We start from the raw sequence: 115,343 nt of genomic DNA on the forward strand, positions 1-115,343 counted from the left end.
ATGTTCTGGAACGCCTCGTTGAGCATGGCGCCCCAGGTGGCGGAGTCGCCGCTGCCGACACCGAGGAATTCGAGGCCGGCCTGGAGGGCGATGGCGAGGCCGGACACGAGGGCGATCTGGATGATGACGGGGCCGCGGACGACGGTCAGGACGTGCCGGGCCACGATGCGGGTGTCGGAGAGACCGAAGACCCGTGCGGCGTCGACGTACAGCTCGCCGCGGACGTTCGCGACGATGCCCCGCACCAGGCGGAAGAAGCTGGGGGAGGACAGGAATCCGAGGACGACCATGAGGACCCGGACGTCGGGGCCGAGGATGGCGCGGGAGGCGAGGAGCACGACCATGGCGGGCAGTGCCATCACGAGGTTCACGAGCCAGTTGGCGACGGAGTCGAAGCGGCCTCCGTGGTAACCGGCGTACAGACCGGCGGGGACACCGAGCATGAGCGCGATGCCGAGGGCGATGACGGCGCCGCCGAGAGTGTTGCGCCCGCCGTACAGGATCCGCGAGAGGATGTCGCGTCCCGCCGAGTCCATGCCCAGCGGGTGGCCGGAGCTCGGACCGGCGAACGCGTCGGCGAGCGAGGCGGTCCCGGGGGCCTGGGGTGCGAGGAGCGGGGCGAGCAGCATCGCCGCGACCAGGAGCAGAAGGACAGCCAGGGCGACGGCGCCCAGCGGATTGCGGACGAGCTGCCGGAGGATGCCGCGGGAACGGTCGGCGTCCGCCGGTGTCTTCGCGATCGGTGCCGGATCGGCAGGGAGGTTCTCGCTCATGCGATCCTCGCCTTCGGGTTGAGCCAGCCGATCATGATGTCGACCAGGAGATTGATCAGGACGACGCCGATGACGGTGAGCATGACGAGCGCCATGATCACGGGGATGTCGCCGCGGGTGGTGTAGGTGACGGTCATGCTGCCGAGGCCGGGCAGGCCGAAGATCTGCTCGACGAGGACGGCGCCGCCGAGCAGGCCGACGAACTGCATGCCGAGGACGGACAGGGCGGGCGCGGAGGCGTTGCGCAGGACGTGCTTGAGCACGACGCGGGACGGGGGCAGTCCGCGGGCCCGCAGCGTGCGGACGTAGTCCTGGCGCAGGACGTCGATGACGGCGCCGCGCACCTGCTGGCAGACGCCCGCCACGGAGGCGACCGACAGCGAGATCACCGGCAGCGTGACGGTGGAGAGCCAGCCGCCCGGCGACTCGGTGAACGGGGTGTATCCGATGGCGGGGAACCAGTTCAGCCGGACCGCGAAGACCAGTACGAGGATCAGCGTCACCAGGAATCCGGGCAGCGCGTAGCCGAGGACGCCGAGGATCTGGACGCCGCGGTCGACGGCGCCGCCGCGGCGCACCCCGGCCCACGCGCCGAGCAGGAACGAGACGAGGGCGGTCACGAGCGTGACGCCGAGCATGAGACTCACGGTGACGGGCAGCCGGTTCGCGATGGCCCGGGAGACGTCCTCGCTGGAGAACCAGGACGTGCCGAGGTCCCCGCGCACGGCGTGGGAGAGCCAGTCCGTGTACTGCGCGAGGACCGGCCGGTCGAGTCCCAGCTGGGCGTTCTTGGCGTCGACGACGTGCTGCGACGCGCCCTCGCCGAGGAGTTGGCGTCCCACGTCCATGTCCGGGATCGACAGAAGCACGTAGGAGAGGAACGAGATGACGAGCAGGAGCACCGCTCCCGCGGCGATCCTGCGGGTGATGAAGGTCAGCATGTGTCTCGGTATTCGTGACCGCGGCCGAATCGGCCGGCGTGAACCGCGCCGGAAGTGGGGGCCCCGCACTGGGGCGGGGCCACGCGCGGCGCGTGGGACGTCCCGCGCCGCGTCGGCGGACGAGACCGTGAGGGGGACCCTACCTGCGGTTTTCACCGCCGAGCAGGTGTGCCGGGAGGAATTCAACCACCTGGTGAGTGAGTGAGGGACGGCCTGCGGACTCGGTGGCTGCTCGGGCCCGACGCGGTGCCGAGGGAAGCGCCGGCCCGCGGCCTCCTCGGCCGGTACGGCCTTCTCGTGACCGGCTCCGCCGAGGACCGGGTCACGGGCTGATCCTCGCGAGCACCTCGGCGGCCATGCTGCGGTGTCCCGCGGCGTTGGGGTGGAAGCCGGCGGCCTCCGGTGTCTCCTTCGGCTCGATCCAGCGCACCCCTTCGGCCTTGCAGGCGTCGTGCCCCACCGACGGGGTGTAGGTGTCGACGTAGGTCGCGCCGTGGGCGGAGGCCTGCTGGGAGAGCATGGAGTCGAGTTCCTTCTCCTTGTCGCGGAACCAGGCGAAGTCGCCCGCCGCGAAGGGAATGGCGTCCCGACACGCGGAACCGTCGTCGGGCATGATCACCGGATAGCCGACCAGGAGCACCTGCGCCTGGGGTGAGCGGGCGTGGATCTCCTGGAGGATCGCGTCGATCTTGGGAGCGGTGGCATCGATGCGCGAGCGGATCTCGTCGGTGCCGAGCAGGGTGTAACTCGTCTTGCAGGGGGACCCGTTCGGGTCGAGATACGCGACCAGGACACAGCGGGTACCGACCTCCTGGAGGCCCAGGTCGTTGCCGCCGATCCCCAGGGTGACCAGAGTCGTGTCCGGGCGCAGCGCGTCCAGCTGGGGAGGTGTCGAGTCCTGCGGCCCGGCCATGTCGCTCGTGTCGGCGCCGGCGCAGGTCACGTCGGTGACGCCGGCGGCGTGCAGGGACCCGGCGACCAGCGAGGGGTAATTGCTGCTGGAGCGGCCGCAGTTCGCGTCGACCTCGTCGGGAATGCCGAGCCCGGAGCTGTACGAGTCCCCCAGTGCCACGTAACGCACCGGGGCGGCTTCCTGCCTGGCGTGCGCAGGAGGCTGTTTCTCGCTCGGGCGGGCCGCCGCGGGCTGGACGAGGGACAGGCCCACCAGCCCGGCTGTGCCCAGGAAGACGGCGGCGCGGAGCAGAGGGCGCCGGCGAGCGCCTTCTGTGGACGAGTGCTCAGGGGAGGAACGGTGCGAACGGTGCAGCTGCACTGCTGTACCTCTTCTCATCTGCGGCATGGGCGCACGGGGCCTCACTCGGACGAGGACGGCCTAGCCCGAAAACCGTACGATGATCGGTTTCTAGTCGTCAAGACGTCTGCGCACGACAACTTGGGCACCCCCGCCCGACGCACCGCACCACTCGCCGGGACGCCCCACGCGGACCTTGACAGCAAAAACCGATCACCTTACGTTTTTGATCGGCTGAGTATCCAGCCGAGTCGACACATCTCACCGGGCAGGCCGCATGACCCACCAGCACCACTCCCCCGCACCCGCAGCGGGCGGCGAACTGTCGCTCGCCCAGAAGGCATCGCTGACCAGCGGCGCGGGTGACTTCGTCACTCAGGCGGCGGGGGACGTCCCGGCCGTGTCGATGTCCGACGGGCCGCACGGACTGCGGCTGCCCGAGGAGCGGGGCGACGGCGGCCAGGTCGACCTGCACAGCGCGGCGCCCGCCACCTGCTTCCCTCCCGCCGTCGCGCTCGGCAGCAGCTGGGATCCGCAGCTCGCGGGCCGGGTCGCCGCCGCCATCGCCGCCGAGGCACGGGCGCACGGCGTCCACGTCGTGCTCGGTCCCGGCATCAACATCAAGCGGTCACCGCTGTGCGGACGCAACTTCGAGTACTTCTCCGAAGACCCGCTCGTCACCGCCGAGTTGGGCGGCGCGATGGTGCGCGGGCTGCAGGAGGCGGGTGTGGGCGCCGCGCTGAAGCACTACGCGGCGAACAACCAGGAGACCGACCGCATGCGCGTCAGCGCCGACATCGACGAGCGGCCGCTCCGTGAGATCTACCTCCGCGCCTTCGAGCGCATCGTCCGCCGCGACCGCCCCTGGTCGGTGATGTCGGCCTACAACGCGGTCAACGGCGTACCCCTGAGCGAGAACCACCGCCTCCTGACCGACATCCTGCGCACCGAGTGGGGCTTCGACGGTGTCGTGATGTCCGACTGGGGAGCGGTGCGCGACCGGGTACCCGCGCTGCGCGCCGGGCTCGACCTGCAGATGCCGGGCACGGGCGGACGGACCGACGCCGAGGTCGTCGCGGCCGTCGAGAGCGGCGAGCTGGACGCCGGGACGCTCGAAGGGGCGGTCGCCAGGCTCGCGCTCTTCGCCCGTCGCGCCACCGCGGCCGACGGCTCCGGGACCGGCGAGGTGTCGTACGAGGCGCACCACGAGCTGGCCCGCACCGCCGCACAGCGGTGCGTCGTCCTGCTCAAGAACGACGGCGAACTGCTGCCCCTGGCCCCGGACTCCGGGACCGTCGCCGTGATCGGCGAGCTGGCCCGCACCCCGCGCTTCCAGGGCGCCGGCAGTTCACAGGTCACCCCGACCCGGCTGGACGTACCGCTGGACTGCCTGCGCGAGGCGGCGGACGGTGCCGACGTCACGTTCGCCGCCGGCTACGCCCTGCCGGGCGTGGACGCGGACGGAGCGGACGGTCTCGTCGACGAGGCCGAGCGGCTGGCCGCGGGCAGCGACACCGTGCTGCTCTTCCTCGGACTGCCCGCGCAGGACGAGTCGGAGGGCTTCGACCGCGACCACATCGACCTGCCCGAAGCGCAGGTGCGGCTCCTGGAGCGCGTCGTCGCCGTCAACCCGCGGGTCGTCGTGGTCCTGTCCAACGGCGGTGTGGTCCGCACCGCTCCCTGGCACGAGCGGGTGCCGGCGCTCGTCGAGGGCTGGCTCCTCGGCCAGGGCGGCGGCGCGGCGCTCGCCGGCGTCCTGTTCGGCTCGGTCAACCCGTCGGGCCGGCTCGCCGAGACGATCCCGCTGCGCCTGGAGGACTCCCCCTCGCATCTGTCCTTCCCGGGCGAGGAGGGCCATGTCCGCTACGGGGAAGGCGTGTTCGTCGGCTACCGCGGCTACGACGAGCGCCGCACCGAGGTCGCCTTCCCGTTCGGGCACGGACTGTCCTACACGACGTTCACGTACTCCGACCTGACCGTGCTGCCGGGGGCCGACGGTACGCGTCTGGATCTGCGCGTACGGGTGACCAACACCGGGCGGCGGGCCGGGCGCGAGGTCGTACAGATCTACAGCCGGGGACCGGCGGGCAGCCGAGTGGCGCGCCCGGAGCGCGAGTTGCGCGGGTTCGCGTCCGTGGAGCTGGCGCCGGGCGAGGAGGTGGAGGTGTGCGTGAGCGTGGACCGGGCCGACCTCGCCCACTACAGCGAGCGCGAGGCGAAGTGGTGTGTCGAGGGCGGTGTCCACCACTTCGAGGCGGCGGCCTCGTCCCGGGACATCAGGCTCACCGTTGCGGTGACGCTCGACGGAGGCCCGTCGCGCATTCTGCTGACGGGGCGCCACACCCTGGCGGAGTGGCTCGAACACCCTGTCGGCGGGCCGCTTCTCGCCGAGGCGTTCGCCCGCGGCCGCACGGACGAGAGCGCGGGCGCCATGGCCGATCCGGTGATGCGGCGCTTTCTGGCGGGAGTTCCGCTCGATGTCATCGCCGACTTCCCGCAGAGCAGTGTCGGCCCCGAGGACGTGATCACGCTGTCGGCCGAGGTGGCGGCACAGACGGCCGGAGGGGAACCCCCGACCGGCGACGACGAGTGAGGGCGCGGCGGTGACCGACGATGACGAGTGAGGGCGCCGCGGTGATCGAGGGCGAGGCCGCGGCCGGCTGGGAGCCGGTGCTCGACGCGTTCGCCGACGCCCAGGCACGGGACCCCGGTTCGGCACAGCTCTCGGTCTACCGGCGCGGGCGTCTCGTGGTCGACACCTGGACCGTCGCGGAAGGTGCGGGCGAGCGCCCCTTCGGGCCCGAGTCGGTGGGCCTGCTGATGTCGGTCACCAAAGGGCTGGCGGCCGTCTGCGTCCAGATGCTCAGCCAGAACGGCGAGCTCGACGTCACAGACCCGGTGTCCCGCTACTGGCCGGAGTACGCCCGCAACGGCAGGACCGCAACGACGGTCGCCGACCTCCTCACCCACAGCGCGGGGCTGCCCGCGTTCACCCGCGACCCGGCCGGTGCCGCCGCCGTCGACCTGCTCGACCGGGACGGATGCGTGGCCCGGCTCGCGGACGCGCGGCCGGTGTGGCGGCCCGGCAGCGCCTTCCGCTACCACCCGCTCACCTACGGCCACTTGGTCGGCGAGGTGGTGCGCAGGGTCACCGGCGCCACCGTCGGGTCGTTCTTCGCGGCCGAGGTCGCCGGTCCGCTGGGGCTCGACCTGTGGATCGGACTGCCCCCGCACGAAGAACACAGGTTCGTGCGGCAGCACCAGCCCGGGGCGGCGCCCACGCCCGAGGAGATCACCGCGGCACTGCACCGCGTCGGCCTCACACCGGACGACCGGCTCGCCCACTCGCTCCTGGCGTCCCTGGCCGAACTCGCCTCCGTCACCGGCGCGTTCCGCTCCCGGCAGGGCCGCGCCGCCGAGATTCCGACGGCGGGCGGCATCGGCAACGCCCGCAGTGTGGCCCGCCTCTACGCGGCTCTCATCGGCCACGTCGACGGCGTGCGGCTGCTGTCGCCGCTGACCGTGGAGCGGGCCCGGGCGCCCCGCACCAACCATCTGCCGGCGCCGGCGCCGCTGCGCCGCCCCGCGCACACGCACCCGGCCCGCTTCGGCCTCGGCTTCGAACTCCCGCGCCCCGGACTGCCGATGCTCGGCGAGGGCTCCTTCGGCCATGCCGGGGCGGGCGGCCGCCTGGGCATGGCGCACCCGGAGAGCGGCCTGGCCGTGGGCTACACCTGCACGGAGATGACGTGGGACGGGTCCCAGGGCCCCGACCCGCGCTGGATTCCGTGGACCCGGGCCATCCACCGGGCCGCGGGGCTGACCAACGGCTTGTGGTGAACGACCGGGTCCGCGCGGCACCGCGCAGAGGGCGGGACACACACCGGTGAGCAGAGCGCCGGCACGCAGCGGAACGCCGGCCCCGCGTCGGCACACAGAGGGGTCGGCACACAGAGGGGTCGACACACAGAGGGGTCGACACACAGAGGGGTCGACACACAGAGAGTCGGCACACAGAGGGCCGGCGGCGGTGTACGCCTCCAGCCCTCGTCACGTCCCTCGCGGCAGAACCGTCACTCCTCGTCCGGTTTCGCCGTCAGCAGGCTCATCACGTCCTCGATGGGCTGCTCCATGTCGGTGGACCGGTCGATCAGCCACTGCAGCTGGATTCCGTCGGCCAGGGCGATGAACAGGACCGCGAGCCGCTCCGGCGGGATGTCCGAGCGCAGCGTGCCCTCGTCCATCCGCCTGCGCAGATAGTCCGCCGTGCGCTCGCGCATCGTCGGATAGCGCTCGGCGAAGAGCGCGTGCGCCGGGTGACTCGGATCGCTCGCGGCCGCCGCCATGGACACGAACAGTTCCACGAGTCCGGGCGTGCCCGTGCCCTCCCGGATGAGTTCGCGATAGCTCTCCGGATCGGTCCGCTCCGCGTGCCGGATCCTGGCCGTCTCGTCACGCATCCGCAGGACCTGCGTCAGCAGGTCCTCCTTCGAGTCGAAGTAGTGCATGAGACCCGGAAGGCTCAGATTGCACTTGGCCGCCACCTTGCGCAGCGAGGTACCGCGGTATCCCTCACTCGCGAAGATCTCCAACGCCGCGTGGAGGATCTCGGCGCGCTTCGCCTCGCCCTTCTCGTACGGGCCCCGTTTCGCCATGTCAGCCAGCCTAGCGTGCGCTCAGAGCGCCGGCCGGGGCGTGCGGGATCCGGCCCGAGCGGGCGAGCGCGCCGAGCCGGCGGGCCGACTCCTTGGGGGTGCGCGCGAAGGTGTCCGGGTCGACGGCGATCAGCCCGAACGTCGGCCGGTAGGTGCCCCACTCGTAGTTGTCGAGGGCGCTCCAGTGGAGGTAGCCGCGTACGTCGATGCCGTCGGCCATGGCCGCCGCGAGGCTCTCCAGGGCGCGGGTGGTGTAGTCGATGCGGCGCTCGTCGTCGCCGGTCGCGATGCCGTTCTCCGTGACCATGACGGGTACGCCGGGGCCGACCACGTCGACGGTGTGCCGTACGGCCTCGCCCAGCGCCTCGGGGTAGTACTCCCAGCCGGTCAGCGTGGTCTCGGCGCCCTCGGGAACGGGCAGCGGCCCGTCCGCGCCGATGAGGTGGCGCGTGTAGGCCTGTACGCCGATCCAGTCGTCGCCCCGCGCGGCCTCGAGGAACACGTCCTCGCGCGACGCCGCGTACGCCGCCGCCACGTCCTCGGCGCCCGGTTCGGCCTGGTACACCTGGTTGGCGACCGTCCAGCCGACCTGGAGCCCCAGGCCGGCGCCCCGCAGGACCTCGGTCGCGGCGTGATGGGCGCGGATGAGGGCCTCGGTGACGTCCGCGGCCGGTTCGACGGAGGCGAAGCCCGCGGCGGCACCCACGTGGCCCGCGCCCTTCTCGGCGGCGCGGCGGTACAGGGCGGACATCAGGGCGACCATGTTGGGCTCGTTGATCGTGGCCACGTACGTCACCCCGGCCCGCAGGACCTCGAGCACCGTCCGGGTGTACTGCGCGAACACCTCGGCGGAGTCCGGCGCCGCCCAGCCTCCCCGGGCGTGGAACCACTGAGGACAGGTGAAGTGATGCAGGGTCACGACCGGCGTGAGACCGCGCTCGACCGCCCCGCGGACCATGTCCCGGTAGTGCGCGAGGGCGGCACGCGAGACGCGTCCCCGCACCGGCTCGACGCGGGCCCACTCGATGCTGAACCGGTAGGAGTTGAAGCCGAGTTCACGCAGCAGATCCATGTCCTCGGGCCAGCGGTGAAAACTGTCGGCGGCGTCCCCGCTCGGCTCGCTCACGAAGCTGTCCGGCCGGTTCTCGAAGGCCCACCAGTCGCTCCCGGTGTTGTTGCCCTCGACCTGGTGGGCCGAGGTGGCCGCACCCATCAGGAAGCCGTCCGGCAGGACGAGTTCGGACTGCGCTGAGGACGTCATACGGCCACCCCTGAAAAGCGTTCGTTGATCGGTTTTCGTGTTAGCGTACAGGTGGGGCCGGTCGGAGAGGAAGTGGCGCCGGGACGAACGCGCGGCCGGCCGGTCCGCCGGCCCGGGGCGCCGTAACGCCGTACCTGACGAACCGGTGACCGGACCCCCGGGCCTTCGGACCTGCCGGTGGAGGACTTCATGAACGCCGTCATCCCCAGCCCGGCCGGGCAAGCCGCTCAACACGGCGCCGGATCGCCTGCGGTCGCAGGGCCCTGGCGCGTCCGGGCCGACCACTCCTTGAGCGAGGTCGCCGACACCGTACGGGCGCTGCTGACACCGCACCTCGGCTCGCGGCTGCTGCCCGACGGCGCCCCGCGAGGACGCAGCAACGAGATCGTCCTGACCCTCGACGCGACCGGCGTCCCGCCCGCAAGGACCGTCGGAGTCGCGCCGGCCGGCACGGCGGAACCGGCCGACGAGGCCTATGCCCTCACCGTCGGGGCCGACAGGATCACCTGCCGGGCGCGCACGCCCGAAGGCGTCTTCCGCGCGGCGACGAGCGCCGCCCAACTGCTCCTGACGACACCGCCCGACGGCGCGATCGAGGCCCTGCAACTGCGGGACTCGCCCCACTACGCGTGGCGCGGCCTCCTGATCGACCCGGCGCGCAGCTTCGTCACGCCCGGCGAGGTGCGCCGGATCATCGACCTCGCCGCCCTCTACAAGCTGAACGTGCTGCATCTGCACCTCACCGACAACGAGGGCTGGCGCCTCGCGGTGCCGTCGCTCCCCGCGCTGACGGCCGGCCCTGACACGCCTCGGACAACGGCGGACGCGTCAGGAACACCGGACTTCTACTCGGCACAGGAGTACCGGGATCTCCAGGCGTACGCGGCGCGGCGCTTCGTCACGATCGTCCCCGAGATCGACCTCCCGGGTCACTGCGCGGCTCTGCGGGCCGCGCTCCCGGACCTCCCGCCCGCTCCCGCCCCCGAAGGGCTGGCGGACCGCTTCCCGTTCGTGCCCCCGCTCGACCTCGCCGACGCGGCCACGCACTCCGCGGTCTCCGCCGTCCTCGCCGACGTGTGCGCCCTCACGGACGGCCCGTTCGTGCACATCGGGTGCGACGAAGCCGTGGGCATCACGGCCGACGCCTTCAAGGTCGCGGTGCACGAACTGCGCGGTGTCACCCGGAAGTTCGGCAAGCGTCCGGTGGCGTGGCAGGAGTCGTCACGGGCCGGCTGCGGGCCCGAGGACATCGCGCAGTTCTGGGTCGACGTGCCGATGATGGATCTCCCGGACTCCGCCGAGGAACTCGCCGCCCGGCCCGAACTGGCCGCGTCCGGCATGACGATGGAGATCGCCTCGGCGCTCAGGACCTTCTTCGCCCCGTCCGACCACGACGTCGAGCGTGTCCTCGCGGGCGGCGGCCGGCTGCTGCTCTCCCCCCAGTCCCACCTGTACCTCGACCGGCGCTACTCGGCCGAGGTGACACCTGCCGCCCAGGCGGAGGCAGCGGCCCGCCTCGGCTTCCCCCACTACCTCCCGCGCGACGTCCGGCACACGGCGTCCTGGGACCCGGCCTCTCACGGCATCCCCGACGAGTCCGTCGCGGGCGTCGAGGCGACCCTGTTCGGCGAGACTCTGCGGGGCATCGACGACCTCACGACGCTGCTCCTGCCGCGGCTCGGCTCGGCCGCCGAGACGGCCTGGTCGGGCCGGCCTCCCCTATGGGCCGAGTACCGCGGGCGCATCGCGCGCCACGCGCCGCTCTGGCGCGAGCGCGGTCTCGTCCACTTCGCCGCCGAGGACGTTCCCTGGACATGACCGCACGAAAGAAAGAGAGGGGGCGCCTCCACCGCGGACCACGGTGGAGGCGCCCCCTTCTCGTCACTCGGTTCAGGACGTGGCGGGCGTGTAGTCGTAGATCGACGGCACGGCCATCCCGGACTGCGGCACGACCTTCACGTCCTTGCTCGACACCAACAGGAAGGACGCCCGGTAGAAGGGGGCGAACCACCCCTCCTCGACCAGGTGCCTGTTGAGCGCGCGCGACGCGTCGTCGCCCGCCTTGGTGCCACTGGCCGCCTGGACCTGCGGAAGCAGCTTCTTCACGGTCGGGTCGCTGGTGGCGAAGGGGTTGAACGCCCCCGGCACCACGAGGTCGTTCACGGTCACCCAGTCGACGGAGGACTGGCCGATGTTCATGACCATGCCGGAGTAGGCCTTCTCCTGGAAGATCTTCTGCAGGGCGGTGGCGCCGTCGAGCTGATCCCACTCGACCTTGACTCCCACGGCCTTGAAGTCGGCCTCGATCGACGAGGCCAGGGCGTCGTTGACGATGGCGGACATCCGCGGCAGCTTCAGCGTGAAGCCCTTCGCGTAACCGGCCTGCGCGAGCAGCTTCCTGGCCTTGGCCGGGTCGTGGGAGTAGTAGGTGTCCAGGCGCTTGTCGTACGCCTTCGTCTCGGGACCGAAGACCTGGTCCGTGATCTCGCCACGGCCGTCGCGGATCTTCTTGAGCATCGTCTCGCGGTCCAGCGCGTAGTTGAGGGCCTGTCGCACCCTCGCGTCCTTCAGCTGCGGTGTCCGCACGCCCCCGCGGTCGAAGAGCAGAAGCCCCTGGAAGTCGAAACTGTGCTCGGACTTGGTGAGATTCGTGTCGGGTTCGATGGACGCCTGCTGATTCGCGTCCTGGAGGACAGCACTGTCGAGCTGGCCCGTCTTGAGGCCGTTGACGACGGCCGTCTCGTTGTCGAAGACACTGATCGTCAGGGTCTTGTACGGGAGTTCCTCGCCCCAGTAGTCCTTCTTGCGGTCGAAGACGTACCTGGAGCCGATCGCCGTCTTGGCCTCGTCGAGAGTGTAGGGGCCGGTCCCCACCGGCTTCGTCTTGAGGGAGCCGCCGGCCAGCTTCTTCGGGCTCGCCATCAGGCCGGCCGCGTCGCTCAGATAGAAGAGCATCCCCGGGTCGGGACTCGCCAGCTCCAGCGTCACGTGCGTCGCGTCGGCCACCTCGACGCTCTTGAGCGCGGCGAGGTACTTCGCCCCGCCGCCTCCGCCGCCCTTGAAGTGCTCCAGGTTGGCCTTGACCGCCTGCGCGTCGAAGGCGGCCCCGTCGCTGAACCTCACCCCGTCCCGCAGGGTGAGGGAGAGCTTGGTCCGGCTCTTGTCGTAGGACCACTTGGTGGCGAGCATCGGCTTGTACGTGCCGTCGGGGGCCCTCTTGATGAGGGTGTCGTAGACCGCCTGGAAATACGGCAGGGCGCTGCCGAGCGCGGTCGCCGGGTCAAGGCTCTGGGCGTTCGTGAGGGTGGCGATGTCGAGTTCCGCCGAGCCGGCCGTGGCGGAACCGCCGCCCGTGCCACAGCCCGTGAGTACCAGGGACAGAGCCGTGGCACCAGCCGTCAATGCCCCTGTGCGGGCGGAAATCCTCATGCTGTTCTCTCCGTCTGGAGGGCCGGGCGGCAGACGTCTCCCGGCGAGGTGTCATGCGGCAGCCGGACGGCACGCTCCGCCGGCAGGCTCTTCCACGCCCGAAAACCATATTGTGATCGGTTTCTAGACGTCAATGCGCCAGCCGAAGAACGTCAATGCGCCAAGCGGCGGGGCGAACGCGAGCCCGCGGCCGCCCACGCAGGCCCCTTGCGCCCAAAAACCACTCACCGTATGGTTTTAACGATCGGGCGACGCGAAGGAGCACGGACCATGCCCCGCAAGCGGCCGAAGTTCGTCTTCTTCCTCCCCGACCAGCTGCGCGCCGGCCCTGGAACCGGCCGGCGTCGAGGCGCACCGCCACCTCCGGCCGCAGTCGCCTCCCCGTACGGCAAGCCTCGGCGTGTCATCACACCTACGCGCCCACCGAAAGCGGCTCGCCCGTCGAAGAGGAGCCGCAGAGGGAGAGCGCCGGTTTCCCCCACGTCTTGAAGGCCGTGCTCCAGCACGAGCGTCCCGGACTCGTGGACCGCGCCATCGCCGTACGGGACAAGGAGTGGGGCACGTGTGGCGCCTGCATGAACCGGCCGAGTTCTACGACGTTCTACGACCGCACCCCCGTATCCGGACGAGCGGGGCGGCCTCGCGGGCCGCCCGGAGCACACCGAGGTCGAACAGCGCATGAACCCGGGCGCTCCCCCGCCAGGCCGGACGACACCGCGGATGTCATCCCGCCCGGCGAGGACCCCCGCTGCCCCGGCGTCGGTCCAGGGCCTTTCGTCTGGATCAGGCCGGATCAGGGAGCGGGTGCCGGCGCCGGGCGTCGCACGGCGGAGGAAGGGTCCCAGACGGAACGTCGGCGACCGACGACAACGCCGCGCGGCGCGGTACCGGCACCCGCGAGCACGGCATGATCCGAACGACAGGCCCTGGCGGTCCCGGCCGGCGAACCGGACCTCGACGTGACGGCGAGGTGGAGACCGCCTCGCGCAGCCCGCCCGGGCGTTCGTGCGACGGCAGGAGTCGAGGCGCTGACCGGGCCACGGGCAACGCCTCGACTCCTGCAGGTTCCCTCTGCCTCACTCACACGCCGTGACGTGCGCGCCCTAGAACCAGTCGGACCCGTCTTTCCGGACCACGCACAGCGCCCAGATGACGAAACCCGAGATCGCGATCAGCACGACCGACCAGATCGGGTAGTACGGCAGGGAGAGGAAGTTGGCGATGATGACGAGCCCCGCGATGACCACGCCGCCGACGCGTGCCCACGTCGCGGTCCGGAGCAGCCCGAAACTGATGATCACCGCGATCACGCCCAGGACGAGGTGGACCCAGCCCCAGCCGGTCAGGTCGAACTGGAAGACGTAGTTGCGTGTGGTGACGAAGATGTCGTCCTTGGCGATCCCCATGATGCCCCGGCAGATACCGAGCACACCGACGAGCATGAGCATGATGCCGCCGAAGATCGTCAGGCCGCCCGCCCACGCCTGCTTCGTCGAGTCGGCCGGCTGCGAGTGTGTCGCGGTCATGGTGGTGCCTCATTTCGTGTTCGTCCGGCGCGCGCTCAGCGTCCGGAGCTTCAGGAACCGGAGGAGCCTTGGGAGCCGGAGGCGGTGTCGGTACCCGGGGCACCCGGGGATTCGTCCGGACCGTGGCCGGCCAGCACCAGTTGCTTCGCCTTGCTGAACTCCTCCTCCGTGATGTCGCCGCGCGCGCGGATCTCGGACAGCCTGGCCAGCTCGTCGACGCTGCTGGGCCGGTCCGTGGCGCCCGCGGTCTTCCTGATGTAGCTGTCGAAGGCCTTCTGCTGCTCACGGGCCTGCGCGATCTCCCTGCGGCCCATGTTCTTGCCGCGGGCGATCATGTAGACGAAGACGCCCAGGAAGGGCAGGAAGATGGTGAGCACCAGCCAGCCGGCCTTCCCCCAGCCGCTCATCTCGTCGTCGCGGAAGATGTCGCCGATGACGCGGAAGAGCAGGACGAACCACATGATCCACAGGAAGAACCAGAGCATGCTCCAGAAGACGCTCATCAGGGGATAGTCGTACGCCAGGTACGTCTGCGCGTTCATGTCTCTTCTCCGTCCCGGGCGCTCGCCCAGCCGCCTTTTCCTGCCGTCTTCAGCGTGGGCCGACGGGGACCGGGTCGCCTCACCCGACGGGGGTGAACCCGGTGGGTGGGGTGTCAGGCCGTCGGGGCCCGGCCGGACGAGCCCGTGACGCCCGCCTTCCGAAGCGCGGACCGCCAGGCGAGGGCGACCGCCGCCTCGGCCAGGCCGAGCAGGACGAGCCACAGGCCGAGCAGCCGGGTCAGGGCTTGTGCCGACTCGGCGGGCAGGGCCAGTACGACGATTCCCGCGACGATGCCGAGCACCGCGACGCCCACGAGCACGCCGCGGTGGGGCAGGTCCTTGGCGGCGATGGCGGTGTAGAGGGTGAGGACGCCGGACACGAGCCAGACGACGCCGACGATCAGCGAGAGCGCGGTGATGGTCTGCAGCGGGTTCCGCAGGCACAGCACTCCGGCCAGGAGGAACAGCACGGCGATGAGCAGTCCCGACAGCCGTTCGCCGTGCTCGTCCCGCGCGAAGACCGCCACGAACCGGAACACCCCCATGACCAGCAGGTACAGGCCGATGAGGACCGCCAGGACGTGCAGTGTCTCCGCCGGCCAGACCAGGATCAGGATGCCGGGCACCAGCGTGACGACCGCCGAACCCAGGATCCAGGTCCATGAGCGGCCCAGGCGCCCCAGTGCGTCGGCGGGATCGTCGACCGGCCGGGGGCCCGCCCCGCCGGCAGGGGGTTCCGGTCCGTTCTCCGGCGCCGGACCACGCGGCATGGTCATGGCTCCTCCTCGCATGATCGAGCGGGTCGCTCCCGGACCGCCGAACGGCCCGGCGGTCCGCGGGGACCTGACAGCTTCAGCGTCCCGCGCGCCGCAGCCCGCCGGGTCACCCACGGCGGGTGATCCGGCGGCGCCACCAGGGCGATGAGGTGTGGAACTGTGGAACGGGGGGCGTCCGCACGCCACGCGGCCCGACCCCACCCGACCCGACGTGGTGGCGTCCGCACCCCACGCGGCCGGGCCCGACCCGACCTGGCCCGGCCCGGCCCGGCGGAGGAAGGACCACGACCCCGACGAACCGATCCACCGCCTCCCCGGCGCCGCACAAGCAGGCTGCCGGAGCGCCTCCGATCAGTCGGCCCGGCCCTCCGGCAACTGCCGCATCTCCAGCACCCGTAGTCCCAGCGACTGGAGGCGGGCCAGCAGCCCGTACAGGTGCGCATCGTCCACCACGGGCCCGAACAGGAGCGTCTGGCCGGCCATCATCACGTGGCCCAGCTCCGGGAAGGCCTTGGTCAGCGTTTCCGACATGTGTCCCTCGACGCGGATCTCGTAACGCATGGGCATTTCTCCCGCGAGCAGCGTGGGGCGGATGGGCGGCACCCTCACCTGCGAGCCTCCGCCTCCGCGCCCGGCCGGGCCTCACCCGGTACAGGTGACCCGCCTTCATCGGCGTACGGCGATCCGGCTCAGTGCTTCAGGACGATCTTGAAAGTGATGATCAGCAGACCGAGCATCAGGTTGACCAGGGCGGTGCCGGCCATGAGACGCCGGGGGGCACCGGCCCGGCGGGCCGCGGCCACGGACCAGCCCACCTGCCCGGCCACGGCGACCGACAGCGCCAGCCAGAGCGCGCCCTTCACGTCCAGCCCGAGAAGAGGGCTGACGGCCACCGCGGCGGCGGGCGGGACGGCCGCGTCGACGATCGGCCACTCGTCGCGGCACACACGCAGCACGGTCCGGCGGTCCAGTGCCTTCCGCCGCGCCAGCCGCGCTCCGAACAGCTGCGCGTGTACGTGCGCGATCCAGAAGACCACGCCGGTGAGCAACAGCAGCAGCACCAGCTCCGCGCGGGGAAAGGAGCCCAGTGCGCCGGCGCCGACGACCACGGAGGCCGCGAGCAGGGATCCGTAGACGCCGCCGGTGTAGTCGGCACGTGCTCGGCGCTCGGCTCTGTCCGGTCCGCCCGTGACGGGTCCGGTGGTTCGGGACACGCGTGCCTCCTCGGGATCGGCCCCCTCCGGCCGGTCCTCGCCCCGGCCGGAGCGTCGGTGTTCTGCGGGCGGGGGCGGCTCCGGCGGCCGGCCGGCGGGCGGGGTGCGGCCAGGCAGGTGAGGAGGGTGATGCCGCCGGTGGCGAGGCTCGCCGCCTCAGGCCGTCGAGCCGCGCCGTGGCGCAGGAGCCTGTGACGGTCTCGACCCTTCACGGCGACAGTCCGGCGCTGCCGCCCCTCCCATCGCAGCCGAGGTGCCCGCGCCGCGCCTCACCCGCCACGGGGGAGGTACTGCGCTCGCGGCGGGCCGGCGGTTCGAGCCGGCCGCCGGCGACCGTTCACACCAGTCCGAGCTCGCGCGCGCGGCGCACCGCGTCGTTGCGCCGGTTCACGGCCAGCTTCCGGTAGACGCTCTTGAGGTGGGTCTTCACCGTGTTCACCGACACGTAGAGGTCAGCGGCGATCTCCTCGGTCGACATCATCCGGGCCAGCCGCTCCAGCACGTCCCGCTCGCGTCCGCTCAGCTCCCCCGCGACGAGGGCGGCGGGCCGCGCGTCGACCGTGGCCGGTTCACCAGGACGCGACGGAGCGGGCGTGAGCCAGTCCGCGGCCAGCTCCTGGAGCGGCGCGGTGGACAGCAGAGGCCGGATCCACGGCCGCGCGTCGAGGAAGGGCCTGCGAAGCCGCTCGCGCCGTGCGCCGAGGAGCGCCTGCGCGACGAGCCTGCGCGCTGTGGCGTCGTCCCCCGCTTCCTGCGCGACCTGGGCCCTGACCAGCGCTGCCCGGACGGTCACCGCCGGCCCTATCCGGCCCCCGGTGTCGATGCTGTCGAGCAGAACGACGGCCTCTTCCGGGCGGCCCGCGGCGAGCAGCATCCGCGCGGCTTCCACCGCGCAGGCCGGCTGGTCGCCGGTGACGTCCTGGAGCACCTCGGCGGCCGCCCGAGGCCGTCCTTCGGCCAGCTGCGCGGCCGAGGCGACCAGCGCCTCCTGGCCCGCCGCCCAAGGAGAGGCCACACGGACACGGATGCCTGGGTCCGCCGCCTCCACGGCGGCTCGAGCATGCCCCTGGATCAGCAGGAGACGCGCCGTGGTGACGGCCCGGACCGCGGCGATCACCGGATCGTGCTTCGCGGAGGGGAGTGGGGCCGACTCGTCGAGAAGGGTCTGCGCCCGGCTCAGCTCGTCGCGGTCCACGGCCACGGCGGCCAGCACCAGCAACCCGATGCCCGTGCCGGCACCCGAGACGCCCGGCTCGGGCAGCCGGAACCTCTCCGCCTCGGAGGCGCCCGCGAGAGCCTTGCGCTCCGCCCTGTCGGTCCAGCCGTTCAGGTGGTCGATCAGCGCCAGGTGCCCCAGCGACTCCTCCCGGGGCAGCACGGTCGACGCCTCGCCATGGGTGCCCGCCACGCTGGTCAGGGCGGCACGCGCGTCCTCGAAGCGCCCGGCCCACAGGCGGGCGGAGCCGAGGTGGGTCATGAGGAGCGCGTGGAGTTCGGGATGCCGGTCCAAGAGGTGCTCCGGGACCTCCGGCCGGAGCCGGGCAGCCGCCCTCGCGGCCTCCTCGGCCTGCTCGGGAGAACCGGTCAGCCGGGCGGCCAGCGTCTCCAGCAGCGCACAGCTCAGCCGGGCGGCCGCCCCGGTGTGCGGGTCGGCATGCGGGTCGGCGGCAAGCTGCTCCTCGGCCCGGCGCAGATGGGACAGACCGCGCTCGGCGTCGCACCGGGACAGATCGCGGGCCGCCCGGACGAGTTCCGTCGCGGGACCGGTGGCCTCGGGGTCCATCCCGGAGAACAACTGGTCGAGGTCACCCGAGCGCAGGCCGGTGAAGAGCTGTCCGATCGCCAGGTCGTCGACGAGGGCGCCGGCGGTGAGACCCCAGTCGCCGGAGGCGGCGCCGTGAGCGAGTGTCTCCGCCAGGGATCCGGAACGGCGCAGCCACAGCGCGGCACGCCGGTGGAGCTCGGGCTCCAGCCCCGGCAGGCGGACCCGCAGGTGGGCCCGGAGTATCTCCCCGAACAGCGGGTGGAGCCGGTACCACGAGTGCCCGAGGTCCTCGACGAACGCGTTCGCGCGGTGCAGCTCGACGAGCAGGGACTCGGCGTCGGTCCGTCCGGTCAGCGCGTTCGCCAGATCAGGACGGAATCGCGGGAGGACGCTGACGCGCAGCAGGAGATCCTGTGTCTCCTCCGGCTGCCGCTTGAGCACCTCGGCCAGCAGGAAGTCCGCGACCGCGCTGCGGTCCGCCTCGAACTCCTTCAGGTAGAGCTCCGGGGCCGCGCTCTCCCGCGCGGCCAGGGCGCACAGGCACAGGCCGGCGGCCCAGCCCCGGGTGCGGTCCACCAGGCCGCGCGCGACGTCCACTGGCACGCGCAGACCGTGCAGTTCCAGGAGCGGGACGGCCTCCTCGGGAGTGAAGGCCAGCTCGGCGCCGCGCAGCTCCGTCAGCTCGCCGGCCGCCCGGTAGCGGTGCAGCGGCAGCAGGGGTTCGGTGCGGGTGACGAGGACCAGGCGCATGCCCTGCCCGGCGTGGCGCAGGACGAATTCCAGCTGCTCCGCGACCTCGGGAGTGGTCACGCGGTCGAACTCGTCGATCACGACGGTCACCGGCCGGTCGCGCGCGTCCAGGTCGGCGGCGAGCGCAGCCAGCAGCCTGCGGTCCACTCGGGCCGCCTCCAGGGGGATCCCGACGGTGCCGGAGACCGGCGCGCCGCACGCGCGCAGAGCCTCCAGGACGTACGCCCAGAACACCCCGGGCTGCCGGTCCTCGTCCTCAGCGGTGAGCCAGGCGACCGGCTGCGGCAGACCAGCGGCCCAGTCGGCGGCCAGCAGGGTCTTGCCCGCGCCCGCCGCTCCGTTGATCAGGGTCAGCCGCGTCCGAAGTGCCTCGTCGAGGTGCCGGTCGAGCCGCTGCCGCCGCAGGTAGGCGGCGGGTCGCGTCGGCAGGGCGATCCGCGTGCGGAGAAACGAGCCCCCCAGAGGATCCACGCACGGAACACGTGGATCGACCCGCCCAGGATCATGCTCGTGAATCTCCGCCACGGCGCTCACCACCGCTGCCTGTCAGGGGTCGAGTCATGGACCCTCTCACCCCAAGGATCCCAGCCTTTCCGGCCGTGCGCGCGGGGGCGGGTCCTCGACGGGGAACGCGGGGCATGCCGCTGCCGCACACCGGCCACCCTCAGGCAGGCCCCGCGACGGTTCGGTCCGCGGGGCCGCCGCACATGTGCCGAACCTCAGGTCAGGCGTCCTTCTTCACCGGCTCCAGGATCGCCACGCACTCCACGTGGTGCGTCATCGGGAACAGGTCGAACGCCCGCAGCGTCCGGACCTTGTAGCCGCTGTCGCGGAAGTACGCCAGGTCCCGGGCAAGTGCCGCCGGGTCGCACGCCACGTAAGCGATACGCCGCGCGCCCAAAGACGCCAGGTGCTCCACCGTCTTCTTGCCCGCGCCCGCGCGCGGCGGGTCCAGGACGATCAGGTCGACCTCGGTGATGCCCGTGCGCGGGAGGACCGACTCGACCTTGCCCTGTTCGATGCGGACGCGGTCGAACGCGGCCAGGTTGTGGCGGGCGTCCTCGACCGCGCGCTTGCCGGACTCGATGCCGAGCACCGCGCCCTGGTCGCCGATGCGGTCCGCGATCGCGCCGGCGAAGAGGCCGACGCCGCAGTACAGGTCGAGCGCCATCTCGCCCTTGCGGGGCAGCAGTCCCTGCATGACGGCCTTGACCAGCGTGTCCGCCGCCTGCGGGTGCACCTGCCAGAAGCCGCCGCTGCCGACGCGGTGCGTGCGGCCGTCGGCGCGCTCGCGGACGAACCCGCGGCCGTGGACCCGGTGGATGCCGCCGTCCTTCTCGTCGACGCGCAGCACGGAGACCGGCTTGTCGAGTTCGACCAGGGGCAGGCGCGCGCCGGGGCGCGGGGTCAGGATGACCTGGCGGTCCTGGGAGCCCGTGGCCGCGATCGCCTCGATGGACTCCATGCCCGTCCAGTCGCGCTTCTCGATGCCGAGTTCGCTGACGCCCGGCGCCGCGATCATGCAGTGCTCGACCGGCTCGACCTCGTGCGAGCGGTGGCGGCGCAGGCCGGCCTTCCCGGTGTCGGGGTCGACCGCGTACTGCACGCGCGTGCGCCACTGCGGGACCTCGCCCGCCGGGAGCTTGTCGCCCTCGGCCGGCATGACCGTGCCGTCCCAGCCGGCCTCCTCGGGCGTGAGGCCCGCGAGGCGCTGGAGCTGCTCGGTGATGACCTCGCCCTTGAGGCGGCGCTGCGCGCCCGGCTTGGCGTGCTGCCAGTCGCAGCCGCCGCAGCGGCCGGGGCCGGCGTAGGGGCAGGGCGCCTCGACGCGGTCCTTGGACGCCTCGATGACGGTGACCGCGTCGGCGCGCAGGAAGCGGGCGCCTTCCTCGCCGTCCGTGACGCGGGCCACGACCTTCTCGCCGGGCAGCGCGTGCCGGACGAACAGGACCTGGCCCTCGTCTGTGCGGGCGATGCAGTGGCCGCCGTGGGCGACGGGGCCGATCTCGACCTCGTACTCCTCCCCGACCAGCGACTTCTTCGGTTCTGCCTGCATGGCGGGGGACTCCACAACGTAAGAGAGCAAGGGACACGGCGAACGGCCGGACAACAGCCCACCAGTCTACGTGGGTGTGATCCGGCCGCTCGCCACACGAGAGCCGAGGGGGGTCAGCCCTTGTTCGAGGGCTCCTTCGGGCGCTTCTCGACCGGGCCGCGGCGCACGGCACCCGGCGCGTTCCAGTCCTGGCGCCTGCGGGCCCGCTTCTTGGCGGCCTCGGAGGACTCCAGCTGGTAGGGCACCGAGGTGACCATGATGCCGGGGGTGAACAGGAGGCGGCCCTTGAGCCGCAGGGCGGACTGGTTGTGGAGCAGGTGCTCGTACCAGTGGCCGACCACGTACTCGGGGATGATCACGCTGACCGCGTCGCGGGGCGACTCGCGGCGCAGGCCCTTGACGTACTCGATGATCGGCCGGGTGATCTCGCGGTAGGGCGAGTCGAGGACCTTGAGCGGTACGTCGATGCCGCGCCGCTCCCACTCCTCGCGCAGTGCCTTCGTCTCGGCCGGGTCGACGTTCACGCTGAGCGCCTCGAGGGTGTCGCTGCGCATGAGCTTCGCGTAGGCGAGGGCGCGCAGCGTCGGGCGGTGGATCTTGGAGACGAGGACGATCGAGTGGACGCGGGACGGCCTGACGCTGTCGTCGGTCGGCGTCTCGGGGGCCTGGATCTCCTCGGCCACGCGGTCGTAGTGCTTACGGATCGCGGTCATCGTCGCGTAGAAGATGCACATGCCGAGGAGGGCGACCCAGGCCCCGTGCGTGAACTTCGTGACGAGGACGACGACGAGCACGAGGCCGGTGAAGAACGCGCCGAAGGTGTTGATGGCGCGCGAGCGGACCATGTGGCGGCGCTTGGCCTGGTCCTTCTCGGTGCGCAGATGGCGGTTCCAGTGCCGGACCATGCCGGTCTGGCTCAGCGTGAAGGAGACGAACACACCGACGATGTACAGCTGGATCAGGCGCGTCGAGTCGGCGCCGTAGATGACGACGAGGAGCGCCGCGGCGCCGGCCAGGAGCACGATGCCGTTCGAGAACGCGAGGCGGTCGCCGCGGGTGTGCAGCTGGCGCGGCAGGTAGCGGTCCTGGGCGAGGATCGAGCCGAGGAGCGGGAAGCCGTTGTACGCGGTGTTGGCCGCGAGGAAGAGGACCAGCGCGGTGGCCGCGGCCAGGATGATGAAGAGGAAGCTGCCCTTGCCGAAGACGGCCTCGGCGACCTGGGAGATCACCGGGTTCTGGACGTAGCTCTCGCCGACCGCGACGCCGTTGTGGATCAGGTCGGTCGCCGGGTTCTCGGCCATGCGGACGTTGGTCGACATGGCCAGGGCGATGATGCCGCAGAACATGGTCACGGCCAGCAGGCCCATCGCCGCGAGCGTGGTCGCCGCGTTCTTCGACTTCGGCTTGCGGAACGCCGGTACGCCGTTGCTGATCGCCTCGACACCGGTGAGCGCGGCACAGCCCGAGGAGAACGCGCGCAGCAGCAGGAAGACGAGGGCGAAGCCCGCGAGCCCCTGGTGTTCGGCCTTGATGTGGAAGTCGGCGGTGGGCGCCTGCATGGTGTCGCCGAGGACGAGCCCGCGGAACGCGCCCCACGCGATCATGATGAAGACGCCGGCCACGAAGACGTAGGTCGGGATGGCGAAGAGTTTCCCGGACTCCTTCACGCCGCGCAGGTTCATCAGCGTGAGCAGGACGATGACCAGGACGGCGCACAGGACCTTGTGCTCGACGACGAACGGGATCGCCGAGCCGAGGTTCTCGATGCCGGAGGCGATCGACACGGCGACGGTGAGGACGTAGTCGACGAGGAGGGCGCTCGCGACGGTGAGGCCGGCCTTGGGGCCGAGGTTCGTGGTCGCGACCTCGTAGTCACCGCCGCCGCTCGGGTACGCGTGGACGTTCTGGCGGTAGGAGGCGACCACGGTGAACATCAGCACCACGACCGCGACAGCGATCCAGGGGCTGAAGTGGTACGCCGACACGCCCGCGATGGACAGGACCAGCAACACCTCTCCCGGCGCATAGGCCACGGAGGACAGCGGGTCGGAGGCGAAAACGGGGAGGGCGATGCGCTTCGGCAGGAGCGTTTCTCCGAGCCGGTCGCTGCGCAGAGCGCGCCCGATCAAGATCCGTTTGGGCACGTCGGTCAGTTTGGACACGCAGAGGATCGTAAGCGTTCGAACGGGGGGCCGCCCACCCACCACCCCCCAAGTGCACCGGAACCTCACACAAGGCCGCACGCCGGGCCTCGCACCGGGCGGTCCCGGCGAGGGCTTTCGGCCTCAGCCGCCGGTCCGGGCGACGGCTCGCCCCGCCTTCTCCCAGTTCGAACGCAGCCGGTCCAGATAGTCGGCGGCCTGGCTCCCGGGCGTCGCGCCGCGCGCGAAGGCCCGCATGTTCCCCGCGCCCGTGTTGTAGCCGAGGGCGAGCAACTCGTCCTTGTCGTAGGGGCCCGAGGGATGCGCGGGCAGTTGCCGCGCCAGGTCGTGGAGGTACCAGGCGGCCGCGCGCACGGCCAGGTCCCGGTCGTCGGGCAACTCCTCCCATCGGCGCCCCGCGAAGGCCCGGCCCCGCTTGGTCTCGTCGAACGCAGCGCGGTGCATGTCGGCGATCCCGAAGGCAGCGCCCGGCTTGTAGCGCTGCCAGGCGCGTTCCAGGGCGGGGTCGTGGGGTTTGTACGACTCGTTGTAGAGGATCGCCATGAGGAGCCGCGGGCTGACGCCGGCCTCGGCGGCGCGGGCCCGGACCTGCGGGGCGTAGGCCGCCGGGTCGTACGTGCCCGAGGGAGTGGTCGAGCTGCTGGAGGCGCTGGGGCCGGGCCTCGGCGTGGGGGTCGTGGGCGTTCGCGAGGAGCGGGCGGACGCGGTCGGCTTGCCCGAAGCCCCCGCGGCTCCACCGGTCCCGTCCGCGCCCGTGCCCCCCGACCGCCCGCACGCCCAGGCCACCAGGAGGACGAGCAGCACCGCCCCCCAGAGCCAAGGCCTGCTCCTGGCCTGCCCGCCCCGCTCCGCCATCCCCCGGCCTCCTCCGACGAAAGTCCCTAGGCTCCGGCCCCGCGCAGCCGGCGGGCCGGGTTCGGGTCGGCCCGCTCGGCGAGCCGGCCCACCAGCAGCCGCACCACGGCGACGATGTCCGGGTCGTCCACGAAGTAGACCTGGCGGCGCCCCTCGCGCCGGGATCGCACGAGCCCGGCGAGCTTCAGCTTGGTCAGGTGCTGGCTCACGGCGGGCAGTGCGCCGCCCACCCGTTCGGCGAGGCCTGTGACATCGCTCTCACCCTGGGCGAGGGCCCACACGATGTGCAGCCTGGCCGATGAGGCGAGCAGTCCGAACGCGCCGGCCGCCTCCGCGATGACCTCGGCGGGCGGATCGTCGAAGGCGGGCCGGTCATCGAAGTCGCGTACGCGCGTCACCACCGTCGTCGTCCTCTTCCACATCCGCTTCGGCTCACCGGGCCAAGGAGGACCCCAGTCTAGGTGGGCACTGTGACGCCCGTAACGCCGCTGTGGTCCGGGTTTACGCGGGAGAGAAGGGGTGGATACGGTGCGGGAGATGTCCCGCAGCCACCTCCCCGCGCAGCGGCCGGTCACACCTCAGGGTGGCCGCACCGCGCCGTTGCCGGCACCCGCGTCCGAGCCCGCTGCGCCCCCGCCGGAGAAGCCGCCGACGACGCACGGGCGGGCCGCCGACAAACCGGACGGGCAGCGCGCGGCCACGGAGAAACCGGACGAGCGTCGGACGACCGCGGAGAAGCCGGACGAGTGCCAGGCGGTCGCGGGGAAGCCCGGCAGGCAGCAGACGGCCGCGCGGAAACCGGACGAGTATCAGACGGCCGCGGAGATGCCCGGCAGGCAGCAGACGGCCGCGGAGAAGCCGGACCGGCAGCCGGCCAAGCCGCGCGACGCGTTCTTCGACAACGCCAAGTACCTGGCCATCGTCCTCGTCGCGATGGGTCACGCCTGGGAGCCCCTGCGCGGCGACAGCCGGGCGGCGGCCGCCCTCTACATCACCGTCTACACCTTCCACATGCCGGCGTTCATCGTCATCTCCGGCTACTTCTCCCGCAGCTTCGACGCGAGCCCGGGACGCCTCAAGCGCCTGGTGACCGGGGTCGCGGTGCCGTACGTGATCTTCGAGGTCGCGTACACCTTCTTCAAACGCTGGGCGAACGACGACCCGACGTACCCGATCAGCCTGCTCGACCCCTGGTACCTGACCTGGTTCCTGGTCGCCCTGTTCGTGTGGCGGCTCACCACCCCGCTGTGGAAGATCGTCCGCTGGCCGGTGCCACTCGCGCTGGCCATCGCCGTACTCGCCTCCGTCTCCCCCGACATCGGCGACGACCTCGACCTCCAGCGCGTCCTGCAGTTCCTCCCCTTCTTCGTGCTCGGCCTCGTCCTCAAGCCGGAGCACTTCCAGCTCGTACGCCGGCGCGAGGCGCGGATCCTGGCCGTCCCCGTCTTCGCGGCCGCCCTGCTGTTCGCGTACTGGGCGGCCCCGCGCATGAACGCCGCCTGGTTCTACCGCCGTGACAGCGCACAGGAACTCGGCGCCCCCGGCTGGTCGGGCGCCGTCATGACGCTCGCCATGTTCGGCTGCTCCGTCGTCCTCGTCGCGTGCTTCTTCGCCTGGGTCCCGCGCCGCAGGACGTGGTTCACGGCACTCGGCGCAGGCACCCTGTACGGCTACCTGCTGCACGGGTTCGTCGCCAAGGGCTCCCGCTTCTGGGACTGGTACGACCTCGACCGGCTGCACACCCCGCTCGGCGAGATCACCGTCACGCTGGTCGCCGCCGCTCTCATCACCAGCCTGTGCACCCCGCCCGTGCAGCGCCTCTTCCGCTTCGCGATGGAACCGGAGATGAAGTGGGCGTTCAGGCGGGACGCGGCCGAGATCGCGGGCAGGGGCCGCGCGCGGCGCAGCTGATCAAGCTTCCGGCTACGCGGATGCAGGCAACGGAGGCCATGCGGCTTAAGCTCGTCTCCTGGCAACGCGGCACGCGATTGCCTCTAGTTGCCCGGCAGACTGAGAGAGAAGAGTGAGCGAGATGTTTTCGCAGGTCATCGGGGCGACCGGGAGTGCGGGGTAGCGGCCGGTGCACATCGTCATCATGGGGTGCGGCCGGGTGGGTTCAGCCCTGGCCCAGAACCTTGAGCAACAGGGGCACACGGTAGCGGTCATCGACCAGGACCCCACGGCGTTCCGCCGGCTGGGCTCCGGCTTCGGCGGCCGCCGCGTCACCGGGGTCGGATTCGACCAGGACACCCTGCGCGAGGCGGGGATCGAGGAGGCCGGCGCGTTCGCGGCCGTCTCCAGCGGTGACAACTCGAACATCATCGCCGCCCGCGTGGCCCGCGAGATGTTCGGCATCGAGAACGTCGCGGCCCGCATCTACGACCCGCGTCGCGCCGAGGTCTACCAGCGCCTGGGCATCCCGACCGTCGCGACGGTGCGGTGGACCGCGGACCAGATGCTGCGCAGGCTCCTGCCCTCCGGCGCCGAGCCGCTGTGGCGCGACCCCACCGGGGGCGTCCAGCTCGCCGAGGTGCACGCCTCGGTCGCGTGGGTGGGCCACAAGATCAGCCGGCTCCAGGAGGAGACCGGCGTCCGGGTCGCGTTCCTCACCCGGCTCGGCGAGGCGATCCTGCCCACGTCGCAGACGGTCCTGCAGGAGGGCGACCTGGTGCACGTGATGATGCGCACCGACGACGTCGAGAAGGTCGAAGCGGCGTTCGCCGAGGGCCCTGAAGAGGAGGGCGGTCACTGATGAGGGTCGCCATTGCCGGAGCGGGCGCGGTGGGCCGGTCCATCGCCGGTGAGCTCCTGGAGAACGGACACGAGGTCCTTCTCATCGACAAGGCGCCGACCGCCATCTCGGTCGAGCGCGTCCCGCAGGCGGAGTGGCTGCTCGCCGACGCCTGTGAGATCACGTCCCTGGACGAGGCGGCGCTCCAGCGCTGCAACGTGGTCATCGCGGCCACCGGCGACGACAAGGTCAACCTCGTCGTCTCGCTGCTCGCGAAGACCGAGTACGGGGTCCCGCGGGTCGTCGCCCGTGTGAACAACCCGAAGAACGAGTGGCTCTTCAACGAGTCGTGGGGCGTCGATGTCGCGGTCTCCACGCCGCGCCTCATGTCCGCGCTCGTCGAGGAGGCGGTGAGCGTGGGCGACCTGGTCCGCCTGCTGCGCTTCAGCCACGGCGACGCGAACCTGGTGGAGCTGACGCTGCCGCCCGAGTCGGCGCTGGCCGGCGTGCGCGTGGGCGACGTCCAGTGGCCCGAGGACACGTCCCTGGTGACGATCATCCGCGGGACCCGCGTCCTGGCCCCGTCCCAGGAGGACTCGCTGGAGGCGGGCGACGAGCTGCTGTTCGTGGCGGCCCAGGCACGCGAGGAACAGCTCGAGGACCTGCTGTCGGTCCGCCGCGAGGACGTCGCGGGCTGACGGTTCTTCCGTAGCTACGAAGAGGGGCCCCGGAGTCGAAACTCCGGGGCCCTCTCGCTTCTAGGGGCGCGGGACACCGCGCGACAAGACCTCACACACCCGCGGCCGCCGACGCCGCTCAGACCTCACGGCGATGACGCGCGGCCCCCGACTCCTTGCGGGCGGCCTTCGCTTCCTCCTCGGCCTTCTCCTGCGCCTCCATCTCCGCGAACACGTCGATGGGCGCGGGCGCCTTCGCCAGGAAGACCCAGGTCAGCCAGACCGCGAGCAGGAACGGCGGGATCTTGAGGGCGATCAGGACCCAGCCGAACTTCGTGGTGTCGGCCCACCAGTACATCGGGAAGAGGATCGCGCACTTGGCGAGCAGGATCAGGCCCCAGGCCCAACTGGCCTTCGCGTAGGCCTTCTTGCGGCCGGGGTTGCGCGTGCGCCAGGAGAGGTTCTCCTTGAAGACCGGCCCCAGGATCAGGCCGATCAGCGGCACCCCGCACAGCGTGGTGACGATGTAGGCGACGGCCAGGCCCAGCGTGTAGAGCATGCCGGGCAGGTAGAAGTCCTTGGCGTTGCCCGTCATCATCGCGAAGACGACGCCGAAGGCGACGCCGAAGACGCCGCTGAAGGCGTGTTTGACGGTGCCCTTCATGACCAGACGGACCACGACCAGGACCAGGGACACCGCGAGGGCCGCGATGGCCGACATGTGCAGGTCTTTGTTGATCGTGAAGATGGTCACGAAGAGGAGACCGGGAACGACGGTCTCCACCAAGCCCCGCACGCCGCCGAAGGCCTCGAAGAGGGCGGCCTCGGTCACCGCCTTCGAGTCGGATTCCTGATCCGCGGTCGGCTTGTCGAGGGACGTCACCGGCTACTCCCGTCCGAGCGGTCTGAGTTCGTACTTGGGGTTGAACAGCACCCTACGGCCCCGGCTCATCGAGACGCGGCCGGAAGCGATCAGCTTGCGGCCCGGTTCGATGCCCACGATGGACCGGCGGCCGAGCCACACGACGTCCAGAGCCGCGGAGCCGTCGAACAGCTCCGCCTCCAGGGCCGGGACTCCGGCGCGTGGTCGGAGGGTGACCGTGCGCAAGGTACCAGTAACGGTGACTATCTGCCGGTCCTGGCAGTCCCCGATGCGGGTACAGCCCGTGGTCTGCGAGTCCTCGCGCAGCTCTTCCGACTCCAGGTCCTCCTGGGAGGAGGACAGCCGGTCGAGCATGCGCCGGAAGCGGCCTGCCGGCTTCTCGGACGGCGTATCGGAACGAGGGACAGCACTCATAAATCAAGCGTACCGGGGGGCCGGGACAACGGATGAGCGGGTCAGCGCTCGAAGCGATACCCCATGCCGGGCTCCGTGATGAAGTGCCGCGGGTGGGAGGGGTCCGACTCCAGTTTGCGGCGGAGCTGGGCCATGTAGACGCGCAGATAGTTCGTCTCGGTGCCGTACGAGGGGCCCCAGACCTCCTGGAGGAGCTGCTTCTGGCTGACCAGGCGGCCCGTGTTGCGGACCAGGACCTCCAGGAGGTGCCACTCGGTGGGGGTCAGGCGCACGTCGCGGCCGTCGCGGTTGACCTTCTTCGCGGCCAGGTCGACGGTGAAGTCGTCGGTGTCGACGATGCCCTCGTCCTCGCCGCCGCCGGTGGGCTCGGCCCGGCGGACCGCGGCGCGCAGGCGGGCCAGGAGCTCGTCCATGCCGAACGGCTTGGTGACGTAGTCGTCGGCGCCCGCGTCGAGCGCCTCGACCTTCTCGTCGGAGGAGTGCCGCGCGGACAGCACCAGGATCGGTACGCGGGTCCAGCCGCGCAGGCCCTTGATCACCTCGACGCCGTCCATGTCGGGCAGGCCCAGGTCGAGCACGACCACGTCGGGGTGGAACGCGGCGGCGAGCTGGAGCGCCCCCGCGCCGTCGGCCGCGGCCTCCACCTCGTACTTGCGCGCCTTCAGGTTGATGACGAGGGCGCGCACGATCTGCGGCTCGTCGTCGACCACGAGCACCCGGGTCATGCGTACCTGCCTCTCTGAGCAATGGCTGAGCTGGTGGGGCCGGCCGGCGGGTGGCCGGTCGCGGCGGTGAGCGTGAGGACCATGGTCAGCCCCCCACCGGGGGTGTCCTCCGCCGTGAGCGTGCCGCTCATCGCCTCGACGAAGCCGCGCGCGACGGCGAGACCGAGGCCCACGCCGGCGCCGCGCGGCGCGTCACCGTAGCGCTGGAACGGGGCGAAGATGCGGTCCTTCGCGGTGTCGGGGACACCGGGGCCGCGGTCCACGACGCGCACCTCGACGCGGTCGCCGAGTGTGCTGGCCGCGACGAGGACCGTCTCGTCCTCGGGGCTGTACTTGACCGCGTTCTCGACGATATTGGCGACGGCGCGCTCCAGGAGTCCCTTGTCCACGGTGACCATGGGCAGGCTCTCCGGAATGTCGAGGTCGACGCTGCCGTCGGGGACGCCCACCAGCGCCATCGGAACCACCTCATCGAGATCGATCTCGCGCATCAGCGGGGTGACGGTGCCGGTCTGGAGGCGGGACATGTCGAGGAGGTTGCCGACGAGGTGGTCGAGGCGGTCGGCGCCCTCCTCGATGCCGGCGAGGAGTTCCGCCTGGTCCTCCTCGGACCAGGCGACATCGTCGGAGCGCAGGGAGGAGACGGATACCTTGATGCCGGCGAGCGGGGTGCGCAGGTCGTGGCTGACGGCGGCGAGCAGGGCGGTGCGGATGCGGTTGCCCTCCGCGAGGGTGCGGGCCCGGTCCGCCTCGGACTGGAGGCGCTGGCGGTCGAGGACGACGGCGGCCTGGGCCGCGAAGGCGGCGAGGACGCGGCGGTCCTCGGCGGGCAGCACCCGGCCGGACAGGGCGAGCGCCATGTGGTCGCCGACCGGCATGTCGACGTCCGCGTCCTCGGGGCGCTCCAGGGGGTGCGGGCCGACGCTGGCCGCGCGGGTCCACGGATCGACGTCACTCGCGCGTTCGAGGAGGGCGACTGAGTCCATGGCGAAGGTCTCACGGACCCGGTCGAGCAGCGCGTCGAGGCTGTTCTCGCCTCGAAGGACGCTGCCGGCGAGGAAGGAGAGGATCTCGGACTCGGCCCGCAGCCTTGCGGCCTGGTGGGTACGCCGGGCCGCGAGGTCGACGACGGAGGCGACCGACACCGCGACTCCTACGAAGATCACGATGGCGACGATGTTCTTGGGGTCGGCGACGGTGAACAGGTGCAGCGGCGGCGTGAAGTAGTAGTTCAGGAGGAGCGAGCCGACGGCGGCCGAGGCCAGCGCCGGCAGGAGACCGCCGACGAGGGCGGCGGCCACCGTCACCGACAGGAAGAGGAGCATGTCGTTCGCGAGGCCGAGATCGGTGGCGACATGGGTGAGCGCGAGGGACAGCAGGGCGGGCCCGCCGACGCCGACGAGCCAGCCCCAGATGATGCGCGAGCGGCCGAGGCGCGCGCCCCGGGTGACGGGGAGGCCGCGCCCCTTGGCCACTTCCTCGTGCGTGACGATGTGCACGTCGAGGTCGGGGCCCGACTCGCGGGCGACGGTCATGCCGACACCGGGTCCGAAGATGTACTGCCACGTCTTGCGGCGCGAGGAGCCCAGCACGATCTGGGTCGCGTTGACGCCGCGTGCGAACTCCAGGAGCGCGGCCGGTATGTCGTCCCCTATGACGTGGTGGAAGGTGCCGCCCAGGTCCTCGACGAGGGTGCGCTGGAGTGCCAGTTCCTTGGGGGAGGCGGCGGTGAGGCCGTCGCTGCGGGCGATGTAGACGGCGAGGATCTCGCTGCCCGACCCCTTGGCGGCCATCCGCGCCGCGCGCCTGACGAGCGTGCGGCCCTCGGGTCCGCCGGTCAGGCCGACGACGATGCGCTCGCGGGCCTGCCAGGTCGTGCGGATGTTGTGTTCGCCGCGGTACTGCTGGAGGTATTCGTCGACGCGGTCGGCCACCCAGAGCAGGGCCAGTTCGCGCAGGGCGGTGAGATTGCCGGGGCGGAAGTAGTTGGAGAGGGAGGCGTCGATGCGGTCCGGCTTGTAGATGTTGCCGTGGGCCATGCGGCGGCGCAGCGCCTCGGGCGACATGTCGACCAGTTCGATCTGGTCGGCGCGGCGCACGACCTCGTCGGGGACGGTCTCGCGCTGGCGCACGCCGGTGATCGATTCGACGACGTCGCCGAGTGACTCCAGGTGCTGGATGTTGACGGTGGACACGACGTCGATGCCGGCCGCGAGGAGTTCCTCGACGTCCTGCCAGCGCTTGGCGTTGCGCGAGCCGGGCACGTTCGTGTGGGCGAGTTCGTCCACCAGGGCGACTTCGGGGCGGCGGGCGAGTACGGCGTCGACGTCCATCTCGGTGAAGACGGCGCCGCGGTAGGTCAGCTCCTTGCGGGCGATCTGTTCGAGGCCGTGGAGCATCACCTCCGTACGGGGCCTGCCGTGGTGCTCGACGAAGCCGACGGCGCAGTCCGTGCCCCGCTCGATACGGCGGTGGCCTTCGGACAGCATCGCGTAGGTCTTGCCGACGCCCGGTGCCGCACCGAGGTAGATCCGAAGCTTGCCGCGTCCCATGGCCCCATTGTCTTCCCGCTGCACGTGTCGTACGCAGCGTCGACCCTACGGCCACCAATTGCGGCAAATGGGGCGAGGGGGCCGCGGACGTGCGTCTTTGACGCAACTCTGATGCGGGCCGCGCCGCACCGGCGGCGTTTCGGTCAGCGCCGCCCCGACGTCTCCCGTGACGCGGTGATTTCCGTGATCTCGCCGTCGCGCAGTTCGAGGACCCGGTCGGCGAGGTCGAGCAGCGCCGCGTCGTGGGTGGCGACGAGTGCGGTGACGTGTTCGCTGCGGACGACGGCCCGCAGCAGCTCCATGACGGCGAGGCCGGTCTCGGCGTCGAGCTGGCCGGTGGGTTCGTCGGCGATGAGGAGGGCGGGCCGGTTGGCGAGCGCGCGGGCGATGGCGACGCGCTGCTGCTGGCCGCCGGACAGTTCGCCGGGGCGCTGTCTGGCGTGGTCGGCGAGGCCGACGAGGGCGAGGAGCAGCTCGACGCGCTCCTCGCGTTCACGGGGGTCGGCCTTGCGCAGGCGCATCGGCACCCCGACGTTCTCGGCGGCGGACAGGATCGGGATCAGGCCGAAGGACTGGAAGATGAAGCCGATGCGGTCACGGCGCAGTTCCAGGAGCCCGTTCTCGCCGAGTCCGGAGAGGTCCTGTCCGTCGACGGTGATGCGCCCGCCGCCGGGTTCGTCGAGCCCTCCGACGAGGTTGAGGAGCGTCGTCTTGCCGGACCCCGAGCGGCCCTTGAGGGCGACGAGTTCGCCGCGCGGCACCTCGAAGGAGACGCCGCGCAGGGCGTGCACGGCGGCGGCCCCGGTGCCGTAGGAACGGTGCAGGTCCTCGACGACGACCATGGGGCCGCCGCCGTCCTGGTCGAGGACGGCGGTCCCCGATTCTGTGCTCTCGCTCATGTGCGCTCCCCCGTGCGTTCCCCGGCCGGGCGCCAGTATGGTCACGCGGCGCCCGGCCGGGCAATGGCCGGGGTCAGTTGGGGTTCTCGGCGTGGGTCAGGGTCTCCCAGGCGACGAACAGGTTGTTGGAGCCCGCCGGGCGGTTCTGCTCGGTGAGCTTCTGGGTGTTCGTCATGGCGTTGCCGAGACGGTGGTGCATCGCGTTGTAGCCGACCTCGGTGACGGGGCCGAGCCCTCGCGTGACGGCACCGCCGCACAGCCAGCTCGGCGGTGCCTCGCCCAGCTCGTACTTGGCCTGGAAGCCGAGTGCCTGCTGGAGGCGCTGCCCGACGTCGGTGCCGTACAGGTCCTGGCCCTGGATGCGGCTGGTCTCGGCGATGTGGGAGATGGCGGAGATGCCGTATCCGGTGTGCGTGAAGTCGCGGCAGGTCTCCTGGGTGAGGCCGGTGACGAAGGTGGACTGTCCCTGCCAGTAGCTGACGATCTTGGCCTTGGTGTCGAGGTTCTGGCTCGGCACGGTCTTCGGCAGGTCGCCGTCGGAGGCGAGGTAGACGTAGGCGGCCGTGCGCGTACGGAACTTGGCCATGGCCTTGTCGTACGACGTCCTGTCCTCCAGGAAGACGGAGATGCCGACGGCGGCCTCCATCATCGACAGCTCCCAATTGCCGTTGGAGTTGGAGCCGTTGATGACCTCGGGGAGGTAGACGTCGCGCAGCATCGTCCGGAAACGGCCCTCGTTCGCCCAGCCGCCGGTGTACGTGTACTTGATGATCTCGGCGGCCTTGGGCCAGGAGGAGCCGGCCCAGCCGGTCTGGAGCGGCGCGTTGCTGTTGGTGTGCTCCTTGACGGTGGCCGACCAGGCGTCCATCAGCTCGATGGACTTCTTCGCGTAGCGGTCGTCGCGCGTGATGTACCAGGCGAGGGCGTCGGTGTACGCGGCTATCGCGTCCTCACGCTCGTCGGTGCAGCCGTAGTTGGGGTTGGAGTAGGAGCCGCACTCGACGGTGGCGCGGGGTTTGGCGGTACGTGTGAGGGAGGCGTACTTGCTCGCCAGCATCTGGTCGTACGCGCTCTTCCAGGGCTGGGCGCCGGCGTCGACCTTGTCCCGGGCGAAGTCGAGCTGGCTCTTGGAGACGGTGACGCCCGGGTGGGCGAAGGTGGCGGGCGCGGCGTCGGCGCGGTCCGCGCCGGGCCCGGCGAGGAGGGTGGCGACGAGTGCGGTGGCGGTCGTCGCCAGGGTGGCGAGGAGAGCGGTGCGTCGTCTGCGCCGGTGACGGGCGGGGGCCGGTGTGTTCGGCATGTGGGGGGCCATCCGTTCTTGTATGTGAACGTGAAGTACCTTTATGAACACGGGTGTTGGCCGCAGACCCTAGGTACGTACCAGCCCTCCGTCAAGAGGTGACGGAGGAGCCGCAGTTCAGCTGTCGGAGCGGCCGTCGCGATCCGGCCATACGCCCACGTGGCCCGCCTCACCCACGGGCCGGACCCGACCGCTCCACCCACACCCCTCCACGCGGTCCCACGGCAGCCGGATCCCGCTTGCCCGGTCCAGAAACGTGAACTCTTCGCCCTCTCCGCCGCGTTCACGCGAGATGTCCGTCGAGATGCGGCCACCGTGGGTCCGGCCGCGCGGCGTACCCGGCCGGACACGAGCGGGTCGTACGTGACGACGGGAACCGTCGCGCCGGACTCCTCGCTCGCGCGGCACAGGCGTGACCACGTCCCCCGCGGCTCGCCGTGGCGACCTCGCCGGTCGGCTCGTCGGCCGGCAGGACACGCGATACGCCCGTACGCGCAGCTGGCGGCGAACGGCACCTGCGCCGTCGTCCGACCCTGCTCCTCCAGCATCAGCACGAGCCCGAGCAGCCCGGTCTCCTCCATCTCCTCCCCTGTCGACCCCCGAGCGCCTGGCGGCGGCCGGCACGGGAACGGACTCCGAGCTGTGGAAGGCGCTCGGTTCCGCGGGGCTGCGTTCACCGTGGCGACGGCGACGCGCTGCCGCACGCCCCGGACAGCTCGGCCGGGGGCCGGTCGCGGCAGTGCACGATGCCCAGCACGTCGAGGAGTTCGCGGGTGCGCGCGGTCCGCTCGTCGCGCGGGTGCACGCGGTTCGCCCGTCGCGGGGCACGCGCGCGTGCGTCAGCGGCAGGGCGCGGTTCTCCAGGGCGGTGAGGTACGGCAGGAGGGTGCGCCCGGTCCAGTGACGGACGACGCCCACCGCGCGGCGACGGCAGCCGAGGCGCTCCCCGCGACTCGTCACCGGCAGGCGGTGCACGGCGCCCCTGCCGCGGCCGCCAGTGGGCAGGTACAGGCGGTCTCGCCCCGTGCCCGCCGCGCAACAAGGGGTTGTGCGAACGCCCCGCTACGGACTGGACACTTCAAGCGCCGAGCCACGCAACGCCGACGGGCCGCACACTCCGGTGGAGTGTGCGGCCCGTCGATGGCCGTGAGAGTGCGGCTCAGCGCACCTCGGTGATCTCGGGGCCGCGCGCCAGCTGCCCCATGCCGCCGGCGAACCGGGAGCCTTCCTGCGGCTCCTGCTGCACGCCCTCGGCGACCATCTGCGCGTCGTCCGGCAGCTTCAGGACGATCGGGTCACGCGGAGCCATGGGGCCCTCACCGCGGACCACGACGGTGTCCCGGAAGATCTGCTCGAGGAGCCCGGCGGCCTGCGGCTGCACCGCGCCCTGCCCGGAGATCACTCCGCGCAGGAACCAGCGGGGGCCGTCGACGCCGACGAACCGGACGACCTGGAAGCCGCCCGTGCCGTCCGGCAGCTGCACCGGCACCTGGGCCCGCAGCTCCCAGCCGAGCGGACCCTCGACCTCGTCGATCACACCACCCTGCTGGGTGATGCCCGAGGCGATCTCCTCACGGACCTCGCCCCAGATGCCCTCCTTCTTGGGGGCGGCGAAGCCCTGGAGCTGCACGGCGCTGTCCTGGAGGACGACGGTGGCAGCGACGATCGCGTCGCCCGCGACCTCGACCCGCAGCTCCATGCCCTCGACTCCGGGGACGAACAGTCCACCCAGGTCCACGCGACCCTCGCCGGGCTCGCGGACCTCGGAGGCGTCCCAGGGGCCGTCGGGACGCGGCTCGGGCTCCAGCCGCACGCGCTGCGACTCGCCCTCGCCCGCGTCGCTGTCGTCGGCTACGCCGTCGACGACCTGCTCGGCCTCGCCCGCCGCGTCATCGGCGGCGCCGTTCTTCTTGCGACGTCCGAACACGTCACTGTCCTTCCCGGTCGGATACGACCGATGCGTATCGATTCCCGCCCTGATGCCCACCCGGGCCCGGCCCCACGGCGGCATGACCACCGGTGGACCCGAAGCCCCCCTCGGCCCGCGCCGAGTCGGGAAGCTCCGCCACCTCCTGGAAGCGCACCTTCTCGACCTGCTGGACGACCAGTTGGGCAATCCGGTCGAAGCGCTCGAACCGCACGCTGTCGCGCGGGTCGAGATTCACCACGATCACCTTGATCTCTCCACGGTACCCGGCATCCACCGTCCCTGGGGCATTCACCAGGGCGACACCGCAGCGGGCGGCGAGTCCGGATCGCGGGTGCACGAAGGCGGCGTACCCCTCGGGCAGCGCGATCGACACCCCCGTGGGAAGTACGGCCCGCTCGCCCGGCGCGAGTTCGCACGCCTCGGTGGTCCGCAGGTCCGCGCCCGCGTCACCGGGATGCTCGTACGAGGGCAGCGGTACGTCGGGGTCGACACGCCTGATCAGCACGTCGAGAGGGGCTCGGGTCACGGGTTCACCTCGAAGGCACGGGTGCGCCGGACCTGGTCCGGGTCGCTCATGGCCGCCTGGATCTCCTCCGGGCGGCCGTTGTCGATGAAGTGGTCGACCTTCACCTCGATGAAGAGGGCGTCGGCGCGGACCGCGACGGGCCCGTCGGGGCCGCCGATCCGGCCGGTGGCGGTCGAGTAGATCTTGCGGCCCGCGACGGCGGTGACCTCGGCGTCGAGGTACAGCACGGTGTCCACGGGCACGGGCCGCACGAAGTCCGTCTCGAGCCGGCCGGTCACCGTGATGACGCGCAGCAGCCAGTTCAGCGAGCCGAGCGTCTCGTCGAGGGCCGTGGCCAGGACTCCGCCGTGCGCGAGACCGGGGGCGCCCTGGTGGGCGGGCCGCACCGTGAACTCGGCGGTGACGCGGACGCCGTCCTGCGCGCGAGCCGCCAGATGCAGCCCGTGGGGCTGTTCGTCGCCGCATCCGAAACAGTGCCCGTAGTGCGAGCCGAGGAGCTCGCCGGGCGCGGGGGCATCGGGGTGCCGCACGGGCGCTATGGCGTCGGCGGGGGGCGTCAGAGCTGCAGAAGTACCACTCACAGGCGCAGACCTTACCCGCGCGTCCTGGGAGAAAGCGCACCGTGCCAAGCTTGACCGCATGGAGCTCTCCACCGCACCGTTCGAAGAACGCCTCACCGCCCCCCGCTCGTGGTGGCTCGTCTCACTCCTGCTCGGCGTCGCCTGCGCCCTGATCCTGCTGCCGTTCGGCACGTTGCCGCTGCTCGGAGGGCTGGTCGGCGGGACGGCCGCGGCGGCGGTGGTGACGAGTTCGTACGGCTCCGTGCGCATCCGCGTCGTGGCGGACTCGCTGGTCGCCGGGGACGCGAAGATCCCGCTGTCGGCGCTGGGTGACGCGGAGGTCCTGGACGCCGAGGGGGCGCGCGCCTGGCGCACGCACAAGGCCGACCCTCGCGCCTTCATGCTGCTGCGCAGCTATGTCCCGACGGCCCTGCGCGTGGACGTCATCGACCCGCAGGACCCGACCCCTTACGTGTATCTGTCGACGCGGGACCCCAAGGGACTCGCGAAGGCGCTCGGCAAGTAGCGCCGCTCAGCTTCCGGGCTCCTCGGGCCCGGGTGCGTCACCTGGGATCAGTGGATGCGGGTCGCTGGGGCGCTCCAGGGGCGGCAGCTCCGGGAGGGCGTCCCAGGGGACCTGGATCTTGCGCAGATCCTTGCGGATCCGCCCCGCGAGCTTCTTGGTGTCGCGGCGGTTCATGACCGCCCCGACCGCGGCGCCGACCATGAACGGCATCAGGTTCGGCAGGTTGCGCACCATGCGCTTCATGATCTGCTGGCGCAGCTCGCGCTTCATCTGGCCGCCGAGCGCCGCATTGATCGTCCAGGGCTTCGTCACGTCGATGCCGCGCTCCTCGGTCCACGAGGCCAGATACGCGGCGCTGCGGTCCTTGAGGGCGCCGGGCGGGCGCACGCCGTAGACCTCGTGCAGCTCGGCGACGAGCTTCATCTCGATGGCTGCGACGCCGGTGATCTCGGCCGCCAGCTCGGCCGGCATCGCGGGAGGCACGGGCATCATCGCGGCGGCGCCGATCCCCGCACCCACGGTGGAGGTGGCGTTGGCAGCGCCCGCGACGAGTTTGTCGGCGAGTTGTTCGGCGCTCAGGCCGGGGAACTGTTTGCGCAGGGTCGCCAGATCGCGCACCGGCACACGCGGCGCGTTCTCGATGATCCGGTCGGCGAGATAGCCGAGTCCCGCTTTGGCGGCGCTGCCGCTCTTGCGGACGCCGTGCCTGACGGCGGCCACTCGTCGCCTGGCGACCTGTGCACGGCCGCCGATCGGCGCTTGGTCACCCGCGGTGGAGACGGCGGGCACATCGCTGTAGCCCGCCGCCGCGAGGTCGCCCGCCACCTCTTGGTCGTCCGCGTCCTCGAGCGAGGCTGCTCCTGTGGGGGAAGAGCCTCGCTCGTCGTCACGCACGCCGTTGTCGGACGGGCCACCGTCCGCTTCCGGGTTCTTCCGGGAGCGGCGCTTCCAGGGCGGGGTCGAGCCAGTCACGGCCGACCCTGCCTCAGTCGCAGTCGCGGCAGATCGGCTGGCCGTTCTTCTCGCGGGCCAGCTGGCTCCTGTGGTGCACCAGGAAGCAGCTCATGCAGGTGAACTCGTCCTGCTGCTTGGGCAGGACCCGGACGGCCAGCTCCTCGTTCGAGAGGTCGGCGCCCGGGAGCTCCAGGCCTTCGGCGGCCTCGAACTCGTCGACGTCGACCGACGAGGTCGACTTGTCGTTCCGCCGAGCCTTCAGCTCCTCGATGCTGTCCTCGTTGACGTCATCGTCGGTCTTGCGTGGGGTGTCGTAATCCGTTGCCATGTGTCGCTCTCCCCCTCTGGGTGTATGCGGTGTCTCCAGCGCACAACGCGCGGGAGGCCGGACTTTGTGCCCGACCTGAGGCGGAGATTTTGCCTCACATCAAGGTCTGTTACTCAATCGACACCCAACCGGATCCCTCACGAGTGATCGGGTTGGATGGCGATGGGGACCGTACACGGTCCAAAGGTCGAACTTCACGGGCGCCACCCCGTGTACTTCCCGTGATCAAGACCCCTGAAAACCCGGATTTTCCTGGCTTTCCGGGGGCTTTTGCGATCACGGAGAGTAGATGGCCGGAAATTCGCCCTTGTGATCGATCACACACGGTCTTTGCGGGACCAGGTCCCGAAAATTCCGCTAAAAGCGAACTCCCCCGGCACGTCGGCGGAAGCATCTCAGATCGGTCGCCCACCCGCATCTCGGAACCCCCGGATCGGGAGGTGACACGCGTCTCGGAGGCCTCAGATCGGCAGGGTGACCCGCATGACGAGCCCACCCCCTTCACGCGGCTCCGCGATGATACGGCCCCCATGAGCGCGCGCCACCGAGCGGGCGATCGACAGGCCGAGCCCCACTCCCTTGTCGCTCCCGGTGCGCTCGGTGCGCAGCCGCCGGAACGGCTCGAAGAGGTTGTCGATCTCGTACGCGGGCACCACGGGCCCCGTATTGGACACCACGAGGACCGCCTGGCCGTGCTGGGCCTCGGTGGTCACCTCGACCCAGCCACCCTCCGGGACGTTGTACCGGACGGCGTTCTGGACGAGGTTCAGGGCGATGCGCTCCAGGAGTACGCCGTTGCCCTGGACGACGGCCTCCTTGCGCTCGCCGCGGATCTCGACGCCCTTCGCCTCGGCCTCCGAGCGGGCCTGGTCGATGGCCTGCGAGGCGACCTCGGCGAGGTCGACCGGTTTGCGCTCCACGATCTGGTTGTCGCTGCGGGCGAGCAGGAGCAGGCCCTCGACGAGCTGCTCGCTGCGCTCGTTCGTCGCCAGCAGCGTCTTGCCGAGCTGCTGCAGCTCCATCGGCGCCCCGGGATCGGAGAGGTGCACCTCCAGGAGCGTGCGGTTGATCGCGAGCGGGGTGCGCAGCTCGTGCGACGCGTTGCCGACGAACCGCTGCTGCGCGGTGAAGGCTCTCTCCAGGCGGTCGAGCATGTCGTCGAAGGTGTCGGCCAGCTCCTTCAGCTCGTCGTCCGGACCGTCCAGCTCGATGCGCCGCGACAGGTCCGTGCCGGCCACCCGGCGCGCGGTGCGCGTGATGCGGCCCAGCGGGGACAGGACGCGGCCCGCCATCGCGTACCCGAAGGCGAACGCGATCACGGCGAGGCCGAGCAGGGCGAGGAGCGAGCGGCTGAGGAGATTGTCGAGTGCGTGCTGACGCATCTCGTTGACGCACTCGTTCAGCGCGGAGTTGAGCTGGCCCGTCGTGGGGTGGTCCGGGAGACCGGAGAAGTTCCGGCAGGTACCGCTGCTCACCGAACCGTTCGTGACGGTGAACGGCAGGTCACTGCCGACATTCAGCGCCTGCGCGGCGAGCAGATAGATGATCGACAGCAGCACGATGCCGGCGATCAGGAACATGCCGCCGTACAGCAGGGTGAGGCGTATACGGATGGTCGGGCGCAGCCACGGGTAGGGCGGCTCGGCTTTTCTGGGGTCCCATGTGGGTTTCGGAGGCGCGGCCGGTGGCGCGGGTGTCGAGGCCACAGGGGATCAGATCCGGTATCCGGAGCCGGGCACGGTCACGATGACGGCGGGCTCTCCGAGCTTGCGGCGCAGGGTCATGACGGTGACCCGGACGACGTTCGTGAAGGGGTCCGTGTTCTCGTCCCAGGCCTTCTCCAGAAGCTGCTCGGCCGAGACGACGGCGCCCTCGCTGCGCAGCAGCACCTCGAGGACGGCGAACTCCTTGGGCGCGAGCTGGATCTCCTTGCCGTCGCGGAAGACCTCGCGGCGGTTCGGGTCGAGCTTGATGCCCGCGCGTTCGAGGACGGGCGGCAGCGGCACGCTCGTACGGCGTCCCAGCGCCCGCACACGGGCGGTCAGCTCGGTGAACGCGAACGGCTTGGGCAGGTAGTCGTCAGCGCCGATCTCCAGGCCCTCGACGCGGTCGCTGACGTCGCCGGAGGCGGTCAGCATCAGGACGCGGGTCGGCATGCCCAGTTCGACGATCTTGCGGCAGACGTCGTCGCCGTGCACGAGCGGGAGGTCCCGGTCGAGGACGACCACGTCGTAGTCGTTCACACCGATGCGTTCGAGGGCGGCCGCACCGTCGTACACGACGTCGACGGCCATGGCCTCCCGGCGCAGTCCGGTGGCCACCGCATCGGCGAGCAGCTGCTCGTCCTCGACGACGAGTACGCGCACGTCGCTGTCCTTCCTGTGTGACCTGCGGGCAGGTTCTGAGCACCTGTGAGCAGGTCCGGGTCGTGGAGTGTGGGCTCCATCCTGCCCCTTTCGGCCATAAACCGGCTGTAAGGCGAGGGGGCGCCCGGGGAATGCTGGATTTTCTCGCCGGTCGAGGTTTCTGCGTAAGTGAGCGCGGGGAGGACGGATTTACACCCGCGATCACGCTTTGTATGTGGCGTGCCACGACCCGCTTTCCGCAGGGCGGTGTGAGACGTGATCGCCCCTTCCGAGGGCACACCCCCGTGCCACCGACCCACGACCCAGGACGAGGGGGCGCAACCATGGACGCATTCACCGCAGGGATTTTGCAGCGCATCAAGGCGACCGAGTCCGATCTGAGCCGGGCTCGCGAGACGGGCGACGAATTCCTCGTCGAGATCGAGCAGGACGAGCTGGACGACCTGCATCGGATCGCCGCCGAGCACGGCGTGGAGCTCGGCGTCGCGCGCGTCTGACGCAGTACGGAAGGGCCCCGGCGCCTGGTCGATCCAGGCAGGCGCCGGGGCCCTTTCTCATGCCGTTCCCGTGCTTCCCGCGCGCTCGGCAGGCCGCTGTCCGTCAGTCGTGCCAGGCCCCGAGCTCCTCAAGGCGGCCCTGGAGCCGCTCGAAGAGTCCGGGCGGCGCCGCGATCGTCAGCTCGCCGGACGGCACCTCGCCGGGGCGGCCCCCGGTGAGCGCGCCCGCCTCCCTGGCGATGAGGTCGCCGGCCGCCAGGTCCCAGGGGTTCAGGCCGCGCTCGTAGTACGCGTCGAGGCGCCCGACGGCGACGTCGCAGAGGTCGATGGCGGCCGAACCCCCGCGCCGGATGTCGCGCACGTGGGGCACCAACTCCCGTACGACATCGGCCTGGTGGGCCCGGCGTGCGGCGAGGTAGCCGAATCCCGTGCCGACGAGAGCCTGCTCGAAGGGGGGCGCCACGCGCGCGTGTGCCGGGCGGTCGTTCACGAACGCGCCCTGGCCGAGGACCGCGCGGTAGGTCTCGCCGCGCAAGGGCGCCGCGACGACCCCGACGAGGGTCTCGTCGCCCTGGCGAGCGGCGATCGAGACGGACCATTCGGGGCGCCCGTACAGGTAGTTGACCGTTCCGTCGATGGGGTCGATCACCCAGGTGATCCCGCTGCTGCCCTCGGTGCTCGCGCCCTCCTCGCCCAGGACGCCGTCGTCCGGCCTGCGCTCGGCGAGGAAGCCGGTGATCAGCTTCTCCGAGGCGATGTCCATCTCCGTGACGACGTCCACGGCGCTGGTCTTGGTGGCGGCGACGCCGAGGTCGGCGGGGCGGCCGTCGCGCAGGAAGGTCCCGGCGCGGGCGGCGGCCTCCAGGGCGACCTCGAGGAGTTCGGCCTTCAGGTCAGTCACGTCGAGATCCTTACGCGTACGGGCTGTCGGCGCCCGCGGCCGCGGGCTTGGGGGCACGGGAGGGGCAGCAGCCCACGGGGCAGAGGTTGTGGCTCGCGCCGAGCGCGCCCAGAGCACACGGCGTGACGTCCCGGCCGCGCTCGGCGGCGACCCGCTCGAGGACGAGGTCGCGGACCGCGGCGGCGAAGCGGGGGTCCGCGCCGACCGTGGCGGAGCGGCGCACCGGGAGGCCCAGCTCGGCGGCCTTGGCCGTGGCCTCGGTGTCGAGGTCGTAGAGGACCTCCATGTGGTCGGAGACGAACCCGATGGGTGCCATCACGACGGCCGGCACACCGGCGCCGTGCCGCTCCTCCAGGTGGTCGCAGATGTCGGGCTCCAGCCACGGGATGTGCGGGGCGCCGGACCGCGACTGGTAGACGAGCTGCCAGGGGTGATCGACCCCGGTCTCCTCACGGACGGCGTCGGCGATCACGCGCGCGACGTCCAGGTGCTCCTTCACGTAGGCACCGCCGTCGCCGTGGTCGCCGACCGGCCCGGAGGCGTCGGCGGCCGCGGTCGGGATGGAGTGCGTCGTGAACGCAATGTGGGCGCCGTCCCGCACGTCGTCGGGGAGGTCGGCGAGCGACCTCAGGACACCGTCGATCATGGGGCGCACGAAGCCGGGGTGGTTGAAGTAGTGCCGCAGCTTGTCGACGCGCGGCACCTCGAGTCCCTCCGCTTCCAGGGTGGCGAGGGACTCCGCGAGATTCTCGCGGTACTGGCGGCAGCCCGAGTACGACGCGTACGCGCTGGTCGCGAGGACGAGGATGCGCCGGTGGCCGTCGGTGACCATCTCGCGGAGGGTGTCCGTCAGGTACGGCGCCCAGTTCCGGTTGCCCCAGTGGACGGGCAGGTCGAGGCCGTGGTCGGCGAAGTCCTTGCGGAGCGCGTCCAGCAGGGCACGGTTCTGCTCGTTGATGGGGCTGACCCCGCCGAACAGGAAGTAGTGCTGCCCCACCTCCTTGAGCCGCTCCTTGGGGATTCCCCGGCCACGCGTCACGTTCTCCAGGAACGGGACCACGTCCTCCGGGCCTTCGGGGCCTCCGAACGAGAGCAGCAGCAGGGCGTCGTAGCCGTCGAAGGGCGTGGGATCGAGCGCATCGGACATGCCGTTGATCCTGCCACCCGTCACTGACAGGCGGAAAACGGCCATGCCCGGAAGCCTCGGTACCCGTAAGCTGTCTTGGCCACCTACGCGCCTTACCGGAGTCGACTTGCCCAGCCCCTACCGCGCCATATTCGCCCTGCCCGGCACCAAGAGCTTCTCGGTCGCCGGGTTCCTGGGCAGGATGCCCCTGTCGATGATGGGCATCGGGATCGTCACGATGGTCTCCCAGCTGACCGGCCGATACGGGCTCGCGGGCGGTCTTTCCGCCACTGTGGCGCTCTCGGCGGCGGCCATCGGCCCGCAGATCTCGCGTCTCGTCGACCGGCACGGACAGCGCCGTGTGCTGCGGCCGGCCGCCCTGGTCTCACTCGTCGCGGTCGCCGGTCTGCTGCTGTGCGCGAAGTACGAGGCGCCGGACTGGACGCTGTTCCTCTTCGCCGCCCTGATCGGCTGTGTGCCCAGCGTCGGATCGATGGTCCGGGCGCGCTGGGCGGCCCTCTACAGGGACACCCCTCAGCTGCACACCGCGTACTCCTTCGAGTCCGTCATCGACGAGGTGTGCTTCATCTTCGGGCCGATCATCTCGATCGGTCTGTCGACCGCCTGGTTCCCGGAGGCCGGGCCCCTTCTCGCGGGCGGTTTCCTCGCGGCCGGTGTCTTCTGGCTGACCGCGCAGCGCGCGACCGAGCCGGTGCCGCATCCGCGCGGGCAGCACTCCGGGGGGTCCGCCCTGCGGTCGCGCGGTCTTCAGGTCCTGGTGGCGACGTTCGTGGCGACGGGCTCGATCTTCGGCGCGGTGGACGTGGTGACGGTCGCGTTCGCCGAGGACCAGGGCCACAAGGCGGCGGCCAGTCTCGTGCTCGCGGTGTACGCGGCGGGTTCCTGCGCCGCTGGGGCGGTCTTCGGGCTGTTGCACTTCAAGGGGGCGCCCGCACGCCGGTGGCTGGTCGGTGTGTGCACGACAGCCGTGAGTATGATCCCCCTCCTACTGGTCGGGAACCTTCCGTTTCTGGCCGTGGCGCTCTTTGTCGCGGGCCTGTCCATCGCACCGACGATGATCACGACGATGGCCCTCGTCGAGCAGCACGTACCACGCGCGAAACTGACCGAGGGCATGACCTGGGTGAGCACCGGACTCGCGGTCGGTGTCGCGCTCGGCTCCTCCGCGGCCGGCTGGGTGATCGACGCCGCCGGTGCGAAGGCCGGGTACGGGGTTCCGGCCGTGGCCGGCGCCGTCGCGGTGGCGGTCGGGTTCCTGGGGTACCGCCGGCTGAAGCAGCCGGTGCCGCAGCGGGGAGGAACCAATGAGCACGGGGAACTCGGGCAGCGAAGCGACGCAGGCCCGGCAGGCCAGGACACGGAACGCACCGTGGCGTAACTGGGCGGGGAACGTCACCGCCCGGCCGGTCCGCGAGGTGACGCCCGCGTCGGTGGAGGAGCTCTCGGCGGCCGTCCGCTCGGCCGCCGCCGACGGCCTGAAGGTGAAGGCCGTAGGCACGGGGCACTCGTTCACCGCGGCTGCGGCGACCGACGGTGTATTGATACGCCCTCAACTCTTGACCGGCATCCGCAACATCGACCGCGAAGCCAACACCGTCACGGTGGAGGCCGGCACCCCGCTCAAGCGCCTCAACCTCGCCCTGGCCCGCGAGGGCCTGTCGCTCACGAACATGGGCGACATCATGGAGCAGACGGTGTCGGGGGCCACCAGCACCGGCACGCACGGCACGGGCCGCGAATCGGCGTCGATATCCGCGCAGATCAAAGGCCTCGAACTGGTCACCGCCGACGGCTCGGTCCTCACGTGCTCCGAGAAGGAGAATCCCGAGGTCTTCGCGGCCGCACGGATCGGACTCGGGGCCCTCGGCGTCATCACGGCGATCACGTTCGCCGTGGAGCCGATCTTCCTGCTCACCGCCCGCGAGGAGCCGATGACCTTCGACAGGGTCACGAGCGACTTCGACGCGCTGTACGCGGAGAACGAGCACTTCGAGTTCTACTGGTTCCCGCACACCGGCAACTGCAACACCAAGCGCAACAACCGCAGCGCCGGGCCGGAAGCCCCCGTCAGCAGGTTCAGCAGCTTCCTCGAGGACGAGCTCCTGTCGAACGGCCTCTTCCAGGCGGTCAACTCACTCGGTCGCGCGGTCCCCTCGACGATCCCGTCGATCGCGAAGATCTCCAGCCGCGCGCTCTCCGCCCGCACCTACACGGACATCCCTTACAAGGTCTTCACGTCCCCGCGCCGCGTCCGCTTCGTGGAGATGGAGTACGCCGTTCCGCGCGCGGCCCTCGTCGAGACGCTGCGCGAGCTGAAGTCCATGGTCGACCGCTCGAACCTGCGCATCAGCTTCCCCGTCGAGGTCCGCACGGCCCCCGCGGACGACATCGCGCTCTCCACGGCGTCCGGCCGGGAGAGCGCGTACATCGCCGTCCACATGTACAAGGGCACCCCGTACCAGGCCTACTTCACGGCGGCCGAGCGCATCTTCACCGCGCACGAGGGCCGGCCGCACTGGGGCAAGGTGCACACGCGCGACGCGGACTACTTCTCGACGGTCTACCCGCGCTTCGGCGAGTTCACGGAGCTGCGCGACCGTCTCGACCCGGACCGCCTGTTCGCCAACGACTATCTGCGGCGGGTCATCGGCGACTGACCGCGCTCACTCCGCGGGCGTCCCGGTCTGCTGCTCCGGCACGTCGGCTCCGTCGCTGCTCTGCGAGGTACTCGGAGTGGGCGTCGGGGTCGGCGTGGGCGTGGACTCGTCCCCGCCGGTCCCGGAACCGCTGCCCGAGCCGTTGTCGTGACCGGTGTGGGTGTCGTCGCTCGCGCTGGGAGTGGGAGTGGGCGCCTCGGTGTCGCCCTTGTGCGCCCCACTGCCGTCCTGCGGGGTACCGCTCCGGTTCCCGGAGCTGCTGCCGTCCGACGGCTCCTGCGAGGTGTTCGGCGCGGGAGTGTCGTGGCTGCCGGGCGAGGTGACGCCTCCGCCGGTGAAGGCCTCGCGGAGCGTGGTCCGCCGGCCGTCACCGCTGAAACTCTGGCCCGAGGCGAGCTCGTACGTCGTGATGCCGCCCATGGTCACCCCGAAGACCACGGCAGCGGCGACGAGGGGCCGCTTCCAGCTCCGCACGCGCGCGCGATGCGTGGTCCCTTCGGTGAACTCGTCGGAGAGTCCGCCGACGAGCCCGTCGGTGGACCCGTCGCCCGAGTCGCCCGGCGGAGGCGGCAGTTCCGGACCACCGGCCCCGGCCCTGAGCAACCGGGTCCGCTCCGGGTCGCCACCGCCGACGCCCGTGTTCAGGAACCTGGTCCGATCCGGATCACCGGCGCCGGCCGTGAGCAGCTGCGTCCGCTCCGGATCACCGCCACCCGCCTTCAGGAACAGCGTCCGCTCGGCATCCAGCGCGGGCAGGACGGTCGTCGCGTCGGCGTCCCGTGCAGGCGCACCGCCCATCCCCCAGGTCGTCGTCCTCGGGAGCACGTCCGTCCGCATCGCCGCCGTGGCCGCGGGCGGCACGACGGAGGCAGAGACCTCGTCGGACCGGAAGGTCTCCGGTACCGGACGCCCGTCCTCCGTCAGCGGGACCTGCCGACCCTTCGGTATCGCCTGGCCCGCGACGTCACGTATCTGCTCGCCCGTGCGCCGGAAGAAGTGCTGGAAGAGCGAGCCGCCGCAGGTGGCCAGCACGCTCACCACTCCCGCGCCCACGATCGTCCCGTACACACCGAGCCCGGCGGCCAGCTTGGCCGCCACCACGGCGGCCACGGCACTGCCCGCCACCTGGGGCAGACTCAGGTCGAGTCGCTTCTCCTTGGGCTTTTCTGGTGCATCCTGGGAGGTTTCCGGCTTCTCGCCCATCTCCGACCCTTGCCTGCCTTTCTCGACCTACTTCACGAGATAGGGACGGATGCACGAAGTGATTAGTTCCGTTTCTGGGGGTTCCGTGAACCACGCCACGTCCACCGACCCCGAACGAGGGACACCCCGTACCCAACTCCCGTCCCCCATGAGAACTTCGATGGCGTGCCGGTCCACCCGAGTGGCCCGAATGGAGTACCGTTGCGAGCCCTGGGTCCGGTCTCCCGTCAGGGTGCCCGGGGCCTTCCAGGACCGCCGGGAGGGGGTTCGTTGCACAGGGTGACGAGCTCGGTCACTTAGCGTTGCGAACAGGTAACCGTGCCATAACGGCGATCCAGGGCCCCGGCCCGACACGCCGGGCAACTCGGCAAGGTTGTGGCAGGCTGCACCCGGGCAGGCCACACTCGACTAGCGGAAGCAGCGACGCACGTGACGTCGGCAGGCACCACCCGGGAGGTCCCCATGCCCGAACTGCGTGTCGTGGCCGTCTCTAACGACGGCACACGGCTGGTGCTGAAGGCTGCGGACAGCACGGAGTACACGCTTCCGATCGATGAGCGCCTCCGGGCCGCCGTGCGCGGCGACCGTCCGCGCCTCGGCCAGATCGAGATCGAGGTGGAGAGCCATCTCCGCCCCCGCGACATCCAGGCGCGTATACGTGCCGGTGCCTCCGCCGAGGAGGTGGCCCAGCTCGCCGGGATCCCCGTCGACCGTGTCCGCCGCTTCGAGGGCCCTGTTCTCGCGGAGCGCGCCTTCATGGCCGAGCGAGCCAGGAAGACCCCCGTACGCCGCCCCGGCGAGAACGCGGGCCCCCAGCTCGGCGAGGCGGTGCAGGAGCGTCTGGTGCTGCGCGGCGCCGACAGGGAGACCATCCAGTGGGACTCCTGGCGTCGCGACGACGGCACCTGGGAAGTCCTGCTCGTCTACCTGGTCGCGGGTGAGCCGCACTCGGCGAGCTGGACGTACGACCCGCCCCGGCGGCTCGTCCAGGCCGTCGACGACGAGGCGCGCTCCCTCATCGGCGAGACCGACGACATCGCCGCGCCGGAACCCAGCTTCCCGTTCGTGCCGCGCATCGCGAGGCTGCCCCGCGACCGCCCGCTCGACCGGGCCCTCGACCGGCAGTTGGAGCGCCCCGCGCCGCCGGCCCCGGCACCGGAGATCACCGAGGAAAGTCCGACGGCCGTCTCCGCGACCGAGCGTGACTCGCTGACCAGCCTCCTGGAGGCCGTACCCAGCTACCGCGGGGACATCGTGGTCCCCGAGCGCCCCGTGGTGCCCGCACCCGAGCCCGTCACGGACGAGCCGGACCCCGCCGAGGCGGAGGAGCCCCCGGCTCCCGCCGCGTCCGCGGGAGCGGGTTCCGCCTACGCGGACGTCCTCATGCCCCGCAGCGTCGCGGGACACCGGGACCGCCTCACCGGCACCACCGACCGCCAGGCGGAGGCCGACGGGGTCCGTCCCGGACGGCGCGCGGCCGTGCCGAGCTGGGACGAGATCGTCTTCGGGACTCGCCGCAAGAAGCAGGACTAGCAGCAAGAAGCAGGACCGGTAGCCGCAAGGCGTACGGACGACACAAGGCGTACGGACGACGCAAGCCGTACGGACGACACAAGGCGTACGCAGAACGCGAACCGCACGCAGAGGGGGCCCGCGCCACATCGGCGCGGGCCCCCTCTCGTGTTCTCTACTGCCGGTGCCCTACTGGGGATCGGGGCCGGTCGCCACGGGGCGTGACGCGTCCGAGGACCACTCGGACCACGAACCGACGTACAGCGCCGCATCGATGCCCGCCACCGCGAGAGCGAGCACCTCGTGGGCGCCCGAGACGCCGGAGCCGCAGTACACGCCCACCTCGCCCGAATCCCCGGACGCGCCGAGGGACTTGAAGCGGGAGGCGAGCGCTTCGACGGGCAGGAAACGGCCGTCCTGTGCCACGTTCTCCGACGTCGGAGCGGACACCGCGCCCGGGATGTGGCCGCCTACGCGGTCGATCGGCTCCACGTCGCCCCGGTAGCGCTCGGCGGCGCGGGCGTCGAGCAGGACCCCCGAGCGGGCCAACGCGGCCGCCCCGTCGGCATCCAGGAGCCCCACGGCGCCCGGCGCGGGCTCGAAGGTGCCCGGCACGGGTGAGGGCACCGCGGTCTCCAGCGGACCCTCCCACGCGCCGAGACCGCCGTCGAGCACTCGCACGGACGGGTGACCCGTCCAGCGCAGCATCCACCAGGTGCGCGCGGCGGCCCAGCCCTGCCCTCCGTCGTACACGACCACGTCCCGGTCGGCCGACACACCGGCCCGCCGCATCACGGCGCCGAAGGACGCGACGTCCGGCAGCGGATGCCGGCCGGCCGCTCCGGCCGGTCCCGCGAGGTCGGCGTCGAGGTCGACGTAGACCGCGCCGGGGATGTGTCCGGCCTCGTATGCGGCCCGCCCGTCGAAGGCCGGGGCCCCCGCGGCCTTGGCCGCGCTGAGCTGCCAGCGGACGTCGAGGATGACCGGCGGGATCCCGCCCGCCGACTCGCTCATGAGTTCGGTTGCGGTGATGATGGCATTCATGAGGGCCATCCTTGCTCATGCTCTGGCCCGAGCGCCGTCGGTCGGCTAGCGTGCACGATCGACTACCGAGCGTTGACCGACCGACATCGCGAGGCTACGGCGCGGCAATGGATACGGACATCTGACCGGGCATCCTCGTGCGAGGCGTCCGTCTGTGGCGGCGCGGGCGACGGGCGTCGCACCGCCGCGGAGTGCAGGCATCAGCTCGGGCGCGTTGCGACACGTGATTTTGTTCCGAGGAGAGAGTGACGATGACCGAGGCAGCAGCCAGGCGCGCGCCGGGCACCCCGTGCTGGGTGAGTCTCATGGTGCACGGCATGGCGGCGACCCAGGAGTTCTACGCGGCTTTGTTCGGCTGGGAGTTCCGGCCGGGACCGCAGCAGCTCGGCCCCTACGTGCGGGCCCTGCTCGACGGCCACGAGGTGGCGGGGATCGGGCAGTTGCCGCCCGACCGCCATCTGCCCGTCGCCTGGACCCCGTACCTCGCCTCGGACGACGTGGACGCCACGTCCGAGAGCATCCGGCACTGCGGCGGCACGGTCGGCGTCGGCCCGCTCGACGCCGGGGAGGCGGGCCGGATGGCCATCGCGTCGGACCCCGCGGGCGCGGTGTTCGGCATCTGGCAGGCGGCCGAACATCTGGGGATGGCGCTCACCGGGGTGCCGGGGGCTCCGGCGTGGAACGAGCTGGTGACCCAGGAGACGGCGAGCGTCGCCAAGTTCTACGAGGTGACCTTCGGCTACGAGGAAGAAGCCGTCGTCTCCGCCGACTTCGACTATCTGACACTGCACCTGAACGGCACCCCGGTGGCTTCGGTGCACGGCGTGGGCCAGGCACTCCCGCGCGACCGGGGCGCGCACTGGATGACGTACTTCGAGGTGGCGGACGTCGACGAGTCGGTGTCCCTGGTCGAGGAGCTCGGCGGCCACGTCCTGAAGCCCGCGCGGGACGACTCTCAGGGCCGCCTGGCGACAGTCGCGGACCCGGAGGGTGCGGTGTTCACCCTCGTACGGTCGGAACCGCGCACTGAGGGCTAGGGCCTTTCGCCTGGATCAGGCCGGCGCAGGGAGCGGGTGCCGGCGCCGTGCATCGCAAGGCGGGGGAAGGAGACCACGCGGAGCGTCGGCGACCGACGACAACGCCGCGAGGCGCGGTACCGGCACCCGCGAGCCCGGCATGATCCGAATGCAAGACGCTAGGGCCTTTGGTTCGCATCAGGCCGGATCAGGGAACCCGGCATGATCCGAACGCAAGGCCCTGGGGCCTCCTCGCGGACCCCGGCGGTGGTTCAGGCGTTCAGGCCGAAGCGACCGGCAGCACCTCGGGAGACAGGGCCGCCGCGCGGGCCGTGGCGCTCGTGAGCTGCTTGCGGTGGTGGCGTCGGCACAGGACTTCGTAGCCGACCTCGTCGTCGCTCCGGTCCACGTCCCCGACGACGACCTGGGCGCCCTCGACGACCATCCGGCCGCCGACGGTGCGGGCGTTGTGCGTGGCGCGGGCGCCGCACCAGCACAGGGCCTCGACCTGGAGGACCTCGACGCGGTCGGCGAGTTCGACCAGGCGCTGGGAGCCGGGGAACAGCTTTGACCGGAAGTCGGTCGTGATGCCGAAGGCGTAGACGTCGAGGCCCAGGTCGTCGACGACGCGGGCGAGCTGGTCGATCTGGGCGGGGGCGAGGAACTGCGCCTCGTCCGCGATGACGTAGTCCACCCGGCCGCCCTGGGACAGCTGGTCGACGACGTACGCGTACACGTCGAGCTCGTCGGCGACCTCGACGGCGTCGGTGACGAGGCCGAGGCGCGAGGAGAGCTTGCCCTCGCCGGCCCGGTCGTCGCGCGTGAGGATCATGCCCTTGAGGCCGCGCGACGAGCGGTTGTGCTCTATCTGCAGAGCCAGGGTGCTCTTTCCGCAGTCCATCGTTCCGGAGAAGAACACGAGCTCGGGCATGGGGAGTTGAGGACCTTTCCGCGGTGGTGGAGGGGGACGATCAGGAGCGTACTTCGAGCAGCGGTACGAGCTGCTCGGCGGCGGTCATCGAGCCGTGGTTGCCGACCATGGCCGACTCCTTGGGCTCCCGCTCCGAGGCGATGATCACCACGTCGTCGTGGGCGGCCGCGATGACGTCACCCAGGCGCGCGTAGACCCGCTCGTCGATGTGCGGGCCGAACCAGCCGGCCTCGATCGCCTCGTCCCGGCTCGCGATCCAAAACTGCTCGCCGAGCACCTCACGCCACACGGTCAGGACGTCGGACTCGGCGCCCGGCACCGCGTAGACATGGCGGGCGCGGCCCTCGCCGCCGAGCAGGGCGACGCCGGCGCGCAGCTCCCAGTCCTCGTCGAAGTCGATGCGGGAGTGCTCATCGAACGGGATATCGATCATGCCGTGGTCGGCCGTGATGTAGAGGGCGCTGCGCGGGGGGAGCTGCTCGGCGAGGCGCTGCGCGAGGCGGTCCACGTACATGAGCTGGCCGCGCCACGGGTCGGAGTCGACACCGAAGCGGTGGCCCTTGCCGTCGACCTCGCTGTAGTACGTGTACACCAACGACCGGTCGCCCGCCGCCAGTTGCTCGGCGGCCAGGTCCATGCGGTCCTCGCCGGAGAGGCGTCCGCGGAAGGTGCCGCCGCTGAGGGCGATCTTCGTGAGAGGCGTCGACTCGAACGCGGGGGCGGAGACCTGCGCGGTGTGCACACCGGCCTCGTGGGCGCGCTGGAAGATCGTCGGGTACGGCTGCCAGACGTGCGGCTGGGTCCAGGGGATCCAGCGGAGCTGATTCATCAGCTCGCCGGTGTCCGGGTTGCGGACCGTGTAGCCGGGCAGGCCGTGCGCGCCGGGCGGCAGGCCCGTGCCGACCGAGGCCAGCGAGGTCGCGGTGGTCGCCGGGTAGCCCGCGGTGATCGGGCGGCCCGTGCCGCCGCGCGAGGAGGTGAGGAGCGAGGTCAGGAACGGGGCCTCGTCCGGGTGGGCCTGGAGCTGCTGCCAGCCGAGCCCGTCGATCAGGAACACGCACGCGCGGTCGGCGGGCGCGAGCTCGGATATCGCGGGAGTGCAGCCGGGGACGCCCAGGTGGGAACCGAGGGTGGGCAGCAGGTCGGCGAGGGAGCCGGCGCCGTACTCGGGCACAGGAGCGGACCGGACGGCGAGAGGCTCTACGTCGTCCCAGGCGGGCGTGGCCATCAGCGCGCTGTCGCCGAGGTCGCCTCGGACAGGGACTGGGCGAAGGCGAGGGTCTGACGGACGGTGTCGGGGCCGTCCCCGGTCTCGCTGACTCGCAGGCTCAGGTCGTCGGCGGTCGAGCTGCCCGTGTACCCGTGGTCCGCCTCGCAGTTGGGGTCGCCGCAGGCCGCGGGCTCCAGGTCGATGCGGGCGACGGCGCCCCAGCCGATGGTCAGGACGACCTCACGGGGCAGGGTGCCCGGGACGTACTTCTCCGGGTTGGCGACGACGCGGCTGAGCACGACCGACGAGATCCGGTCGAGCTTCACGGATTCGGTGGACGTCGTGGCGTACGGCGTCGGCGACGTGCTGTCCGCGGCCTGCTCGTCGGTGTGGCTGACGATGAAGCGGGTCCCGGTGAGGACGAGCACGGTGACGTGCCTGCGCACCTCGTTCGAGTCGAAGGTGGTCTCCTGGTGGACCAGATACGAACCGATGGGTTCGCCGCCGACCGCGGCCTCCACCGCCTCGGCCACGAGGGCCGGGTAGTAGCCGCTGCGCTCGATCGCCGCGCGGAGCCCTTGGGTCGTCGTACTGGTCTTGGCCATGAGGTCCATCCTAAAGCCCGGCGGGGGGCTCGCGGTGCGCCTGTGGACGGACGCGGAAATCACCCGTATGTGGGGCTCGTCTCACCCGGCCCGCTCAGTACGCGGGCAGGGTGCGCGGGCCGAGGTCGTCGCGGGCGGGCGGCGGGGCGAGCCGTATCGAGGCGCCGAGGGCCGAGAGGCCGCTCTGGGCGACGACGACGGGCTCCAGGGACACGGCGACGACCTCGGGATGGTCGTCCACGAGCCGCGAGACCCGTTGCAGCACCTCTTCGAGCGCGGCCGTGTCGACCGGCGCGGCGCCGCGCCAGCCGAAGAGCAGAGGCGCTGTCTTGATGCCCCTGACGATCGACTGGGCGTCCCGGTCGGTGACCGGAATCAGCCGGTGGGCGGTGTCGCCGAGCAGCTCGGACGCGGCGCCCGCGAGCCCGAAGGAGAGGACCGCGCCGGCGGCCGGGTCGATGACCGCGCGGACGACGGTGTCGACGCCGCGGGGCGCCATGGCCTGGACCACGGGCCTCAGCTCCTCGGGCTTGCCGAGCGTCTCGGACAGCTCTTGGTACGCGCGGCGCAGCTCCCCCTCGTTCGCCAGGTCGAGGCGCACCCCTCCGAGGTCGGCCCTGTGGCGCAGGTGCGGGGCGGTCGTCTTGAGGGCGACCGGGTAGCCGAGAGTGTGCGCGGCGGCGGCCGCCTCGTCGGGTCCGGGGGCGGCGAGGGTCTGGCGTACGTCGATGCCGTAGCGGGCGAGGAGGGCGCGGGCGTCCTCCGGGGCGAGCTCGGTGCCGCGCGGGTCCTCGTCCTTCGCGAGGAGCGCGGCGATGAGCTCGGCGGCGCCCGTCTCGTCGATGTCCTCGTACTCGGGGACCTTGCCGGGCTCCGCCGCGTCGCGCCGCCACTGGGCGTACTTGACGGCTTCGGAGAGGGCGCGGACGGCGCGCTCGGCGGCCGGGTAGGCGGGGATGAGCGCGGGCGTCGGGGCGAGCTCGTCCGTGGGCGGGCGTCCGGCCGGGGTGCCGCCGGGGGTCCTGGCGAGTGCCCGGGGGCCCGTGCTGGTGGCGGCGGAGAGCGCTTCGGCGAGGCCGCCGAGCTCCACGTGGACGACCAGGACGGGCTTGGTGGGGGTGCCGGACGCGGCCGAACTGAGGGCCTCGGCGAGCGCCGCGTCCTCGGCGGTCGACTCCCCCACCGCCGGCATCGCCGTGACGACGACCGCGTCGCACTTGTCGTCCGCGAGCGCCTCGGTGAGCGCCGCGTGGAAGTCCTCGGCGGACGCCGCGGTCGTCAGGTCCAGCGGGGGCTTGGGCCGCAGCCCTTCGGCGAGGCAGACGTCGTACGTGAGGAGGCCCAGCGACTCCGAGTTCCCGAGGATCGCCACGCGGGGGCCCGGCGGGAGGGGCTGGCGGGCCAGGAGCAGGCCGGTGTCGACGAGTTCGGTGATGGTCTCCACGCGGATGACACCCGCCTGGCGCAGCAGGTCGGAGACGGTGGCGTACGGCAGGCGCGTGGCGCGGACCGCGTGGCCGAGGGGCGCGATGCCGCTGTGCCGGGCGCCCTGCACCACGACGAGGGGCTTCGCGGCCGCCGTGCGGCGGGCGAGGCGGGTGAACTTGCGCGGGTTGCCGATGGTTTCGAGGTACATCAGGGCGACGTCCGTGTCCGGGTCGTCGTACCAGTACTGGAGTACGTCGTTCCCCGACACGTCCGCGCGGTTGCCGGCGGAGACGAAGGTCGACACACCTGTCACTCCGGTCACTCCGCCGCCGCGCCGCTGGAGGCGGGCGAGCAGCGCGATGCCGATGGCCCCGGACTGGGCGAACAGGCCCATACGGCCGGCGCGCGGCATCTCGGGCGCGAGCGACGCGTTGAGCCGCACCGCGGGCGAGGTGTTGATGACGCCGAAGGCGTTCGGCCCGATGAGGCGCATGCCGTACGAGCGTGCCTGGCGCACCAGTTCACGCTGGCGGGCGCGGCCCTCGCTGCCGGACTCGGCGTATCCGGCGGAGACCACGACGATCCCCTGCACCCCGCGCTCGCCGCACTCGGCGACGACTTCGGGGACGTACCGCGCGGGGACGGCGACGACGGCGAGATCGACGGGCTCGGCGGCGTCGATGTCGTGGACGGAGCGGTGGGCGGGGACACCGTCCAGGTCGCGCAGGTCGTCGGGGAACGCCCTGTTCACGGCGTGGAGGCGGCCGGTGAAGCCGGCGTCACGGAGGTTGTCGAGGACGCTGCGGCCGACTCCGCCGGGCGTGCGGCCCACCCCGATGACGGCGACCGATCCGGGGGCGAGGAGCCGGTGCACCGAGCGCGCCTCCGCGCGCTGCTCGCGGGCGCGCTGCACGGCGAGCGAGGCCTCGGTGGGTTCGAGGTCGAACTCCAGGCGGACGACGCCGTCCTCGAAGTGCCGCTTCTGGGTGTATCCGGCGTCCGTGAACACCTTGATCATCTTGGTGTTGGCGGGCAGCACCTCGGCGGCGAAGCGGCGGATCCCCCGCTCGCGGGCGACGGCGGCGATGTGCTCCAGGAGCGCGGACGCGACGCCCCGGCCCTGGTGGGCATCCTGGACGAGGAAGGCGACCTCGGCCTCGTCGGCGGGGGCGGAGGCGGGCATTCCCTGGGCGTTGATGCGGTCGTAGCGGACGGTCGCGATGAACTCACCGCCCACCGTGGCCGCGAGCCCCACCCGGTCCACGTAGTCGTGATGGGTGAAGCGGTGGACGTCCTTGGCGGACAGACGGGGGTACGGCGCGAAGAAGCGGTAGTACTTCGACTCGTCGGAGACCTGCTCGTAGAAGTTCGTGAGCCGCTCGGCGTCGTCGATGGTGATGGGCCTGATGCGCGCGGTGCCGCCGTCGCGCAGCACCACGTCTGCTTCCCAGTGGGCGGGGTATGCGTGCCGGTCCGACGGGGTCTGCATGGGCACAGCGTACGGCGCGGCGGTGACAGTCGTACGGGTCGCGGCGCGAGCGGGCCGAAGGCACGCTATGAGGGCCGACGGGCGTGTACGGGCGGTACGTAGGACCCATATCGGGCACGCCCACCGGTGTGGGAGACTGGTCTAGACAACCGTGAGAATCCTGAAGGGCAGCATCACATGGCTGAGCGCCGCGTCAACGTCGGCTGGGCCGAGGGCCTCCACGCCCGCCCCGCCTCCATCTTCGTCCGCGCGGCCACGGCGGCCGGCGTCCCCGTGACGATCTCCAAGATCGACGGCACCCCCGTCAACGCGGCCTCCATGCTCGCGGTGCTCGGCCTGGGCGCCGGCGGCGGCGAGGAGATCGTCCTGGCCTCCGACGTCGAGGGTGCGGACATCGCACTCGACCGTCTGGCCAAGCTGGTCTCCGAGGGGCTCGAGGAGCTTCCCGAGACCGTCTAGTACACAGGCCGGTACGGGGCTCGACAGTGACCCGTACCGGACGTCCGGATTCTTGGGCGTCGTTCACTGCTCGCAGAAGATCGCGCCGATTAAAGGGTCTGTTCGGATTTTCCGAGCAGACCCTTTGTCTTTCCGTGAGTCCGTTCCCATAATTCCGGAGCAGCACAGAAAGAGCCCTTGGAAATAGGCCGCCCTATTTGTATACGGCGGCTTTGTTAATGCTGAGGCCCCAGTGTGTTGACGGGATGTTGCGAAGTCCTCACACGGCCACCCGTACGAGGGGCGCGCAGGCGGTGGGCGGTCATCGCGCGCTCCGTGTGCTGCGCCGTGAGCGCCCGCGCGCGCTCCACGTCACCGCGCGCCACAGCGTCCACGATCGCCCCGTGCTCGGCCCAGGAGTCGGCGGGCCGCGCGGGCTGCTCGACGGTGTACATCCACGCGATCTTGTGGCGGAGCTGGGTGAGCATCGTGATCAGCCCCGGGCTGGCGGAGGCCTGTGCCAGCGTCTCGTGGAACCAGCCGCCCAGCGCGCGCAGGTCCTCGCTCCGACCTTGCCGGGAGCGCTCCTGACCCAGCCTGACCAGGCCGCGCAGCACCTTCAGGTGCGCCTCGGTGCGGCGTTGCGCGGCGCGGGCCGCGGCGAGCGGCTCGAGGAGCATCCGGATCTCCAGCTGGTCCGCCGCCTCCTGCGTGGTGGGTTCGGCGACGCACGCGCCCGCGTGCCTGCGGGTGACGACGAAGCCCTCGGCCTCCAGGGTGCGCAGCGCCTCGCGCACGGGAACGCGGGAGACGCCGTAGCGACGGGCGAGCACCTCCTCGGTGAGTCTGCCGCCGCGCTCGTGGACACCGGAGACGATGTCGTCGCGGATCGCCGTGCATACCGAGTGCGCCGGAATGCGCATGGACCGACCTCCGCCTTAATCCCCGCGAAACGCGGTAGACAGTCGCTCGTGCAGCGCGATCGAAGTCCGTTCAGCGCGCTTTCCCAGCGACTCTATTCCAGCGGGCCCGAATTTCCGACGGCGGGCCGTAATCCATGGATATTTTTTGGACAGCGCCGCCGGGAACGAACGCGCCGGTCCGGTGACGACCGCGGCCGGTGACGCCGAAAGCCCCGGCTCGGCGAGCCGGGGCTTTCGGTGCGTTGTCGCGCGTACGCGGCGAGGGTCAGACGTTGACGCCGTGCGAGCGCAGGTACGCGACGGGGTCGATGTCCGAGCCGTACTCGGGACTGGTGCGCGCCTCGAAGTGGACGTGCGGGCCCGTGACGTTGCCGGTCGCCCCGGAGAGGCCTATCTGCTGGCCCGGGGTGACCGTCTGGCCGACGGAGACGCCGATGGACGACAGGTGGCCGTACTGCGTGTACGTGCCGTCGTTCATCTTGATGACGATGTTGTTGCCGTAGGCGCCGCCCCAACCGGCCTCCACGACCGTGCCCGCGCCCACGGCGTGCACCGAGGTGCCACTGGCGGCGTGGAAGTCGATGCCGGTGTGGCTGCCGGAGGACCACAGGCCGCTGCTGGCCTTGTACGCGGTCGACACGTACGAGCCGGTGACGGGCAGGACGAAGGCGTTCAGGCGCTTGCGCTCGGCCGCACGGGCGGCGCGCTCCTTGGCCTCACGCTCGGCCTTGGCCTTGGCGGCGGCCTCGCGCCGGTCCTCCTCGGCCTTCTTCTTGGCCGCGGCCTCCGCCTTCTCCTTCGCGGCCGCCTTGTCGGCGGCCTGCTGCTGGGCGGCGGCCTGCGCGTCGATCTGCTGCGCGAGGGAGTCACCGATGGAGATGGCCTTGGTCAGGCCCGTCTGCTCGAGAGACGCGTCGTCAGCGGCGAGGGCGGGGGCGGCGAGGCCTCCGATGACACCGGTCGTGGTGAGCGCGGCGACGCCGGCGACCTGCGCGGTGGTACGCGTGAGACGGCTCGGGCGACGGTGCTTCCCGGTGGCACGGGTGAACGCCATGGAGTGGCTGATCCTTTCCTTCCTTCTCGCCTACCGGGTTAGCTGACGGGTTCGGAGCAGGAAGGTCTCCTACGGACCCCCTTCAGGAAAGGGCGTCCGATTCACCCCAGGGACGGTGGGTCCCCGGCTCCCCCGGCTCGCGCCTTGGGGGACTCGGCGATGACTGTCCGGTGCCGCGGGCGCGGCGTACATCTGGCGGACAGCCGGACCGACGCTAAGCGGGGCATCTTTCAATCAACAAACGGAACCGGGCTTTTGTAGCGCATGCCACAGGGCAGACAGGCAACCACTGGTTCAATTCGGACATACAAGGGCCCCGGTGGTCATCTCGCCCACCGGGGCCCCTCGTTGCACACCGGTCACGGTCAGCCCGTGACGACGGTCACCTCTCCGATACCGAGCGCCCTGACGGGCTCCTCGATCTGGGCTGCGTCACCGACGAGCACCGTCACCAGGCGGTCCGTCGGGAAGGCGCTCACGACGGCCGCGGTGGCCTCCACGGTGCCTGTCGCGGCGAGCCGCCGGTACAGCTCCGCCTGGAAGTCGTCCGGCAGGTGCTGCTCGACCTGGTCGGCGAGCGTCCCGGCGACGGCAGCGGCGGTCTCGAACTTGAGCGGGGCGACGCCCACCAAGTTCTGTACGGCCACGTCCCGTTCGGCGTCGGTGAGGCCCTCCGCGGCGAGCGTGCGCAGCACCTTCCAGAGGTCGTCGAGCGCCGGACCCGTGTTCGGCGTGTCCACGGAGCCGCTGATGGCGAGCATCGCGGCACCCGTCCCGTCCGGTGCCGAGCGCAGCACCTGGCCGAACGCCCGCACGCCGTAGGTGTAGCCCTTCTCCTCGCGCAGGACACGGTCCAGGCGGGAGGTGAGGGTACCGCCCAGGCAGTACGTGCCGAGCACCTGCGCCGGCCACACCCGGTCGTGCCTGTCCGCTCCTACGCGGCCGATCAGGATCTGCGTCTGCACCGCGCCCGGCCGGTCGACGATGACGACCCGGCCGGTGTCGTCGGCCGTCACGGGCGGTACGGGGCGCGGCTCGGTCGTGTTCCCCGTCCAGGCGCCCAGCGTGTCCGCGAGCAGGCCGTCGAGGTCGATGCCCGCGAGGTCGCCCACGACGACCGCGGTGGCCGTGGCGGGGCGCACGTGCCGGTCGTAGAAGGCGCGCACGGCCGCCGCGTCGATGGCCGCGACGGTCTCTTCGGAGCCCTGGCGCGGGCGGGACATGCGCGCGGTGGCCGGGAAGAGCTGCTTCGAGAGTTCCTTGGCGGCGCGGCGGCCGGGGTTGGCCGTCTCGTGCGGGATCTCGTCGAGCCGGTTGCGCACGAGACGTTCGATCTCGCTGTCCGCGAACGCGGGTGCCCTGAGCGCGTCGGCGAGCAGGCCGAGCGCCTTCGGCAGGCGGGAGACGGGGACCTCCAGAGAGACCCGTACGCCGGGGTGGTCGGCGTGCGCGTCGAGGGTGGCACCGCAGCGCTCCAGCTCGGCGGCGAACTCCTCGGCCGCGAGCTTGTCGGTGCCCTCGGAGAACGCCCTCGCCATGATCGTGGCAACGCCGTCGAGCCCGGCGGGCTCGGCGTCCAGGGGCGCTTCGAGGTTGATCTCGACGGCGACGACCTGCTGGCCCGGACGATGGCAGCGCAGCACCGTCAGGCCGTTGTCGAGGGTGCCGCGCTCGGGCGCGGGGAACGCCCACGGCCGCGCCGTGCCGGCCTGGGGCTGCGGGTGGAAGTCCATGGTCGCGAGCTCGGTCACTTGCCGGCCTCCTCGTCTGCGGTCTCGTCCGTGGTCGTGGCGGCGGTCTCGTCGGCGTTCTCGCCGGCCCCTTCGGGGGCCGTGGGCTCGTAGACGAGCACCGCGCGGTTGTCGGGGCGCAGATAGGCCTCGGCCACCTCCCGGACCTCTTCTGCGGTGATGTCCAGGACGCGCTTCACGGCGGTCAGGGCGAGCTGCGGGTCGCCGAACAGGACGGCGAACCTGCACAGTTCGTCGGCGCGGCCCGATACCGTGCCGAGCCGGTCGAGCCACTCACGCTCCAACTGGGCCTGGGCGCGCTCCATTTCCTCGGGAGTGGGCCCGTCGGCGGCGAACCGCGCGAGCTCCTCGTCGACGGCCTCCTCGATGACCGGCACCTCGACGTCGCCGGACGTCTTCACGTCCAGCCACCCCACGGAGGGCGCCCCCGCGAGCCTCAGGAGACCGAACCCGGCGGCGACGGCGGTCCGGTCGCGGCGGACGAGACGGTTGTAGATCCGGGACGACTCGCCGCCGCCGAGGACCGTCAGGGCCAGGTCGGCCGCGTCGCACGCGCGCGAGCCGTCCTGCGGCAGCCGGTAGGCGGCCATCAGCGCGCGGGCCGGGACCTCCTCCTCGACGACCTCGCGCACGCCCTCACCGATCCGCTCGTGCAGGGCGCCGTCGCGCGGGGGCTGCTTGCCGTCGTGGCGCGGGATGGAGCCGAAGTACTTCTCGACCCAGGCCAGCGTCTGCTCGGGGTCGATGTCCCCGACGACCGAGAGGACGGCGTTGTTCGGGGCGTAGTACGTACGGAAGAAGTTCCGCGCGTCCTCCAGGGTGGCCGCGTCCAGGTCGGCCATGGAGCCGATGGGCGTGTGGTGGTACGGGTGACCCTCCGGGTACACGAGGGCGGTCAGCTTCTCGAACGCGGTCCCGTACGGAACGTTGTCGTAGCGCTGGCGGCGCTCGTTCTTGACGACGTCGCGCTGGTTCTCCATCGACTCCTCGTCGAGCGCGGCGAGGAGGGAGCCCATCCGGTCGGCCTCCAGCCACAGCGCGAGCTCCAGCTGGTGGGTCGGCATGGTCTCGAAGTAGTTGGTGCGCTCGAAACTCGTCGTCCCGTTCAGCGAGCCGCCGGCGCCCTGCACCAGCTCGAAGTGCCCGTTCCCGTGGACCTGCTTCGAGCCCTGGAACATCAGGTGCTCGAAGAGGTGAGCCAGGCCGGTGCGGCCCTTGACCTCGTGGCGCGAGCCGACGTCGTACCAGAGGCAGACGGCTGCGACCGGGGTCAGGTGGTCCTCGGAGAGGACCACGCGCAGCCCGTTGTCGAGGCGGTGCTCGGTCGCTGTCAGGCCGCCGGAGCCGGCCTCGGCGGTGGCCGTGTGACCCATGGGCATGTACGTCCCTTCGATCGCGGAACTATCGCGGAAACTGCAGATGTGCTGCCAGTTCTGCCACTGTATGCAAGCGTTCTGACGCGTGGCGAAGTTCCCGCACTGGGTACGCCGAGAGCGAGCACCGAACGCCGTACGGACGGGTCGCGGTCGGCGTTGTCAGTGGGGCGGTCCACAATGGTGCGCGTCAGATTCTCGTACATGCCCCGGCAGCATCTGTGAAGGAGCCGCAGCAGCGATGGCCCGCCGCAGCACGAAGACCCCGCCTCCCGACGACTTCGAGGAGCGGATCCTCGACATTGACGTTGTCGACGAAATGCAGGGCTCCTTCCTCGAGTACGCCTACTCGGTGATCTACTCCCGGGCCCTGCCGGACGCCCGTGACGGCATGAAGCCCGTGCACCGGCGCATCGTCTACCAGATGAACGAGATGGGCCTGCGCCCCGACCGGGGCTATGTGAAGTGCGCCCGCGTCGTCGGCGAGGTCATGGGTAAGTTGCACCCGCACGGAGACGCGTCGATCTACGACGCCCTGGTGCGGCTCGCCCAGCCCTTCTCGATGCGCCTCCCCCTGGTCGACGGCCACGGGAACTTCGGCTCCCTGGGGAACGACGACCCGCCGGCCGCCATGCGGTACACCGAGTGCCGGATGGCCCCCGCGACGTCGCTGATGACGGAGTCGATCGACGAGAACACCGTCGACTTCGGGCCGAACTACGACGGCCAGGAGCAGGAGCCCGCCGTCCTGCCGGCCGCCTACCCGAACCTCCTGGTCAACGGCGCGTCCGGCATCGCCGTCGGTATGGCGACGAACATGCCGCCGCACAATCTCGGCGAGGTCATCGCCGCCGCCCGTCACCTGATCAGGCACCCGGGCGCCGACCTCGAGACGCTCATGAAGTTCGTCCCGGGCCCCGACCTGCCGACCGGCGGCCGGATCGTCGGGCTGTCCGGCATCAAGGACGCCTACGAGTCGGGCCGCGGCACCTTCAAGATTCGCGCCACGGTCTCCGTGGAGGACGTGACGGCGCGCCGCAAGGGCCTCGTCGTCACCGAACTGCCCTTCGCGGTGGGCCCCGAGAAGGTCATCTCGAAGATCAAGGACCTGGTCGGCTCCAAGAAGCTCCAGGGCATCGCGGACGTCAAGGACCTCACCGACCGCCAGCACGGCCTGCGCCTGGTCATCGAGATCAAGAACGGCTTCGTCCCGGAGGCCGTCCTGGAGCAGCTCTACAAGCTGACGCCGATGGAGGAGTCCTTCGGCATCAACAACGTGGCACTGGTCGACGGCCAGCCCCTGACGCTCGGCCTCAAGGAGCTCCTGGAGGTCTATCTCGACCACCGCTTCGAGGTCGTACGCCGCCGCAGCGAGTTCCGCCGTGCGAAGAAGCGGGACCGGCTGCACCTGGTCGAGGGCCTCCTCGTCGCGCTGGTGGACATCGACGAGGTCATCCGCCTCATCCGCTCCAGCGACAACTCCGCGCAGGCGAAGGAACGCCTGATGGAGCGCTTCTCTCTCAGCGAGATCCAGACGCAGTACATCCTGGACACGCCGCTGCGCCGCCTCACCAAGTTCGACCGCATCGAGCTGGAGACGGAGCGCGACCGGCTCAACGGCGAGATCGACGAGCTGACCGGGATCCTCGACTCCGACGCCGAGCTGCGCAAGCTCGTCTCGGCCGAACTGGCTTCGGTGGCGAAGAAGTTCGGCACCGAGCGCCGCACCGTGCTCCTGGAGTCGGCGGGCACGGCGGTCGCCGCTGTGCCCCTCCAGGTCGCCGACGACCCGTGCCGCGTGCTCCTGTCGTCCACGGGCCTGCTGGCGCGCACGGCGACCGCCGACCCCTTCGGGGACGACGAGGACGCCCGGCGCACCAAGCACGACGTGATCGTCTCCGCGGTCCCGGCGACCGCGCGCGGAGAGATCGGCGCGATCACCTCCGCGGGGCGCCTGTTGCGGCTCAATGTCATCGACCTGCCGCAGCTCCCGGAGACGGCCTCGGCGCCGAACCTCTCCGGAGGCGCGCCCGTCACGGAGTTCCTGTCGTCGCTGGAGGCGGACGAGAAGGTGGTCTGCCTGACCACCCTCGACGAGTCGTCCCCCGGCCTGGCGATCGGCACCGAGCAGGGCGTGGTCAAGCGCGTCGTGCCCGACTACCCGACGAACAAGGACGAGTTGGAGGTCATCGGCCTCAGGGACGGTGACCGCATCGTCGGCGCGGTGGAGCTGCGCACCGGCGAGGAGGACCTGGTCTTCATCACGGACGACGCACAATTGCTCCGCTACCAGGCCTCGCAGGTACGTCCGCAGGGCCGGGCCGCGGGCGGTATGGCCGGCATCAAGCTGGCCGACGGCGCCAAGGTGATCTCGTTCACCGCCGTCGATCCGGCCGTGGACGCGATCGTCTTCACGGTGGCGGGATCGCGCGGCACGCTCGACGACTCCGTCCAGACGACGGCGAAGCTCACCCCGTTCGACCAGTACCCGCGCAAGGGGCGGGCCACGGGCGGCGTGCGCTGCCAGCGCTTCCTGAAGGGCGAGGACTGCCTGAGCCTGGGCTGGGCGGGCCCGACACCGGCCCGTGCGGCGCAGAAGAACGGCACCCCGGCCGAGCTGCCCGAGGTCGACCCGCGCCGCGACGGCTCGGGCGTCTCCCTCGCGAAGACGGTCTCGGTGGTGGCGGGACCGGCCTAGGGCCTTGCGTTCGGATCAGGCCGGACCAGAGAGCAGGTGCCTCCGCCGTGCATCGCAAGGCGGCGGAAGGAGCCCACGCGGAGCGTCGGCGACCGACGACAACGCCGCGCGGCGCGGTACCGGCACCCGCGAGCCCCGCATGATCCGAACGACAGGCCCTAGTCCGCGTCCTGCGGCTCCTGTACGTATCTCAGGACGCCCCACATGCTGTGCTCGTCGGCATAGGTGTGCGGGGCGTCCTGGGCGCAGGCGGTCAGTTCCTTGCTCAGCCGCGGGGCGTCGATCCCGGCCCCGATGAGGACGAGCCGACTGAGCCGTGACTCCCCGGACGTCCAGGGCTCCGGCGAGAACCGCAGGAACCGACCGACGGCGTGCACGGTGTACTTGTTGCGCGCGTCGGCCGTCCCGAAGTCGACGTACCCCTTGATGCGGTAGAGCCCCTCGGGCCTGCTGTCGAGGAACGCCATCAACCGGCGTGGATCGAGCGGCACTTCGGACTCGACGGAGACACTGTCGTACGCGGAGTGCAGATGGCCGTCGTGCTGCTCGTCGCCGTCGGGACCGTGTCCGTCGTGCCGGTGGAGGTCGTCGAACGACAGCTGGCCGATCCGCTCGCGCGTCGGCCGGCAGTCGAAGAGGAACTCGGGGTCCACGCGCGCGTACGTCGCGGGAACTACCGCCGCGCCTCCGGCCAGCCCGCGCACGCGCTGCAGGACGCGGGCCAGGTCACTGTCCGGGATCCGGTCGGCCTTGTTGACCACCGCGAGGTCGGCGATGGCCAGATGGCGGTCGAGCTCGGGATGCTGCTCCCGCGTCGCGTCGAACTCGGCGGCGTCGACGACTTCCACCAGACCGCCGTACACGATCCGCGGATTCTCGCTGGCCAGCACCATGCGCACCAGCTCCTGCGGCTCGGCGAGCCCGCTCGCCTCGATCACGATCACATCGATGCCGTTGCGGGCCGACGGCCGGGTGAGCCGGTCCAGGTACTCGTCGAGCTCGCTCGCGTCGACGGCGCAGCACAGACACCCGTTACCGAGGGAGACGGTGGAGTCGCCGAGTTGCCCGGCGACGGCCATGGCGTCGATCTCGATGGAGCCGAAGTCATTGACGATGGCGCCGATCCGCGTGCCACCGCCATGGTGCAGCAGATGGTTCAGCAGGGTCGTCTTGCCGGAGCCCAGGAACCCGGCGAGGACGACGACCGGGATCTGCTGCGGAAGCTCCTGCCTCGGCTGACTCAACGCGCGACCTCTCTCACACCGACGCGCACGCAGGCGCGCATACCGGCGTTCTTACGACGAATGAATGCCGCCCCAGGATACGAGCGCGTAGAAACACCGCGAAGTGAACGATTGTTAGCGTCGCGGGCTGGGCACACGACAGGCATGGCGCCCGGACGAGCGACCCTGCTTCCCTCCGCGTGCCTCCTCTCCGCCCCCCGCCGACCAGAGCCGCTCGGCACCCTGGGGGGCGGCAAGCGCGCCGCCCACCGCTCGCCGGTCCTTTCCCGTCGCCCCGCACCCGACGACCGGCGGACGGTCGCCTGAACCGGGGGTTGACATGGCCACACAGAGTAATGGGGTACGGGGGATCGGGTCCGCCCTCCTCACCGCCGCGGCTCTCATGGGAGCCGCACTCGCGCTCACGGCGCAGCGACGTCGCCTCGAGGAGGCACACCTGCGAATCAAGCAGTTGGAGCAGGAAGAACTGGCACGCCAGCAGAGTGCCCGGGCCCAACAGCAGCGCGTGCACTGGGAACTGTCGCTGAAGGCGATCGACGACCCTTCGCTCGCAGCAGTGATCAACACGTATGACTCGGAGATCCCGCCGGGGAAGGTCCGCCAGTTCTTTTTCGCGAACGCCTGGTACGTCAATCTCTTCCACTTGGATCAGGCAGGCGTCATCGGCCAGGAGGATCTGTACGGTCGACTGCGCGACCTGTTCCAGAGCCCTGTCTTCCGCGAGTACTGGCGGGCGAGCCGGAACAATCGGGCGACTCTGCGCTACTCCTCTGACGAGGCCCGGCTCGGCCGTCTCGCGGACCGTCTCCTCGAGGAGCTCGAGGAAGCCGACACGGAAGAGTGGTGGGTCGTCGGCGATCCGCCGACGTTCTGACCGCCGGCCGTCAACACGTTGACGTCACTCACACGAGCGAGCCCCCTGAGGAATTCAGTGGCGTCGTTACACACAAGCCCCAACGGCCCCATTAGCCTGTCGGCATCCAGCTGAAAGCAAGCCTCACCTAAGGACCGGTACCCCTTGAAGATCGTGCGCCGCATCGGTGTGCCCCCGCACGCCCGTGGCAGTACCTCGGGCGCGAACTGCCCTGACGTATTCGAGCTGAGCGACGGCAACTTCGCCGTCATCGGGACAGAGGCCACCGCGGAGCTCGACAAGGAGCTTCCGCCCGATGCGGCACGTGCCGACTACGAGCGCATCGTGATCGTCAGCCGCGAGACGCTGGTGCGCGCCAAGGCCGACATCCCGGACGCGTAGCCCCCTCCGCTTCGGAGCCCGGTCCCCACGAAGGACCGGGCTCCGGCGCGTTCAGGACACGACCGGCACCGGCGCCGGAGCCGCCGGGCCCACATACCGGGCCGCCGGGCGAATGATCTTCGAATCCCGGGCCTGCTCAAGGATGTTGGCGCTCCACCCCACCACCCGCGCGGCAGCGAACGTCGGGGTGAACATCGCGCGCGGCAACCCGCACAGCTCCATGACCACGCCCGCGTAGAACTCCACGTTCGTGTGAAGTTCCCGCCCCGGCTTCAGCTCCGCGAGGATCATTTCCACATGGCGCTCGACCTCGACGGCGAACTCCACCATCGGCCCGCCGAACCCCTCGGCTATGCCCCGCAGCATGCGCGAGCGGGGGTCCTCAGTGCGGTAGACGGGATGGCCGAAGCCCATGATCCGCTCGCCCGCCAGGACCCGCTCGCGGATCCATCCGTCGATCCGGTCGGGCGTGCCGATCGCGTCGAGCGTGTCGAGTGCGCGGCTCGGGGCACCGCCGTGCAACGGCCCGGAGAGCGCCCCCACAGCGCCGACGAGGCAGGCCACGACATCGGCACCGGTCGACGTGACGACCCGCGCCGTGAACGTTGACGCATTGAACCCGTGATCAATGGTTGAGATCAGGTACTGCTCGATGGCGCGGGCGTGAGCGGGCTCCGGCTCCGAACCCGTCAGCATGTAGAGGTAGTTCGCGGCGTACGACAGGTCGTCACGCGGTTCGACCGGTTCGAGGCCGTCACCCAGTCGGTGCAGCGCCGTGAGCAGCGTCGGCACGACCGCCGCGGCAGCCAGGGTGTCGTCGCGCCGCCGCTCGTCGTCGATGTCGTACACGGGGCGGAAGCCCTGCGAGGCGCCGAAGAGCGACAGGGCGCTACGAAGCCCGGCGAGCGGGCCGGAGAGTGCTCCGGCACGGGCGATCACAGGCAGCGCGGCCCGCACGTCGTCGGGCAGCCGACGCTGGGCGGCCGTACGCGCGGTGAAGGCCGCGGACTGCGCGGCGTCAGGCAGCTCGCCGTGAATCATCAGGTGCCATACGTCCTCGAAGCTGCGGGTCTGCGCGAGCTCGACGGCCGAGTACTGGCGGTAGTGATAAAAGCCCTCACGCCCTCTGACGTCACCCAATTCGGTGTCGGTGACGACGACGCCCGCGAGTCCTCGCGGTACGTCGACAGGGGCGGCCGTGGTCCCGTTGATCGGCATGTTTCCTCCCTGGACTTGATTTGACTGTCCATGCTTGACTCGATGCTGTCAATATTGATTGAATCAATACTAGCGATACGGATATACGGTGGCGCGCATGACGGATCACGAACCCGCACCCGCGCGGGAAGCCCGGCGGCTCAGCACCAAGGAGACGGCCGAACTTCTGGGCGTGAAGCCCGAGACCGTGTACGCGTACGTGAGCCGAGGCCAGCTCAGCAGCCGCCGGGCGGGGGCCGGCTCGCGCGGCAGCACGTTCGATGCGGCCGAGGTGGAGGCGCTCGCGCAGCGCAACAAGCGGGAGCCCGCGGCCGGTTCAGCCCCGGGCGAGCTCTCCGTACGCACCCGCATCACGTTGATCGACAAGGATCGCTACTACTTCCGTGGGGTCGACGCGACCGAGCTCGCCAGGCGCCACAGCTATGAAGAGGTGGCCGAGTGGCTGTGGACCGGGACGCTGCGGCCCGGGGTCCGGTTCGCAGCCCCCCGGCAGTCCCTCGCCGCGGCCCGGCGCGCCGTGGGGGCTCTGCCGGAACACAGCGGCCCCGTCGACCGCCTGCGGGTCGCCGCGGTCGCCGCCGCCGTCGCCGACCCGCTGCGCTTCGACCTCTCCGAAGAGGCCGTGCTCGGCACGGCCCGCACCCTCATCCCGACGCTGGTCGCCGCCCTGCCACCCGTACGGCACACGCATCGCGACGGCGGACCGCTCGCCCAGCGCCTGTGGGGCCGCCTCTCGGGACGCGAACCCGACGATCCGTCACTGCGCGCTCTGGACACGGCACTTGGGCTTCTCGTCGACCACGATCTCGCCGCGTCGACGCTCGCCGTCCGGGTCGCGGCGTCGGCGCGCGCGCACGCGTACGCGGCTGTTTCGGCGGGCCTCGGCGTCATGGAGGGACCACTCCACGGCGCCGCCAGCGGTATCGCGCACCGCATGCTCCTCGATGTCCTCGACCGCGGCAGCGCCGCCCCTGTGGTAGCGGACGAGCTGCGTGCCGGACGTCGCGTACCGGGGCTCGGTCACCGCCTCTACCAGGGCGAGGACCCGCGCGCGCATGCCTTGTTCGCCCTCCTCGAAGAGATCCCGCAGGCCCACTCGGCCCTCGCGGCGGCCCGCGACGTCGTGGCGACGACCGCCCGTCACACCGACCTGCACGCGAATGTGGACCTCGCCCTCGCGGTCTTCACCGTCTCGTGCGGCATGCCCGCCGAGGCCGGTGAGACCGTCTTCGCGGTGGCCCGGACAGCGGGCTGGATCGCGCACGCGCTGGAGGAGTACAGCGAGCGCCCGCTGCGGATGCGGCCGAGCGGACAGTACGTGGGACTGCGCCCGCCTCAGCCGTTGCCCGCGCCCGACACCCCGCTGCAGGCCGAGTGAGGTTAGGCTCCCCTACGTGAGTACGTGTACGACCGCCTCGCAGGATCTGTCCGAGCCTCTCGCGGGGACCGCCGCCACCGCGAGTACCTGGCTGCTGATCGAGCAGCCGGGCCCCTGGGGCGTGAAGGCGCTGACGTCCAGCCATCTGGACCCGGAACTCGGCAGGGCCCTGGAGGCGGCCGCGGAGGGGACCGGCGTACGCGTCGCCCTCATCAGGCGCCCGGGCCGGCACGCGGACTTCCACGCCGCCATGAGGCGCCATGTGTATGTGGCCCACACCATCCCGGGAAACACCTGGCTGCGCGGCACCATGACCGAGTCCCCACAGAACTTGCTCGCACTCGACTTCACCGCCCTCGGCGCGGGTGATCACCGCGGGTTCGGCACGCCGCACGAGGGCGCGCCACTCGCGCTCGTCTGCACCAACGGCAAGCGCGACCGCTGCTGCGCCCTCCTGGGCCGGCCACTCGCCGCCGACCTCGCCGCGTCCGGACAGGACGGCATCTGGGAGGTCACCCACCTCGGCGGCCACCGCTTCTCCCCCACGCTGCTCGTCCTGCCCTACGGCTATGCGTACGGCCGTGCCGACGCCGCCCACGTCAAGGACACTCTCGACGCGGTACGGGCCGGCCGGATCACCACCGAGGGATGCCGCGGCAACTCCGCGTGGGAGCGGCCCGGTCAAGCGGCCGAGCTCGCGGTGCGCACGTCGGCCGGGATCGATGACGCCGGAGTGCTTACCGTCGTCGGCACGGAGAGCACGACACCGGGACCCCTGGCTCCGCTCTGGGAGGTCACCGTCGTCCACACGGACGGCCGCCGCTGGCGCGTCACGGTCGCGCAGAGCGCTTCGCAGCCGCCCCGCCCCGAGAGCTGCGGAGCCGCACTGGGCACGCCGGCGCGCATGGACGTCCTCGCGGTGGACGAGATCGCACCCGCCGTCTCAGGGCCCCTCGGCGCGCGGGGCTGAGCCGACGGGCTCGCGCCCCACAACGGCGTACACGCGGCACCCACCACCCCTGACGAGGCGCGTCCCAGCCCGCGAGATACCCGCCACATCCGCTACGGAGTACCCCGCTCGCCCCTTTACGGTTCTTCGTATGAGCCCCACTCCCCCCACACGCCGGCTGCGCTTCGGCCTGCCGCGGCGCGTCTTCGCGCAGGTGCTGCTGATGCAGGTGGCGATCGCCGCCGGGGTGGCCGTGCTCGCGACGGGGCTCTTCCTCGCGCCGCTCAGCGACCAGCTCGACGATCAGGCGATGCGCCGCGCGCTGGCGATCGCGCAGACCACCGCGGCCCAGCCGAGCATCGCCGAGGACCTGCTGCATTCACGTCCCACGGTCGACGGCCCCGTCCAGCGGGAGGCCGAACGGATCCGGCGGGCCAGTGGTGCCGAGTACGTAGTGATCATGAACAAGGAAGGCGTGCGCTGGTCCCACACCGATCCGGGCGAGGTCGGCAGGATCGTCTCCACGGACCCCAGCGAGGCGCTCGCGGGCCACGAGGTCATGGGGATCGACAGCGGCACCCTGGGCCGCTCCGCGCGCGGGAAGGTGCCCCTGCGTGACGCACAGGGCGACATCGTCGGGGCCGTCTCCGTGGGCATCGAGTACGACAGCGTCAGGGCGCGGCTCATCCACGCCATCCCGGGCCTGTTCGCCTACGCGGGCGGCGCCCTGGCCGTCGGAGCGCTGGCCGCCTATCTGATCTCGCGCCGGGTCCAGCGGCAGACCCGTGACCTGGCATTCTCCGATATTTCGGGGCTGCTCTCGGAGCGCGAGGCCATGTTGCACGGCATTCGCGAAGGCGTCGTCGCGCTGGACCGGAGCGGCCGGATCCGGCTGCTCAACGACGAGGCGCACCGGCTCCTGGGCATCGGCGACGAGGTGATCGGCCGGTCGCTCGACGACGCACTGGGCCCGGGGCGTACGACCGATGTGCTGGCGGGCCGGGCCACGGGCACGGATCTGGTGACGGTCCGCGGCCAGCGCGTCCTGATCGCCAACCGCATGCCCACGGACGACGGAGGCGCCGTCGCCACCCTCCGGGACCGCACCGAACTGGAACAGCTGGGGCGCGAGCTCGACTCGACGCGCGGCCTGATCGACGCCCTGCGCGCCCAGGACCACGAGCACGCCAACCGCATGCACACGCTGCTCGGCCTGCTCGAACTGGAGATGTTCGACGACGCCGTCGAGTTCGTCGGCGAGGTGGTGGGCGACCACAGGGCGACCGCGGAACAGGTGACCGAGAAGGTGCACGATCCACTGCTCGCGGCTCTCCTCGTCGGCAAGGCGACGGTGGCGGCGGAGCGCGGAGTCGCCTTGTGGATCTCCGACAGGACGCTCCTTCCCGACCGGTTGATCGACCCGCGAGGGCTCGTCACGATCGTCGGGAATCTGGTCGACAACGCGGTGGACGCGGTCGCGGGCACCCCCCACGCGCGCGTGGAGGTCGAGGTACGGGCGGCTGACGACCGCACGGTGGAGTTGCGGGTGCGCGACACAGGGCCCGGCATCCCCGCCGCCCGACGGGAGTTGATCTTCACGGACGGGTGGTCCACCAAGAAGCTGCCTTCCCACGGGAAGCGCGGCATCGGCCTGCCCCTGGTGCGCCGGCTCGCGGAGCGGCAGGGCGGCGGTGTGCACGTCGGGGAACCGGACGGCGGAGGCGCGGAGTTCACCGTCTACCTGCCCGAGGCGCTCACGGATCCGGGTCTCGCGCCGGAGGCGACCGAGGCACCGATGACCGCCACGGCCGACACCGCCGCCGATGCCGTGGCCACCCCCATGAAGGAGGACCCGCGATGATCGAAGTGCTGGTCGTGGACGACGACATCCGTGTCGCGCGCGTGAACGCGGCCTACGTGCAGAAGGTGGCGGGCTTCCGCGTGGTGGCCGAGGCGCACAGCTCGGCCGAGGCTCTGCGTGAGGTGGAGGCCCGGCCGCAGATCGACCTGATCCTCATGGACCACTACCTGCCGGACGAGACGGGTCTGGCGACCGTTCAGGAGATCCGGCGCCGCGGCCACCAGACAGACGTGATCATGGTGACGGCGGCCCGTGACGTCTCCACGGTGCAGGCCGCCATGCGGCTCGGGGCGCTGCAGTACCTGGTCAAGCCGTTCGCTTTCGCGGGGCTGCGCGCCAAGCTGGAGGCGTACGCGGGGCTGCGCCGCACGCTGGACGGCGGCGGCGAGGCCGAGCAGGCCCAGGTCGACCGGATCTTCGGCGCCCTCTCCGCGGACACGGAGCCGGACCTCCCGAAGGGGCACTCCCTCAGCACGGCGGAGCTCGTACGCAGGGCTCTGATGGACGCGGAAGGCCCGCTCTCGGCGCAGGAGGTCGGGGACCGTACGGGGTTGAGCCGGCAGACGGCCCAGCGCTATCTGAAGCTCCTGGAACGCACCGGCCGGGCCGGCCTGACCCTCAAGTACGGCGACGCGGGCCGCCCGGAACATCGTTATGTCTGGGCGACCCGCACCTGAGCGACGTGCAGGGAGTTGACGTGGTCAGCCGGCGGCCTTGTCCACGAACTCGGTGGTGTACGTCTTGCTCAGGTCGACCTTGGCGTTCTTGATGTTCGGGTTGAACGCCTTGAGCACACTCTCAACAGTCTCGGGGCCGTTCTTGGGCATCACGCCGTCCGTCGTGAACATCGGCAGCGTGGCCTTGATCGCCTCGGCGTACAGCTTCTTGTCGCCCTGGGAGTAGTCGGCGGGCATCTTGGCCGCGATCTCGTCGGCGCTGTGCGTGGACATCCACTTGAGCGTCTTCACGAAGGCGTTGGCGAGCTTCTGGACCGTCGGCTTGTGGCTGTCGACCCAGTCCGTCTGCATGTAGAGGCTCGACGACGGGTACGGGCCGCCGAGCGCCTCCTGGGAGCCCTCCGGGGTCCGCATGTCGACGAGGACCTTGCCGAGCTTCTTTTCCAGGATCGTGGCGACGGTGGGGTCGGTCGTCATGCCTCCGTCGATGGCGCCCTTCTGGAGCGCGGAGACGAACGTCGGGCCCGCGCCGACCGCCACCGGCGAGAACTGGCTCGGCTGGACGCCGTTCTTGACCGCCAGGTACTTCGTGAGGAAGTCCGTCGAGGAGCCGAGGCCCGTGATGCCCAGCTTCTTGCCCTTGAAGTCCTTGGGCGAGGTGATGTCCCCGGACGCCTTGTTGGAGACGATCTCCACCTCTCCGGGGGCCCGCGAGAACTGCACGACGGACTCCACGGCCTTGCCCTTGACCTGCAGGTCGAGCGTGTGGTCATAGAAGCCGACGGCTCCCTGGACCTGGCCGGAGACGAGCGCCGTCTCGGCCTGGACACCCGCGGGCTCGCTCAGGAGTTGGACATTCAGACCCTCATCCTTGAAGTAGCCGAGCCGGTCCGTGAGAATCGCGGGCATGTAGATGACCTTGTCCAGGCCGCCGACCATGATCTTGATGTGCTCGCCCTTGCCGTCCGCCTTCTTGCCGGAGCCGGTACTCGTACTGGCGGCGTCGTTGGCGCACGCCGTGAGGGAGGAGAGGGCGAGCAGGCCGGTCGTTGCGAGGGCACAGAGCCGCGCGGTCTTGCGCATAGTGGTTCACGTCCTTGTGAAGAGACTGGAGCGGGGTGGGGAGAGCGGTGCGGGGAATCGCCGATGGCGCGCGCCGAGGGGCAGCCGTCAGCTGTCCGAATCCGTCGGCTTCCAGCGGAAGATGCGGCGCTCGGCGAAGGTGAGCAGCCCTTCGGCCAGCAGGGCCACGACGGCGAGGATGACCATCGCCGCGTACACACCCGCCGCGTTGAACGTGCCCTGCGACTGCGCGACGAGCAGGCCGACACCCTTGGTCGCGCCGATGTACTCGCCGACGATGGCGCCGATCAGCGCGAAGCCGAAGCTCACATGGAGGCTGGTGAAGATCCATGATGTGGCGGACGGGATGACGACCTGAAGCGTCACTCGGCGGTCGCTGGCGCCGAGGATGCGCGCGTTGGCGACCAGGTTCCGGTCGACCTCGCGGGCTCCCTGGAAGGCGTTGAAGAACACCGGGAAGAACACCAGGACGACGGCGGAGGCGACCTTGGAGGCCGGTCCGAGGCCGAACCAGATCACGAAGATCGGGGCGAGCACGATCCTCGGGATGGAGTTGAGGACCTTGATGTACGGGCCGAGGACGTCAGCGAGGAAGGTGATGCGCCCGAGCGCGATACCGAAGACGACACCGGCGATCACGCCGATGATCCAGCCGACGAGCGCCTCGTAGAGCGTGTACCAGACTTGTTCGCCCAGCGAGCCGAGCGCCGTGCCGTGGGTGACCCACGTCCAGATCTGGTCCCAGATCTTCGACGGCATCGAGAAGTTGAACGGGTCGATGATCGCGGCGCGCGCGAGCACCTCCCAGAGGCCGAGGACGGCGACGAGGAGCAGAACCCGGGCGCTGCCGATCAGCACCTTGCGCCGGCGGGCGGCGCGGGCCTTGGTGACCGCGCGTCCCGGCTTCGTGGTGTCCGTGGCGGGCGCGGCGGTGACGGTGTCAGGCGACATCGGCGGCACCTCTCTCGCGCGTGATGCGGACCTCTTCGCCGAGGGATTCCCAGATCTCGCGGTAGATGTCGATGAACTCGGGCAGCAGGCGCACCGATTCGACCTTGCGGGGGCGCGGCAGATCGATGTCGAAGACCTGCTTCACGGTGGCCGGGCCCGCGGTCATGACGACCACCTTGTCGGCCAGCGCGATCGACTCCTCCAGGTCGTGGGTGACGAAGACGACCGAGGCGCCCGTGCCCTCCCACAGCTCCAGGAGCTCGTCCGACATCAGAGCCCTGGTCTGCACGTCGAGCGCCGAGAACGGCTCGTCCATGAGCAGGATCTCGGGGTCGTTGACGAACGTGGCGGCGAGCGCGACACGCTTGCGCTGGCCTCCGGAGAGCTGGTGCGGGTAGCGGTCCTCGAAGGACGCGAGGCCGACGCGGGCCAGCCATTCGCGGGCCTTGGCCTTCGCCTCGGCCTTCGGTACGCCGCGGAAGCGCGGGCCCGCCATCACGTTGGACAGCACCGTTCGCCAGGGGAACGTCGCGTCCTGCTGGAACACGAATCCGACCTTGTCGCCGACGCCCTCGACGGGTTGGCCGGCCACCAGGACCTCGCCGTCGGTGGGTTCCTCCAGGCCGCTGACGAGGGTCAGAGTGGTCGACTTGCCGCAGCCGGTGGGGCCGACGACGGCCACGAACTCGCCGCGTGCGACGGTCAGATCGAGCTCCCTGACCGCGGTGTGCAGGCCGCCCGAAGGCGTCCTGAAGGTTTTGCTCGCGCCCCGCAGTTCGATGGCGGGGCCGGTGTCTGTGCTCATGGCCGGAAGGTAGATGTGACCTGGGACACCGCATCAGTCTTCTGGGCGCAAGGTGGACTTCTGCTTGCAAGAGGCTGTTGTGCTCGTTTTGCTCGCGCTACAACAGCTGAGCCGAAACACGGGCTTAACAGCTCGCCTGGGCTTGAGGGAGAGAGGCCCGATGATTGACGTCCTGGTCGTGGACGACGACTTCCGTGTCGCCGAGATCAACGCGAAGTACGTGGGAAAGGTTCCCGGCTTCCGGGTGGTGGCCCGCGCCCACAACGCCGCGCAGGCACTGGCCTTCGTGGAGCGCCAGCGCATCGACCTCGTGCTGCTCGACCACTACTTGCCCGACATGACGGGCCTCGAACTCGCACACCGGATGCGGGAGAACGGCCACAACACCGACGTCATCATGATCACGGCGGCGAGCGACGTCCTGACGGTGCAGGCGGCGATGCGCCAGGGCGCACTGCACTACCTGGTCAAACCGTTCACGTTCGCCGCGCTGCGCTCACGGCTCGACTCGTACGCGGCGCTGCGCCGCACGGTGGACCGGGTCAGCGGCCGCGGCGCCGCGGGCCAGGAGCAGGTCGACCGGATCTTCGGCGCGCTACGGGCGCTGCCCATGCCCGCGTCGCCCGGCCTTCCGAGCGGGCAGTCGGAGCCGACCACGGATCTGATCTGCGGCGTCCTGCACCGCGCGGAGCATCCGCTGTCCGCCCACGAGGTGGCGGCGGAGACCGGCCTGAGCCGCTCCACGGCGCAGCGGTACCTGCGGCACATGGAACAGTCGGGCCGACTCCGCCTCTCCCTCAAGTACGGGGACACCGGACGCCCGGAGCACCGCTATGTATGGGTGGCGCCCTGAAGTGACCGAGGGTGGCCCGGGCAGCCGCGCGGGGGGTCGGGCAGCCGCTCAGGGGTTCGGGCCCCGTCGGTGGGGCGCGGTCCTCAGACGGCTCCCGCCCCGGTCAGCGCACGCACCTCCGTCTCCGCGTGCCTGGCCTCGTCCGGCGGCTCGGCCGAGGTGACCGTGCCGAGCCAGCCCGCCAGGAATCCGAGGGGGATGGAGACCAGGCCGGGGTTCTCCAGCGGGAAGAAGTGGAAGTCCACCCCGGGGAACAGCGAGGTCTCGCTGCCGGACACGACCGGTGACAGGACCACCAGGACGAGGGCGGGCACGAGCCCCCCGTAGACGGACCACACGGCGCCACGCGTGGTGAAGTTCCGCCAGAACAGGGAGTAGAGCAGTACGGGCAGGTTCGCGGAGGCCGCCACGGCGAAGGCGAGGCCCACGAGGAACGCCACATTGAGGTCGCGGGCGAGCAGGCCCAGCGCGATCGCGACCACGCCGATCCCGGCGGCGGCGACGCGGGCCACGGCGACCTCGCTGCGCGGCTCGGCACGCGGGCGGCGCAAGGACGCGTACAGGTCGTGGGCCACGGACGCCGAGGAGGCGAGCGTGATCCCGGCGACGACGGCGAGGATCGTGGCGAAGGCGACGGCCGCGACCACCGCGAACAGAACCGTTCCAGCTGTGGAGTCCGGACCGCCGCCCAGATCGAGCGCAAGCAGCGGAACCGCGGTGTTCCCCGCCGCGTTCGAACCGCGCACGGCGTCGGAGCCCACGATCGCCGCCGCACCGAAGCCGAGCACGATGGTCATCAGGTAGAAGCTCCCGATGAGTCCGATGGACCAGATGACCGAGCGGCGCGCGGCCCGTGCCGTCGGAACGGTGTAGAACCGCGACAGGATGTGCGGCAGCCCGGCGGTGCCCAGCACGAGCGCGAGCCCCAGACTGATGAAGTCGAGCCGCGCGGTCCAGCCTCCGCCGTACTTCAGTCCGGGCGCGAGAAACGCGGCTCCGTGCCCGCTGCGCTGCGCCGCCGTGCGCAGCAGCTGGTCGAAGTCCCCGTGGAAGCGCACCAGGACGAGCACGGTCAGGGTGATCGCCCCGCCCATGAGCAGGACCGCCTTGACGATCTGGATCCAGGTGGTGGCCCGCATCCCTCCCAGCGACACATAGATGACCATGAGCCCGCCGACGCCGACGACGGTCCATGCCTGCACGGCTCCGCCGGTTCTGCCGAGCAGCAGCGCGACCAGGCTGCCCGCACCCACCATCTGCGCCACCAGATAGAGAACGGACACCGTCACCGAGGAAGTTCCCGCCGCGATCCGCACGGGACGCTCCTGCATCCGGGCGGCGATGACGTCGGCGAGCGTGAACCGACCGCAGTTGCGCACGAGTTCGGCGACCAGCAGCAACACGACGAGCCAGGCGACGAGAAACCCGACCGAGTAGAGCAGGCCGTCGTAGCCGAAGAGCGCGATCAGGCCCGAGATGCCGAGGAAGGAGGCGGCCGACATATAGTCGCCCGCAATGGCGAAACCGTTCTCCATGGGCGAGAAAAGCCGGCCGCCCGCGTAGAACTCCTCGGCCGAGCCGTGCCTGTTGCGGCTCACCCAGGTGGTGATCGCCAGCGTGACGGCGACGAACACGCTGAACAGCAGCAGCGCCAGCGTCTGATGGTTCGCGGTCACCGCCGGCCACCCTCGATCACTCGGGTCATCTCCTGGGTGTCCCAGCGCAGTTCGAGCGCCGCACGGTCTCTTCGCAGCCGCGCGTGACGCGAGTAGAGCCACGTCAGAAGGAAGGTGCTCAGGAACTGTGCGAGCCCTGCCAGCATCGCCACGTTCACCGCGCCCGCGACGGGCCTGCCCATCAGGCCGGGGGCAGCCGTCGCCGCCAGGATGTACGCGAGGTACCAGGCGAAGAAGGCCGCGGCGGCCGGAATGACAAACCTCCGGTAGCGGCTGCGCACTTCCTGGAAGGCGGCGCTGCGCTGCACCTCCAGATAGATCGCGGCCGCGCTCCGCTCCGGGGGCGGGGCCTGGGGAGGTACGGCCGGGGCCGGGGCCCCCGTGCCGTCCAACTCGCCCCACCCGGAGGCCAGCGCGTCGTACCAGGGATCGCCGAGAACACCGCGATCACCGGCCCGGGTCTGCGCCACCTCGCGCCCGTCGTGCTTCTCCACCGAACTCTCCTTGTCCGCGGGCCACTTAGGCCGCGAGCCCAAGGATGGGCAGAACGGGAAGATCCCGGACTCTTCTCACATCCCCCTTCACCCCATTAGGTGATGGCCGACCCCGGTGGCTGCACCAGGCCGTGTCGATAGGCATACCGCACCGCTTGTGCCCGGTCCTTGAGGCCGGTCTTGGCGAAGAGATTGTTGATGTGTGTCTTCACCGTCGCGGTGGAGACATGGAGGGCGCGGGCGATCTCCTGATTGGTGAGGCCCTCGGCGATGAGTCCCAGAACTTCGGCCTCTCGCGCGGTGATCCCGTCGGGCGGATCCACGGCTGCGGGGGCCGGCGCGGGCTCCGAAAGACGCTCCAGGAGACGGCGCTGGATCTTCGGGGAAAGGCCCGCGTCCCCGGAGAGCACGTCCTCCACGGCCCGCACGATCTCGTCGCCGCCCGCGTCCTTGGTGAGATAGCCGCGGGCTCCGGCCTTGAGCGCGGGGAACAGCGACTCGTCGTCCGCGTAGGTGGTCAGGATGACGACCTGGGTGCCGGGATGCTCGGCGCGGATACGCCGCGTCGCCTCCACCCCGTCACAGCGCGGCATGCGCAGGTCCATGAGGACGACGTCCGGGGCGAGTCGGGCGACCAGCGCGACGGCCTCGTCCCCGTCACCGGCCGCTCCCACGACCTCGATGCCCGGCAGCAGCCCGAGCAGCATCACGATGCCCTCGCGCACGACCGTCTGGTCATCGGCGACCACGACTCTGGCGTCTCCTCGCGCCACCCCTCCCGTCTGGGATCCGGCCGAGTCCGTGGCACCTGTCGGCGCGTTCGCCGCGCCTGTCCGCGAACCTGCCGAGTCCGCTGCGCGATCGGTCCCGTGCGCCCCCGGGTCCGCCCCACTCATACGGGTACCTTCAGCTTCACTGCGAAACCCTCCTCGCACGGCCCTGCCACGAGCGTGCCGCCGAGCAGCTCCGCACGCTCCCTCATCCCCAACAGACCGTAGCCGGAGCCACTGACAGTGAGCTCTCCCGCCGGTGCGGCCGAGCCCGAATCCCTTACTTCAAGGGTCACTTCGGCGGCGCCGTACTCCAGCCTCACCTGTGCCTTCGCACCGGGCGCGTGCTTGCGTACGTTCGTCAGGGCCTCCTGGGCGACTCTGCGTACGGTCTGTGACGCCTCCACGGACAGGGGGCGCCGCACGCCCTCCACCGAGACCGTCGCACCGTCCGTGGCGACGAGCTCGCGCAGGAAGTCCTCCAGCGGGGTCATCTCACCGCGCAGCGCCGAGAGTGCCTGGCGCGTCTCGGTGAGCCCGTCACGTGCCATGCCCCGGGCGGCGACGACCCGCTCGTGGATCTGGTCGAGATCCGCGCCCCGCTCGATGAGCAGGCGGGCCGCTTCGAGGTGGACGAGCTGGGCGGAGAGGCTGTGCGCCAGCACGTCGTGGATCTCTCGCGCGATCCTGGCCCGCTCGGCCAGTGCGGCGGATTCCGCCTCCGCGGCCCTCGCTGCCCGCTCCTGGCGGAGCAGCCGCTGGGCGCTGCCTCTCGCCTCCGCGTCCAGGCGCAGGACGTATCCCGCAAGGCAGAGCCCGATGGTGGTGACCGCCGTGGTGAACCAGGCGTCGTTGTTCAGGACCGCGAACCCGGTGAGCGCGCCGGCTGTGAGAGGAATGGCCGCGACCAGGGGCAGCCGCTCAAGGGCGGTGACGGCACAGCCGCACCACAGGACGAGCGCCGGCCCTCTGAACCCGGTCTGCTCCGCCGCGAAGGCCGCACCCAGCAGGAGGGCGAGCAGTCCCACGGAGGGCCACAGCCGGTGATCCAGCGTGGTCCGGAAGAACCCCCAGGCGGCGGCGCCGCAGGCGATGAGGGCGACCGGCGCCAGGGCGACCGCCCATCCGTGCACGCCGCGCTCCGCGGCGGCGGTCCACACCAGGGCCGTGAGCGCGACCGCTCGCACGACGCGTGCCAGAACCCGTCGGGGCCGCGTGAGCCCTTCGCGGGAGAGTGCCTCCCGCGAGGGCCAGCTGGTCCAGGCTCCGGGCGTCACACACGGTCCTTCCACGACGGCACGGGCACGCCGTCACCGTACGCCCCGGCCCCCTGGGGTGCAGTCTGCAGGGACTGCGCACGCCTGATGAGGACTCCGGAACGGACGAGCAGTGTGGCGGCCAGGGCGAGCATGAGGGCGGCGCTGCCCTGCTTGATACCGAAGGCCGCGCCTGCGGCATAGAGACCGGCCCGTACGGCCACACCCACGATCCAGACGGCGCCGCTGGCCTTGGTGCTCTTGCTCCACACGGTGCCGTCCTGCGCGGTCCACAGGCGGGTGGTCCAGGCCCAGCCGGCGCCGATGGCGAGTCCGACGAGCAGCTCGACACCCATGAGCGAGGCCGAGAGTGCCTGGTGGTGGGGGTCGAAGAGGTCCGGCTTGCGCAGGGCCATGAAGACGAGCACGGCGGGCACGACCCACCAGCGGTTGCCCATGGTGATCTGCTGTGCCTTGAACTGACGGACGACCACCAGCACGACGACGGCGATGATCACCAGCACATTGGTGAGCCCGGACATGGCGGCCTCCGACTTTCCGTGACTTCGAAGATTTCGAGGGTTTCGAGAACTTCGCCGGACGGCGCCGAGCGGCGACGTCGAGCAACGTCTTCGAAGTTACGGAAAAGGCCAGCTCACGGGATCGGAGCTGGGGTGGATCGTGGGTGGATCAGCCGGCTCCACCCACGGGTGGAGCCGGCGTCCGGGTCAGCCCTAAGCGTCGATGCGCGACCGGTCGAGCGTCGCGGCCGAGCTGCTGATGAACTCCTTGCGCGGCGCCACGTCCGTGCCCATGAGCAGATCGAAGACCTGCTCCGCGGCGTCCAGCTCGCCGATGTTGATCCGGCGCAGCGTGCGGTGACGCGGATCCATCGTGGTCTCGGCCAGCTGGTCGGCGTCCATCTCGCCAAGACCCTTGTAACGCTGGATCGAGTCCTTGTAGCGCACGCCCTTGCGCTGGTACTCGAGGAGCGTCTCGCGCAGCTCGCGGTCCGAGTACGTGTAGACGTACTTGTCCTGGCCCTTCTTCGGCTGGACAAGCTCGATGCGGTGCAGCGGCGGCACCGCGGCGAACACGCGGCCCGCCTCGATCATCGGCCGCATGTAGCGCTGGAACAGAGTCAGGAGCAGGGTGCGGATGTGTGCGCCGTCGACATCGGCGTCGACGAGCAGGATGATCTTCCCGTAGCGCGCGGCGTCGATGTCGAAGGTCCGCCCCGACCCGGCTCCTATGACCTGGATGATCGCGCCGCACTCGGCGTTCTTCAGCATGTCCGACACGGACGACTTCTGAACGTTGAGGATCTTGCCGCGGATCGGCAGAAGCGCCTGGAACTCGGAGTTCCGGGCCAGCTTGGCGGTGCCGAGCGCGGAGTCCCCCTCGACGATGAAGAGCTCGCTGCGCTCCACGTCGTCGCTGCGGCAGTCGGCGAGCTTGGCCGGCAGCGACGACGACTCGAGGGCCGTCTTCCTGCGCTGCGCATCCTTGTGCTGGCGGGCCGCGATCCGCGTACGGGCCGCGGCGACGGCCTTCTCCATGACGGCGCGGGCCTGGGCCTTCGCGTCGCGCTTGGTGGAGGTCAGGAACGCCTTGAGCTCCTTGGCCACGACGTTCGCGACGATCCTGTTGGCCGCCGAGGTGCCGAGCACCTCCTTGGTCTGGCCCTCGAACTGCGGCTCGGCGAGACGCACCGTGACGACGGCCGTCAGGCCCTCGAGGGCGTCGTCCTTGACGACATCGTCCTCGGCGACACGCAGCAGCTTCTGGGCGCGCAGCACCTCGTTCATCGTCTTGGTGAGCGAGCGCTCGAAGCCGGTTACGTGGGTGCCGCCCTTGGGGGTGGCGATGATGTTGACGAACGACCGCAGCGTCGTGTCGTAACCGGTCCCCCAGCGCAGCGCGATGTCCACACCGAGCTCGCGGGTGACCTCGGTCGGCGTCATCTGACCGTGGTCGTCGAGGACGGGGACGGTCTCCTTGAAGGTGCCCTGCCCGGAGAAGCGGATGACGTCGCAGACCGGCTTGTCGGCGGCGAGGTACTCGCAGAACTCACTGATGCCGCCGTCGAAGCGGAAGGACTCCTCGCCCTTGCTGCCGCCGTCACCGAGCCCGTACTCGTCGCGCACGACGATGGTCAGGCCCGGCACGAGGAACGCGGTCTGGCGGGCGCGCTGGTGCAGGTTCTCCAGGGACAGCTTGGCGTCCTTGAGGAAGATCTGGCGGTCGGCCCAGTACCGCACGCGCGTGCCGGTGCGGTTCTTCGGGATCCGCTTGACCTTGCTGAGCCGCGCGGAGGAGTCGAACGTCGCGTCGGGCCCCGGCTTGGCGAAGGCGCCGGGGACGCCGCGGCGGAAGCTGATGGCGTGCGTGTTCCCGCCACGGTCGACCTCGACGTCGAGCCGCGCGGAGAGCGCGTTCACCACGGAGGCACCCACGCCGTGCAGACCGCCGGAGGCCGCGTAGGAGCCACCGCCGAACTTGCCGCCCGCGTGCAGCTTGGTCATGACGACCTCGACCCCGGAGAGTCCGGTCTTGGGCTCGACGTCCACGGGGATGCCGCGGCCGTTGTCCCGCACCTCTACGGAGGCGTCGTCGTGGAGGATGACCTCGATGTAGTCGCAATAGCCGCCGAGGGCCTCGTCGACGGAGTTGTCGATGATTTCCCAGAGGCAGTGCATCAGGCCACGGCTGTCCGTCGACCCGATGTACATGCCAGGGCGCTTGCGTACGGCCTCGAGCCCCTCAAGGACGAGCAGGTGCCGCGCGGTGTAGTTGGAACTGTCCTTGTCCACGATGCCGCCTGCTCCGGTCAGCAGCGCTGTGGACGGCACGGACGTTTCGGCGGTCACGCAGTTCGCTCCTCGCTGAATTTCAGTGGAAACCCTTTGGGTAAGGGGTCGGCTTCGGTCGCCGCTCAGAGGGTACCGAGGCCTGGTAGAGCCGTTGTAACGCAACCCTCGCCTCTGCCCAGACTAGTCCAGCATCGTATGCGTGTTCGATCCCTCGATGGGGTGAAGCCCACATCACGTTCCCTTCGGCGCATGAACCATTTAGGCTCCGGGCACGTCCTCATGAACAACCGACAAGCCAGTCGGCGAGGACCGACCCTGACGGAACGCGCGAACCCGTAAGACACGTAAGAGACGCAATACGGCACATTCGCCGCCAACCGGCAGCAGACAGCCCCTCGGAAAGATTTTTCGAGGAAAAGCCACGAGCGGGAACGTTTTCGGCCTGGTTGGATGTTGACCCTGGTACGACAGCTCGTCGAGCTAGAGAAGAGGCGACGTGACTACTGTTCTGACCCCCGCGAGCCCACTGACGGCCGCTGACCGCTGTGACCGTTGCGGCGCCCAGGCATATCTGCGCGTCGTGCTCATCAGCGGTGGTGAACTGCTCTTCTGCGCCCACCATGGTCGCAAGTTCGAGCCGGAACTCAAGAAGATCGCCGCTGAGATACAGGACGAGACGGAGCGCCTGACCGCCGCTCCGGCAAGCGCCGAAACCGAGGAACGCTGACGCCTCGCACAACGACGAGCCAGCTCCGGCCCAGGCCGGTGATCGGGCGGCCAACCCTGCACCACAGGGTGGCCGCCCGTCCTCGCATCAGCCCGGCATATGCCCATGAGGCGCCCTGAGGGCGTCAGACAGGCTTCGGCATGACGCGCATGGCCTCCGACACCCGGGCGTAGACGCCGGGGCTCCCAGGGCGCCCACAACCGTTCCCCCACGACACAAGCCCGATCAAACGCCCGTGCGCCACGAGAGGGCCGCCACTGTCTCCCTGACAGGCATCCCTCCCACCTTGCGGCTTCCCCGCGCACAGCATCGTGCGAGCGAGGAACGTTCCCTCGGAGCTGCCCGGATAGGCCGCCTCGCACTCGGAGTCACCCAGCACCTGCATGTCCGAGGCCCGCAGCGTGTTCGCGTAGTCGCCGGCCCCCGTGGTGTCGCCCCAGCCGTAGACCGCGGCGACCGTCCCGGCCGCGTACGCAGAGTCACCCGACCCCGCCATAGGGATCACGTATCGCTCGGGCAGCGGCGCGCGAAGCGTGACGACCGCCACATCCCCGGAGTTGGTTTCGGGGTCGTATTCGGGGTTGACCCAGGTGCGGCGTACCGGGACCTCAGTGCCCGACTTGGTCCGCAGGTCGTCACGCCCCGCGATGACCTTGAGGTCCCCCACGGCGCGCAGTGCGGTGCCCAGGACCTCGGGACTCAGACAGTGGGCGGCGGTCATGACGGTGGACCGCCCGACCACGACGCCTCCGCAGAACTGACCGGATCGGGTACCCCCGAACCGGTCACGGCTGGAGAGCGCCACCATCCATGGACTGTCGGCCACCCGGACCGGCCGGCCCCCGATGACAACACTGTCCGCGACCGAAGGAGCGGGGGAAGCCAGGGGCAGCAAGGCCGCCGCCGCCAGCAGGACAGGCGCCCGGAACGGCGTTCGGGCGAAGGGACGACGCATGCGGTGTCCTCACTCTGGGTTGTATCGACACACCCAGCGTGAGTGAACCTCGTGCGTCATGCACACGAGCACTTGGAAGGGCCCGGCACCCTGAGGGGTACCGGGCCCTTCCTTGACGTACTCACCGCCCGGATCCCGTCCGGGCGGTCGCGCTTCTAGTCCAGGTAGTCGCGCAGGACCTGCGAACGCGACGGGTGGCGCAGCTTCGACATCGTCTTGGACTCGATCTGACGGATCCGCTCACGCGTGACGCCGTAGACCTTGCCGATCTCGTCGAGGGTCTTCGGCTGACCGTCGGTGAGACCGAAACGCATCGAGACGACGCCCGCCTCGCGCTCCGAAAGGGTGTCGAGGACGGAGTGCAGCTGCTCCTGGAGGAGGGTGAAGCTGACCGCGTCGGCCGGCACGACCGCCTCGGAGTCCTCGATGAGGTCACCGAACTCGCTGTCGCCGTCCTCACCCAGGGGGGTGTGGAGGGAGATCGGCTCGCGGCCGTACTTCTGGACCTCGATGACCTTCTCCGGGGTCATGTCGAGTTCCTTGGCCAGCTCCTCCGGGGTGGGCTCGCGGCCCAGGTCCTGGAGCATCTGGCGCTGCACGCGCGCGAGCTTGTTGATGACCTCGACCATGTGCACCGGGATACGGATGGTGCGGGCCTGGTCGGCCATGGCGCGGGTGATGGCCTGACGGATCCACCAGGTGGCGTACGTGGAGAACTTGTAGCCCTTGGTGTAGTCGAACTTCTCGACCGCGCGGATCAGACCGAGGTTGCCCTCCTGGATCAGGTCCAGGAAGAGCATGCCGCGGCCGGTGTAGCGCTTGGCCAGGGAGACCACCAGACGGAGGTTGGCCTCCAGGAGGTGGTTCTTGGCGCGGCGGCCGTCCTCGGCGATGATCTCCAGCTCGCGCTTGAGTTTCGGCGCGAGCTTGTCGGCGTTGGCGAGCTTGTCCTCGGCGAACAGGCCGGCCTCGATGCGCTTGGCGAGCTCGACCTCCTGCTCGGCGTTGAGCAGCGGGACCTTACCGATCTGCTTCAGGTAGTCCTTGACCGGGTCGGCGGTGGCACCGGCCGCGGCGACCTGCTGCGCGGGCGCGTCGTCCTCGTCCTCGTCGGACAGGACGAAGCCCTGCGCGCCCTCCTCGCCGGGCTCGCCTTCGGCCTTGGCCGTACCGGGGGTCTCCTCGGTGGCCTCGTCGTCGACCTCGTCGTCCTTCTTGCCGGACGTCTTCTTCGCCGCCGCCTTCTTGGCGACGGTCTTCTTGGCGGCGGCCTTCTTGGCCGTCGTCTTCTTGGCTGCGACCTTCTTGGGTTCGGCGTCCTCAGCCTCGACCTCGACGGCCGAGGACTCGGGGGTGGCCGTGGCAGCGACCTTCTTCGCCGTGACCGTCTTGGCGGCGACGGTCTTGGTGGCGGTGCGCTTGACCGGGCTCTTAGCTGCGACGCTCTTGCGGGGGCGTTTCGGCTCCGCGGCACTGACCATCAGCGTCACACCCTCTTCCTCGAGGATCTGATTGAGGCTGCGCAGAACGTTCTTCCACTGAGTGGCCGGAATCTGGTCGGCCTCGAAGGCACGGCGCACGTCGTCGCCGGCGATCTGGCCATCAGCCTTTCCCCGCTCAATGAGCGCCATGACAGAGACGGACTCGGCGATCTCCGGCGGGAGCGTACGGGATGTGCTGGCCGACACGAACAACCTCTCGGAACGTTGGAAAACGGCTTCCGGCCCCGTCCTGTGAGGACCGGAGCCGACGACCGCCGGCTTGGGGATGGGCCGACGGCGCGGGCGGGCGCCGGGGAGATGCACAGCGCCGAACACGGCTGCTGTATTCCCTCCTCGGCTGTCACCTCTTAGGTCATCGCGCTGTTCCGAGGAGCGTTACGCCCAATCTGCGTGGCCCGAGTCACACCCCGTAAGCGGTCAAAAACTACTGGATACGGTCAAACATAGCCACTCTTCTGGTACCCAGCTCGACCCGACGGAACCCATGGTCCACACATGTGTCGCCGGATCGCGCCGGGTCCCGGGGGATCAGGCGCGATCCGGCGGCACATGGGGAACAGATGGTGGGGCGCGTCCGGGCCGCGCGGCGCATCGAGCACCGAGGGCCTGCACCGAGGCGCCGGATCACCTGATCGCCGGATCACCGAGAGACGCGTCAGTGCTCGCGGGGCGCGGGGACCACACGTTCGACATCGGGGTGGACGGTGAGCAGCTGGCGCATCGCCGCCTCCGCGCCCGTGCCGTCGCCCGCGGCGAGGGCGTCGGCGATCCGGCCGTGGTGGGCGACAGCCGCCTCGTTCGGGCGGTCGCAGCCCGTGACGGGGCCCCCGGAGACCTGGAGGGCGGCGGAGACGATGCCGGACAGGTGCTCGAGCATGCGGTTGCCCGCCAGCTGGATGAGCAGGGAGTGGAACTCGGCGTCGGCGCGCGCGAAAGTGATCGGGTCGCCCTGCCCCAGGGCATGCCCCATGATCTCGACCATGTCGGTGAGCCGCTGCTGGACGTCCTCACGGCCGTGTCCGGCCGCGAGCCGAGCGGCGAGGGGCTCGATCGTCCAGCGCAGCTCGTTCAGCTCGCGGCGCTGGTCATCGCGCTGCGGACCGAAGGCGCGCCATTCGATGATGTCCGGGTCGAGCAGGTTCCAGTCACTGACGGGGCGGACGCGGGTGCCGACATTGGGGCGGGCACTGACCAGGCCCTTCGCCTCCAGGACGCGGAGCGACTCGCGGACGACGGTGCGGGACACCTCGAATCGCTGGCCGATCTCCTCGGGCACGAGCGGGCGGTCCGCGCCGAGGTCCCCGGAAACGATCATCTGGCCCAGCTGCTGGACGAGTTGGCCGTGCAGACCACGCCCGCGGCTACCGGCGGCCCGCCGTCCCATCCGGCCGAGATCCTGGTCCGCGACATCCCAAACAGGGGCGCCCACACGGTCGGTGCCATTTGCCTCCCCATAGGGGTAACGGTCGAGTTCGCCCGAGCCGGCCATGCCGGAGTCGGCGGAGCGGGCGGCGGTCATCATGGTGTGCGCAAGGGTACTCACGGATCTGTTGTCGGCGTCGCTCCCAAGTCCCTTGAGGTCTTTGGTGAAAAGCACACGAAAGGGTGATCGCTTACCCCATCGCAATTGACGCCTTATCGGACGGAAATAAGCGCTCGTCGGGGAGTTGTGCGCGAGGCCGGACCAAAGGCGCCGGGCGGTCGTCATCGAGCCCTGGGGCGCAGCACTGTGAGCAGATAAGCGCAGAGCAGAGCGGTCAGCGACAACATCAGCGCACTGCCCACGGGTTGGGCGATCATGCGCAGTCCGGCAGCCAGAACACGCTCCGCCCCGAACGGCCAGTGCACGAGGGCCAGATCACGAAGCCTCGACGGAAGTCCCGCCGCCGTTCGCACAGATGGTCCCTCCAAGGCCTTCTGTACCAAAGGCACGACGAGGATCGGTACGGCGAGTACAGCGGCCAGTCCGGCCGTCGTGGACCGGAAGACACCGGCAGCCAGCACCCCTGCCCAGGCGCAGCCCACGACGAGCGCCAGCCAACTCGCGCTCGTCGAAAGCCAGTCGGCGGGAACTTTGGTGAGCTCTTCTCCGTATACAAGGTGGAGCAGCACCGCGTCGGAGATGACGACGAGGAAGGCCAGCGAGACGGCGATGGCCGCTGCGACCACGAGTTTCGCGCAGAGAAGCCCCAGGCGACGGGGGACGGTGCCACGGTCGGCGGCGAGCGCAGGGTGACGGAACTCGTCGCCGAACGCGAAGGCCCCGAGCAGCCCCGCACCCAGGGCAGCCGGCGGAAGCGGTAGTTCCTGCGGCCAGGCGGCCAACAGGTGCGCCTGCGGGGTGTGCCCTGTTCGCGCGAGCAGCACGGCGACGATCGCGGAGGCGACGAGGACGGCAGCCGCGGTGAGGTATCCGGTGGCGATGCCGGTTGCCCGGCGGACCTCGTAACGCAGCGGACGGAGCGGGCTGGGGGCGGGGTGGATCGTGATGGGGGGCGGGAGGGGGGAGAGGGGGGCGGGGGGAGAGACGGGGGCTGAAGGAGTTCTGGGCGCCTGCGGTCCCGGTTCGTCGGACGGCGGGGCCGAGGAGGAAGCCAGGGAGGAGGCGCCGCCCAGGTCCGCGTCGGCGGGGAGCGGCACGAAGGTGCCCATGGAGTGCGGGGATTCCTGAGTGGAGCGAGCGTGTGCCCGCGCCGGCGCAGGCGGTGCGGCGATCTCTTCCGATGGCGCCATGGCCGGAAGAGACGCGTCTGCTTCGGACCGCGCATTCGCGACGGTCGTCCGGGGCACGGTCGGCTTCTCCGCCTCCCGGACAGCTTCAGTGCGCGCCCGCGCCGGAACGCTGACCGCGGGCCCCGCATCCCCGATCTCGTCCGCGAGTTGGTGGACCAGGATGCTGTGGCGGAACGCGGTTTCACCGACGTCCGCGCAGTTACTGCCGTACACGGAGAGCCGGCTGCCGCCCTCGTTCACGACCTCGACGGAACGCTGCGTCGCGCGTGCCTCCTTGGCCAGCAGGACACCGAGCCGGGCCGCATGTGGGCTGCGGACGGCGACGCGTGGGCGCAGCTTCGTACGGGAGAAGTCCGCGACGCCCTGGTCCGCGATGACGCGTCCCGCCTCCAGGCTGACCACGCGGTCAGCCGTCAGCGCCGCCTCCCTGGCATCGTCGGTGGTGAAGAGCACGGTGCCGCCGAGCGAGGCGTGGGCCCGCAGGATGTCGTGCAGCCACTTGCCCTCGCGCGTCGAGAGGCCGTCCGCGGGCCTGTCGAGGACGAGCGTGTGTGGATCGGCGAGAAGCGCGCAGGCGAGGCCGAGGCGCCGGTCCATGCCTCGCGAGAGCGTGCCGAGCCGCTGCTCACGGAGGCTGACGAGGCCGACGACTTCGAGTACCTCGTCCGCACGCTGCACCGGCACGCCTGCGGCCGCGCACAACATACGCAGCTGTCCGCGTACGGTGCGGGACGGATGCCCCCGGACTTCGCCGAGCAACACGCCGACTTCTCGGGAGGGATGGGGGATGCGGTGCAGGGGACGGCCTCTGAAATGCGTGATTCCACGGCCTTGTTGAAGTTCGAGCATCAGCCTGACGGCCGTCGTCTTACCGGACGCGCGGGCGCCGAGCAGCGCTGTGACGCGACCCGTCGGCGCCTCGAAGGACACGTCGTCGACAGCGGGCGGGAGCTCCTGGCGGGGATTGCTGGTCAGTCCGAAGGCCTGGATCATCGCTTCTCTCGCAGGATGTGCGACCGCTCGGCGGCCGGGGCCCTTCCGCCGAGCGGGGACGGACGAACCCCGTAGGTACCACAACAAGATAACGCGACATTTCCGACTTATCGGTCAGGGTGAGGCTCCGGGTGTCCCAGCGCGGCGCGGGCATGGAGAGCCCAGGGGTCAGGCCCGATCAGCTCCGGGTCACACCTCGGGGCGCAGCATCGGCGGATTGAGCAGCGTCGCGCCCCCGGCCCGGAAGAGCTGCGCCGGCCTGCCGCCCTGGCGGGTGGTGGTTCCGCCGGTGGGCACGAGGAAGCCCGGGGTGCCCGTCACCTTGCGGTGGAAATTGCGCGGATCGAGCGCGACGGCCCACACCGCCTCGTACACGCGCCGCAGCTCGCCGACCGTGAACTCGGGCGGGCAGAAGGCCGTGGCGAGTGAGGAGTACTCGATCTTCGAGCGGGCACGCTCCACGCCGTCCGCGAGGATCTGCGCGTGGTCGAAGGCCAGGGGCGCCGGCTGCTCACCCTCGCGCCCGTACCCGCTCGGGTTCAGCAGATCCTCCACGGGTGCCCAGCGCGCACTGTGCGCGTCTCCGCCCGCACGCGGTGCCGGCAGATCCGGTGCCAGGGCCAGATGAGCGACGCTGACCACGCGCATGCGAGGGTCACGCTTGGGGTCGCCGTAGGTGGCCAGCTGCTCCAGGTGCGCGCCGTTGACCTGGTCCGGGTCCGCGGGATCATGGGCGCAGAGCCCGGTCTCCTCGATCAGTTCGCGCGCCGCGGCCGACGACAGGTCCTCGTCGTCCCGGACGAAGCCGCCGGGGAGTGCCCAACGTCCCTGGAACGGCGGTTCGCCTCGCCGCACGGCGAGCGCGCAGAGCGCGTGACGGCGCACGGTCAGCACGACCAGGTCGACAGTGACTGCGAAGGGCGGGAAGGCCGACGGGTCGTAGGGCGACATGCCGCGATCATAGTCGTCTTCCTGACGATAAACACTCCCTTCGCGATCGTCGATCAAGGGCTTCTTCGAAGTCCCCGGGGTGGGATCGCGCCGATCTTCCGAACTCGCGTCCGCGCCGGTCACACCCCCAACTGCAGCCCGCCGGCCGCCTCCTCGACCATGGCGAGACCGAGCCTGCTGACCCGCACCGAGAACGGGGCGCCCGCGACCCGCAGCCCGGCCAGACCGATCTCCCCCAGGGGTGCGCTGCGCATCGGTCTCAGCGTCACCGTCCCAGCAGGCGCGTCAGGCCGGATCCCGACGAGAGAGGTGAGGAGCTGCACCCCTGACGCCGCGGCGGTGGCCGCGGGTCTGCAGGCGGCCGGATGCGGAAGCGGGGCGCCCCCTTCGGAGCGCTGCTCCCCCGCGTACATCTCGGGCAGCCGGAACCCGAAGGCCTCGGCCGCGGACAGGACACCCCGCAGCAGCGAACTCGACTCCTTCTCGTAGCCCGCAGCGGCCAAGCCGCCCACTGCCAGAGCCGTCTCCTGCACGCGTACGGCTCCGCCACGGTGTCCGAACGGGTTGTACGACGCCTCCCGTACGCCCAGACTGCGTAGACCCCATCCCGAGTCGAGCGCCGGACCGCCCAGGAGCCGCGCGAGCTGTTCCGTCTGCACCTTGTCGAGGAGGCCCGGCGCCATCAGACCGCCGCCGAGGAGCCCTGTGTCGAGGAGATGGGCCGCGGCGCTGCCCAGATGAGGCAGGAGTCGCCCGTCAGGCGTGCGGGCGGCTGCGGGCCGACCGCCTCCACGGTCCTCGACCCAGAAGTCCTCCCTGAACCTCGTCCGCAGTGCCTCAGCCCACTGGCGCAGTTCCACGGCACCGGGTCGGCCGTGGGCGTCGAGGAGATCCGCGCCGAGCAGGGCGGCCCGGTGGGCGTGTGCCTGGGTCTCGCAGCGCAACGGCCCTCCGGGACCGGGGTCCGCCAGGTACGCCCTGTCGCCGACGGCGGCCCGCAGCCACTGCAGGCAGCGCTCCGCCTTGGGCAGCAGCTCTGCGACCTCCTGCTCGGGAAGGCCCCAGCGTCTCGCCTCCGCGAGGAGCGCCGGAAACAGGAGCGTCGCTTCGGTTCCGGTGCAGCCGGGCGGCAGGTGCGGACCGGCATCCCTCAACGGGCCCGGAATCATCCCCGACTCCCGCCCCTTTCCCTGGAGTTGGGTCCGAGCGAGGGCCCTGAGCGTTCCCGCGGCCAACCGCGTCCCCAGAGGGAGCGCCATCCGCGCGGCCGCCAACGCCTCGGCCGGAGCCAGACCGCAGCGCCAGGGCGCGCCGGCGGCGAGGTAGAGGTCTGAGGGGCACGCCGGGTCGCGCAGCAGCAGCGCTTGCAGGTCCTCTGCGCAGGTTCTCAGCAGCGGCCCCACTCGTGCGTCGTCCCCAGCCGATGCTGCCGCGGCGAATGGGCGTACGGCCCCATGCCCGACCGGCCTGCTCGCCGCCCCGCCGTCGGCCCGTACCCGTAGTTCGACACTCCAGGTGCCGCCCGGAGGCAGATCGCACTCCCAGCGCAGCAGCCCGGCGGAGGCGAGGGCATCGCGAGGCGGCGGATCGGCGGTGACGACGGCGTGGCCTGCCGACGACGACCACCGCATGCCGGAGTCGTGCACGGTGGCGGACAGGTCACGCCCCGGCCGCCCGGCCGCCACCGCGCCCAGCTCGGCCAGATCCGTACCGAGCGCGACCTCGACCGGCAGTCGCAGCGGTCGGGTGGCCGAGCTGCGCAGCGTGATCCGCTCCGTGCCGTCGGCATGCCGGATCCGTTCGACCATGATGTCCGGGTCGGGGCCACCGTCCACGACAGGTCTCAGCGTCGCCACGAACCGGGCCCGGTCGGCGGCGACCATGCGGGCCTGCACCGCGATCGGCTCGCGCCCCGCCACGCGGAGCAGGCAGCGCGACAACACGCGGCGCCCCGCGCGGTAGAACCCTTCCAACCCGTCGCCTGTCAACTGCCCTTGCTGCGAGGAGATCGCGAGCGAGGGCAGCGCCACACAGATCAGCGTGGAGTGTGCCGGCGGCAGCTCCGTGGAGCGCCTGGGAGCCGGGGCGTTCGCGCGAGGGGCGTGCACATGTGGCGGCTGAGCGTTGCGGACAGGGGATGGAGCCGAGGCCGGATCCTTGAGGCGGTCCGGGGCGATCTCTGGAGAGACCGCCGACGTCACAGCTTGAGCGGATGGCGCACCCGAGACGATGGTGGACAGCCCCGCCATGACGATCGACGGTCCGGCGGTGGCGACGGCTGACGGTCGCGCGCTCTCGGATGGCGCTTCCGGACCCAACGCCGTCGAAGACACTCCGACGGGCGCGGTCGACAGCTCAGCCGGTGGAGGAGGTGCGACCCCCACGGCGATTCCACGGGCCTGGCCGACACCTCCGACAAGGCGGTCGACGAACGAGTCCTCCAAGGAGGGGCTCTCGCAGGTGCCCTTGGACGAGTCTTCGGGCTCCGGTGCTCGTGCAGCTGACGGCATCACCGCTGCCTCGCCTCCGGACGACCACCAGTACCGGTATGGCAGGGCGGGCCCGCGGCACCTGGTGGGGCGTCCGCCTCCAGGGCGGGCACCACGGGTACGGCGCAGGTCAATACGGCGGACACGGTCGACGACGCGGAGGGCGGCATGGGGTGGCTCCTTCCGTGCTGGGCGCGCGCGAGGCGCCGATGGCGCTCCGAAGGGTCGGCGGGGGAACTGCGGCGCGGCCCGGTCAGAGGCTGTGCCACAGAGGTGAACGGGCCTGCCCCACCCCGAGTCACGCCCGCGGCGCAGGAAGCCCAGCAGCCGACGCCCCATGCCCGTACCCGACTCCCGGCACCGACCGGCGCCCGCTCGGCCACATGCGCGGGCCCACAGGGCCTGCGCCGACGAGTCGGTACTCATCCGTCACGCCTCGTCCCCTGCCGACTCACGCGGCGACGTCCCTGCGGTCGCCGCGGCGCACGCACCCCAGGCTGGGAAGGTCCCTTGCCCGCACCGGCACGTCGCGATCCGCGCCGACGCAGAGCGGCCTCCAGGGCCCGCGTCACCCGATCCTCGGCCGGTTCCCGAGAGCCCTCGGCACTCGGCCTCCCAGGGGGTCCTGCGCACTTACCGCCAGCTGCGCCTTCGCCGTCGACACCGGCACCCGCGCCTACCGCCACTGCTGCCTCGGGCACGTCAAAGGCCCTCTCCGTATGCGCCTCGGACGGTGTCACGTTCCGCTCGTCCCGTGCCTTGCGCAGGCTGCGCCGCACCGGCTCCGGATCCAGGTCCGCGCTGCACGCCTCCATGAGGAGCCGGGCGAAGACGTACCGCGGATCCGCGGCCAGAGCCATGTCCAACGCCTCGCCGGCCTCCACGCGGTCGCCCAGAGACCACGCGACCCAGCCGGCGAGCGTCAGCGGCGCCGCAGCATGCTCGCCGTACGGGCCCACACAGCGCCGGGCCAGAGCTCGCCAAAGACGCAGAGCAAGCGGCGCCTCGTCGCCCTCCATCCACTCGGCGGCGTGGTCCCGGGTCAGCCGGTCCTGGAGGCCAAGGATCAACCTGGCCGCCTCGTCGTGCGCGAGCTGCTCGTCGTCCCTGAGATCTGCTTCCAGCGTGTCGTCACCGGTCGGCAGCTGCCCGAAACGGCTCCAGACCCGCCGTGCGAGATCGAGCGTCTCGTTCGCGACCTCGGCGCGCGGGACTCCGGCGAGAATCCTGGGGACGAGAGCCATGGCCGCGGCGTCCAGCGCGTGCTCCTGTTGCGGCACGGCTGCCGTCTGCCACGGCGTGAGCCGGGCCCTCATCTCCCTCGGCGGGCGCCGCACTTGGATGCCTGCATAGGTCATCGCGGCCGCCGTGACGGACGTGCCGGACGCGGCCAGCGGTGTGCCGTCGGGCGGGCAGCACTCCTCGACCGGGCAGCTGTACGACCAGAAGTGATCGTCGGAGATGCAGAGGGCCTCGACCACGGGAACGTCGAGGCGGCCGCACGCCAAACGCAGCATCTGCGCCAGCGGTTGCAGGCGCTCCATCACCTGCCGTCCCGTCTCGGTGGTCCTCGGATCCCGGCACAGGAACGCGACGATGCCGTCCGGTGTTCCGTCCTTGCGCTCGCATCCGCTGATCAGGCACTTGGCCATCTCTTCCGCGACGGAGGGCCAGTCGCCGGGCCGCTCGGGGATTCCGAGTCGCACGCGGCCGCCGAAGCGTCCGCGGTGCAGAGCGACGAGCACGATGCTGTCCTCGGGCTTGAACCCGAGCAAGTACGGGAGCGCCTCGGCCAGTTCGGACGGGTTGCGCAGGGTGATCTGTTCCGTGCCGGGTGCGCCGGCTGCTTCGCTGTGATTCGTCATGTGACGACCATGCCGCGAATCTCAAGATTCCGTTTTGGCCTGTGGACAACCCGGATCAGGGACACGACAGGAGTTGTCCACAGGCCAGGAGAATCGCTCGCGTGAAGCGAACCATCAGGTCATGCTCGTCCCGGGCGAGTTGGCTGTTGTCGACGGGATGTCCCGGCGCCCGTCGAGGGGACGGGCGACCGGCAGTCTTCGAGGTCGAAGCACCCAACGCCGTCTGCAGCAAGCGCTGCAGGGCATGACGCCTCGGTCCAAGGCGTCGACGCCACGTCAGCGGCAAGGCACAGGCGAGAACTTCAGGTGTGAGACGTGACCAGGGAGGGGCCGGACTGTCGACCCCGGTCTCCGAGTGGGCCCGCTTGCACATGCCGAGGCCGGGCGCCCCCCCGCTCGCGTGGTCGGGTCAGGCTCAGCCTCGAGTGGTCACATGCCTCAGCCCGCAGCAGCCAGGACCAACGGCAGAACCTGCGCGCTCCCCGCCTTCCGGAGCAGTCGCGCAGCCACCGCGAGGGTCCAGCCGGAGTCCGTGTAGTCGTCCACGAGCAGGACGGGACCGGGAGCGCCGGCCAGGGCGGCGGCCAGGTCGTCAGGAACGGTGAAGGTGCCTGACAGTGCCCTGAGGCGCTGGGCGGAATTGCTGCGGCGTACCGGGTGTACGTCCCCCGGCCCCGTGTATGCCAGCGTGCCCAGGAGAGGGAGGCGTCCGATGGTCGCGATTCCCTGGGCGAGCGAACCGACCAGTTGCGGCCGGGTCAGCGACGGCACGGCGACGACTCCCACCGGTCGGGCGGAGGCGTCCGGAACGGTCGGCGCCCAGCCCCCGGGCGAGCGCGCCCAGTCGGCGATGACCGCCACCGCGGCCTTCAGGACGTCGTCGGGGACGGGCCCGTCGGGCGCGTTCTCGGCCAGCAGCGGGCGGAGTCGGTTGCCCCAGCCGATGTCCGAGAGCCGTCCCAGGGCGCGCCCGGTGGAGCATTGTTCCTTGGCCGGGATGCGCCCCTTGAGGTCGATGCCCAGTGCGGGCATCCCCGTCGGCCACATGCGGCGCGGCTCGACCTCCACCCCCGGGCGGTCCAGCTCCCTGGCCGCCCCCGTCAGCACCTCCGCAGAAACCGAGGAATCGGCCCACACTCCCGCGCAGTTGTCGCAGCGGCCGCACGGAACCGCGCCCTCGTCGTCCAACTGCTCGCGCAGGAACTCCATCCGGCACTGGGACGTACTCGCGTAGTCCCGCATGGCCTGCTGCTCGGTCGACCGCTGCTTGGCCACCCACGCGTAGCGCTCGGAGTCGTACACCCAGTCGGCCCCCGTGGCCGTCCAGCCGCCCTTGACGCGCTTGACCGCGCCGTCCACGTCCAGCACCTTCAACATCGACTCCAGGCGGCTGCGCCGAAGATCGACTGCCGCCTCCAGGGCAGGCACGGACAGCGGACGTCCCGCACCTTCGAGAGCCGAAAGGGTCTGCCGTACCTGCGCCTCGGGCGGGAAGGCCGTATCGGCGAAGTAGCGCCAGATGGCCTCGTCCTCCTTGCCCGGCAGCAGCAGCACATCGGCGTGGGCCACCCCACGGCCCGCACGCCCCACCTGCTGGTAGTAGGCGATCGGCGAGGACGGCGAGCCGAGATGGATCACGAATCCCAGGTCCGGCTTGTCGAAGCCCATTCCCAGCGCGGAGGTCGCGACCAGCGCCTTCACCCGGTTCTCCTGCAGGTCGATCTCGGCCTGGAGTCGGTCGGCGTTCTCCGTCTTGCCCGTGTACGAGGCCACGTTGAAGCCGCGCTGGCGCAGGAAGGCCGTGGCCTCCTCGGCCGCCGCCACCGTCAGCGTGTAGATGATTCCGGAGCCCTGGAGCTCGTCCAGATGCTCGGCGAGCCAGCCCAGACGATGCGCAGCGTCCGGCAGTCGGACGACGCCCAGGCGCAGGCTTTCCCGATCCAGGGGTCCACGGAGCACCAGCGCTTCACCGGCTCCCGTACCCAGCTGATCCGCGACGTCCGCCGTGACACGCGCGTTCGCCGTCGCGGTGGTGGCCAGGACCGGCACACCGGCGGGAAGCTCGGCCAGCATGGCCCGCAGCCGACGGTAGTCCGGCCGGAAGTCATGGCCCCAGTCGGAGATGCAGTGCGCCTCGTCGACGACGAGCAGTCCCGTCGTGGCCGCGAGCTTGGGCAGGACCTGATCGCGGAAATCCACGGAATTGAGGCGTTCCGGGCTCACGAGGAGGACGTCGGTCTCGCCGCGCTCGACCTCCTCGTAGATCGTGTCCCATTCCTCGGGGTTGGCCGAGTTGATCGTGCGCGCCTGAATGCCGGCCCGCGCCGCCGACTCGACCTGGTTACGCATGAGCGCCAGCAGTGGCGAGATGATCACCGTGGGACCGGAGCCACGCCGCCGCAGCAAGGCCGTGGCCACGAAGTACACCGCCGACTTGCCCCAGCCGGTGCGCTGCACGACAAGAGCGCGGCGGCGCTCCTCGACGAGGGCCGCCACCGCCTGCCACTGATCCTCCCGAAGGCGTGCCGAACCCCCCGGGTCGCCGACCAGCTCAGCGAGGATGGCGTCGGCTTCGGCACGCAGCTCCTGGTTACTCATGCCCCCCATGCAACCTCACACCACTGACAACGGCCCAATCCCCCGCCGTGATGATCAACGCCGGCCCCGTCCGTCCGGCCGCCCGGACAGTCCCCCACCAGGCGCCGAGCCCTTCTTCATGTCGTCCCCGGGGCGCCGGATCAACGAGGTCGGGCGGTGTTGCCGCTGGCCTCGACCGTAAAGCCATGATCCTGGCGTCGCAGGTGGCGGCATTGGGCAGGGATATAGCCGACGCTTCCGCAGATACCGGCTCCCGGCCCCAATTGCTCGTTGCCGCAAGCCAGTGCGAAGGGAAGAATTGGAATCGCTCCCGCGCGGCTCGATCGTGGTCCGGTAGGGCTGTGCCGCGGTGCGCTCCCGCAGTCCGACCCCGCCCGCAGTGTGGGCGCGTAGCCGAAGGGAGGACCGTGACCTTCGGATTCGCTCCGTCCTCGGCGGCATCGTTGTCGACGTCATCGACGCGTGCCGACATGTCCGCCGACTCCGCCAACCAACTCGCCAGGATGCTCGAACCCGCGGAATGGGCCGCGGCGGGGATCCCGCTGCTGCGCAATCCGCGCGAGGTCGTCAGCGGCCTGCACGCCCGGCACCGCCCCAAGCACCAGACGGCCGTCGTGGCCGTTCTCGATACGGAGGAGCGGCTCAGCGCCAGCGCGTCCTTCACCCGGCGCGCGAGCGCCGCGGACGGCTGGGTGTTCCGCAACGCGCTGCTCACACATCTGCGCCGGGTCATCCCGCACGACCTCCGACGCCGTACACCGGTCCGAACGGCCGTGCTGCTCTACTGCCGTGAGGGCGACACGCAGTGGACGGAGGAGGACGGTGCATGGATGTGGGGGCTGCGGGACGCGTGCACACTTCATGGGCTGCGCTGCGGGGCGTACATCACCATGACGCGGGACGGCTGGCAGGTACTCGGCGAAGGGCGGAGTGGCAGGCGACCGAGCCTCGGATCGACGCCCGAAGCGTTCGAGGGCGGCAGCGAGCTGCCGCTGCCGCGCGCGGGAGGAGCAGCGTCGGAGGTACTGCGCCGCGCGGCTGCCCGCTGAGAGCAGCGTCGGTGGTACCGGACCGCACGCCCACCCGCAGAGAGCCGCGTCGGAGGTAGCGCGCCGCACCCCACCCGCTGAGAGCTGCCACGAGAACGGGCCCTGCCGACACGAGCCCCTGCCGACACGGGACGCAGACACACGGCGCCGCCGGCCGCCCGCGGAACCGTCGAGCGGTCCGGGCAGCCGGCGCGCGGCGTGTCAGACTCCGGCACCCAGCAGGGAGTTGATCCGCTGCGGGTCGCCGCACACGATCAGCAGGGCGCCCGCCCGGCCGAGGGCGAGAGGCAGAGCGGTGGCGGCCGCCTCGTCGGCACCGCCGTTCAGCGCGACGACGACCACAGGCCGCTTCGAAGCGCGCCCGGCGGCCCCGGCGTCGGCGTAGAAGACGTCGTCACCCGCGTCGTGCTGCGCCCAGTAGGCGGCGTCGCCGAACGACAGCTCGTGCGTGGCCCACGGGTGCGGGTCACCGGTGGTGATCACCAGCACCTCGCCGGGCGCCCGGCCCGAGTCGAGGAGCAGGTCGACGGCTTCCTCCGCGGCGTCCAGGGCGCCCTCGACCGAAGCCGGGATCAGCTGGATCTGCGGCTGCTCGGCCGCGTTCGCCGAAGCGGGCGCGGTCGGCACGGCAGCGGGGGCGGCCGGAGCCGAAGGCCCCGGCTTGGCGGCGGACACCGACTCGCGCGACGTGCGCTGCGCGGGCGGCATCGGCCGTGCGGGACCCGGGCGTCCGGGTCGCGGCGGCGCCGCAGGACGCGGGCCGGGTACGGGGCGGGGGGTCGGCGCGTTGCGGCCGCTGGGGGCCGAAGTGGCGCGGGGACCCTGGGCACTCTCGTGAATCTGAGGCTCCTCGGGAAGGAGAGGCATGAGCTGATGTCTATCAAACGCCGGTGCGAGTGGCACCGGCGGGTGGCACATGAGTGCGAACGGAAGATCAGAAGTCGAAGCCGAGCTGGCCTTCGATCTCCGGAACGTTTCCGTCCGCCCAGATGCGGGCCTTCTTGAGGTGCCGCCACTGGGGCAGCGCATCAAGATACGCCCACGTGAGCCGGTGGAACGGGGTGGGCCCCCACTCCTCCAGCGCGGCCTTGTGGACCGGCGACGGATAACCGGCGTTGTCCGCAAAACCGAAGTCTGCATGTTCGATGCCCAGTTCGGCCATCATTTTGTCGCGCCGAACCTTGGCGATCACCGATGCCGCGGCGACGGCCACACAGGACCTGTCGCCCTTGATCACCGTGCGGACCTGCCAAGGAGCGCCGAGGTAGTTGTGCTTGCCGTCGAGGATGACCGCGTCCGGACGGACCGGAAGAGCCTCGAGGGCGCGCACCGCGGCGAGCCGCAGGGCCGCCGTCATCCCCAGCTCGTCGATCTCCTCGTGGGAGGCGTGCCCGAGAGCATGTGCCGTCACCCAGCTCTCCAGCGTCTCGGCGAGCACCTCGCGCCGCTTCGGGCTGATCAGCTTGGAGTCGGTGAGACCTTCGGGCGGTCGGCGCAGCCCGGTGACGGCTGCGCACACAGTGACCGGTCCCGCCCACGCACCGCGACCGACCTCGTCGACACCGGCGACGATCTTGGCTCCGGTGGTGGCGCGCAGTGAGCGCTCGACGCTGTGAGTGGGTGGTTCGTACGGCATGGCGCCAGATAGCGTACGCCGCCTCGACCTCTCAGCGACACCCCGGTACGACCAGCTCCGTCTCCCCGGTGAGACCCGTGCGGCAGGAACCCTCGGTTCACGGCCGACCGGGCAGAGGCGCGGCCCCTGACGCCAGGCCCGAATCCACAGCCCACAAGCCGCCGGCGCCGCCCCGCGTCACGCCCCCGGCGGCCGCAGCAGCGGGACCATCACCTGATCGATCATCTCCGTGAGATCACGCTCGCTCCATTCGCTTGCGCACACCTTCGACCGGTACATCATCATCGCCGGGATGACATCGCAGACGTATGCGTCCGTGGCGCCGGGGCGCACCTCCCCCCGCCCGATCCCACGGCGTACGACCTCCTTGATCAGCTCGACGCTCGGCTCGACGACGCCCTCGAAGATCACCTCATGGAAGCGCTGGGCCGTCGCCGAGTCGCACTCGTGAAGCACCGACCGCAGAGCGAAGCCGGGGCGCGAGTACATCGCCTCGCGCATCAGGCGGCACAACTCGAGCAGGTCCTCCCGGACGCTGCCGCGGTCAGGCGCGCCGTCGAGTCTGGGCAGCGCCGCCTGGAGGGCGTCCACGACGAGCTCCTCCTTGGAGGGCCACCGGCGGTAGACGGCGGCCTTGCCCGTCTGCGCCCCGGCGGCGACGCCTTCCATCGTGAGGGCGTTCCAGCCGACCGTACTGAGCTGCTCCAGCGCGGCTTCCAGGATGGCCCGCTCCAGGACGGGGCCACGCCGGCGCAGGGTGGCCGTCCGAGCGGGGGCGGCCGTCCAGCGCGAAGTATCCATCGTCTTCTCTCCGTTGGGGATCCGGGTGTTCAAGGCAGCTTCTTCAGTGAACGGTTGCGTTCACTGATGGGGAGTCACTACCGTTCGGCTCGACAGTGAACGGTTGCGTTCACTAACGCACTTGTGGGGGATCCATAGTGTCAACCTCTCAGTTAACTCAAGATCAAAAGCCGGACAAGGACAGGAAGCCGGGGACGGCACGGCGGGCGGGGCACCCCGGCGCAGCCCTGGCGGTCATCGCGGCCTGCCAACTCATGGTGGTACTGGACGCGACGATTGTGAACATCGCGCTCCCGCACATTCAGGACGCGCTCAAGTTCAGTACGACAGATCTCACTTGGGTCGTCAGCGCGTACACACTCACCTTCGGTGGCCTGCTGCTTCTCGGCGGCCGCGCGGGAGACATCCTCGGTCGCCGCCGGGTCTTCATGTCCGGCATCCTGCTCTTCACGCTGGCCTCCCTGCTCGGCGGACTCGCCCAGGAACCCTGGCAGTTGCTGGCGGCCCGAGCTCTGCAGGGCGTCGGTGGCGCGATCGCGTCGCCCACCTCGCTCGCCCTCATCACCACGACGTTCCCTGAAGGCCCTGAGCGGAACCGAGCGTTCGGCGTGTTCGCGGCCGTCTCCGCGGGCGGCGGCGCCGTCGGCCTCCTCGCCGGCGGCATGCTCACCGAGTGGCTGGACTGGCGCTGGGTGCTGTTCGTGAACGTGCCCATCGGCCTCCTCATCGCGGTACTCGCGCCGATGTACATCAATGAGTCCGAACGGCACCCGGGACGCTTCGACATCGCGGGCGCGCTCACCTCCACGGCGGGCATGGCCTCGCTCGTGTACGGCTTCATCCGCGCGTCGGAGGAGGGCTGGCGGGACAGCGTCAGCGTGGGATCGTTCGTCGCCGCGGTGGTGCTTCTGCTCGCCTTCGCGCTCATCGAGAGCCGGGCGAAGGAACCCATCACTCCGCTCAGGATGTTCGCCGACCGCAATCGCTCGGGCACCTACGTGATCATGCTGAGCCTGGCCGCGGCGATGTTCGGCATGTTCTTCTTCATCGTCCTGTTCGCACAGAACGTACTCGGCTACACGCCGATCGAGGCAGGCCTCGCCTTCCTCCCCGTGACGGCCGCGATCATCGTCGGCGCCGGCCTGTCCCAGCGGCTGCTTCCCGTACTCGGCCCCAAGCCGTTCATGATGACCGGCGCGACACTCGTCCTGCTCGGCCTCGGCTGGCAGACGTTCATCTCCCCCGACAGCTCGTACGTGGGTGGGGTGCTCGGCCCGATGCTGCTGTTCGGCCTCGGCATGGGGCTCAACTTCGTCACGCTCACCCTGACCGCCGTTTCCGGGGTCGCCCAGCACGAAGCCGGCGCGGCATCCGGGCTGCTCAACGCGACACAGCAGGTGGGAGGTTCACTCGGCCTCTCCATCCTGACCACGGTCTTCGGCACGGCCAGCAGGAACGAGGCCAAGGACCAGATCCCGTCCTTCATGGCGCAGGCCACGCCCGAGCAGAAGGCGGAGTTCGCCCGGACGCATCAGCTCCCGGCGCCCTGGAGTCACCAGGTCCTGGCCGAGGGAATCTCGACCGCGTTCATTCCGGCCGCGGCGATGGCGCTGCTGGCCCTGGTCGTCGCCGCTCTGGTGATCCGGGTGCGCAAGAGCGACCTGGAGGCGCTCGCGGGGACCGCGAGTGCGGCCGGACCGGCGGGCGGCTGACGGGGGAAGCCGCCCGCCACGTGAAGTGGATGCCGGGCCGTCCCAGGTACCGAAGGCGGCCCGGCATCCGCCACGCCGGGTGAGGCAGTGGGCGAACCACTGTTCAGACCGGCAGGCCCGGCGCCCAGTCCGGCAGCGGTTCGGTCCGCCGCACCCACTGGTCCGGCGGAGCGCCACCCGGGCCGGAAGCGACCACTCCGCCCACGATCGCGCACGTCGTGTCCATGTCGCCGCCGACCTGCGCCGTCTCCCAGAACGCGCGCTCGAAGTCGCCGAGCCCCCGCGCCGCCGACCACAGGGCGAACGGCACGGTGTCGTGGGCCGTGGTGCGCCGGCCACAGCCGAGGACCGCGGCCACCGTGCCCGCGTCCCCGTAGTCGAGCATGTCCCTGGCCCGCCGGAGCCCCGCACCCACCGCGCTGCGCGGCACGAGCGCGATCACGCCGTCGAGGAGCGCCTGCGGCGTCGGCGGTCCTGCCGGATCGGCCACGATCGCGGCGGCCGCGGCCACGGCCATGGCCCCGACCACGGCCTCCCGGTGCTGATGCGTCGGGTAGGCGGAGATCTCGGCCTGATGCGTGGCCTGCTCCGGATCGTCCGCGTACCAGGCGCCGAGCGGGGCGATCCGCATCGCCGCGCCGTTGCCCCAGGAGCCCTGGCCCTTGAAGAGCGCGGAGGACAGGGCGCGCCAGTCGCCGCCCTCGCGGATCTGCCGGAGCAGTCGGTTCACCGCGGGGCCGTAGCCCCGGTCGAAGTCGTGGTGCTCCGCGAAGGACCGGGCGAGCACGTCCTGCTCGATCCGGTTCTCGGCGGCCAGGACCGCCACCACGGAGCACGCCATTTCGGTGTCGTCGGTCCACTGCCAGACGCCGTCGGGCAGCTCGCGGCGCTGGAGCAGCGGATAGTTGGCGGGCACGAAGAACTGGGAACCCAGCGCATCTCCCACCGCCAGGCCGCGCAGACTGGACAGGGCGCGGTCAAGCCGCACATGAGGAGAGGAATCAGCGGTCATCGCCCTGCCACTCTAACCGGTGACTCCGTACGGCTCGGGATCACGCCATCGTTCGAACGGCCGGTCCAAGGTGTATTTGCCGTCCTCCCCGAGAACGAGTGCCCGCGTCTCACCGTTCCCGGGATTCGACAGACATTCGAAGTCGGCGACGGTCCAGTGGAACCAACGCATGCAGAACAGCCGCATGGTGAGCCCATGGGTGACCAGGAGGACGTTCGCCGGGTGGTCGTGCGCCTCGAAGCTCCGGTAGAGGCTCTCCAGAAAAGCACCCACACGGTCGTACACGTCTGCCCCGGACTCTCCTTGGGCGAAGCGGTAGAAGAAGTGGCCGTAGGCATCGCGGTACGCCTTTTGAAGCCGCACGTCGTCCCGGTCCTGCCAGTTTCCCCAGTCCTGCTCCCGCAGCCGAGGCTCCTCGCGCACCCGTACGAGGTCGGGGTCGAGCCGGAAGGCGCGGAACGTCTGGTGCGTGCGGCGGTAGGGCGACACGTACACGCTCACCCGCTCGCGGCCGAACAGCTCGCGCAGGTACGTCCCTGTCTCGTCCGCCTGCCGGTGCCCGGTCTCCGTGAGGGCCAGGGCGTGGTCGGGTTCGCGTTCGTAGACGGTGTCGTCGGCGTTACCCTCCGACTCGCCGTGTCTGACAAGGACGATGCGCCGCGGTCGTGCCATGCGGAAACCCTAGATCGAAATGGTCCGGATCGAGCAGTCGTACGGGCTCCATCCGGCGTATCTCACACAGCGCGGCCCTGCGCATGGGCGGCGAACCGCCTCACACCGTCCAGGAAGGTTCCAGCTGAACGATGTCTCCCGTGATCCCGGCGACGTCGGTCTCCGTCTGGGCGCGGGTCGAGAGCCGCTCCACGCGTTCGGCCTGGTACTTGCCGTGCTCGGCCAAGGAGTGCCACATCGACAGGATCAGGAACTCGTTGCCCGGAGCCTCCCCGAACAGTCCGCGCACCATCCCCGGGGAGCCGGCCATCGCGGGGTTCCAGACCTTCTCCTGCATGAGCGCGAAGTGCTCCTCGCGGTCCGCGTGCACCCGGCAGTGCGCGAGGCGCACCGTGTCCGCGTCCGTGAAGTGCGGCTCGAAGCCTGTCTTCACGTCGAACCGGTGATCGAAGAGCTTCACTTGGATGTCTGTGTACGTGCCCGACTGGGCGGCGGCCAGCCGGTTGTGCGAGCGCGCCATGAAGGAGTCGTAGAAGGCACGGCTCTCCCAGAAGCCGAGGACATGGGCCACCCCCGGCCGATTCCTGCTCCAGCCCCCGCCCTGTCCCCGGAACCCCGGCTCCCCCAGAAGCCCCGCCCACTTTCGCTGCCCCCGCTCGAACCCGCGTCGGTCGGTCACGGTGCAGCGAATCCACTTGACCAGCACCGCGCCATCGTACGGCCCACGACGTGGGTTCGGTCACTCTCCGGCGCCGTGCATCCAGATCAGTCGTGCCGCGTCCTCGTCACTCAGTTCGATCCCGAACTCATGGGCGAGCAGATCGATCAACTCGCCCTCCTGTACGTCCCGTTCGTCCCGAGTGCCGTCAGGAAACTCGACCGACATCCGCATGTCGACGAGTGAACGCTGGGTGTCGACGGCGGCACGCTGGACTACGGGGCGTCGGATGAAGGCGGACCGCGGATGCGTCGACGTGTAGTGGTTCATCACCACGTAGTCGACGGGATGACGTTCCTCCAGGGTGAAGGCGTAGATCTCCTCCCAGCCGGCCGGGCGCAGGCTCCTCAGGACCAGAACCCCGCTGTCCTCCGGCACGAGACCGAAGGTCCACGGGCCCTGGCGCACCTCGATCCCGGCGCTCAGGGGGACCGGTTCGCGCAAGCCCTGGGCGCCGAAGCCCACGTCGCACAGCCACTCCTGGCCGTCCTCCACGGTGACGCGGGTCAGCATGTGGGTGATGGCGCGCGTCGCCGTGGCACCCACCCGGACGCGTGCCCCAAGTCCCTTCACCGAGTAGCCGATTCGCTCCAGAGCCGCCGCGAAGAGCAGGTTCTGTTCGTAGCAGTAGCCACCACGGCGCTGCCGCACCAGCTTCGCCTGGAGGGCGGCGAGATCCAGGTCCACCGGCCGCCCGAGCATGATCTCCAGGTTCTCGAACGGGATCGACGCGAGGTGCGCCCGGTGCAGCGCACGCAGCGTCTCCAGGTCCGGTTTCACGTCTCCCGTGAAGCCGATTCGCGCCAAGTAGGCGTCGAGATCGAGCTCTTCCCCGTTCCAGTTCATGGTCACGATCGTAGGACGTAGCGTGTCCGTAGTAGTCATGAACAGTCACGCGCAGTCAGTCATCGACAGCCGTGACCAGCAGCCGAGGAGGGGGAGTTCGGTGAGCAGCTTCAAGAAGGGGCTCAGGAAGGTCGAGGTCGCGCTGAAATGGGACCCGAGCCCGATCGGCGCGCCCTCCCATGATCTCGACATCATCGCGGCGACCTACACATCCGACGCCCCGGGCGGGCCGCCGTCCTACGTCGTGCACTTCGACAGCCGCTCCCCCGACGGGACCATCACCCTCAACCGCGACAGCACGACCGGCCAGGGCTTCGGGTTCGACGAAGTCATGACACTGGAGCTGGAGCGCCTTTCGCCCTCCTACGCGCGCGTGCTCGTCGGTATCGCCATACAACAGGGGGAGCGGGCAACGGTATTCGGAGCGGTGGCGAACACGGCGGTGCGGATCCGCGAGGGACACACCGACCTCGCGCGGAACGACTTCTCCGAAGTGGCCGATTCCACGGCGGCCGTGATCGCCGAGTTCGCGAGGGACGACTCCGGAGAGTGGGTTTTCCGCGAGGTCCTCCAGGGCTTCGACAGCGACCCGGTCTCGTTCGCCGCCGCGATGGGCCGCGCGCACTGAGCACCCCGGGAACGCGGAACGGGTGAGGGGCGGCGGGCCTGGTGGCCCGCCGCCCCTCACCTCACTGCGTCAGCGGATCAGCTGCAACCGCTGGTCGAGCCGCAGCCCTCGCAGATGTAGCAGGAGCCGGCACGCTGCATCTTCGTACCGCAGGAGAAGCACAGCGGAGCGTCCGCCTGGATGCCCAGCTGCATCTCCACGAGCTCGGCGCTGGTGTGCGCCTGCTGCGGAGCCGGCGCCACGGCCTCGGCCTTGGGGGCCTCGACGACGGCCTTCAGGGACTCGGTCTGCAGCGGGGCGGACTGGGCCAGGCCCTCGACGTCGACCTCGACATCGTCGATGGACGGCTCGTACGAGCCCGTCTCCAGGTGACGCTGACGCTCCTCGGCCGAGTGGATGCCGAGCGCGGAGCGCGTCTCGAAGGGCAGGAAGTCGAGCGCCAGGCGGCGGAAGATGTAGTCGACGATCGACTGCGCCATCCGCACGTCCGGGTCGTCCGTCATGCCGGCCGGCTCGAAGCGCATGTTCGTGAACTTCGAGACGTACGTCTCCAGCGGGACGCCGTACTGCAGGCCCACGGAGACGGCGATCGAGAAGGCGTCCATCATGCCCGCGAGGGTGGAGCCCTGCTTCGACATCTTCAGGAAGACCTCGCCGAGACCGTCGTCCGGGTAGGAGTTGGCCGTCATGTAGCCCTCGGCGCCACCGACAGTGAAGGAGGTGGTGATCCCCGGACGGCCCTTGGGCAGACGCTTGCGGACCGGACGGTACTCGACGACCTTCTCGACCGCGGTACGGATGGTCTCCTCGGCCTTGGCGGTGACCGCCTCCTTCTCCGCCTCCTTGGTCTTGGCGGAGAGGGGCTGGCCGACCTTGCAGTTGTCGCGGTAGATGGCGAGCGCCTTGACGCCCATCTTCCACGCCTCGAAGTAGACCTCTTCGACGTCCTCGACCGAGGCGGTCTCGGGCAGGTTGACCGTCTTGGACAGCGCGCCGGAGATCCAGGGCTGGATGGCGGCCATCATGCGGACGTGGCCCATCGCGGAGATGGAACGCTCGCCCATCGCGCAGTCGAAGACCTCGTAGTGCTCGGTCTTCAGGCCGGGGGCGTCGATCACGTTGCCGTTGTCGGCGATGTGGGCGACGATCGCCTCGATCTGCTCCTCCTGGTAACCCAGGCGGCGCAGGGCCTGCGGGACGGTGCCGTTGACGATCTGCATCGAGCCGCCGCCGACGAGCTTCTTGAACTTGACCAGGGCGAGGTCGGGCTCGAGGCCGGTGGTGTCGCAGGACATCGCGAGGCCGATGGTGCCGGTCGGGGCGATGACCGACGCCTGCGCGTTGCGGAAACCGTTCTTCTCGCCGAGCCGGACGACGTCCTGCCAGGCCTCCGTGGCGGCGGCCCAGATCGGCGAGTCCAAGTCGTCCATGCGGACGGCCTTGGTGTTCGCGTCGGCGTGCTGCTTCATGACGCGCTGGTGCGGCTCGGCGTTACGGGCGTAGCCGTCGTACGGGCCGACGACCGCGGCGAGCTCGGCGGAGCGCTTGTACGAGGTACCGGTCATCAGCGAGGTGATGGACCCGGCCAGGGCGCGACCGCCGTCGGAGTCGTAGGCGTGGCCCGTCGCCATCAGCAGGGCGCCGAGGTTGGCGTAGCCGATGCCCAGCTGACGGAAGGCGCGGGTGTTCTCGCCGATCTTCTGCGTCGGGAAGTCCGCGAAGCAGATCGAGATGTCCATCGCGGTGATGACCAGCTCGACGACCTTGGAAAAGCGGTCGACGTCGAAGGACTGGTGGCCCTTGCCGTCGTCCTTGAGGAACTTCATCAGGTTCAGCGACGCGAGGTTGCAGGACGTGTTGTCCAGGTGCATGTACTCGCTGCACGGGTTCGAGCCGTTGATCCGGCCGGACTCCGGGCAGGTGTGCCACTGGTTGATGGTGTCGTCGTACTGGATGCCGGGGTCGGCACACGCCCACGCGGCCTCGGCCATCTTGCGGAAGAGCGACTTGGCGTCGACCTCCTCGATGACGTCACCGGTCATACGGGCGCGCAGACCGAACTTGCCGCCGGTCTCCACGGCCTTCATGAACTCGTCGTTCACGCGGACCGAGTTGTTGGCGTTCTGGTACTGGACGGACGTGATGTCGTCGCCGCCCAGGTCCATGTCGAAGCCCGCGTCACGCAGCGCGCGGATCTTCTCCTCTTCCTTCACCTTGGTCTCGATGAAGTTCTCGATGTCGGGGTGGTCGACGTCGAGGATGACCATCTTGGCCGCGCGGCGAGTGGCGCCACCCGACTTGATCGTTCCTGCGGAGGCGTCGGCACCGCGCATGAAGGAGACGGGACCCGAGGCGTTGCCGCCCGAGGACAGCAGTTCCTTGGAGGAACGGATCCGCGAGAGGTTCAGGCCGGCGCCGGAGCCGCCCTTGAAGATCATGCCCTCTTCCTTGTACCAGTCGAGGATCGACTCCATGGAGTCGTCGACGGCCAGGATGAAGCAGGCGGAGACCTGCTGGGGCTGCGGCGTACCGACGTTGAACCACACCGGAGAGTTGAAGCTGAAGATCTGGTGCAGGAGGGCGTACGCCAGCTCGTGCTCGAAGATCTCGGCGTCGGCGGGCGAGGCGAAGTACTTGTAGTCCTCGCCGGCCTTCCGGTACGTCTTCACGATCCGGTCGATGAGCTGCCTGAGGCTCACCTCGCGCTGCGGGGTGCCGACCGCGCCGCGGAAGTACTTGCTGGTGACGATGTTGACCGCGTTCACCGACCAGAAGCCGGGGAACTCGACGCCACGCTGCTCGAAGTTGATCGAGCCGTCGCGCCAATTGGTCATGACGACGTCACGGCGCTCCCACTCCACCTCGTCGTACGGATGCACGCCGGGAGTCGTGTGGATGCGCTCGATACGCAGCCCCTTGGTGGCCTTGGCTCCCTTGGCGCGGGAACCTCGTGCCGGGCCACTCGTCGTCTCTGTCATGCCGCCTCCCTATACCGGGCTAAAACGCCCCGAAGTGCCTCGATCTTCCCGTGGCACGGTGTGTGTCTTGTATTGCGGGCGCCGCTCTTGCCGCCCACAACAGGTCTGAATGGCCGCCGACCGACCCCTGGGCCGGTCAGTCGGCAGCGGTGGCGGGCACGGGGACTTCGACAGTCCCTCCGGGCCCGCAGTCACATGGTTCGCGCTCTCCGCCCGCGTCACCCCGGCTCGCGCCGGGCAGCTGTTCCCTCAGCTCCGCGATGGCCGAGTCGAAGTCCTCCAGCGAATTGAACGCCCGGTACACGGACGCGAAGCGCAGGTAGGCGACAAGGTCGAGTTCCTGAAGTGGGCCGAGTATGGCCAGGCCCACGTCATGAGTGGTCAGCTCCGCGCTGCCGGTGGCCCGCACCGCCTCTTCGACCCGCTGGCCGAGCTGGGCGAGGGCGTCCTCGGTGACGGGGCGACCCTGGCATGCCTTGCGGACGCCGTTGATCACCTTCGTGCGGCTGAAGGGCTCGGTCACCCCGCTCCGCTTGACCACCATGAGCGAGCACGTCTCCACGGTCGTGAAACGACGGGAGCAGTCGGGGCACTGGCGGCGCCTGCGGATCGACGTGCCGTCGTCGGTGGTGCGACTGTCGACGACACGGCTGTCGGGGTGCCTGCAGAAGGGGCAGTGCATGGAACTCCAACCCTCCTTCACAGCACGGCTCAATGGCCTCGGGAGGCCCTTCAGGCCCCTCGAAGCAGCCCCAAGCATAGGCGATGACGGAGACCTCGATGGACCGGGGACCACAACTTCTGGGCTGCTGATGCAATCCAACCACTAGATCTGGGGTTTGGTCGCAAATTCGCCCCTACGCGTGTCGCTTTCACCTGGCGAACACCGGGGCGGGAGCGCGCCCATGACGGGATACGCCCGGATCACGGGCGGCGGCACACGGAGAGGGGGCCGGTTCCGGGTTGACGGACCACCGGATGGCACACTGGGAGCCCCACGGAGTGGGTCACGGCCTCGGCGGTGAAGCGTACCGTAATGAACCGAATTGCCACTCCCGCGAAGCGCAAGGCATACACCCAGGCACATGATCACGACAAGCAATCTGCGATTTTTCACTCGAACGTGTGTTTGGCGCAACCTTTCGAAAGCAACTACCGTTGGCTAGCCAGGGAGAACAACTCGAGAGGGGCCGACCGACGTGACCACCACCGCAGACAGCGCCACCATCACTGCCCAGGACCGTTCCCAGGGCCGACTCGAGCCGGTGCATGCCATGACTGACGCATCCATGAGCGCGGAGGGGCCGAAGCCCGCCCGCTCCCTGCCGGGCCGACCTCCCGGAATCCGGGCCGACAGCTCGGGGCTCACGGACAGGCAGCGCCGCGTCATCGAGGTGATCAGGGACTCCGTGCAGCGGCGTGGTTACCCGCCGTCGATGCGGGAGATCGGCCAGGCGGTGGGCCTGTCGAGCACGTCGTCGGTCGCGCACCAGCTGATGGCCCTCGAGCGCAAGGGCTTCCTGCGCCGGGACCCGCACCGCCCCCGCGCCTACGAGGTCCGTGGCTCCGACCAGCCGAGCGCGCAGCCCACGGACACCGCGGGCAAGCCGGCCGCCTCGTACGTCCCGCTCGTCGGCCGCATCGCCGCCGGCGGTCCGATCCTCGCGGAAGAGTCCGTCGAGGACGTGTTCCCCCTCCCCCGGCAGCTGGTCGGTGACGGCGAGCTGTTCGTCCTGAAGGTCGTCGGTGACTCGATGATCGAGGCCGCGATCTGTGACGGCGACTGGGTCACGGTCCGCCGCCAGCCTGTCGCGGAGAACGGCGACATCGTCGCTGCGATGCTCGAGGGCGAGGCCACCGTCAAGCGTTTCAAGCGCGAGGACGGCCATGTGTGGCTGCTGCCGCACAACTCCGCGTACCAGCCGATCCCCGGTGACGAGGCGACGATCCTCGGCAAGGTGGTGGCTGTTCTGCGGCGGGTGTGACGCCGCGCCCCTGACCGGGCCCCGGAACCAACTGCGCCGGTTCCGGGGCCCTGCTGTGTCCTGGGCCTGCCGTTCGTGAAGACAGATGTGCGGGGGAGCTACGGGTGTCCCGGGCTCCGCCCACACGTCTGCATGGTCCACGCGGCTGGGGCCTTTCGTCTGGATCAGGCCGGACCGGGCAGCGAGGCCTGTTGCCGTGCGTCGCAAGGCCGAGGAAGGAACCCACGCCGAAGCGTCGGCGACTGACGATCATGCCGGGGTCGCAGTGCCTGGCACCGCGACCCCGGCATGATCGAAACGAAAGACCCTAGGCCGTCTCTTCGGCTTCGGCCGTCGCCTTCGCATCGATCGCGGCCAGCGAGCGCCGCACCTGGTTCGGGTCCGTCGTGTACCAGAAGTCCGGCATCGAGGCCCGCAGATAGCTGCCGTACCGGGCCGTCGCCAACCGCGGGTCCAGGACCGCTACGACACCACGGTCCCCCGTCGCCCGTACGAGACGGCCCGCGCCCTGGGCCATCAGCAGGGCAGCGTGCGTCGCCGCCACGGCCATGAAGCCATTGCCGCCCGCGTCCTCGACGGCCTTCTGCCGGGCGCTCATCAGCGGGTCGTCGGGCCGCGGGAACGGGATCTTGTCCATGACGACGAGCTGACAGCTGGCGCCCGGAACGTCCACGCCCTGCCACAGCGAGAGCGTGCCGAACAGACACGTCTTCGGGTCGGCCGCGAACCCCTTGATCAGCTCGCCGAGCGTCTCCTCGCCCTGGAGCAGGATCGGGTACTCGGGGAGCCGGGTCCGCAGCTCTTCCGCCGCGGCTTGGGCGGCGCGCATCGACGAGAAGAGCCCCAGCGTCCGGCCACCGGCGGCCTGCATCAGCTCGGCCAGCTCGTCCATCATGTCGCTGCGGGTGCCCTCACGCGCGGGGCGTGCCAGGTGCTTGGCGACGTAGAGAATGCCCTGCTTGCGGTACTCGAACGGCGATCCGACATCGACGCCCTTCCACTGCGGCAGGCCCTCGCCCTCCTGCCCTTCGGGAGCCAGGCCCAGAGAGGCACCCACCCCGTTGAAATCGCCGCCCAGCTTGAGGGTCGCCGAGGTCAGCACGACGGACCGCTCCGAGAAGAGCTTCTCCCTCAGCAGGCCGGACACCGACATGGGGGCCACTCTGAGAGACGCGCCGAAGCGGTCGTGGCGCTCGTACCAGACGACGTCGTAGTCGGAGCCGTTCGTGATGCGCTCGGCCACGTCGTGGATGTTCTCCACGGAGGCCAGGGCCTGCTTGCGTACCGCGTCCTCGTCCTGGACGGACTTGTCGCGCGTGGTGCCCAGGGCCGAGATGACGGTCCGGGAGGCGTCCCGCAGCGCCATCAGCGCGTAGCCGAGGTCCTCCGGGACCTCCTCCAGACGACCGGGCAGCGCGAGCTCCATGAGCCGCTCGAAGCCCTCGGCCGCGGTCTGGAGCTGATCGGCCGCCTTCTCGTTGACCAGCTTGGCGGAACGGCGCACCGCGCGGTTCACCTGCCCCGGGGTGAGCTCGCCGGTCGCCACACCCGTGACCCGGGAGACGAGCTCGTGCGCCTCGTCCACGATCAGTACCTCGTGGGACGGCAGGACAGGCGCCCCTTCGATGGCGTCGATCGCCAGGAGCGCGTGATTCGTGACGATCACGTCGGCGAGCTTGGCCCGCTCCCGGGCCGCCTCGGCGAAGCACTCCTGTCCGTACGCACACTTGGTGGCGCCCAGGCACTCCCTGGAGGAGACCGACACCTGTGACCAGGCCCGGTCGGAGACTCCAGGGGTCAGATCGTCCCGGTCGCCGGTCTCCGTCTCGTCGGCCCAGTCCCGCATCCGCAGCAGGTCCTGGCCGAGCTTGCTGGTCGGAGCGGCCGTTTCGAACTGGTCGAAGAGCCCCTCCTCCTCGTCCTGCGGCGCTCCTTCGTGGAGGCGGTGCAGGCACAGATAGTTCGACCGGCCCTTGAGCATGGCGAACTGGGGGCGCCGGCGCAG

The 115,343-nt window shown here is 70.7% G+C and carries 97 protein-coding genes, 1 pseudogene and 1 riboswitch (2 of these 99 only partly in view); of the genes and pseudogenes, 26 read left to right on the forward strand and 72 right to left on the reverse strand.

The window, feature by feature from the left end:
• From ACFC96_RS33655 to ACFC96_RS33665, 3 genes are all read right to left on the reverse strand, one after another.
• Window positions 1-773 carry the 5' portion of a dipeptide/oligopeptide/nickel ABC transporter permease/ATP-binding protein gene (locus ACFC96_RS33655; RefSeq protein ID WP_376250906.1) on the reverse strand. The gene continues 1,024 nt to the left of window position 1, outside the view, so only the first 773 of its 1,797 coding nucleotides appear in the window; its start codon is at window positions 771-773; the stop codon falls past the left edge of the window.
• The gene (locus tag ACFC96_RS33660; RefSeq protein WP_376250904.1) at window positions 770-1,714 is read right to left on the reverse strand and encodes an ABC transporter permease; all 945 of its coding nucleotides are present in this window, start codon (window positions 1,712-1,714) and stop codon (window positions 770-772) included. The genes ACFC96_RS33655 and ACFC96_RS33660 overlap by 4 nt, the downstream gene beginning before the upstream one ends.
• Window positions 1,715-2,036: 322 nt before the next feature.
• Window positions 2,037-2,795, reverse strand: a complete 759-nt coding sequence (locus tag ACFC96_RS33665; RefSeq protein ID WP_376615728.1) for an SGNH/GDSL hydrolase family protein — start codon at window positions 2,793-2,795, stop codon at window positions 2,037-2,039.
• A 448-nt stretch (window positions 2,796-3,243) separates the two neighbouring features.
• On the opposite strand from ACFC96_RS33665, the gene ACFC96_RS33670 reads away from it, so the two are divergent.
• Both ACFC96_RS33670 and ACFC96_RS33675 read left to right on the forward strand, forming a co-directional pair.
• Window positions 3,244-5,559, forward strand: coding sequence for a glycoside hydrolase family 3 C-terminal domain-containing protein (locus ACFC96_RS33670; protein ID WP_376615730.1), 2,316 nt, complete (start codon window positions 3,244-3,246; stop codon window positions 5,557-5,559).
• Between the two features lie 20 nt (window positions 5,560-5,579).
• On the forward strand, window positions 5,580-6,806 hold the full coding sequence (locus ACFC96_RS33675) for a serine hydrolase domain-containing protein (protein ID WP_376615732.1): 1,227 nt from the start codon (window positions 5,580-5,582) through the stop codon (window positions 6,804-6,806).
• A 233-nt stretch (window positions 6,807-7,039) separates the two neighbouring features.
• Here the strand turns inward: ACFC96_RS33675 and ACFC96_RS33680 are convergent, their stop codons facing one another.
• Both ACFC96_RS33680 and ACFC96_RS33685 read right to left on the reverse strand, forming a co-directional pair.
• Window positions 7,040-7,621 (reverse strand): TetR/AcrR family transcriptional regulator, encoded by a 582-nt coding sequence (locus ACFC96_RS33680; protein ID WP_376250898.1) that lies wholly within the window; start codon window positions 7,619-7,621, stop codon window positions 7,040-7,042.
• Window positions 7,622-7,631: 10 nt separating this feature from the next.
• Complete coding sequence (locus ACFC96_RS33685) at window positions 7,632-8,882, reverse strand: glycoside hydrolase family 1 protein (protein WP_376250897.1); 1,251 nt, start codon at window positions 8,880-8,882, stop codon at window positions 7,632-7,634.
• 189 nt (window positions 8,883-9,071) lie between these two features.
• On the opposite strand from ACFC96_RS33685, the gene ACFC96_RS33690 reads away from it, so the two are divergent.
• Complete coding sequence (locus tag ACFC96_RS33690) at window positions 9,072-10,700, forward strand: family 20 glycosylhydrolase (RefSeq protein ID WP_376250896.1); 1,629 nt, start codon at window positions 9,072-9,074, stop codon at window positions 10,698-10,700.
• Window positions 10,701-10,772: 72 nt separating this feature from the next.
• On the opposite strand, the gene ACFC96_RS33695 is transcribed toward ACFC96_RS33690, so the two are convergent.
• From ACFC96_RS33695 to ACFC96_RS33745, 11 genes are all read right to left on the reverse strand, one after another.
• Window positions 10,773-12,311 carry an ABC transporter substrate-binding protein gene (locus ACFC96_RS33695; RefSeq protein WP_376250894.1) on the reverse strand — a complete coding sequence of 513 codons (1,539 nt, stop codon included), beginning with the start codon at window positions 12,309-12,311 and terminating at the stop codon, window positions 10,773-10,775.
• A 1,103-nt stretch (window positions 12,312-13,414) separates the two neighbouring features.
• Complete coding sequence (locus tag ACFC96_RS33700; protein WP_376615734.1) at window positions 13,415-13,837, reverse strand: hypothetical protein; 423 nt, start codon at window positions 13,835-13,837, stop codon at window positions 13,415-13,417.
• Window positions 13,838-13,887: 50 nt separating this feature from the next.
• Window positions 13,888-14,379 carry a PLDc N-terminal domain-containing protein gene (locus ACFC96_RS33705; protein WP_376250890.1) on the reverse strand — a complete coding sequence of 164 codons (492 nt, stop codon included), beginning with the start codon at window positions 14,377-14,379 and terminating at the stop codon, window positions 13,888-13,890.
• 113 nt (window positions 14,380-14,492) lie between these two features.
• A complete protein-coding gene (locus ACFC96_RS33710; protein ID WP_376250888.1) occupies window positions 14,493-15,155 on the reverse strand; it encodes an HdeD family acid-resistance protein in 663 nt (220 codons plus the stop codon).
• 351 nt (window positions 15,156-15,506) lie between these two features.
• On the reverse strand, window positions 15,507-15,716 hold the full coding sequence (locus ACFC96_RS33715; RefSeq protein ID WP_376250887.1) for a hypothetical protein: 210 nt from the start codon (window positions 15,714-15,716) through the stop codon (window positions 15,507-15,509).
• A 128-nt stretch (window positions 15,717-15,844) separates the two neighbouring features.
• Window positions 15,845-16,369: a hypothetical protein gene (locus ACFC96_RS33720; protein WP_376250885.1), complete on the reverse strand. Its 525-nt coding sequence runs from the start codon at window positions 16,367-16,369 to the stop codon at window positions 15,845-15,847.
• Window positions 16,370-16,706: 337 nt separating this feature from the next.
• Complete coding sequence (locus ACFC96_RS33725) at window positions 16,707-19,409, reverse strand: LuxR C-terminal-related transcriptional regulator (protein WP_376615736.1); 2,703 nt, start codon at window positions 19,407-19,409, stop codon at window positions 16,707-16,709.
• A 199-nt stretch (window positions 19,410-19,608) separates the two neighbouring features.
• Window positions 19,609-20,940 (reverse strand): class I SAM-dependent RNA methyltransferase, encoded by a 1,332-nt coding sequence (locus tag ACFC96_RS33730; RefSeq protein ID WP_376250881.1) that lies wholly within the window; start codon window positions 20,938-20,940, stop codon window positions 19,609-19,611.
• A 113-nt stretch (window positions 20,941-21,053) separates the two neighbouring features.
• On the reverse strand, window positions 21,054-23,102 hold the full coding sequence (locus ACFC96_RS33735; RefSeq protein WP_376250879.1) for an APC family permease: 2,049 nt from the start codon (window positions 23,100-23,102) through the stop codon (window positions 21,054-21,056).
• Between the two features lie 123 nt (window positions 23,103-23,225).
• Window positions 23,226-23,957, reverse strand: coding sequence for a transglycosylase SLT domain-containing protein (locus tag ACFC96_RS33740; RefSeq protein WP_376250877.1), 732 nt, complete (start codon window positions 23,955-23,957; stop codon window positions 23,226-23,228).
• A gap of 26 nt (window positions 23,958-23,983) precedes the next feature.
• Window positions 23,984-24,355 carry an ArsR/SmtB family transcription factor gene (locus ACFC96_RS33745; protein ID WP_376252050.1) on the reverse strand — a complete coding sequence of 124 codons (372 nt, stop codon included), beginning with the start codon at window positions 24,353-24,355 and terminating at the stop codon, window positions 23,984-23,986.
• A 427-nt stretch (window positions 24,356-24,782) separates the two neighbouring features.
• Between ACFC96_RS33745 and ACFC96_RS33750 the strand changes: the two genes are divergently transcribed.
• From ACFC96_RS33750 to ACFC96_RS33760, 3 genes are all read left to right on the forward strand, one after another.
• Complete coding sequence (locus ACFC96_RS33750; protein ID WP_376615830.1) at window positions 24,783-25,868, forward strand: acyltransferase family protein; 1,086 nt, start codon at window positions 24,783-24,785, stop codon at window positions 25,866-25,868.
• Between the two features lie 169 nt (window positions 25,869-26,037).
• Entirely contained in the window at window positions 26,038-26,709 is a 672-nt protein-coding gene (locus tag ACFC96_RS33755; protein ID WP_266674957.1) for a TrkA family potassium uptake protein, read from the forward strand.
• Window positions 26,709-27,386, forward strand: a complete 678-nt coding sequence (locus ACFC96_RS33760; protein WP_376250875.1) for a potassium channel family protein — start codon at window positions 26,709-26,711, stop codon at window positions 27,384-27,386. The genes ACFC96_RS33755 and ACFC96_RS33760 overlap by 1 nt, the downstream gene beginning before the upstream one ends.
• 118 nt (window positions 27,387-27,504) lie before the next feature.
• On the opposite strand, the gene ACFC96_RS33765 is transcribed toward ACFC96_RS33760, so the two are convergent.
• The 11 genes and pseudogenes from ACFC96_RS33765 to ACFC96_RS33815 form a co-directional block, all read right to left on the reverse strand.
• Window positions 27,505-28,248 (reverse strand): DUF3159 domain-containing protein, encoded by a 744-nt coding sequence (locus ACFC96_RS33765; protein WP_376250873.1) that lies wholly within the window; start codon window positions 28,246-28,248, stop codon window positions 27,505-27,507.
• A 3-nt stretch (window positions 28,249-28,251) separates the two neighbouring features.
• Window positions 28,252-28,662: an OB-fold nucleic acid binding domain-containing protein gene (locus tag ACFC96_RS33770; RefSeq protein ID WP_100591174.1), complete on the reverse strand. Its 411-nt coding sequence runs from the start codon at window positions 28,660-28,662 to the stop codon at window positions 28,252-28,254.
• A gap of 41 nt (window positions 28,663-28,703) precedes the next feature.
• On the reverse strand, window positions 28,704-29,387 hold the full coding sequence (locus ACFC96_RS33775; RefSeq protein ID WP_266558987.1) for a response regulator: 684 nt from the start codon (window positions 29,385-29,387) through the stop codon (window positions 28,704-28,706).
• Window positions 29,384-31,939: an ATP-binding protein gene (locus ACFC96_RS33780; RefSeq protein ID WP_376615738.1), complete on the reverse strand. Its 2,556-nt coding sequence runs from the start codon at window positions 31,937-31,939 to the stop codon at window positions 29,384-29,386. The genes ACFC96_RS33775 and ACFC96_RS33780 overlap by 4 nt, the downstream gene beginning before the upstream one ends.
• A 143-nt stretch (window positions 31,940-32,082) precedes the next feature.
• The gene (locus ACFC96_RS33785; protein WP_376615740.1) at window positions 32,083-32,838 is read right to left on the reverse strand and encodes an ABC transporter ATP-binding protein; all 756 of its coding nucleotides are present in this window, start codon (window positions 32,836-32,838) and stop codon (window positions 32,083-32,085) included.
• A 73-nt stretch (window positions 32,839-32,911) separates the two neighbouring features.
• On the reverse strand, window positions 32,912-34,138 hold the full coding sequence (locus ACFC96_RS33790; protein ID WP_376615742.1) for an alginate lyase family protein: 1,227 nt from the start codon (window positions 34,136-34,138) through the stop codon (window positions 32,912-32,914).
• Between the two features lie 440 nt (window positions 34,139-34,578).
• Window positions 34,579-34,716 (reverse strand): annotated as a pseudogene (locus ACFC96_RS33795) (acyl-CoA dehydrogenase); the annotation flags it as partial.
• Window positions 34,717-34,811: 95 nt separating this feature from the next.
• Window positions 34,812-34,943, reverse strand: a complete 132-nt coding sequence (locus ACFC96_RS33800; RefSeq protein WP_376615744.1) for a hypothetical protein — start codon at window positions 34,941-34,943, stop codon at window positions 34,812-34,814.
• A gap of 354 nt (window positions 34,944-35,297) precedes the next feature.
• A complete protein-coding gene (locus ACFC96_RS33805; protein WP_376250864.1) occupies window positions 35,298-36,065 on the reverse strand; it encodes a DUF3710 domain-containing protein in 768 nt (255 codons plus the stop codon).
• Window position 36,066: 1 nt separating this feature from the next.
• Window positions 36,067-36,594, reverse strand: a complete 528-nt coding sequence (gene dut / locus ACFC96_RS33810) for a dUTP diphosphatase (RefSeq protein WP_100591168.1) — start codon at window positions 36,592-36,594, stop codon at window positions 36,067-36,069.
• Window positions 36,591-37,175 carry a PaaI family thioesterase gene (locus tag ACFC96_RS33815; protein WP_376615746.1) on the reverse strand — a complete coding sequence of 195 codons (585 nt, stop codon included), beginning with the start codon at window positions 37,173-37,175 and terminating at the stop codon, window positions 36,591-36,593. Before ACFC96_RS33815 ends, dut begins: the two co-directional genes overlap by 4 nt.
• A gap of 58 nt (window positions 37,176-37,233) precedes the next feature.
• Between ACFC96_RS33815 and ACFC96_RS33820 the strand changes: the two genes are divergently transcribed.
• On the forward strand, window positions 37,234-37,680 hold the full coding sequence (locus ACFC96_RS33820) for a DUF3093 domain-containing protein (RefSeq protein WP_266559003.1): 447 nt from the start codon (window positions 37,234-37,236) through the stop codon (window positions 37,678-37,680).
• Between the two features lie 6 nt (window positions 37,681-37,686).
• On the opposite strand, the gene ACFC96_RS33825 is transcribed toward ACFC96_RS33820, so the two are convergent.
• From ACFC96_RS33825 to ACFC96_RS33840, 4 genes are all read right to left on the reverse strand, one after another.
• Window positions 37,687-38,652, reverse strand: coding sequence for a hypothetical protein (locus tag ACFC96_RS33825; protein ID WP_376615748.1), 966 nt, complete (start codon window positions 38,650-38,652; stop codon window positions 37,687-37,689).
• A 13-nt stretch (window positions 38,653-38,665) separates the two neighbouring features.
• Entirely contained in the window at window positions 38,666-38,962 is a 297-nt protein-coding gene (locus ACFC96_RS33830) for a DUF4193 domain-containing protein (protein WP_030357326.1), read from the reverse strand.
• Between the two features lie 461 nt (window positions 38,963-39,423).
• Window positions 39,424-40,668, reverse strand: coding sequence for a sensor histidine kinase (locus tag ACFC96_RS33835; protein WP_376250859.1), 1,245 nt, complete (start codon window positions 40,666-40,668; stop codon window positions 39,424-39,426).
• A gap of 6 nt (window positions 40,669-40,674) precedes the next feature.
• The gene (locus ACFC96_RS33840; protein ID WP_376250857.1) at window positions 40,675-41,328 is read right to left on the reverse strand and encodes a response regulator transcription factor; all 654 of its coding nucleotides are present in this window, start codon (window positions 41,326-41,328) and stop codon (window positions 40,675-40,677) included.
• Window positions 41,329-41,651: 323 nt separating this feature from the next.
• Between ACFC96_RS33840 and ACFC96_RS33845 the strand changes: the two genes are divergently transcribed.
• Window positions 41,652-41,825, forward strand: coding sequence for a hypothetical protein (locus ACFC96_RS33845; protein ID WP_376250855.1), 174 nt, complete (start codon window positions 41,652-41,654; stop codon window positions 41,823-41,825).
• 103 nt (window positions 41,826-41,928) lie between these two features.
• Here ACFC96_RS33845 and ACFC96_RS33850 read toward each other — a convergent pair whose 3' ends face one another.
• Both ACFC96_RS33850 and ACFC96_RS33855 read right to left on the reverse strand, forming a co-directional pair.
• A complete protein-coding gene (locus tag ACFC96_RS33850; RefSeq protein WP_376615750.1) occupies window positions 41,929-42,726 on the reverse strand; it encodes an inositol monophosphatase family protein in 798 nt (265 codons plus the stop codon).
• Window positions 42,727-42,736: 10 nt separating this feature from the next.
• Window positions 42,737-43,873 carry a ferrochelatase gene (locus ACFC96_RS33855; protein WP_376252045.1) on the reverse strand — a complete coding sequence of 379 codons (1,137 nt, stop codon included), beginning with the start codon at window positions 43,871-43,873 and terminating at the stop codon, window positions 42,737-42,739.
• A 106-nt stretch (window positions 43,874-43,979) separates the two neighbouring features.
• Here ACFC96_RS33855 and ACFC96_RS33860 point away from each other — a divergent pair, with 106 nt between their 5' ends.
• Window positions 43,980-45,251, forward strand: a complete 1,272-nt coding sequence (locus ACFC96_RS33860) for an MFS transporter (RefSeq protein WP_376615752.1) — start codon at window positions 43,980-43,982, stop codon at window positions 45,249-45,251.
• Window positions 45,178-46,530 (forward strand): D-arabinono-1,4-lactone oxidase, encoded by a 1,353-nt coding sequence (locus ACFC96_RS33865; protein ID WP_376615754.1) that lies wholly within the window; start codon window positions 45,178-45,180, stop codon window positions 46,528-46,530. The genes ACFC96_RS33860 and ACFC96_RS33865 overlap by 74 nt, the downstream gene beginning before the upstream one ends.
• Window positions 46,531-46,536: 6 nt before the next feature.
• Here the strand turns inward: ACFC96_RS33865 and ACFC96_RS33870 are convergent, their stop codons facing one another.
• Window positions 46,537-47,733, reverse strand: a complete 1,197-nt coding sequence (locus tag ACFC96_RS33870) for a hypothetical protein (protein ID WP_376615756.1) — start codon at window positions 47,731-47,733, stop codon at window positions 46,537-46,539.
• Window positions 47,734-48,195: 462 nt separating this feature from the next.
• On the opposite strand from ACFC96_RS33870, the gene sepH reads away from it, so the two are divergent.
• On the forward strand, window positions 48,196-49,266 hold the full coding sequence (gene sepH / locus ACFC96_RS33875) for a septation protein SepH (RefSeq protein WP_376615758.1): 1,071 nt from the start codon (window positions 48,196-48,198) through the stop codon (window positions 49,264-49,266).
• Between the two features lie 168 nt (window positions 49,267-49,434).
• On the opposite strand, the gene ACFC96_RS33880 is transcribed toward sepH, so the two are convergent.
• Window positions 49,435-50,289 carry a sulfurtransferase gene (locus ACFC96_RS33880; RefSeq protein WP_376615760.1) on the reverse strand — a complete coding sequence of 285 codons (855 nt, stop codon included), beginning with the start codon at window positions 50,287-50,289 and terminating at the stop codon, window positions 49,435-49,437.
• A 251-nt stretch (window positions 50,290-50,540) separates the two neighbouring features.
• Between ACFC96_RS33880 and ACFC96_RS33885 the strand changes: the two genes are divergently transcribed.
• Window positions 50,541-51,326 carry a VOC family protein gene (locus ACFC96_RS33885; protein WP_376615761.1) on the forward strand — a complete coding sequence of 262 codons (786 nt, stop codon included), beginning with the start codon at window positions 50,541-50,543 and terminating at the stop codon, window positions 51,324-51,326.
• Between the two features lie 259 nt (window positions 51,327-51,585).
• On the opposite strand, the gene ACFC96_RS33890 is transcribed toward ACFC96_RS33885, so the two are convergent.
• The 4 genes from ACFC96_RS33890 to ACFC96_RS33905 all read right to left on the reverse strand — a co-directional run bounded on the left by ACFC96_RS33890 (window position 51,586) and on the right by ACFC96_RS33905 (window position 56,968).
• The gene (locus ACFC96_RS33890; protein WP_376250840.1) at window positions 51,586-52,236 is read right to left on the reverse strand and encodes a thymidine kinase; all 651 of its coding nucleotides are present in this window, start codon (window positions 52,234-52,236) and stop codon (window positions 51,586-51,588) included.
• A 40-nt stretch (window positions 52,237-52,276) separates the two neighbouring features.
• Complete coding sequence (locus tag ACFC96_RS33895) at window positions 52,277-53,464, reverse strand: alkaline phosphatase family protein (RefSeq protein ID WP_376615762.1); 1,188 nt, start codon at window positions 53,462-53,464, stop codon at window positions 52,277-52,279.
• Window positions 53,464-54,051 carry a DUF5998 family protein gene (locus ACFC96_RS33900; protein ID WP_376250836.1) on the reverse strand — a complete coding sequence of 196 codons (588 nt, stop codon included), beginning with the start codon at window positions 54,049-54,051 and terminating at the stop codon, window positions 53,464-53,466. The genes ACFC96_RS33895 and ACFC96_RS33900 overlap by 1 nt, the downstream gene beginning before the upstream one ends.
• A gap of 94 nt (window positions 54,052-54,145) precedes the next feature.
• Entirely contained in the window at window positions 54,146-56,968 is a 2,823-nt protein-coding gene (locus ACFC96_RS33905) for a GNAT family N-acetyltransferase (protein ID WP_376615764.1), read from the reverse strand.
• A gap of 177 nt (window positions 56,969-57,145) precedes the next feature.
• Here ACFC96_RS33905 and ACFC96_RS33910 point away from each other — a divergent pair, with 177 nt between their 5' ends.
• On the forward strand, window positions 57,146-57,427 hold the full coding sequence (locus tag ACFC96_RS33910; protein WP_376250832.1) for an HPr family phosphocarrier protein: 282 nt from the start codon (window positions 57,146-57,148) through the stop codon (window positions 57,425-57,427).
• Window positions 57,428-57,642: 215 nt separating this feature from the next.
• On the opposite strand, the gene ACFC96_RS33915 is transcribed toward ACFC96_RS33910, so the two are convergent.
• From ACFC96_RS33915 to ACFC96_RS33930, 4 genes are all read right to left on the reverse strand, one after another.
• Window positions 57,643-58,329: a GntR family transcriptional regulator gene (locus ACFC96_RS33915; protein ID WP_376615765.1), complete on the reverse strand. Its 687-nt coding sequence runs from the start codon at window positions 58,327-58,329 to the stop codon at window positions 57,643-57,645.
• Window positions 58,330-58,594: 265 nt separating this feature from the next.
• Window positions 58,595-59,383: a M23 family metallopeptidase gene (locus ACFC96_RS33920; protein WP_376250828.1), complete on the reverse strand. Its 789-nt coding sequence runs from the start codon at window positions 59,381-59,383 to the stop codon at window positions 58,595-58,597.
• A gap of 12 nt (window positions 59,384-59,395) precedes the next feature.
• Window positions 59,396-59,552, reverse strand: a riboswitch (cyclic di-AMP (ydaO/yuaA leader).
• A 196-nt stretch (window positions 59,553-59,748) separates the two neighbouring features.
• Window positions 59,749-61,134: a M16 family metallopeptidase gene (locus ACFC96_RS33925; RefSeq protein WP_376250826.1), complete on the reverse strand. Its 1,386-nt coding sequence runs from the start codon at window positions 61,132-61,134 to the stop codon at window positions 59,749-59,751.
• Complete coding sequence (locus ACFC96_RS33930; RefSeq protein WP_376615832.1) at window positions 61,131-62,507, reverse strand: M16 family metallopeptidase; 1,377 nt, start codon at window positions 62,505-62,507, stop codon at window positions 61,131-61,133. The genes ACFC96_RS33925 and ACFC96_RS33930 overlap by 4 nt, the downstream gene beginning before the upstream one ends.
• A 241-nt stretch (window positions 62,508-62,748) precedes the next feature.
• Between ACFC96_RS33930 and ACFC96_RS33935 the strand changes: the two genes are divergently transcribed.
• The gene (locus ACFC96_RS33935; protein ID WP_376615767.1) at window positions 62,749-65,205 is read left to right on the forward strand and encodes a DNA topoisomerase (ATP-hydrolyzing) subunit A; all 2,457 of its coding nucleotides are present in this window, start codon (window positions 62,749-62,751) and stop codon (window positions 65,203-65,205) included.
• A gap of 158 nt (window positions 65,206-65,363) precedes the next feature.
• Here the strand turns inward: ACFC96_RS33935 and ACFC96_RS33940 are convergent, their stop codons facing one another.
• Window positions 65,364-66,449, reverse strand: coding sequence for a CobW family GTP-binding protein (locus ACFC96_RS33940; RefSeq protein ID WP_376615768.1), 1,086 nt, complete (start codon window positions 66,447-66,449; stop codon window positions 65,364-65,366).
• Between the two features lie 319 nt (window positions 66,450-66,768).
• Between ACFC96_RS33940 and ACFC96_RS33945 the strand changes: the two genes are divergently transcribed.
• Both ACFC96_RS33945 and ACFC96_RS33950 read left to right on the forward strand, forming a co-directional pair.
• Window positions 66,769-67,323, forward strand: coding sequence for a DUF6082 family protein (locus ACFC96_RS33945; RefSeq protein ID WP_376615770.1), 555 nt, complete (start codon window positions 66,769-66,771; stop codon window positions 67,321-67,323).
• 144 nt (window positions 67,324-67,467) lie between these two features.
• Window positions 67,468-67,704 carry a hypothetical protein gene (locus tag ACFC96_RS33950; RefSeq protein ID WP_376615772.1) on the forward strand — a complete coding sequence of 79 codons (237 nt, stop codon included), beginning with the start codon at window positions 67,468-67,470 and terminating at the stop codon, window positions 67,702-67,704.
• A 51-nt stretch (window positions 67,705-67,755) separates the two neighbouring features.
• Here ACFC96_RS33950 and ACFC96_RS33955 read toward each other — a convergent pair whose 3' ends face one another.
• Window positions 67,756-68,922 (reverse strand): citrate synthase, encoded by a 1,167-nt coding sequence (locus tag ACFC96_RS33955; protein WP_376615774.1) that lies wholly within the window; start codon window positions 68,920-68,922, stop codon window positions 67,756-67,758.
• 97 nt (window positions 68,923-69,019) lie between these two features.
• Between ACFC96_RS33955 and ACFC96_RS33960 the strand changes: the two genes are divergently transcribed.
• From ACFC96_RS33960 to ACFC96_RS33975, 4 genes are all read left to right on the forward strand, one after another.
• The gene (locus ACFC96_RS33960) at window positions 69,020-70,300 is read left to right on the forward strand and encodes a citrate synthase (protein WP_376615776.1); all 1,281 of its coding nucleotides are present in this window, start codon (window positions 69,020-69,022) and stop codon (window positions 70,298-70,300) included.
• 16 nt (window positions 70,301-70,316) lie between these two features.
• Window positions 70,317-71,270, forward strand: a complete 954-nt coding sequence (locus ACFC96_RS33965) for a sucrase ferredoxin (RefSeq protein WP_376615778.1) — start codon at window positions 70,317-70,319, stop codon at window positions 71,268-71,270.
• A gap of 130 nt (window positions 71,271-71,400) precedes the next feature.
• A complete protein-coding gene (locus tag ACFC96_RS33970) occupies window positions 71,401-73,110 on the forward strand; it encodes an ATP-binding protein (RefSeq protein WP_376615780.1) in 1,710 nt (569 codons plus the stop codon).
• A complete protein-coding gene (locus ACFC96_RS33975; protein WP_376250810.1) occupies window positions 73,107-73,787 on the forward strand; it encodes a response regulator in 681 nt (226 codons plus the stop codon). The genes ACFC96_RS33970 and ACFC96_RS33975 overlap by 4 nt, the downstream gene beginning before the upstream one ends.
• Before the next feature lie 24 nt (window positions 73,788-73,811).
• On the opposite strand, the gene ACFC96_RS33980 is transcribed toward ACFC96_RS33975, so the two are convergent.
• From ACFC96_RS33980 to ACFC96_RS33990, 3 genes are all read right to left on the reverse strand, one after another.
• A complete protein-coding gene (locus ACFC96_RS33980) occupies window positions 73,812-74,870 on the reverse strand; it encodes an ABC transporter substrate-binding protein (protein ID WP_376615782.1) in 1,059 nt (352 codons plus the stop codon).
• 87 nt (window positions 74,871-74,957) lie between these two features.
• Window positions 74,958-75,821, reverse strand: coding sequence for an ABC transporter permease (locus ACFC96_RS33985; protein WP_376250806.1), 864 nt, complete (start codon window positions 75,819-75,821; stop codon window positions 74,958-74,960).
• On the reverse strand, window positions 75,811-76,626 hold the full coding sequence (locus tag ACFC96_RS33990) for an ABC transporter ATP-binding protein (protein ID WP_116508967.1): 816 nt from the start codon (window positions 76,624-76,626) through the stop codon (window positions 75,811-75,813). Before ACFC96_RS33990 ends, ACFC96_RS33985 begins: the two co-directional genes overlap by 11 nt.
• Before the next feature lie 160 nt (window positions 76,627-76,786).
• Here ACFC96_RS33990 and ACFC96_RS33995 point away from each other — a divergent pair, with 160 nt between their 5' ends.
• A complete protein-coding gene (locus ACFC96_RS33995; protein WP_376250802.1) occupies window positions 76,787-77,479 on the forward strand; it encodes a response regulator in 693 nt (230 codons plus the stop codon).
• Window positions 77,480-77,562: 83 nt separating this feature from the next.
• Here ACFC96_RS33995 and ACFC96_RS34000 read toward each other — a convergent pair whose 3' ends face one another.
• The 6 genes from ACFC96_RS34000 to ACFC96_RS34025 all read right to left on the reverse strand — a co-directional run bounded on the left by ACFC96_RS34000 (window position 77,563) and on the right by ACFC96_RS34025 (window position 84,545).
• Window positions 77,563-79,155, reverse strand: a complete 1,593-nt coding sequence (locus ACFC96_RS34000; protein WP_376615784.1) for a cation acetate symporter — start codon at window positions 79,153-79,155, stop codon at window positions 77,563-77,565.
• Window positions 79,152-79,649, reverse strand: a complete 498-nt coding sequence (locus ACFC96_RS34005) for a DUF485 domain-containing protein (RefSeq protein WP_376250798.1) — start codon at window positions 79,647-79,649, stop codon at window positions 79,152-79,154. Before ACFC96_RS34005 ends, ACFC96_RS34000 begins: the two co-directional genes overlap by 4 nt.
• A gap of 95 nt (window positions 79,650-79,744) precedes the next feature.
• Window positions 79,745-80,398, reverse strand: coding sequence for a response regulator (locus ACFC96_RS34010; RefSeq protein ID WP_376250796.1), 654 nt, complete (start codon window positions 80,396-80,398; stop codon window positions 79,745-79,747).
• Between the two features lie 143 nt (window positions 80,399-80,541).
• The gene (locus tag ACFC96_RS34015; protein WP_376250794.1) at window positions 80,542-81,696 is read right to left on the reverse strand and encodes a sensor histidine kinase; all 1,155 of its coding nucleotides are present in this window, start codon (window positions 81,694-81,696) and stop codon (window positions 80,542-80,544) included.
• Entirely contained in the window at window positions 81,693-82,217 is a 525-nt protein-coding gene (locus ACFC96_RS34020; protein WP_376615786.1) for a DUF1453 domain-containing protein, read from the reverse strand. Before ACFC96_RS34020 ends, ACFC96_RS34015 begins: the two co-directional genes overlap by 4 nt.
• Before the next feature lie 192 nt (window positions 82,218-82,409).
• Window positions 82,410-84,545, reverse strand: coding sequence for a type IIA DNA topoisomerase subunit B (locus tag ACFC96_RS34025; RefSeq protein WP_376250790.1), 2,136 nt, complete (start codon window positions 84,543-84,545; stop codon window positions 82,410-82,412).
• 439 nt (window positions 84,546-84,984) lie between these two features.
• Between ACFC96_RS34025 and ACFC96_RS34030 the strand changes: the two genes are divergently transcribed.
• Window positions 84,985-85,215 carry a hypothetical protein gene (locus ACFC96_RS34030; RefSeq protein ID WP_018535956.1) on the forward strand — a complete coding sequence of 77 codons (231 nt, stop codon included), beginning with the start codon at window positions 84,985-84,987 and terminating at the stop codon, window positions 85,213-85,215.
• A gap of 124 nt (window positions 85,216-85,339) precedes the next feature.
• Here the strand turns inward: ACFC96_RS34030 and ACFC96_RS34035 are convergent, their stop codons facing one another.
• The 8 genes from ACFC96_RS34035 to ACFC96_RS34070 all read right to left on the reverse strand — a co-directional run bounded on the left by ACFC96_RS34035 (window position 85,340) and on the right by ACFC96_RS34070 (window position 99,301).
• Window positions 85,340-86,170 (reverse strand): trypsin-like serine protease, encoded by an 831-nt coding sequence (locus ACFC96_RS34035; protein ID WP_376250788.1) that lies wholly within the window; start codon window positions 86,168-86,170, stop codon window positions 85,340-85,342.
• Window positions 86,171-86,325: 155 nt separating this feature from the next.
• Window positions 86,326-87,864 carry an RNA polymerase sigma factor gene (locus ACFC96_RS34040; RefSeq protein ID WP_376250786.1) on the reverse strand — a complete coding sequence of 513 codons (1,539 nt, stop codon included), beginning with the start codon at window positions 87,862-87,864 and terminating at the stop codon, window positions 86,326-86,328.
• A gap of 463 nt (window positions 87,865-88,327) precedes the next feature.
• Window positions 88,328-89,215 (reverse strand): FadR/GntR family transcriptional regulator, encoded by an 888-nt coding sequence (locus ACFC96_RS34045; RefSeq protein ID WP_376250784.1) that lies wholly within the window; start codon window positions 89,213-89,215, stop codon window positions 88,328-88,330.
• A 161-nt stretch (window positions 89,216-89,376) separates the two neighbouring features.
• Window positions 89,377-91,398 carry an ATP-binding cassette domain-containing protein gene (locus tag ACFC96_RS34050; RefSeq protein ID WP_376250782.1) on the reverse strand — a complete coding sequence of 674 codons (2,022 nt, stop codon included), beginning with the start codon at window positions 91,396-91,398 and terminating at the stop codon, window positions 89,377-89,379.
• Window positions 91,399-91,587: 189 nt separating this feature from the next.
• Window positions 91,588-92,349 (reverse strand): NUDIX domain-containing protein, encoded by a 762-nt coding sequence (locus tag ACFC96_RS34055; RefSeq protein WP_376250780.1) that lies wholly within the window; start codon window positions 92,347-92,349, stop codon window positions 91,588-91,590.
• Window positions 92,350-92,468: 119 nt separating this feature from the next.
• Window positions 92,469-94,379 carry a glycogen debranching N-terminal domain-containing protein gene (locus tag ACFC96_RS34060; protein WP_376615788.1) on the reverse strand — a complete coding sequence of 637 codons (1,911 nt, stop codon included), beginning with the start codon at window positions 94,377-94,379 and terminating at the stop codon, window positions 92,469-92,471.
• An 881-nt stretch (window positions 94,380-95,260) separates the two neighbouring features.
• Complete coding sequence (locus tag ACFC96_RS34065; RefSeq protein WP_376615790.1) at window positions 95,261-96,703, reverse strand: DUF4192 domain-containing protein; 1,443 nt, start codon at window positions 96,701-96,703, stop codon at window positions 95,261-95,263.
• A gap of 438 nt (window positions 96,704-97,141) precedes the next feature.
• Entirely contained in the window at window positions 97,142-99,301 is a 2,160-nt protein-coding gene (locus tag ACFC96_RS34070) for a RecQ family ATP-dependent DNA helicase (protein ID WP_376615792.1), read from the reverse strand.
• 407 nt (window positions 99,302-99,708) lie between these two features.
• On the opposite strand from ACFC96_RS34070, the gene ACFC96_RS34075 reads away from it, so the two are divergent.
• Window positions 99,709-100,350, forward strand: coding sequence for a hypothetical protein (locus ACFC96_RS34075; protein WP_376250773.1), 642 nt, complete (start codon window positions 99,709-99,711; stop codon window positions 100,348-100,350).
• 201 nt (window positions 100,351-100,551) lie between these two features.
• Here ACFC96_RS34075 and ACFC96_RS34080 read toward each other — a convergent pair whose 3' ends face one another.
• The 3 genes from ACFC96_RS34080 to ACFC96_RS34090 form a co-directional block, all read right to left on the reverse strand.
• Window positions 100,552-101,217, reverse strand: coding sequence for a hypothetical protein (locus tag ACFC96_RS34080; RefSeq protein WP_376250771.1), 666 nt, complete (start codon window positions 101,215-101,217; stop codon window positions 100,552-100,554).
• A gap of 67 nt (window positions 101,218-101,284) precedes the next feature.
• Entirely contained in the window at window positions 101,285-101,986 is a 702-nt protein-coding gene (locus ACFC96_RS34085) for a ribonuclease HII (RefSeq protein WP_376250769.1), read from the reverse strand.
• Window positions 101,987-102,163: 177 nt separating this feature from the next.
• Window positions 102,164-102,787, reverse strand: a complete 624-nt coding sequence (locus tag ACFC96_RS34090) for a TetR/AcrR family transcriptional regulator (protein ID WP_376250767.1) — start codon at window positions 102,785-102,787, stop codon at window positions 102,164-102,166.
• A gap of 137 nt (window positions 102,788-102,924) precedes the next feature.
• On the opposite strand from ACFC96_RS34090, the gene ACFC96_RS34095 reads away from it, so the two are divergent.
• Complete coding sequence (locus tag ACFC96_RS34095; RefSeq protein WP_376615794.1) at window positions 102,925-104,499, forward strand: MFS transporter; 1,575 nt, start codon at window positions 102,925-102,927, stop codon at window positions 104,497-104,499.
• A gap of 103 nt (window positions 104,500-104,602) precedes the next feature.
• Here ACFC96_RS34095 and ACFC96_RS34100 read toward each other — a convergent pair whose 3' ends face one another.
• The 4 genes from ACFC96_RS34100 to ACFC96_RS34115 form a co-directional block, all read right to left on the reverse strand.
• Window positions 104,603-105,511, reverse strand: coding sequence for an ADP-ribosylglycohydrolase family protein (locus ACFC96_RS34100; RefSeq protein WP_376615796.1), 909 nt, complete (start codon window positions 105,509-105,511; stop codon window positions 104,603-104,605).
• Window positions 105,512-105,523: 12 nt separating this feature from the next.
• Complete coding sequence (locus ACFC96_RS34105; RefSeq protein WP_376250761.1) at window positions 105,524-106,183, reverse strand: histidine phosphatase family protein; 660 nt, start codon at window positions 106,181-106,183, stop codon at window positions 105,524-105,526.
• Window positions 106,184-106,283: 100 nt separating this feature from the next.
• On the reverse strand, window positions 106,284-106,889 hold the full coding sequence (locus tag ACFC96_RS34110) for a YdbC family protein (RefSeq protein WP_376250760.1): 606 nt from the start codon (window positions 106,887-106,889) through the stop codon (window positions 106,284-106,286).
• A gap of 33 nt (window positions 106,890-106,922) precedes the next feature.
• A complete protein-coding gene (locus tag ACFC96_RS34115; protein ID WP_376615798.1) occupies window positions 106,923-107,747 on the reverse strand; it encodes an arylamine N-acetyltransferase in 825 nt (274 codons plus the stop codon).
• 100 nt (window positions 107,748-107,847) lie between these two features.
• Between ACFC96_RS34115 and ACFC96_RS34120 the strand changes: the two genes are divergently transcribed.
• Window positions 107,848-108,375 carry a TerD family protein gene (locus ACFC96_RS34120; RefSeq protein WP_376615800.1) on the forward strand — a complete coding sequence of 176 codons (528 nt, stop codon included), beginning with the start codon at window positions 107,848-107,850 and terminating at the stop codon, window positions 108,373-108,375.
• A gap of 77 nt (window positions 108,376-108,452) precedes the next feature.
• On the opposite strand, the gene ACFC96_RS34125 is transcribed toward ACFC96_RS34120, so the two are convergent.
• On the reverse strand, window positions 108,453-111,353 hold the full coding sequence (locus tag ACFC96_RS34125; RefSeq protein WP_376250755.1) for a vitamin B12-dependent ribonucleotide reductase: 2,901 nt from the start codon (window positions 111,351-111,353) through the stop codon (window positions 108,453-108,455).
• 136 nt (window positions 111,354-111,489) lie between these two features.
• Complete coding sequence (gene nrdR / locus ACFC96_RS34130; RefSeq protein WP_227297763.1) at window positions 111,490-112,035, reverse strand: transcriptional regulator NrdR; 546 nt, start codon at window positions 112,033-112,035, stop codon at window positions 111,490-111,492.
• Window positions 112,036-112,552: 517 nt separating this feature from the next.
• Between nrdR and lexA the strand changes: the two genes are divergently transcribed.
• Window positions 112,553-113,338 (forward strand): transcriptional repressor LexA, encoded by a 786-nt coding sequence (gene lexA / locus ACFC96_RS34135; RefSeq protein WP_376250753.1) that lies wholly within the window; start codon window positions 112,553-112,555, stop codon window positions 113,336-113,338.
• A 307-nt stretch (window positions 113,339-113,645) separates the two neighbouring features.
• On the opposite strand, the gene ACFC96_RS34140 is transcribed toward lexA, so the two are convergent.
• Window positions 113,646-115,343, reverse strand: partial view of an ATP-dependent DNA helicase gene (locus ACFC96_RS34140; protein ID WP_376615802.1) — the 3' portion only. It continues 285 nt past the right edge of the window; only the last 1,698 of its 1,983 coding nucleotides appear in the window; its start codon lies off the right edge, out of view — the gene reads right to left on this strand; it ends in the stop codon at window positions 113,646-113,648.

It is taken from the genome of Streptomyces sp. NPDC055955 (assembly GCF_042270245.1).
Lineage (GTDB): Bacteria > Actinomycetota > Actinomycetes > Streptomycetales > Streptomycetaceae > Streptomyces.

Bases quoted from the DNA above. Each gene is read 5' to 3' on its own strand.
- ACFC96_RS33660 (WP_376250904.1), bottom strand. From the start codon at position 1,714: ATGCTGACCTTCATCACCCGCAGGATCGCCGCGGGAGCGGTGCTCCTG.
- ACFC96_RS33670 (WP_376615730.1), top strand. From the start codon at position 3,244: ATGACCCACCAGCACCACTCCCCCGCACCCGCAGCGGGCGGCGAACTG.
- ACFC96_RS33675 (WP_376615732.1), top strand. From the start codon at position 5,580: ATGACGAGTGAGGGCGCCGCGGTGATCGAGGGCGAGGCCGCGGCCGGC.
- ACFC96_RS33680 (WP_376250898.1), bottom strand. From the start codon at position 7,621: ATGGCGAAACGGGGCCCGTACGAGAAGGGCGAGGCGAAGCGCGCCGAG.
- ACFC96_RS33685 (WP_376250897.1), bottom strand. From the start codon at position 8,882: ATGACGTCCTCAGCGCAGTCCGAACTCGTCCTGCCGGACGGCTTCCTG.
- ACFC96_RS33690 (WP_376250896.1), top strand. From the start codon at position 9,072: ATGAACGCCGTCATCCCCAGCCCGGCCGGGCAAGCCGCTCAACACGGC.
- ACFC96_RS33695 (WP_376250894.1), bottom strand. From the start codon at position 12,311: ATGAGGATTTCCGCCCGCACAGGGGCATTGACGGCTGGTGCCACGGCT.
- ACFC96_RS33700 (WP_376615734.1), bottom strand. From the start codon at position 13,837: ATGACCGCGACACACTCGCAGCCGGCCGACTCGACGAAGCAGGCGTGG.
- ACFC96_RS33705 (WP_376250890.1), bottom strand. From the start codon at position 14,379: ATGAACGCGCAGACGTACCTGGCGTACGACTATCCCCTGATGAGCGTC.
- ACFC96_RS33710 (WP_376250888.1), bottom strand. From the start codon at position 15,155: ATGACCATGCCGCGTGGTCCGGCGCCGGAGAACGGACCGGAACCCCCT.
- ACFC96_RS33715 (WP_376250887.1), bottom strand. From the start codon at position 15,716: ATGCGTTACGAGATCCGCGTCGAGGGACACATGTCGGAAACGCTGACC.
- ACFC96_RS33730 (WP_376250881.1), bottom strand. From the start codon at position 20,940: ATGCAGGCAGAACCGAAGAAGTCGCTGGTCGGGGAGGAGTACGAGGTC.
- ACFC96_RS33740 (WP_376250877.1), bottom strand. From the start codon at position 23,957: ATGGCGGAGCGGGGCGGGCAGGCCAGGAGCAGGCCTTGGCTCTGGGGG.
- ACFC96_RS33750 (WP_376615830.1), top strand. From the start codon at position 24,783: ATGCCCGGCAGGCAGCAGACGGCCGCGGAGAAGCCGGACCGGCAGCCG.
- ACFC96_RS33760 (WP_376250875.1), top strand. From the start codon at position 26,709: ATGAGGGTCGCCATTGCCGGAGCGGGCGCGGTGGGCCGGTCCATCGCC.
- ACFC96_RS33770 (WP_100591174.1), bottom strand. From the start codon at position 28,662: ATGAGTGCTGTCCCTCGTTCCGATACGCCGTCCGAGAAGCCGGCAGGC.
- ACFC96_RS33775 (WP_266558987.1), bottom strand. From the start codon at position 29,387: ATGACCCGGGTGCTCGTGGTCGACGACGAGCCGCAGATCGTGCGCGCC.
- ACFC96_RS33780 (WP_376615738.1), bottom strand. From the start codon at position 31,939: ATGGGACGCGGCAAGCTTCGGATCTACCTCGGTGCGGCACCGGGCGTC.
- ACFC96_RS33785 (WP_376615740.1), bottom strand. From the start codon at position 32,838: ATGAGCGAGAGCACAGAATCGGGGACCGCCGTCCTCGACCAGGACGGC.
- ACFC96_RS33790 (WP_376615742.1), bottom strand. From the start codon at position 34,138: ATGCCGAACACACCGGCCCCCGCCCGTCACCGGCGCAGACGACGCACC.
- ACFC96_RS33820 (WP_266559003.1), top strand. From the start codon at position 37,234: ATGGAGCTCTCCACCGCACCGTTCGAAGAACGCCTCACCGCCCCCCGC.
- ACFC96_RS33830 (WP_030357326.1), bottom strand. From the start codon at position 38,962: ATGGCAACGGATTACGACACCCCACGCAAGACCGACGATGACGTCAAC.
- ACFC96_RS33845 (WP_376250855.1), top strand. From the start codon at position 41,652: ATGGACGCATTCACCGCAGGGATTTTGCAGCGCATCAAGGCGACCGAG.
- ACFC96_RS33855 (WP_376252045.1), bottom strand. From the start codon at position 43,873: ATGTCCGATGCGCTCGATCCCACGCCCTTCGACGGCTACGACGCCCTG.
- ACFC96_RS33865 (WP_376615754.1), top strand. From the start codon at position 45,178: ATGAGCACGGGGAACTCGGGCAGCGAAGCGACGCAGGCCCGGCAGGCC.
- ACFC96_RS33870 (WP_376615756.1), bottom strand. From the start codon at position 47,733: ATGGGCGAGAAGCCGGAAACCTCCCAGGATGCACCAGAAAAGCCCAAG.
- sepH (WP_376615758.1), top strand. From the start codon at position 48,196: ATGCCCGAACTGCGTGTCGTGGCCGTCTCTAACGACGGCACACGGCTG.
- ACFC96_RS33880 (WP_376615760.1), bottom strand. From the start codon at position 50,289: ATGAATGCCATCATCACCGCAACCGAACTCATGAGCGAGTCGGCGGGC.
- ACFC96_RS33885 (WP_376615761.1), top strand. From the start codon at position 50,541: ATGACCGAGGCAGCAGCCAGGCGCGCGCCGGGCACCCCGTGCTGGGTG.
- ACFC96_RS33890 (WP_376250840.1), bottom strand. From the start codon at position 52,236: ATGCCCGAGCTCGTGTTCTTCTCCGGAACGATGGACTGCGGAAAGAGC.
- ACFC96_RS33895 (WP_376615762.1), bottom strand. From the start codon at position 53,464: ATGGCCACGCCCGCCTGGGACGACGTAGAGCCTCTCGCCGTCCGGTCC.
- ACFC96_RS33900 (WP_376250836.1), bottom strand. From the start codon at position 54,051: ATGGCCAAGACCAGTACGACGACCCAAGGGCTCCGCGCGGCGATCGAG.
- ACFC96_RS33905 (WP_376615764.1), bottom strand. From the start codon at position 56,968: ATGCAGACCCCGTCGGACCGGCACGCATACCCCGCCCACTGGGAAGCA.
- ACFC96_RS33910 (WP_376250832.1), top strand. From the start codon at position 57,146: ATGGCTGAGCGCCGCGTCAACGTCGGCTGGGCCGAGGGCCTCCACGCC.
- ACFC96_RS33915 (WP_376615765.1), bottom strand. From the start codon at position 58,329: ATGCGCATTCCGGCGCACTCGGTATGCACGGCGATCCGCGACGACATC.
- ACFC96_RS33920 (WP_376250828.1), bottom strand. From the start codon at position 59,383: ATGGCGTTCACCCGTGCCACCGGGAAGCACCGTCGCCCGAGCCGTCTC.
- ACFC96_RS33930 (WP_376615832.1), bottom strand. From the start codon at position 62,507: ATGGGTCACACGGCCACCGCCGAGGCCGGCTCCGGCGGCCTGACAGCG.
- ACFC96_RS33935 (WP_376615767.1), top strand. From the start codon at position 62,749: ATGGCCCGCCGCAGCACGAAGACCCCGCCTCCCGACGACTTCGAGGAG.
- ACFC96_RS33945 (WP_376615770.1), top strand. From the start codon at position 66,769: ATGGCCACACAGAGTAATGGGGTACGGGGGATCGGGTCCGCCCTCCTC.
- ACFC96_RS33955 (WP_376615774.1), bottom strand. From the start codon at position 68,922: ATGCCGATCAACGGGACCACGGCCGCCCCTGTCGACGTACCGCGAGGA.
- ACFC96_RS33960 (WP_376615776.1), top strand. From the start codon at position 69,020: ATGACGGATCACGAACCCGCACCCGCGCGGGAAGCCCGGCGGCTCAGC.
- ACFC96_RS33970 (WP_376615780.1), top strand. From the start codon at position 71,401: ATGAGCCCCACTCCCCCCACACGCCGGCTGCGCTTCGGCCTGCCGCGG.
- ACFC96_RS33975 (WP_376250810.1), top strand. From the start codon at position 73,107: ATGATCGAAGTGCTGGTCGTGGACGACGACATCCGTGTCGCGCGCGTG.
- ACFC96_RS33980 (WP_376615782.1), bottom strand. From the start codon at position 74,870: ATGCGCAAGACCGCGCGGCTCTGTGCCCTCGCAACGACCGGCCTGCTC.
- ACFC96_RS33985 (WP_376250806.1), bottom strand. From the start codon at position 75,821: ATGTCGCCTGACACCGTCACCGCCGCGCCCGCCACGGACACCACGAAG.
- ACFC96_RS33990 (WP_116508967.1), bottom strand. From the start codon at position 76,626: ATGAGCACAGACACCGGCCCCGCCATCGAACTGCGGGGCGCGAGCAAA.
- ACFC96_RS33995 (WP_376250802.1), top strand. From the start codon at position 76,787: ATGATTGACGTCCTGGTCGTGGACGACGACTTCCGTGTCGCCGAGATC.
- ACFC96_RS34020 (WP_376615786.1), bottom strand. From the start codon at position 82,217: ATGTCCGGGCTCACCAATGTGCTGGTGATCATCGCCGTCGTCGTGCTG.
- ACFC96_RS34035 (WP_376250788.1), bottom strand. From the start codon at position 86,170: ATGCGTCGTCCCTTCGCCCGAACGCCGTTCCGGGCGCCTGTCCTGCTG.
- ACFC96_RS34050 (WP_376250782.1), bottom strand. From the start codon at position 91,398: ATGATCCAGGCCTTCGGACTGACCAGCAATCCCCGCCAGGAGCTCCCG.
- ACFC96_RS34055 (WP_376250780.1), bottom strand. From the start codon at position 92,349: ATGTCGCCCTACGACCCGTCGGCCTTCCCGCCCTTCGCAGTCACTGTC.
- ACFC96_RS34065 (WP_376615790.1), bottom strand. From the start codon at position 96,703: ATGACGAATCACAGCGAAGCAGCCGGCGCACCCGGCACGGAACAGATC.
- ACFC96_RS34070 (WP_376615792.1), bottom strand. From the start codon at position 99,301: ATGAGTAACCAGGAGCTGCGTGCCGAAGCCGACGCCATCCTCGCTGAG.
- ACFC96_RS34080 (WP_376250771.1), bottom strand. From the start codon at position 101,217: ATGCCTCTCCTTCCCGAGGAGCCTCAGATTCACGAGAGTGCCCAGGGT.
- ACFC96_RS34085 (WP_376250769.1), bottom strand. From the start codon at position 101,986: ATGCCGTACGAACCACCCACTCACAGCGTCGAGCGCTCACTGCGCGCC.
- ACFC96_RS34090 (WP_376250767.1), bottom strand. From the start codon at position 102,787: ATGGATACTTCGCGCTGGACGGCCGCCCCCGCTCGGACGGCCACCCTG.
- ACFC96_RS34100 (WP_376615796.1), bottom strand. From the start codon at position 105,511: ATGACCGCTGATTCCTCTCCTCATGTGCGGCTTGACCGCGCCCTGTCC.
- ACFC96_RS34105 (WP_376250761.1), bottom strand. From the start codon at position 106,183: ATGGCACGACCGCGGCGCATCGTCCTTGTCAGACACGGCGAGTCGGAG.
- ACFC96_RS34115 (WP_376615798.1), bottom strand. From the start codon at position 107,747: ATGAACTGGAACGGGGAAGAGCTCGATCTCGACGCCTACTTGGCGCGA.
- ACFC96_RS34125 (WP_376250755.1), bottom strand. From the start codon at position 111,353: ATGACAGAGACGACGAGTGGCCCGGCACGAGGTTCCCGCGCCAAGGGA.
- nrdR (WP_227297763.1), bottom strand. From the start codon at position 112,035: ATGCACTGCCCCTTCTGCAGGCACCCCGACAGCCGTGTCGTCGACAGT.